Raw genomic sequence first — 115,343 nt, 5'->3', positions numbered from 1 at the left:
TTTATATTTATAATTCACACGGACCTCCGACAGATTTCGATTTTATTTTCTGTAAAAAGGGTATAATATAATCATATTGATTCATGAAAAATTTCCAAAAAACCGCTAATTTGTCAGCAAACGCTCCAATAATTGTGGGAACGTTTTTAAGTTTTAGTTTACAAAACACTTGTAGCAGCATAGAACTTTTCTGACTTAGTAAAAGACATGGTGCTTTTTATCGTGCATTCACGAGTAGTAAAGATAACTAATCGTAATGCGGTTTACAAGGAGTTGATAATTTGGATTCAGGAACACATTTAGTAATGGGCGTTGCATTAGGTGGTTTAGCTTTAGTCGATCCTGTCGTGGCAAATCATTCAATGACATTCGGAGCAGTTATGGCGGGAACTCTTCTCGGATCACAAGCACCTGACGTCGATACAGTATTAAAGCTTAGAAATAATGCAGTTTATATAAGACATCATCGGGGTATTACCCATTCTATACCAGCTGTCCTATTATGGCCAATTGGTATTACTGCTATTTTGGCGATAATTTTCCAAGAAGCTAATGTTTTACATCTATGGCTTTGGACATTTTTAGCCGTATTTTTACATGTATTTGTAGATATTTTTAATGCTTATGGGACCCAAGCACTTAGGCCGTTTTCGAGAAAATGGGTAGCTCTTGGTGTGATAAATACCTTTGATCCAATAATATTTGGTATTCACTGTATTGGAATTTTGCTTTGGGTATTTAATTTTGACCCAGTGAGAACATTTACAATCATGTATCTTATTATTATTGCTTATTATGTTGTACGCTTTGCATTACAAGCTGCAGTGAAGAAAGCTGTACACAATACAATTCAAGATGAAGATTTTGTTATCGTTGCTCCAACAATGCGTTTTTTAAATTGGCGGATCGCTGCAAAATCGAAAACCCATTATTATGTAGGAATGGCATATGGTAGAACAATCAATATTTATGATAAGTTTGAAATCCACCCTATTCCAAAAACTCCAATTGTCGACAAAGCAATGGAAGATACTAATTTACAAGCATTTGTTTCTTTTTCGCCAATCTATCGATGGGAAATTTCAGAATTGGCGAGTGGCTTAACAGAAGTACGATTAATCGATCTACGCTACCGAAGTAATGACCGTTATCCATTTGTCGCAGTAGCACATATTGATGATGATTTAAACATTGTCAATTCTTATACTGGTTGGATATTCAGTGAAGATAAACTTCAGCGGAAACTTCAAATCGGAGCGAGTGACTAAGTAGAAACTGTGTGGGCTCAAATCGAATATGCCTAAGAATGCAAATTATGGTCTTCATCGGTAATTATGAAGACCATTTTTTTATTAATTATTTCTCGGAATTTTTGTCTTCATCAGCGGTATGAATACCATTTTCCACTGTTGTCTCCGTGATATTTGTCTTCATCTAAATTATGAACACAACTTTATCTAAATTTCACCACAGTTTTGGTCTTCATCAAAGCTAGTTTGTTCCTTAGTGTAAATTGTCATCACTTTCTTCTAAAAAGTGAGCATACTTTGGATTTCTACTAACAAATTCATGAATTTTATCGCCGTAGCTTTCAATCCATTGTTTTATGATTCTTTCTGTATATTCAGCCCCACGATAATCATAGCCTGCTTTGGCGTAGGTAGATTCAAAATCAGACCAAAGTAGTTCAACCCACGTACGAGCTTTATTTACAGATAAATTAGGATTTTTGTCGGCCAACATTTGAGTTAAACTATCGATTATTTCATTCGAAGCCATTTTACTTCCCTTCCTTCATCGGTGCTAAGATTGAAATCGGTAATGCTTCTTCATAGCGTTCTCCACCTAAACGGAATCCCCACGCAAAACGCCCTTTTAAATATTCCACTTTAAAAAATTCACCCGGTGCTCCATGAATACGGTACATTTCACCAGCTACGATTGTTTTCGGATCAATTAAATACGCCTCTGCCATTAATGCTTTTCGTTCGTAAACAGCGTATTCGTTAACAATTCCTAGCTGTTCTGCTTTTCGTGCCTTTTCTCGAAGCTTTCTAATTTCATCTTGAAGTTCTTGGTTACTCATTTCTGCATAACTTTTTTCATTCATCGTTTTCTGTCTCCTTTTGTTCAATAAAATGTTCAATTATTTCTATAGGAAAACCTTTTTGATAAAGGGCTTGTTTTACTTTCATGTGAAGTTCATTGCCAGTAAATTTGGTAACGTATTTTCTCCAAATCTTTTCACCTTGAGAATCCATCATTTGCTGCCATTCATCATCTTCTCGCTCAATGTGAATTTGGTCAAGTATTTCGTTCAATACTGAATAGGAATAACCTTTTCGCAGCAATACATCCTGCACCTTTTGTTTTATTTGCATTGGTGTTTTTTTGCTGTTTGCTCGAACAGTTTTTTCTGCTAAATCCATTGCAATGTTCAATTGTTCATTATATGTAAAGGAGTCTAACACTTTCTTTTGGGTTTCTTTATCAATTCCTTTTTTTATTAAATCTTGTTTAATAGCGCGAGGACCTTTTTTTGCAGTTTTTTTTCTAGTTTCAAGTAATGCTTTTGAGTAGGTTTCATCATTTAATAATCCAATTTTCTCAAGTTTACGAATAGCTTCCAACACTACAGATTCCCCAAACCCAGCGTCTAGAAGTTTTTTCTTAACTTCATATTCACTGCGCATTTGAAAGCTTAGATATTGGATCGCTCGATTAAATGCCTTAGCAATTTCATCTTCATAATTAATTTCATCAATATCGAATTGTTCGAGTAATTTTCCTTTTGTTAATCCAAACTTAATTAATGTAGACTCATCCACTGCAAAAGCGTATTTTTCATCTAAATAAATATTATAGCGCTCTGGATTGTTTTTTTGACGGGTTATTTTCGAAATAACTGGCATAGGATCACTCCTTCTTTGGTTAGTATACACGTTTTATTTCATTTTTGATGAGTATTTCGCATTATGCCAACTAACATTAATAAATTCGCATAATGCGGATAATTTCGCACAACATAACACAAAAGGAGGCAATTAATTATGTGGAAACGTCACATTTTTGGCTTTGCCATATGTGCAATTGTTGCTACACTTATATTTTCATTTGTAAAACCAGAAATCGCAAATGCAAACTCCTATCATTGGGGCTTTAGTAAATCAAAAGATGGAATGCCAGCAGATGCTGGGGCAAAATTCGAAACTATTTTGAAAGAAAACGGCGCCTTTTATCGAGGCAATCCAAATAAAAAAACAATTTACTTAACTTTCGACAATGGTTTTGAAAATGGTTATACAGAGAGCATTCTAGACACGCTAAAAAAAGAAAAAGTACCCGCTACCTTCTTTTTAACGGGACATTACTTAACGAGTGCTACTGATTTAGTAAAAAGAATGATCAAAGAAGGACATATAATAGGAAATCACTCTTATGGACATCCTGACATGTCCAAACTATCTGATGAAGAATTAGTAAAAGAATGGAAAAAATTCGATGATAAACTGAAGGAATTAACTGGAATTGAGCGTACATATTACGTTCGACCTCCAAAAGGAATTTTCAGTGAACGCGATATCCGAGTAGGAAATGACCATGGCTATACTCATGTTTTCTGGGATACTGCATTTGTAGATTGGCACGCTGATTCAACAGTGGGCTGGGAATATGCTTATGATGAGCTTATGACCCAATTACATCCTGGAGCTGTCATTTTGTTGCATACAGTAGCAAAACATAACGCAGATGCTTTACCAAAATTCATAGAAGATGCGAAAAAAGAGGGGTACACATTCGGATCTTTGGATGACTTAGTAATGGAGAATTTAATGGAATAATTCAAAAGGGATTTCTCAGTTTTAGGAGAAATCCCTTTTGAAATTACTTAAACATTTTATTTAGGTTTGCCATTTCGATTGCTGAAACTGCTGAGTCGTAGCCTTTATTTCCAGCTTTTGTACCCGCGCGTTCAATTGCTTGTTCAATATTTTCAGTTGTGACAATACCAAAAATAACTGGAACATTTGTATCTAGTGAAACTTTTGCAATTCCTTTTGCTGCTTCGTTGCATACATAATCATAGTGAGTAGTGGAACCACGAATGACTGTGCCAAGACCAATTACTGCGTCATAGTTACCTGTTCCAACCATTTGTTTAGAAATAAATGGCACTTCAAAAGCTCCTGGAACCCAGGCAATATCAATATTTTCTTCCTTTACTCCATGACGTTTAAGACCATCAAGTGCACCATCTAACAATTTTGATGTAATAAATTCATTAAAACGCCCTACAGCGATTCCAATTTTTAAATCTGTACCTATTAAATGTGCTTCAAATATTTTTCCCATTTTCATTCTCCTTTAATATGTCTTAGTAATTTCATTATTAGTGCGGTAACGAACTAAGTCTTCAATTGAAATAATTTTTAAGTTATGGACTTTTGCAAATTCCTTTAGCCCGCCTAAACGTAGCATTGTTCCGTCATCGCCCATAATTTCGCATATTACGCCAGCAGGGATAGAACCACATAAATGGGCTAAATCTACAGCAGCCTCTGTATGTCCTCTTCTTTCCAATACCCCATTGTCCTTAGCAACTAATGGAAAAACATGGCCCGGTCTTCTAAAATGACTTGGTTTCGCATTATCATTAATTATTTGCAAAATAGTGAAGGAACGTTCATATGCACTAATGCCCGTTGTTGTTTCAATATGGTCTACACTAACAGTAAAAGCTGTTTGGTGATTGTCCGTATTATTTTCCACCATAGCATTCAGATCGAGCTTTTTTGCAAGCTGTCTTGTTATAGGTGTACAAATTAATCCCCGTCCATATGTAGCCATGAAGTTAATATTTTCAGGAGTTGCAAATTCCGCTAAAATAACTAAATCGCCTTCATTTTCACGATTTTCATCATCTACTACAATGATGTTTTTTCCTTCCTTTAAGTCCTGTAAAGCTTCTTCAATCGTATTTAACATTTGTACCACCACCTCTAATTTAAAAACCGTTTTGTCGTAAAAAATCCAATGTTATATTCGATTTATCTTCAGTTTTTCTTAAATGATGCATAACATACTTTCCTAGCATATCTGTTTCGATATTGACCTGATCTCCTACACTCTTCATACCTAAAATTGTTTCACTATAAGTATGAGGAATTAGTGATACCGTTACACTCTGGTCGCTCACTTTAAATAGGGTTAAACTTGTACCATCAATTGTAATAGAGCCCTTAGCTATACAATTTTCAGCTAACTCTTTAGGTATTTCAATCTCGATGTAAACCGCATTTGACACTGGCTTTTTACTTCGAATAGTTCCAACGCCATCAACATGACCAGAAACAAAATGACCACCAAAACGACCATTTGCGCTCATTGCTCGTTCTAAATTAACAACATCACCTATCTTAAGCCTGTGAATAGTCGTTGCTTTTACTGTTTCAGGCATAACATCTACGGTCATCTGTTCATTCGTGAAATGGGTTATTGTTAGGCAAACACCATTTACTGCAATACTGTCACCTAAGTTTGCATCTGAAACAATTTTTCTTGTAGCAATTGTTAGCTGCATACTTTTTTCATCTTTTTGAATAGCAGTTACTCGTCCCTGTTCCTCAATTATTCCTGTAAACATTCATTCACTCACCTCTTTTTAATTAATAAAAAAAACTCCTAAAGAAATTAATCCTTAGAAGTTGGGAGTATTGTTATATGTGCTAGATTTCGCTTGTGTATACACGACTTAATTTTTACGAAATCAAATAAACTTGCCTGTTTTAATTTAGGCATAGTCAAATAAACCTTTTGAAAACAATTTTTCAAAAAGCGCCACATCCTTCTCCCATCCAGACTATACTGTCGGCTTTGGACTTACACCAAATCCTGCTAAAAATTAGCTCACGGGCTTAGAATCTCTTCATCACCGTCGATTGGGAATTTCACCCGACCCCGAAGGATAAAACAAATATTTAGTTGTTAAATTAAATAAAAAAAATCCCGAAAAACATCGGGATTTTGATAGGAAATGTAAAATGGCATCACTAAATAAACCATTAAAAAATGATTATTTTAATACTTTACATCCTTCTCCCATCCAGACTATACTGTCGGCTTTGGATTCGCACCAAATCCTGCTAAAAATTAGCTCACGGGCTTAGAATTTCTTCATCACCGTCGATTGGGAATTTCACCCGACCCCGAAGGATATTATTATTTAATTTGAATTAAAGATATCATGAATTTTCTATATAATCCATCAAAAAATACTTTGTTACGATTATTCGTAAAAATGACCATAATTATACTAAGGGAAATATCTCCGCTTGCTTTACATAGCCTCTCAGCTATAATGATTAAATGAACTTATTAAAGGACGTGAACGCAATTTGAGCGAAAAAGTTTTAATGGAAGTAGGTCAAAAATTTCCGTTAACGATTAAAAGATTAGGGATTAATGGTGAAGGTGTAGGGTTTTATAAACGTAATGTTGTGTTTGTAAAAGGTGCATTACCAGGTGAAGAAGTTACGGTGAAAGTTTCAAAAGTAGAACGCAATTTTGCAGAGGCTGAAATCTTAAAAATACGCAAATCTTCAAATAACCGCCAAGAGCCAATATGTGCTATTTACGATGAATGTGGTGGTTGTCAACTACAACATTTAACTTATGAAGGTCAATTAAAAGAGAAACGAGATATGGTAGTACAAGCCCTAGAAAAATATGTGAAACCACTAGCTGAGACGGTAGAAGTTCGTTCAACGTTAGGAATGGATAATCCTTGGCACTATCGAAATAAAAGCAGTTTCCAAGTACGCAAAGAAGGTAAACGTGTTTACGCCGGTCTATTTACTGAGGGAACAAATAAATTATTGAATATTAATGATTGTGCTGTGCAACACCCATTAACTTCTAAAATTACAGTTGCGACTCGTAAAATTTTGCAAAAACTAAACATAACAATTTATGATGGGAAAACTCTAGACGGTTTAGTAAGAACGATTGTTGTTCGAACTGGGATTAAAACCGGAGAAACTCAAGTATGTTTAGTAACAACGAGAAAAGACCTCCCTCATAAAGAGGAATTAATTGAACGAATGTTAAAAATCGACCCAAGTATTGTTTCAATAACACAGAATATAAATCGAGAAAAAACATCTCTCATTTTTGGTGATGAAACAATCCTTTTACATGGAAAAGAAACAATTCATGAAAATCTAGGGGAACTTGCATTTGATTTATCATCCCGCGCTTTCTTCCAACTAAATCCAGAACAGACTATACATTTGTATGACGAAATTAAGAAAGCAGCAGACTTATCTGGAAAAGAAAAAGTAGTAGATGCTTATTGTGGTGTAGGAACAATTGGATTATGGCTTGCCCCACATTCTAAAGAAGTTCGAGGCATGGATGTTGTACCTGAAAGTGTGGATGACGCAAAGAAAAACGCAAGAAACCATGGATTTAAACATGCACGTTACTATACAGGAACTGCCGAAGAATGGCTAGCAAAATGGCGAAAAGAAGGCTTTATTCCAGATGTTATTACGGTTGACCCGCCTCGTACTGGTTTAGCGCCAAGTTTTATTAAAACCGTAATGAAAATTAAACCAAAACGATTTATTTATACTTCTTGTAACCCATCCACTTTTGCAAAGGATTTACAAGAGCTCACAAAAATCTATAAAGTTGACTATATCCAACCTGTGGATATGTTCCCACAAACAGCACGGGTTGAGATTGTGGCGAAGTTGACGTTGAAAAGTAAATAAAAAATAAACAGAGATCCTTTTTTTCAAGTTGATCTCTGTTTTATTCTATATCCCACCGAAGTTTTGATGTAATCAATAAACCAACCTCTATAATTAATAAAATTAACACAACCCACCCTAGCCATGTCATAAAGTTTTTCTGAAATACAAAAGGTTCTATATTTGAATAACTCTTCACTATATTGAAAGTGAAAAAATAAAACATCCCAAACGTAAAGTTTCTTGCCCATTGTGTAATATGATACGTGAAAATTCCCCTTCTAATTCCGTAATCTTTAATTCTTTTATATCCCCTAATAACTTCTATTGTTTCTATAACTATAAACAAACCAAACACTGTATACCAAACAATCATTAATATTTGTACTGGAAAGACACCTGTTTGGGTCATTGCTAAACCTGTAATCGAAAGTGCTCCATGAATGATACAATCTGTATTCTTCCATTCGTGAATTTTATGAAACTTTGAAATAAACCGCAAAATAAGCAAGCCAATAGAAAATAAATAAAATACATTTCCAATGCAAATAATTAAAATAACAAAGTAGGGACTTTCTATATTATGAAAATAGTTTAGTAATAATAAGGAAATTGATTGCGTGCTTACTGTGGATAGTAAGATTACGCCATGAACCTCTTTTGTAGATTGCATCACAATAATCTTTTTTAATTGGTAACCACAAAAAAATATAAAAAGCAGCCAACATAATAGATTAACATAAATTAAAATACGGATAATAAAAAATAATTCGGGCATTTGATTGATCATTAATATACAAATTACTGATGTCCCTGCAATCCACGTCCCTACACCAAAACTACTGATTGGTGAATGAATAAGATTGAGGCGGTATTCTTTATTGAATAGCGAGGTAACAAAAAAACCAAGCATAATAAACCAAAACAGTATTAACAAAACAGAGAAAATTAATCCGAAATTTTTTTCTAAAATCGGAAATTGGTGTAATGCTCCCAGTATAAATATTCCCATTGCCATAATGATAGATCCTGCTGCAACATCAATTGTACGTGTAGGTATATCAAAAGATTGTAATCTCACTATCATCCCCACCAATCAATTTTTCCACTCCCTTAATTATTCTGAGTAATTTATAACTTTCCCTTTGTTTATTTCAGGAATGATAAATATTTTCATTCTTTCTGTTAACCCTATATAATGATGATTTGTAATAGAAATTTAAACTCTTAAATAATTTCTATTTTTAACAAAAATTTTGTCGAAAATGGATTGATACCGGAAATATATTTCTGTATAATCTGTTTTATTGTTTACAATACAATGCCTGTCGGGACTAGGAAACCCGTTGATTCAGGCTTATTTAGGGGGTTATAAAGAATTGGGTAAAGCATTGATTATTGGAGCTGGCGGAGTAGCTAGTGTAGTAGTACACAAATGTGTGCAAAACTCGGAAGTATTCGAAGAGATTATGATCGCAAGTCGAACAAAATCAAAATGTGATGCTTTAAAAGAAAAATTAGACGGCGGTAAAACAATTATCCATACTGCACAGGTAGATGCGGATAACGTCGAAGAACTAGTTGAATTAATCAATGGATTTAAACCAGATGTGGTAATTAACGTTGCTTTACCATATCAAGATTTAACAATTATGGATGCATGTTTAGAAACAGGTGTGCACTATGTAGATACAGCAAACTACGAGCCACCTGAAACAGCTAAATTTGAATATAAATGGCAATGGGCTTACAAAGAAAAGTTTGAAAAAGCAGGTCTTACTGCACTTTTAGGAAGTGGATTTGACCCAGGCGTAACAGGTGTATTCTCTGCTTATGCATTGAAACATCATTTTGACGAAATTCACTATATCGATATTTTAGATGCGAACGCTGGTGACCACGGCTATCCATTCGCTACAAACTTCAACCCAGAAATTAACATTCGCGAAATTACTGCAAATGGACGCTACTGGAAAGAAGGCGAGTGGGTTGAAACTGAACCACTAGAATTCAAAGAAGTATATAACTTCCCAGAAATCGGCCCTAAAGATATGTACCTTCTATATCATGAAGAATTAGAATCTTTAGCGAAAAACATTAAAGGCATTAAACAAATCCGTTTCTGGATGACTTTCTCTCAAAAATATATTACGCATTTAAATGTTTTAGAAAACGTTGGGATGACTTCAATCGAACCAATCGAATTTGAAGGTCAAATGATTCAACCACTTCAATTCTTAAAAGCTGTTTTACCAGATCCAGCTTCTCTTGGACCACGCACTAAAGGTAAAACGAACATCGGATGTATTTTCCGTGGAATTAAAGATGGTGAAGAAAAAACGTACTATGTTTATAACGTATGTGACCATGAAGAATGTTACCGTGAAGTTGGTTCACAAGCAATTTCATATACAACTGGAGTACCAGCAATGATAGGTGCAATGCTTGTAATGAACGGCGAGTGGCAAAAACCAGGTGTATGGAACGTAGAAGAGTTCGATCCAGATCCATTCATGGAAGCACTAAATAAATGGGGTCTTCCATGGCAAGAAAGTCATAATCCTGAACTTGTTGACCTTGACCTAGAAAAAGAGGCAAAGTAAATGAAGACAATTGATTGGAATCAAGCGCCGTCACCAAGCTATGTGGTGGACGAGCGTTTGCTTATGCGCAACTTAGAAATACTAAAATCAGTTCAAGACCGTACTGGCTGTGATATTTTATTAGCATTAAAAGGGTTTTCGATGTTTTCGACTTTCCCAATGGTGCGTCAATTTCTAAAAGGGATTACTTCAAGTTCTTTATTTGAAGCACGCCTCGGGTTTGAAGAGTTTGGCAAAGAAGTTCACGCTTATGCTCCAGCTTATGCTGAACATGAGATTGATGAATACTTAAAATATGTTGACCATATCGTATTCAACTCTTTTGACCAATTAAACAAGTACAAAGAAAAAGTACAAAGTTTAGACAAGCACGTTTCAATTGGTTTACGTGTAAATCCTGGATATTCAGAAGTAGAAACTGAGTTATATGATCCATGTGCATTGAACTCACGCTTAGGAATTCCTTTTGAATCTTTCCGTCCAGATGAACTAGATGGTGTTGAAGGAATTCACTTCCACGCAATGTGTGAACAAAACTCAGACGTGTTAGAACGTATTATCCCTCATTTCGAGGAAAAATACGGTCCTTATTTGCATCAAATGAAATGGGTAAATTTTGGTGGTGGTCACCATATTACTCGTCCAGATTATGATGTGGATAAACTTGTGAATATCATTAACTACATTCAAGAGAAATATGACGTACATGTTATTTTAGAGCCAGGTGAAGCAATTGCTTTAAACACTGGTTACTTAGTAACAACAGTTCTTGATGTAGTGAAAAACGGAATGGAAATTGCCATTTTAGATACTTCTGCAACATGTCATATGCCAGACGTACTAGAAATGCCTTACCGTCCACAAATTATCGGTGCAAGTACTCCAAATGATAAAGCTTACACATATCGCTTAGGTGGAATGACTTGTCTAGCTGGAGATGTCATTGGAGATTATTCATTTGATGAACCTTTAAAAGCTGGAGACAAAATTGTTTTCACTGACATGGCTCACTATACAATGGTAAAAAATCATATGTTCAATGGTGTAAACTTACCAAGTATTTGCCTATACAACGAAGAAGAAGGCGTTAAAGTCGTTCGTCAGTTCGGTTACGAAGATTATCGAAACAGATTAAGCTAAGTGCCCGGTACACAAACAATTCTGACAATTCAATACAATTTAGAAGCTTTGCATGTGAATTTCGTGCAAAGCTTTTTTTAATATGCAAAAAAGGTAGGGGTGTATTTCCCCTACCTCGCTTCTAATCTCTTATTCCCTAACAACAATATAATAAAGTAAATAATAAACAACATAATCGAAATAAACAATAAGAAACTAACCGTATCCACTAATTGTAAATATAATCCGCCGATAAATGGACCGAATAAACTGCCCAAACTAAAGAAAATCCCGCATAAAAGGTTCCCAGTTGGCAGTAGCTCTTTTGGAGTTAAATCAGCCATGTACGTAATTCCTAATGAAAATAAGGATCCGAGAAACATTCCTGAAACTAAAAATGTAGCTAAAACAAGAATTTCTGAATGCTCGAATTGGCTCCCAACTGCAAACAGTATTGCACCAACTAACATGCCAATTAAAATCACTTTCCGTCTACCAATTTTATCACCTAAAATACCTATTGGAATTTGTGTAACAATTGCTCCAATTGAGAAAGATGCTAAAATAATCGAAACCATTGACACATCAAAATCTTTACGTAGCGCATATACCGGAAACAATGCATTTAGAGATGTTTCTAGTATGCCGTATACAAAAGGAGGTAAAAATGCAACCCATGCATATTTAAAAGATAATTTATATCTACTAAAGCTATTCGTTTCCTTACTGTCGCCTTTTAAAACTTCTGGTTTTTCATTGCGAATGAAAAATACAAACAACCATGCAAACAAACAAAGAGCGGATGACACAATAAATGGTAAGCTTTGCGAAACTTTCACCATTGGCACCATTAACGGCCCGACTGCAAACCCAACACCAAATGCTAATCCGTAAATCGCCATACTCTTTCCGATATTCCCTTGTTTAGCAGTGCTCGTTAACCAGGTTTGAGTTGAATAATGAAGGCAGTGATCTCCTACTCCAATTAACAAACGTAATACAAACCAAAACATGACATTTTGCCATAGAGGGAACATTAATAAGGCTGTAAATACAACTGCACCACCAACGATTATAATTGGCTTATATCCAAATCTCCTTAAAGGTTGTTCGATAAACGGTGAGATTAATAAAGTACCTATGTATAGTCCCGTTGCATTTAAACCGTTTAAAGTTGATGAAACTCCATCTGTTTCAAAAATTACGGAGATTAAAGGCAATAACATCCCTTGGGAAAACCCTGAAATTGACACAATTAAGACTAATATCCAAAATCTACGTTGTTCATATTTATCTGCTGTGACCATTTTATCCTCCGTCTCACCAATAATTCCGTACTATATTAACATAATGCTATAAAAATAGCTTTAAAAATCACAACAAAAAACCCCAGTGTATCAACAAAGATTTACACTAGGGTCTTCACATTTCATTTAACTCCATTTTAAGTTGTATAAACACTGAATCGGCACATAGATAGCCGAAAGATTGTTTAAACTCCCTCCTTTTCCTATTGAAGTGAGCATTCCTTTCCGACCATCCCCTTTGCTTATTTGATATTATCAATTTATCATATTTTAAGAAGATTGTAAATATTCAGAAATAAAATTTTTATTTTTATTAATTTATTTGAACATTGGCTATAATTTAGTTATGATGTTCATGACGAAAGAGGTGGATTTATGTCGAACTCGATTACAGATAAAAATAAACAAGTAAACTACTTAAAAGAGCGTCTTCAAATTTTTGTTGAAGTTTTAGATGCAATCGATCCTGAAACAGCAGATTTAGAAGACATCGACAGATTAATAAAAATTATCGATGATGTAGAAGAGAAAATGGACCAGTTCCACAATCGAAATGAATTTACAAAAGAATAAAGAAATGAAAATCCATCAAAGGAATAACTTGGGATGGATTTTTTATAGACCTTATTCTATGAAAATAGGAAATTTCTATTTTACAAATTGATAAATACCTATCACTCTTTTTTTCGCTAAATTAAAAGAGTATAATATAAAAGGATTAGAAATTTTAAGATTTTCTGGGGGGAAAATATTAATGTCACAAGTAGCAACTTCTTACTTACAAACTTTAGAAAAAAGTTTATACGATCTAGTAAGTGAAACATCAACAAATTTACCAACAGACGTTCGTCGTGCGATTAAAAAAGCAAAAGAAGCTGAAAATGCTGGAACTCGTGCTGCAATGAGCTTAGACACAATTACAAACAATATCGTTATGGCTGAAGATAACGTATCTCCAATCTGTCAGGATACAGGTTTACCTACATTTAAAGTAAAAACTCCAGTGGGCGTAAACCAATTAGAAGTTAAAGCAGCTATCAAAAATGCGATTGTACAAGCTTCTAAAGATGCAAAATTACGTCCAAACGCAGTTGATTCATTAACTGGTAAGAACAGTGGAGATAATTTAGGCGATGGCTTCCCTGTTATCAAATTTGAACAATGGGAAAACGATTACATTGAAGTAAAATTAATTCTTAAAGGTGGCGGTTGTGAAAATAAAAACATCCAATACAGCTTACCTTGTGAATTAGAAGGTCTTGGCCGTGCAGGTCGTGACTTAGATGGTATCCGCAAATGTATTCTTCACTCTGTATGGCAAGCTCAAGGACAAGGCTGTTCTGCAGGTTTCATCGGAGTTGGAATTGGTGGAGACCGTTCTTCTGGATATGATCTTGCAAAAGAACAATTATTCCGTCATGTTGATGATGTAAATCCAAATGAAGACTTAGCGAAACTTGAAGAATATATCGTAGAAAAAGCAAACACTTTTGGCGTAGGAACAATGGGCTTCGGTGGTGAAGCAACTTTACTAGGTTGTAAAATTGGAGTAGGTCACCGTCTACCAGCTTCATTCTTCGTTTCTGTAGCTTATAATTGTTGGGCTTATCGTCGTATGGCAATCGATATTGATGCAACGACAGGCGAAATTAAAAAATGGCACTACACAGAAGGCGAAAGAGTAACTTTCCGCGATGAGCCAAAAGAAGAAACAAAATCAGAAAATAAAGTAGTAGAATTAAGAGCGCCTATTACTGAAGAACAAATTCGTGAATTAAAAGTTGGAGACGTTGTAAAAATCAGCGGTCGTATGTACACTGGTCGTGACGCAATCCACCACCACTTAATGAGCCATGATGCACCAGTTGATCTAAATGGCCAAGTTATTTATCACTGTGGTCCAGTAATGGCGAAAGACGAAAACGGTAACTGGACAGTAAAAGCTGCAGGACCAACAACATCTATTCGTGAGGAGCCATACCAAGGCGATATCATGAAAAAATTCGGAATCCGCGCTGTTATCGGTAAAGGTGGTATGGGTCCAAAAACTCTTGCTGCACTACAAGAACACGGTGGCGTATACTTAAATGCAATTGGTGGAGCTGCACAATACTATGCAGACTGTATCAAATCTGTAGACGGTGTAGATTTACAAGAATTCGGTATTCCAGAAGCTATGTGGCACTTAACTGTTGAAGACTTCACTGCTGTAGTAACGATGGACTCTCATGGTAACTCATTACATGCAGACGTTGAAAAATCTTCATTAGATAAATTATCTCAGTACGCTGAGCGTGTATTTTAATTTTATAAAATTTCATTATTAAATCGAATTGAAACCCGTAAGAATATTAAAATTCTTATGGGTTTTTCTCTTGTCCAAATAGTCTTCTTGTAATATTCATTTACAATAGCCCACCCCTATATTATAATTATTTTAAATTAATAAGAATTAAATTATATTTGTAAAGCAAATGAAAATCGTTATCATCATTGTATTATAAAGGTCTTGATAGTGATATTCATTATCATAAGGAGGCTATTATGGATAGTTCTAATCGAGAAAATACTGATTTAATTGAGAAATTAAAGGAACATACAGAACTTATTGCCGCTCTTACATCTGGGTTAATCATCCTACTTGCTTGGCGTATGGAATCCACCGGTTTAAGTACTGCTGCCGTTATTGCATATATTACTGCTTTTTTCATTGGTGGCTATGCAAAAGCACAAGAAGGTATTGTAGATACCATTGAAAACAAAACTTTAAACGTTGAGCTGTTAATGGTAATGGCAGCAATCGGTTCTGCAATTATTGGTTACTGGACAGAAGGCGCAATATTAATTTTTATTTTCGCCCTTAGTGGTGCTCTTGAAACTTATGCCATGAATAAAAATAAACGAGAAATTTCGAGTTTAATGAATCTACAACCTGAAGAAGCTTGGCTAGTTCGTGGTGGTTTTGAGCCTATGAAAGTGCCAGTATCTTCACTTACGGTAGGCGATCATCTGTTGATTAAACCAGGGGAGCGAATTCCTGCTGATGGTCAAATCTTTAAAGGAACTTCTTCTATCGATGAATCCGCAATTAGTGGTGAATCTATGCCCGTGACAAAACAAGTTGGCGATGATGTTTATGCAGGTACAGTCAACTTAAATGGAACATTAACAATAAACATGACGAAACCTAACTCTGAAACTATGTTCCAAAAAATCATTACTCTTGTACAATCTGCACAGAGCGAAAAATCACCTTCTCAACAATTCATTGAAAAATTTGAAGGTACTTACGTAAAATTTGTGCTTGTAACTGTTGTGTTGATGATGTTTTTACCCCATTACTTACTTGCATGGGATTGGACGACAACCTTTTATAGAGCCATGGTGTTATTAGTCGTTGCTTCCCCTTGTGCTCTTGTTGCTTCTATAATGCCTGCTACCTTAGCCGCAATTTCGAATGGTGCACGAAATGGTGTTCTATTTAAAGGTGGTATTCATTTAGAACATTTATCCGTAATAAAGTTACTTGCTGTGGATAAAACAGGAACATTAACTTTTGGTACTCCTGTTGTGACAGATGTAATTGTAAGAGAAGGTTTGAACTTAAAAGACACAGTAAAGATTCTCGCCTCTATTGAATCTCAATCAAACCATCCTTTAGCACAAGCAATTACGAAATATGCAAAAGAACTTAATATTCAACCTTTACAAGGAATCGAAATTGAAGACGTTGCTGGTTGGGGCTTAAAGGCAAATGTATACAACCAATTATACAAAGTTGGAAAACCTGATTTTGTAGGCCTTGAAGAGACAAATCAATTTGCTAATAACGCATTAGAGAAACTCGCCGATGAAGGAAAAACGGTAATATTCATGCGAGACGATCAGGGCATTGCGTTACTTGTTGCAATGAAAGATACTGTTCGCGATGAAGCAAAGCAAGCCGTAAAGTTATTAAAAGACTTAGGAATTCAAGTTGCAATGCTTACGGGTGATAATAAAAAAACAGCAAAAGCAATCGCTAAAGAATCCGGTGTAAATGAGTACATTGCAGAATGCTTACCTGAGACAAAAGTAAACCATATCAAACATTATTTAAAACACTATCAATATGTTGGGATGGTTGGAGACGGAATAAACGATGCCCCTGCCCTTGCTACAGCAACAGTTGGAATTGCAATGGGGGGAGGAACAGATGTCGCCCTCGAAACAGCAGATGTAGTATTAATGAAAAATAATTTAGCTAAAATTGCGCATGCGGTTCAGATAGCTCGTAAAATGCAACGAATCGTGAAACAAAATATTATATTCTCCATCGCCGTCATTGCGCTGTTGATTACTTCTAACTTCCTTCAAATTGTTGATTTACCTTTTGGAGTAATCGGACATGAAGGTAGCACCATTTTAGTCATTTTAAACGGGCTCCGTATGTTAAAATCGTAAACGAAAAGCTTTCGCCACTTGCTAGCGAAAGCTTTTTTTTCGTTTCTCTTTCTTCACCAATTTTCTCTTTTGCATTGAAGCATTTAACAACCCACCAAAAATTAAAATCATTCCGGTAAAATAGAGCCAAAGCATTAGAATAATAACCCCAGCAATGCTCCCATAGGTAGAAGTGAAATTTCCGAAGTTATTAACGTAATAGGAAAATGCATAAATTAAAAGGACCCATGAAACCGTCGAAAATAAAGCTCCAGGAATAACACTAATAAAATGCAATCTTGGATCTGTATTAGGAATGACCCAAAACATCAAAGAAAGTACACAAAAAATTAATGTTGGTGGAAGGAACCAACTTACATATTTCCAAAAATCAGCGAAATTTTCCTCTACGCCTAAATAACTAAATAGCGCAAAACCAAAATGATGTCCAAAGATGGGAATGGTTAAAGCCAATAAAATGACAATGACTAATGAAATAGTAAATATTAAGGACCATGCTCGATTAATAAAACCTGGCCTAGGTTTTGTATCGTAAGTATGATGTAATGTTTTGATTAACGCATTTACCCCTCTTGAAGCAGACCAAATTGTTCCAACAATACCTATCCCAAGCAATCCTCCGCCATTATGGGTTGTCAATATTTCAGTTAATGTACCTTGAGTTAATAAAAACACTTCAGTTGGAACAATCGTTTGAATAAAGTCAAATACATGTTCTTCATCCAAATTTAAGTACGGTAGTAACGTTACAGTAAAAATTAATAAAGGAAAAAAAGATAATAAAAAGAAGTAGGCTAATTGAGCGCCCATTCCAGATATATCAACTACTCTCATTCGTACAATTAAATCTTGTATAAATCCTTTTGTAGTCGTTACATCAACTTTGGACATATCCGGCTCAAGAAAAGAATTTACAATTGATAGTACATCGTTTTGAGAGGTTTTTTTCTGTTCACGCAAAACGATACCCACTTCCCTTCTTCACTATTAATTTATTGGTTCGTCATTTGAAAAAGCCTGTTTTGTATCGTTAACAATACTTTGGATAGAGTTTGGTATATCTTTTACTTCCTCCACCTTATTCACAATAAGATTTACATTTTCTGAAGCCTTTTCGTAAAGTTCCTGAAATTCATCCACTTTTTCTTCAACTAATTGTTGTAGCTGTTCCCGATTTTTTGCATAATAAACAACAGTATCTTTCATTTTTTTTGTTGTTTCAATTGTATGTTCTCTCGTTTTGCGATCAAACATACTTATTAATGCACCAGCTAAAGCACCAATTACGACCGATTTTAATAATTTACTTTCACTCATCTTTGTTCCTCCCTACATTATTGGATAAATTTTCTTCTTACTATCATTCTATAGAATATTGGTTTCTTTTTAAAGTAACGATACATTTTTGAGTTGACATGGGGTACTTGTAGTGAAATGATTAAGCTAGTTTGTATTTATTGAGTTTTCCAGCCCGTTAAATGAGGGTTAATTTACAGTTTGAAAGGTGGACATATAGTGGATTTAACGAAACCAACCCAAGACAATGTTGTGTATATGATTGACCAAATTAAAGAAAAACTTCGAATGGTAAATGTGGATGCAATGAAATCTGAACATTTTTCAGAAGATAGCTACGAAGATTTAGTGTACCTATATGAGATGGTAATGAAACGTAACACTTTTAGCCCAAGTGAGATGCAAGCAATCGTTTCAGAGCTTGGAGCTTTGCGTAAATAAAGATTTAATACCGTTTTATGTGCGGTTTGAACGCGTTTATGTGCGGTTTTTTTGAATTTATGTGCGGTTTGAACGTGTTTATGTGCGTTTATCCCAAATTTATGTGCGATTATTCCATTTAAAAACCCATTGATGAGTCATCAATGGGTTTTCATTTTATTATTTATTTTGATTAAGCGCGATTGCAATTTCTGCCCCAATTCTTGCGTTATTTTTTACAAGGGCGATGTTTGCTTCAAGAGATTTTCCTTCTGTTAACTCTTTTACTTTTCCAAGCATAAATGGTGTTACATCTTTACCTTTGATACCATTTTGTTCTGCTTCTTTTAATGCTGTCTCAATAATACCATTAATAAAGCTTGCTTCCATTGCATCTTCTTCTGGAATTGGGTTTGCAATTACTGCGCCACCACGAAGTCCTAAATCCCATTTTGCACGCATCATGTCTGCTACTTCCTGAGGAGAATCGACACGAATGTTTAAACGGAAGTCACTTTCTCTCGTATAAAAGGCAGGTAACACATCTGTACCATAACCAACAACTGGTACACCTTTTGTTTCTAAATATTCTAATGTTAGTCCAAGATCTAAAATTGATTTCGCCCCAGCACATACTACTGCTACGTTTGTTCCAGCAAGCTCTTCTAAGTCTGCTGAAATATCCATCGTTTGCTCTGCTCCACGGTGTACACCACCAATTCCACCTGTAACGAACAGTTCAATTCCAGCTAATTCTGCAGCGATCATTGTAGCAGCAACTGTAGTCGCTCCTAATTTTTTCGATGCTAGAAGGTATCCGAAATCGCGTCGAGAAGTTTTTGCCACATCTTGAGCATTTCCGAACATTTCTAACTCTTCATCAGAAAGACCTATTTTAATTTTCCCATCGATTAATGCAATCGTTGCAGGAACGGCTCCTTTACTACGAATAATATCTTCCACTTCTCTAGCTGTTTGTACATTTTGAGGATATGGCATTCCATGGGAAATAATAGTTGATTCCAAAGCTACGATTGGTAATCCTTTTTCCTTTGCTTCTAATACTTCTTTTGAATATGATAAATATTTTTCCATTATAAACTCCTCCATTTTTCTAATTCATTAATTGATAGATTTTGTCTAACAGTCTTATCTGATTCTAACGTTTTCGCGGAATTGTATAGTCCAAATTGCACTGAGTCAAAGAATTCTTCCCCATGTAATACACCATGAATCACTGCACTTACAAATGCATCTCCTGCACCTGTCACATCTTCAATTTTATTTACTTTAAAAGCGGGAAAATGTTTAGTTGCATTTTTATTACCTGCAATAACCCCTTGACTTCCTAAAGTTACAACAACATTTTCTGCACCTTGTTCAAGGAGAAGTTGAATTGCATTTTTACAATCATCTTCATTTTCAATCTTAATATTTAAGTACATTTCACCTTCATCACGATTGCAAATAAAATAAGTAACACCTTTTAAATCATTAGGCATATTTTTCATTTTAGGTGAGGAAACTGGAACGATAATAAATGGAGTATTTCTTTTCGTTGCGATGTTTTGCAAATATAGTAATGTTTCTTTCGGGCAATTTAAATCTACAATGATACATTTAGCGTTGATGATTGCTGCTTCATGTTTCATCAGCAAATTTGGTAGTAGTAAATCATAAATCCCCATATCAGCCATTGCAAGGACAAGCTCTCCAGAAGTATCTAATATTGCATTATAAGAACCTGTTTTTCGGTCAGGTAAATTTTCTGATAAATCAAAGTTAATAAACCCATTACTTACTTGTTGAATCGTATTGGCATCTTGGTCTTGTCCGAATGTTGTAATGAGTTTTACAGCATTCCCTAATCTGCCTAAGTTTTCAGCAATATTACGAGCAACTCCACCCACACTTTCTGTTACATTTGCTGGGTTTGAAGTACCGTATTGGACCTTGCCATCGATATGGAATTTGCGATCAACATTGGCACCACCGATTGCAATAATTTCATTTTCTTCAGGCAATACATAAGCTCTGCCAATGATTTCACCTTTTTTAATAAGACCAGAAATAATATTCGCTAAATTTGGCCGTGACATATTTAATTGATTTGCCATTTCGTTTTGTGATAGATACGGGTTTTTCTTTATCGTTTGAAGGACAAGCTGTTCTTTATCATTCATCAAAATCACCTCCAACAAACATTTGTTTATAGTATAAACTTTTGTTTGCGTAAAGTCAAAAAAAATGAGTGATTTTAGTTTCACTCATTCTTTTCTATTTATTCACTTTTTGTTTGTACTTCATCAACTAATTGTTGGATTAATACTTCAACTCGACGGTTTTGTGCTCTTCCTTCTGCTGTCTCATTTGAAGCGATTGGATAATATTCACCATAACCTTGTGCGCTAAAATACTTCGGATCTAGTTCAGGATTACTAGAAACTAATAGCTCTAGTATGTTTACAGCACGCATTACAGAAAGCTCCCAGTTTGAAGCAAATTCCCCTCCATTTTGTGGAACGTTATCTGTATGTCCTGTTACCACAATGTAACGCGCTGGATCCATTTTTAATAATGACCCTAATTCGTCAGCAATCGCTAAATAATCTGCTTTCACATCTGCTTTACCTGGGTCAAATAAAATACTATCGCGAATTGTAATTAACAATCCTTCTTCTGTCATTTTTGTTTCAAAAGTATCTTCAAGTTCATTCACAGCGATAAAGTTGTCAACACGGTTTTGAATTGCTCGAAGTTCTCTTTGATCTTGAATATATGCTGCTTCTTCTTCCGATAATCCAGGTGTTGTCGCTGTTGGGCTTTCTAGCATGGAAGTCTGGTCCATAAAGCCCGCACCACCATCAAAAATTTCATTAAAAACTGCAGACATTTTATTTAATTTTTCTTGATCAATCGAGCTTGATGCAAACAACACAATAAATAGGGCTAGTAAGAGTGTCATTAAATCGGAATAAGGTAAAAGCCAGGACTCATCAATATGTCCATCATGCTTTTTCTTTTTAGCTTTCTTTGCCAAGACCACCCGCCCCGCTTTCATTAAATATTTGACGGCGCTCGTCCATAGATAAATATGAGGCTAATTTTTGTTCGATAACGCGTGGTGCTTCCCCTTCTAATACTGATAAAATTCCTTCAATCATTAAATTTTTCTGATTTACTTCTTCTGCTGATTTACGTTTTAATTTGTTTGCGAATGGATGCCATAACACATAACCTGTAAAAATACCAAGTAATGTTGCAACGAATGCTGCAGTAATCGCATGTCCTAATGCATTAATATCATTCATATCCTTTAAGGCTGCCATAAGCCCAACTACCGCACCAAGTACCCCTAAGGTTGGCGCATATGTACCTGCTTGCGAAAAGATTTGAGAACCAACATTGTGACGCGCTTCCATTGCTTCTACTTCTTCAGTTAATACATCACGTATGTAATCGGCGTTTTGACCATCAATAGCTAAAGTTAATCCATTTTTTAAAAATGGGTCTTCTACTTCTGCCGCTTTCCCTTCTAGAGCAAGTAATCCTTCACGACGCGCTAAATCTGCCCAAGTTGAAAACATTTTAATAATTTCAATATCACTAGTAAGCTTTCTTTCTGTAAAAACAATTTTAAAAAGTTTTGGCACCCTTTTTAGTTCTTTCATAGGGAAACCAATCGTAACGGAAGTGATAGTACCTAAAATAATGATTAAAAATGCTGCAGGGTTAATTAAAACAGCCATATCAGCACCTTTAATAAACATCCCTAAAAACACGGCAATAAGACCGAGTACAACCCCGACAATAGTTGATATATCCATATACGTACCTCCAAATTTTCTCCTACTATTATTTTCGACAAACTATTAATTATTTTTACATTTTACTATATTATATAAAGACTTTAGCTAATTTTCGATGAAATTAATTACTTTTTCCTTCCAAAAATAACATTATGATTATATTGAAACGAATATAGTTTTTCATTTATAATGTGAACTGTAGGGAATATTAATGATAAATAACATAATACATTCCTACTTTATATTGACAAGATTATTTTCCAATTAGGCTACAATTAAAAAAATAGATATAGTATAATAGGTGTTAATGACACTTGTTTAAATATGAAAGGAGTCTTTACAGATGGGCTTATTTTTAACTACAGTTATTGGTTTTTTATCACTTTTATGCCTTAGTGTGTACATGTTCATTCAATATTTACGCATGGGATTAGATTCACATTCTTCTGTGAAAATTGACCCAAAACCAACTCAAAAGCTATAATTTTAAATGTCGGCAAACTCATACTCGAGTCTTGTCGACATTTTTTGTATATAATGTTTTAATATAGTTTAAGAAGGGGTTGAAATAATTTATGGAATCATCATTAAACGAAATCTTAAGTTTTAACGAATCTTTTGTGAAATTTAAACAGTACGAACCATATATAACATCAAAATTTCCTGACAAAAAAATAGTAATTTTAACATGTATGGATGCTCGCTTAGTAGAGCTATTACCGAAAGCAATGAACATGCGCAATGGCGATGCAAAAATTGTAAAAAGTGCTGGTGCCCAAGTTAGTCACCCATTCGGAGCAGTAATGCGTAGTTTACTTGTGGCAGTGTATGAATTACGTGCAGATGAAATTTATGTCATTGGTCACCATGATTGCGGTATGAGTGCAATTGACCCTGAGAAAATGATTGATCATATGATTGAACGTGGTGTAAACGAAGATATCATCAATATTGTGAAATATTCAGGTGTTGATTTAATTGATTGGTTACATGGATTTGGAGATGTTTCAACAAGTGTCTTAAAAAGTGTTGAAATTATCCGTAATCATCCACTTATGCCAAAATCAACTCCAGTACACGGCCTAGTAATGGACCCAGGCACTGGAAAACTTGATTTACTTTCTGACGGAAACGCCTATTTATCATCTGAAATTACAGAATAGTAAAAAAACCGGTCTCTCACTTTAGAGAGACCAGTTTTTTTATAAAGATCTGCAATCTTCACGTAATAATGAATAAAGAAAATGATCTTCCCATGAACCATTAATATATAATAGTTCCCTCAATAATCCTTCTCGAACAAAATCAGCATTTTCTAGTACTTTGATAGAGCCATAATTTTTAGGTGACACATAGGCTTCAATTCGATGTAATTTTACTACATTGAACCCAAATTTAACGACTTCATTTACTGCTTCTGTAGCAATTCCTTTTCTTGTATACCTTTCATCTACAGAGTAGCCAATAAATGCACTATTATAAGGTAATCTTTTGATGGCGTATAGCGATATATGACCAATTAAGTGGTTACTCCCTTTTGGGTAAATACCAAAAGAATATTCTCTATTTGCACGTAGCAAATGGATGCCTTCTAAAATCTTTTTGAACTGTGCTTCTTCTGTGTAAAAATCATCTTCATGCATTGGTTCATGAATTGCCCAGAACTTCCTATTATTCCGCATAAGTTCTGCTAAACTACGTGCATCAGACTCCATAAAAGTTCTTAATAACAAACGTTCCCCCTCTAGCCTTACCACATGATCACCCTTTTTATGTAATAAATTTAGAATTTTTTTTACCATAATAGCCCTATGCCCTTCTAATTATTTTATCACTACTAGGTTTACTGAATTTCCCCATTGTTGACAATTTCTTGTTGTTTATTCATATTCTCATTATTTTCTTTACCAGTATATGTGATAGTTAAACCTCTTTTGTCAGCTTCCTTTTCAATTTGTTTAATCGTTTCTTTTAATACTTGTATGCGCGCATAATGCTTATTATTTCCAGAAATTAATTTCCAAGGCGCATTATCTGTATCCGTTAACTTAAACATATCGTTCGCACAATCGATATAGTCTTCAAACTTCTCACGGTTGCGCCAATCCTCATCCGTCAATTTCCAAATTTTATAAGGGTTCGTTTCACGTTCTTTAAAGCGATTCAGCTGTTCTTCTTGATCTACATGAATCCAAAATTTAATAATAATATAATTTTCATCGGTTAACGTTTTTTCGAAGGAGTTAATTTCGCCATATGCCCTTGTCCACTCTTCTTCCGTAGCAAACCCTTCTATTCTCTCTACTAAAACCCGACCATACCAAGAACGATCAAATATCGCGATTTGGCCATGTTGAGGCAATTTACGCCAAAAACGATGTAAATAATGATATCTTTTTTCATGTTGTTGAGGAGCAGAAATAGGATGTACAATAATTCCCCTTGGATCAAGTCTTTGTGTTAAACGCTTAATCGCCCCACCTTTGCCTGCTGCATCCATACCTTCAAATGCAAGAATAAGTCCAATTTTGTTATTATATAAGAACTGTTGAATATTTAACATTTCAAATTGGAGTTTCTTTAATTTCTTTTTATATTCCTTTTTCTCAAGTGTTGCACTTAAATCAAGTTGGTCAATTGTTTTCATAAGATTTGCTCCTTTTTCGTTTCTTTTATTTTACAAAAATTTGTATGTTATTGGTATTTGTTGTTCAAAACATTTTATATGTATATAATTTTATAGAGAGGAGAGGAATATATGAGTCGATTAATCATCATCACGTGTTCCCTAATTGCTGCTATGCTCTTTACTTTTAATGCATATTGGCAAGAGTTTAATGGGAAATCAACAATTGACATTTTTAATCGTTTACCTATTTTATTTGCACCTGCAAATTACGTTTACTTCCTATGGTTTATTGTGTTCATAATTCTTTTCCTATGGGCAAATAAATATTGGTCATTGCGTACTACTGAAAAGTCTTTAACAAATCGTCAAACTATATTATTTTTATGCGTAATAATATGCCAAATCAGTTCTCTTTTCAGCTGGCACCATGAACGGTTCTTGCAATCATTAATTTTATCTGTCATTCAATTAATCATTATGTTTGCTTTATATTTAACATATCCTTTAAAAAAAGAAATGTTAAATTTAAGAATACCAATTACACTTTATTTTAGTTGGTCAACCTACTTATTTATTTTAAAGTTTTGTTACATATTAGTATATAACGGATGGGAAGGCTTTGGTTTAAGTAATGCTTTATGGGCAGTTATTGTGATGACAGTCGGTGCTGCTATTGCACTACATTTACGTTATCACTATTACGATATTATTTTTCCGATTGTCTTTATTTGGTGCTACGTTGGTATTGCTATTGAAAACGGCTTTGATGAATTATTAGTTTCAACTGCCGCACTTTTCTTGAGTGGTGTAATGGTTGTTGGCATATTTTTTATGAAAAAAAATCCTGCGCGCTTAAAATGATAAAGCGTACAGGATTTTTTATTTTGAGTAATTAGGGTTTCTGGATATTTATTCTTCTACTTGTGTAAGTATAATTGGTTTATCCTTTGTTACAACGATAGTATGTTCAATCTGTGCAACTAAAGATTTGTCTGGTGTAATAAATGTCCAACCATCACCGGATTCCACAATATGTTCTGCTTTTTCAGAAATGAAAGGCTCAACTGCTAAAACCATACCATCTTTTAAAATCGTTGTGTCCCACGCATCATAATAGTTCAGTACGTGATCTGGTTTTTCATGTAAAGCTCGTCCAACACCATGTCCTGTTAAGTTCATAATTACTGTTAAGCCATGATCTCTTGCTTCACGCTCCACAGCTTTACCGATTTGATTTAGTTTCGAACCTGCTTTAACTTTTGTCATTGCACGATCGAAGGCTGACTTTGCCACAGTACAAAGTTTTTCCTTTTCTACGTAACCATCTCCTACAACAAAGGAAATGCCCGTATCAGCAAAATAACCATCTAAAGATCCTGATACATCAATGTTAACAAGATCCCCTTCTTTAATAACGCGGTCTCCAGGAATTCCATGAGCCACTTCATGATTTACACTAATACATGTATATCCTGGGAAATCATATTCGCCTTTTGGTCCAGAGATGGCTCCCTTTTCCGCGAACATACGACCTGCAATTTCATCCAATTCTTTTGTAGTAACTCCAGGTTTCGTAGCTGCTTTCATCGTATCACGGATTTCCGCACAAATACGTCCGATTTTTTTTAACGCTTCTAATTCTTCACTTGTCTTAACTATCATCGTTTACGATCCTTCCCTATATCATTTCTCTATATACTATATCATATTCCCAAGGTATTGTTCGTTCATTGCCGTTTTCAAAGTGTATTTTATAATTAAGTTAGTGATAAGAGGAACTAACTAAGGTTTTTTGTTTTCTGCTGATTTTCTATTACATTATTACGACAATTGCATGGGCATTTTGTCGTTCATTTGAGTTTGGAGCGGCACGAGCCTTAGTGTGCCTCAAAAACAGTAGTAAATCTTAATAATAAAAAATAAAAAGCCAATTTGCATTAATACAAATCGACTTTTCTCAAAATTTTATATTGCTGATTTTAATAAACGTGGGGCAGAAGTAAAAATGAACGAACCAACAATTGCCGTCAAAATAATAGCTGGAATCATATAAGAGCCATTATATACGAGCGTGTATACCCAAACATTTTGATCGCCTGCGTACTCTGCAAAGAAAACGGCACCTGCGATTGAATGGGCAGCATAACGTAGTAGCCCACCAACTACAATGCCCATAATAATATATAAACTAATTTTTTTCTTATTTAAGTTTTTTGCTGCTTCAAGAATTTGGTGACGGAATAATCCTGCTAAGCCTACTACTGTAAATGCTACAACATAGTCGAGTAATGCTTGTGCCCAGTGAAGAATATACGCTCCTAAAGCCATTTGTAAAATACCTACTAATAGCCCTGTGACTAGTCCAGCAGAAAGTCCCCAGCGAACAGCGATGATTAAAATTGGTAACATTACAAAGCTGATTGAACCGCCTTGTGCCCAAAGTGAAAAAGAAATTTTGTCTAATACTAAACCGATTGCTGCAAAGATAGCAATTTCCACAAGCATTAGTAATTTTGATTTGTTCATAACAAGTCTCCTCTCTTTTATTCCGATGTAGAACATTTGAGAAGGAATAGAAATCGTTATATAGTTTCTCCCTATGCTTATAGTTCATACTAAAAGCAAAAAAATGACCTCAGGACAGATCCTGACGCCATGTATGGGTTCGGTTTCTATCCACATCCCTACGCAAGTGCTAACTTACAGGTTCAAAGAGTTAGTGCAATCCGTGCACAATCTCAGCTGACTTCATCAGCTCCCCTTGTGGTAATACATCTTGTTTAATTGTTTGAACAATCTCATTTTATCAGAAACTTTTTATTTTTCAACTAGATTTTATTTATTTGAAACTATTCTGAATAAAAATCCGTATATGTATTATATTGGAAGTAAGGAGAGAGTTTAATGGATAATAATAAGATCATTTCAGCTCTTTGTTATATTAGTTTATTATTTGCACCTTTTTTGCTGCCTTTAATCGTCTATTTTGTTGTAAATAACGATGAGGTGAAATATCATGCTAAACGGGCTTTTATTTCCCATCTAATTCCTGTTGCTATCGGAATGCTACTGGGGCTATTTGGACTTTTGGGTGTTTTCAGCGTTTATAGCGCAGACACAATGAATGGATTCGTCATAATATTATTTGCTTTTATGGCACTTTATTTCCTTATTACAGTAATCTTGATGATTTGGAATTTGATTCAGGCAGTAAAAGTTTTAAAATCCTAAAAAATCTGCACTCCCTTTTGAAGAGGAAGTGCAGATTTTCCTTATTTTAGCGTAATTTTCGTTCTACTATAGCCTTCTTTCAATTTCTCCACTTGTAAGATAGCTGGCATAGCCGCTTTTAATTCATTAACGTGTGAAATTACCCCAATCATTCTTCCTGATTTTTGAAGGTCAATCAACGTATCGATAGCTTTCATGAGTGATTCTTCATCTAACGAACCAAATCCTTCATCGATAAACATCGTATCAATTTGCACACTTCCCTGGAAGCTTTGTATCACATCTGCCATCCCTAAAGCAAGACATAGTGAAGCGTTAAATTTCTCGCCTCCAGAGAGCGATTTCACGTCCCGGGATTGTCCCGTGTACGTATCATATACATCAAGACTAAGTCCACTTTGACGGCCATGAGATTCTTGGCGATCTGAACATTGTAAATAATACTGGCCGTTTGATAAATTCTTCAATCGGATATTAGCAGCTTCTGTTATTTGCTCCAAGTAACCCATTTGTACATAACGTTCAAAGGAGATTTTTTTACTATTTTGGCCACGAAGTAAATTATACAAATCAATAATTTGAGCCGATACTTCTTCTAAATGATGGATTTCAACAGCTACGCGATCAAGCCGGTCTGAGAAATCAATTGCATGCCGTTCATAATCTTTTGTAAAATTAAGAGTTTGCAAAGCATTTTCATAGCTCCCTTTTAATTGTGTTAATTGTTCTTGAGCTAGAGATAAGTCTACCTTTACAATCCCCTTTAATTGTTGACGCTCTTCTTGCACTTGATTTGTTAACGAATGAAGTTCATTTGCAAAGGCTAAATGGCGCTCTTGAAGTTGTTGAATTTCCTGTTCAGAACGAATTGCAGCTTTAAATTGCGAGTAACTTTCAAATCCATTAACGTTAATTGTTTCAAGTAGCTGCACTTTTGCAATTTTTAATTTCTCTTCTAAATGTTCTAGTTGGTGTTTTATTTGATTGTAAGCCTCGTTATTGGATACAACAGATTTTTCAACAGCTTGAAGATTTTTTTGTACAAGTTCCCATTGTTGTAGTAATGCATCTCTATGTTCTTTTGCTACTTTAAGTGCTTGTTGTAGTTGAGAAAGTTGTTGTAAATGACCTGGAATGGATAGACGTTGCTGCTCTAAAATTGTACGTTGTTGGACTAGCTGTTCATTGATCATTTGATAACTTTGTTCAAGCCGTTTGCGATTTTCATCTAGTTGTTCGTTCGAAGTCTGGTATTGTTTCAACTGTTTTTTATAGTTTAAGAGAGTTTCAGCATCTTTTTGTAATTGTTCAACCCGCGCGTTAACTTCATGGAATTGTTGATTGAATTGTTCTTGCTCATGAATCGGCGCTCGTAAGTTTTGTAAAGATTCTTCATATTGTTTTATTTGCATTTTGCTTGCGTTTACATTCACTTGGGCATCGTATTTCTTTTGCTCAATTTGAGTAAGTTGTGCTTTTAAATTTTTTAATGCTTGTTCATCGATAAGACTGATGTGTTCACGATTTACTGTTTGGTGATCTGTGCTTCCACAAACAGGGCAAGGTGAGCCAGGTACTAAATTTGCAGCTAAGATAGCAGCTTGGTTACTTAACCATTTTGTTTCTTCCTCATTATACAATTGTCTAGCATTTTCATACTCCGCCGAAATCATCTTGTATTGCTCTGTTAAACGATTTTGAATTGATGAGTGTTCGTTATATTTAGCATAAATTTGCACTACTTCACGCAAATAGCGTTGTTGTTCCAGTGTTTCATTTAAATTTAAGACTTTACCTTCAAGCTGCTCCATTTGATCGTTCAAGAGTAATATTTGTTGTCGTTTTTCTTCAAGTTGTTTCTCTGCTTGTTGAAAATTAGATTTTGCCAAATTATACTCATTTGTTATAGATTGTACAATTTGTGTTTGTTTTTCAATTTGCTCATATAGAGGAAGTAATTTTTCCAACTCAATCACTTGTTGAGTTGCAACATCACGTTCGCCTTGTTTTGCTAGCTCTTGTTCATATGCTTCCTTTGCATTAAAAAGATCAATTTGAGCTTGTTTTAATCGCTCAGTTACTTGTTCTAGACGACGTTGTTGTAGTTGTTTTTCATCGTTTAATTCATGGCATTGTTTGTCTAACGGTTCGATTTTACTAGCACGAATTGCAGCTTCGTAATCCGTTTTCATTTGGTCAAAGTGCGGCTTTTGCTGCTCCATCTCATGTAGTTTGAACCGTTTCTTTTCATAAGCATCAATGCGATCATTCATTGCTTTGTTTGCAATAAACAGTTCGTACTTTTCGTTATATTTACTCAAGGCGGCTTCATATAACTTTTGGTCCTCTATCATCTTTTCCTGATAATATTTGATTTCCTCATCTAAGCCATCTCGAAGTTGATAAATGTTCGAATGTTGATCTAACATTGAAAATAACAATGATTCACGTTTTGGTAACGCTCCTGAAATTTGAGCAATGATACTATTTTTTAATGCTCGAGATTCATTTAGCTTTTGTTCAGCTTGTTTTTTCTTCTCTTCAAGCTTCTGCGCCATTTCGCCATATCGGTTCGTTTTAAAGATTTTTCTTAAAATCTCTTCTTTATTATCAGATTGAGAAGTTAAAAGTTTACGGAACTCTCCTTGTGGTAACATGACGATTTGATTGAACTGGTCATAAGAAAGCCCAATAATTTCTTCAAGTTTTTTATTAATATCTGTCACTCTTTGGCGTTCGACAACTGGTACTTCTTGTTCATTTTGAATTTCGAACAACTCGTATTTTTCACCTGTTGCATTTTTACGACCTTCTTTCACGTGGGAAAGCTGACGCAATACACGATATGTTTTATTATGAATTTCAAAAACTAGTTCAACTGCCGTATGAACATTGTTATCAGCAAAATCACTTCGAAGCATTTTCGTGTCTTTTCGATCCTGACCACTACCATAGCCGTATAAAGCAAAACAAATCCCATCAAATATCGTTGTTTTTCCCGCTCCTGTTGATCCTGAAATAACAAAGAGTCGATTATCTTTTAGCTCTCGAAAGTCAATAACCTCTTCATTTTTATAAGGTCCAAAAGCACGCATCGTTAATTTAATTGGCTTCATTTTAAGACCACCTCATTTGATTCACGTTCTTCTGATAACATGTCTTGAAGCACTTCTTCAAACAGCTGTAGTTGTATTTCAGTAGGCTCGCTTCCTGCAATTTCTTTATAAAACGCATTGAACAAACTTAGATCGTCCATTTGCTCACGACGAACCAACTCGCCATTTTCAGTACTTTCTACTTTCTGCAATACCTTTCGTTCAACATGCATAGCGTTTGGATAGACTGTACGGATTTGCTCCATTGCACCTACAACTGGTGTTAGATCCGTTAAACGCACAAATACGTAATCTTCGCTGATTTCATGTTTTAAAATTTCTTGTATTGATCCTTCAATTATACGTAAATCTCTTCTTGGAATGAACGGTCGTTTTGTAATGGATACTTGTCCTGTCTGATCCAAATCGACAATAAGAAATCCTTTTTCATGATTTGCTTCAGAAGACGAGTATTTTAAAGGTGAGCCAGAATAACGGATGGTTTCGTTTAATACATAGTGCGCTTTATGCAAATGCCCAAGCGCTGTGTAATGGAATGATTGGAAGTATTGTGCACTAACACATTCAGAGCCCCCTATCGCTAGAGGTCGTTCTGAATCACTTGTATTGTTTTCCCTTTCTCCATGGGGTGTAATAAATGCATGTCCAATGAACACATGGCGTTTTGACTTGTCCATTTTGTCCTCAATCTTTTCAATAATTTTCCGCATTGCGTCATCATAAGTGTTAATGGAGTCGTCTTCAAATATATGCTTAACAGTTGATGGTTCTACAAATGGAACTAGGTGGAAATGAACTTCTCCAAATTGATCATTTAACACGATTGGTTGCAAGCCTGCATGCAGTTCCCCAGCAATATGTAATCCGCTTTCTTTCATAAGCTTGCTTCCAAATTGTAATCGAGTAGGGCTATCATGGTTACCTGCAATACTTAGTACAGGGACTTTGCGTTTTAGTACAATTTCAGCTAGTATGTCATCCAATAAATTTACTGCATCTACTGGTGGAAGTGAACGGTCATATAAATCCCCAGCAATGATAACGACATCTGGCTGCTCTTCATCAATAGCTTGTAAAAATTGTTGCAGAACATGGCGTTGATCTTCTGTCATATAAACACCTTGTACTAGCTTTCCTAAATGCCAATCAGCAGTATGAAATATTTTCAAATACAACACCCTCCCAAATAATTTTCTCCATTATAACATTTTTCGACTTGAAGCACGAACAAATATTCGTTATTTGCTATATAATAAGGTTTATTTGCTTTTCTTGGTGAGTTATTTGCTTTTTACATCTAAACAAAAAAACCCAACACAAATTCGTGATGGGTTACGATATCAATATTAAAACGCCCAGTTCCCTTTACGGAAAATCGGTTCTACTGTTCCGTCTGCTAAAATTCCGTCTATATCCATCTCCGCGCTACCAATCATAAAGTCTTCGTGGGTAATGGATACGTTAATACCAAGTGCTTCTAACTGGCCTTCCTGTAGTTCGCGACCACCTTCAAAGCAAGTAGGATATGCTTCTCCAATGGCTAAATGGTTTGAAGCATTTTCGTCAAACAAAGTGTTGAAATAAAGAATGCCAGAATTCGAAATTGGGGACTCGTGTGGAACAAGCGCCACTTCCCCTAAGTAAGCTGATCCCTCGTCATTAGCAACCAATTCTTGTAGCAAATCATTTCCTACCTCTGCCTCAGCTTTTATAATTTTACCCTTTTCAAAAGTGAGTGAGAATCCATCAATAATGTTGCCTTGGTATACTAATGGTTTTGTATTGCGAACAACTCCATTTACACCATACTTACAAGGTAATGTAAATACTTCTTCTGTCGGCATATTGGCAATAAACGTAGTACCTTCTGGAGTTTTGCTGCTCCCTGAAACCCAAATATGTTTTTCCGGTAATTCAATCGTTAAATCTGTTCCAGGAGCTTTATAGTGTAATTTAGCATATTTCTTGTCATTCAATTGTTTTGCACGGCTTTCTAGATTCGCTACATGGTTACGCCAATTCTCCACTGCATCTCCATCACCAATACGAACAGTTTGGAAAATCGCTTCCCATAGTGCAGCCACTTGTTCATTTTCAGGTAAATCAGGGAAAACTTTCGCAGCCCATTTAGCTGATGGAACAGCAATAATAGACCAAGCAATATCATCATTCATTACTGCCTTACGATACCGGACTAATGCTTCTCCAGCCGCCTTTGTTTGTGCAGAGATTCGTGAACTTGGAATGCCTGCTAAAAGGTCTGGATCTTCCGCATCAATCCATAAAAGAGCACCTTTGCGTTCAATTAATTCATCACGTTGAGCAACAATCCACTTTGGGTACTTGCTAAATTCATCATCACTACCTAATTCATAAAAAGCACGAGTAAATACTGGGTCAGTTAAGTTAACCTGAACTCTCCCAGCACCTGCTTCATAAGCCTTTTTAACGACAATTCGAGTAAATTCTAGAGTATCTGTTGATGTATTGATTAATAAGTATTGACCTTTTTGTATATTAGCTCCAACTTTTACCGCAAGTTCAGCGTATTGTTCTAGCTTTTCTTCAAACGTCATCTTATTTCCCTCTCTTTTGTGAAACCGTTTTTGAATTTCCTTCAACTAATTTTCCTTGATTCCACACTTTTTGAACTGTTTTTACACCCATCTCACGCGTTAATTTTTTATATGTTTTTTCATCTCTATACGAAAGGAGTGTTAATACTTCACCATCTGCACCGGCGCGACCAGTACGGCCTGAACGATGCGTATATTGTTCAATTGTATGTGGAGCATCAACATGAATAACATGCGTTAAGCCTTCAATGTCTAATCCACGTGCTGCAATATCTGTCGCAATGAGAATGGTTGATTCACCTTTACGAAAGGCATCTAACGCTTTTTTACGTTCTTCTTTTTTCATATCAGAATGCAATGTGACAACTTTTGCGTCTTTGTATTTTAACTTCGATTCCTTCATTAATACTTGGTCGATATTGTTAACAAATGCTAAACCGCGCAAGCCTTCAATATGAGCAAGTCTACGTAGCATATCGGTTTTATCCCGTTCATCTACTTTAATGAATGAATGTACCACTTTTCCTACTTGCACCATATCTTCAGGTTTAATGCTAATTTGAACTGGTTCAAACATCAATCGGCTCGCAACAAGTTTTATTTCCTCTGTAATCGTTGCAGAGACTACTACCACTTGACGACCGTAAGCTGCACCTTCAATAAAGGATTTCACGATTACACGGTATTCACGACTTAAAAGCTGATCACATTCATCCAGAACGATTGTTTCGATTTCTTTTAGTTTTAACTTGTTTGCTTTTGCTAGTTCATTTAATCGACCAGGAGTCCCAACAACTATCGTTGGTTTCTTTTTCAATTTTTCAATTTGACGTGCTGAGTTGGCACCACCAATTAATTGCTGCACTGTAATATCCGTCCCGGAAGTCCATTCACGAATCACTTCTACAATTTGCATTGCTAATTCTTGGGAAGGGGCAACAATAAGAGCTTGAATTTGTTTTTTGCTCCCATTTACTTTATTTAAAATCGGCAGTACATATGCTAATGTTTTTCCAGATCCTGTCGGTGATTCGGCAACAACATCCTTGCCTTCAAGCATCGCAGGAATCATTTCATCTTGCACTTTCATTGTTGTTTCAAATTTCCATTTATTTTGTAATGTTTCGTTTAATAAATTTATAACAGACATTTTATACCCACCTTTAGTTACTTGCGTTTAGTTTACCATAATTTAATGAAATTACACGATTTTACATAGTGGAATTTCTATGGAAACTTCGCCACATAAAAAACCCGCCTAAATTTTAGGCAGGCACTAAACTTTAATAGGATTATTTAATTCATAACCACATGCCACTATCGCACTTTCTGCAAGAACAATGAGCGAATCGATGTAGTGATTACTTAATTTCAACTCTTTGTTAATGATTGATAGTTCTGTACAACCTAAAATCACTTTATCACAATCTAGCTTACTTATCGCTTCTTCAATGGGCTGCCATTCCTTTAATGAAACTTCCCTTCCCGCTTTTACATAATCATAAATAACGGACATTACAGTTTTTTGAGTTTCACTATTAGGGAGTACTGGTTCAATGTTTTCTTCAATTAGTGCTTGTTGATAAACGCCCGAAGTAACTGTCCCGTCTGTTGCTAAGATTCCTACACGCTTTGCCCCTAAGGAAGATGCGCGTTTTGCAGTTTCCCGAATCATATGAAGAACAGGAACAGGAGAACCTGATTGCAATTCCTCATAAAAAGTATGGGCAGTATTACAAGGGATACAGATTAAGTCGGCACCGGCATTTGCCAGTTTTTTCGCGTCATGAATTAAGTATGGAACGGGATCTTCCTTTGTATTATCTAAAATGTATTCCGTTCGATCAGGGATGGTTGTGTCATTATCGATTATTGTATGAACGTGTTCTTGATCTTTTGATGCAAGAGTACGTCGAACAATCATTTCGCCGATAAACATGGTTGCTAATGGACCTACACCGCCAATAATACCTAAAGTTTTTCTCATTCTTCTAGACCTTTTTTATTAAAGTATTTTTTATATTTTCGATAATAGTTTAAGTTGTTTAACGTTAGTTTTACCCATCGTTTAAAATTCATGTCTTGTTTAAAATATAAAGAATTCGTCCATTTGCCTTGGCGAATTAAACTTTTTGCTTCAATTTTCATTTTTTCGTTTGAAGCGTATTTGAATAAAACCCCTTTAGGAATAATCATCCACAAGTGGCGATTGTCACCATAAGTTAAATCTTGCTTGATATTTAACATATGGTCATCTGCTACGTATTTCATTAAGTTGTAACCTGCTGCAGTAACAAAATAACTTGAACGACCGTTACGTAGGTTGATTTCAAATAGCTTGTACTCACCATCACGAGCGTCGTACTTCATATCAAAGTTGGCAAAGCCTGTGTAACCGATATCTTCTAAGAAGAAACGCACCTGATCCATTAATTTTTCATCATGCGTTGTAATAATAGCCGCATAACTTCCAATGCCTTCAGGTGAATGTTCCTCTAAAATTGGGTTACCTAAACACATTAACTTTACTTTCCCGTCTTTTCCTACGTACGCATTTAATACACGCATGTAAGAATCATCGCCAGGGATGAACTCTTGCACAATCATCGTATCTTGATAAGTCGATGCATAAATGGCTTTTAAAATAGCCGACTTTTCTGCTTCATCATGGGCAACGAAAACTTTCTTTTTGCCTGGGAAAGAACATGCCCAATATGCTACTGAGTTTGAAGCTTTTAAGATGATTGGGTAATCAAAGGGTGGTGTAAAATCTTCGTAATTATCCGCAGTAACAGTTGTTGTACCAGGGTATTTGAAATGATATTTTTCACACATTTTATAGAAGTTTTCTTTTAATAAAATTTGATCCATTAACGATTCATCAATATATGGAACTGTAAAGTATTGTTGTAATGCCGGTTTATTTTTAATTATTAACTTCGCATAATCATCACCACATGCGAGAAGTAATAATTTTTTATCAGGGTATTGTTTTGCCACCTTTTCAAGAGCTGGGACAAATACTTCCTGTTGATTTAAGTTTTTTATTTCTTGGAAATGTAGGATTCGACTATCTTGAGTAGCCGTTAAATGCGAGCGTCCTAATACGAGGGGTTTTAAACCATATGCTTCATAAAATGCTCGGGCCATTCCGTATGCGTTCATATCAGAACCTAATAATATTGGTAAAAATGGTTGTTCCATTGTGTTTCAGCTCACTTTAATGTTTAGTATAAGGAATAGTTTAACACATTTTTTTCACAAGTTAATAAGCATACGTTACTAAATTTTCTGAGCCTGAACAAATATAGAGCTACATAATTGAAGACTTTATTTGCTTGTCTATAATAAAAAGCCGGCTAAATACGCCAGCTTTTAAATCAACTCTTATAAAGATTCAATGACCATTGCGATTCCTTGACCACCACCGATACAAAGACTTATCACTGCATACTTTCCACCTCGGCGTTTTAACTCGTAAGAAGTCGACAATGCTAGACGAGTTCCACTTGTCCCAACAGGATGACCAAGTGCAATGGCTCCACCGTTTACATTCGTTATTTCACGGTTTAAGCCAAGTTCTTTTTCCACTGCTAAAAATTGAGCAGAAAAAGCTTCATTCACTTCAACTAAATCCATATCTGATAGGGATAAATTAGCTCGCTCTAATGCTTGTTTAATTGCAGGAACTGGGCCAATCCCCATAATTGTAGGATCAACTCCTGCTACACCCCAAGAAATAATACGAGCAATTGGTTTCAATTTATTTTCCTGCACAGCCCTCTCACTTGCTAAAACTACTGAAGCTGCCCCATCATTTATGCCGGATGCATTCCCGGCAGTAACCGAACCATCTTTTTTAAAGGCTGGTCGAAGTTTAGATAAAATTTCTGTTGTTGTATTTTCTTTAATATGTTCATCTACTTCAATGGCCACTTCACCTTTTCTAGTTTTCACGTAAACTGGTACAATTTCTTCCTTAAAATATCCTACTTCTCTAGCATGAGCAGCTCTTTGATGAGATTGTACAGCAAACTCATCTTGTTCCTCACGAGAAATATTGTATTGTTCTGCTAATTTCTCTGCCGTCATGCCCATTCCTGAACCAGTATACTTGTCTGTAAGAGTGGCTTGTAACATATCAACAAATTGAAGATTTCCAAGCTTTTGTCCGTTAAATCGTTGTTCAAAATTTGCAAAAGGCGATTGGGACATATTCTCTGCTCCACCTGCTAGAATAAAATCAGCTTCACCTAACAAAATGTGCTGAGCTGATGTAACGATGGATTGTAACCCCGAGCCACACAACCGGTTTAAAATAAGTGCAGGAACATCTTGCGGAATGCCAGCTTTTAAACCAATATGCCTTGCTAAATAGGAAGCATTTACCCCAGAATGAATCACACTACCGTAAATTACGTGATTTATTTGCGAAGGTTCAACGTTTGCTCGCTTTAACGCTTCGATTGCCGTAACTGTCCCTAGTTCAACTGCATCTAGGCTTGCAAAAGAACCTCCAAAAGAAGTGAAAGCTGTTCTTGCACCATCTACTATATAAACATTTGTCATAAACAATCCCCTTTTTTACTAAAGATTTTCTACAAAACTAGAACGTAATGTATGTTTTAGAACTTTGCCTGAAGCATTCCTTGGTAATTGCTCTATAAACTCAATCTCTTGAGGTACTTTATATTTTGCCAGTTGTGTTTGACAGTAAGCTAAAATTTCATCTGCAGAAATTGCTTCGCCTTCTTTTATTACAACAAATGCCTTTGGAACTTCCCCATACACTTCATGGGGCACCCCTACAACTGCTGCTTCTAAAATTTGTGGAACTTGGTACAAAACTTCTTCCACTTCAATCGGGTATATATTTTCTCCACCACGATTAATCATGTCTTTCTTGCGGTCCACTATATATAAAAATCCTTCTTCATCAAAACGACCTAAATCTCCTGAATATAACCAGCCATTTTGCAATGTACTGGCTGTTTCTTCAGGGTTGCGCAAATAACCTTTCATCACTTGTGGCCCTTTTACACAAATTTCGCCAACTTCTCCTATAGGCACTTCTTCACCATAGCTATCCACTAATTTAATTTCAGTTCGAGCTAATGGACGCCCTACAGAACCAATTTTTATTAAAGCATGTTCATCTGTTAATGAAGAAGCAGCCGGTGTGTTTTCTGTCTGACCATAAAGATTTTGCACTTTCACTTTAGGGAACGTATCTTTTAACTGTTTTACTAATTCATAAGGCATAGGTGCTGCACCATAGCATAGTAATCTTAAATGTTCAAAATGGTAATGTTTCAATTCAGGTTTGTTTAGTAATATCGTATACATGGCAGGTACACCAAAGAATATTGTAGCCTCTGTATCTAATAAATTTTTCAGCGTTCGATCTGGTGAAAATGCCTCTTCAATAATGACAGCTCCACCTTTATATATCGTCGGAACTGCAAATACATGGCTTCCTGCACAATGGAATAATGGTGTACAAATATACATACGATCATTTCTCGTCATCTTCATGGAGCCAGACCAGATTTCTGCTGTCTCAAAAATATTTTGATGGCTTAACATGACGCCTTTTGGTTTACCTGTTGTCCCGGATGTATACATAACAACTGCTGTATCACTTTCTTTTAAGGATGGCAGTTTTACATAGGCTCCATCATTTTTCAAAAGCTCTCTAACTTGTCCAACACTAATTTTCTCTTCAAAAGCATACTTTGAGTTTTCAATTGTTTGTTGAATTTTCTCATCGTAAAACAAAACTTTCGCTTCTGAGTGTGTGAAAATATATTCTACTTCAGGTGGTGCTAGTTTCGTATTTACAGGCATACAGGTTAACCCAGCTAATTGAACTCCATAATAAACGGCTAAAAAATAATCGGAATTCCCCATAAACTGTGCAACAATGTCTCCCTTTTGATATCCTTGCTGCAGTAAGTAACTTGCGATTTTTTGTGCATTTTTATATAGCTCACTGTACGTCCAGCTACGCTCCTTAAATTGAACAGCTAGTGAATCTGGATTACTCATTGCATGTTGCCTTAACACATTTGTAATGAACATTTAAAATCCCCCTAGAATTTAGTGAACATGATCTCTATGTGTTTTATGAATTCATGCGTTATTTTAGAATTTCTTTTGCAATAATTCCTTTCATAATCTCAGTAGTTCCTGCGTAAATTGCCGCAACAGGAATATCTCTAAAGCGTCTAGCAATCTCGTATTCTTCCATGTAACCGTAGCCACCATGAAGCTGCAGACATTCAGTTGCCACACGTTTCGCCATTTCGCTAATCCACCATTTTGCCATGGATACTTCCTTCACAATGTTTTCGCCTTTGATATGTTTAGCAACAAGTGAGTTAACATAAGTTCGACCAATATCAATTTCTGTTGCCATTTCTGCAAGTTTAAATTGTGTATTTTGGAAATCCGAAATTTTCCTGTTAAACGCTTTACGCTCCTTAACATAATCCATCGTAATTCGGAACATTTCCTCTGCTTCAATTTGCACTTCAATTGCAACGATTAGGCGTTCTTGCTGTAACTTGTCCATTAAGTAATAGAACCCTTTTCCTTCTTCACCTAACAGATGACTTGCTGGAACTTTTGCATCTTCAAAAATAAGCTCTCCTGTATCTGCTGAATGCATGCCGATTTTTTTTAACTGTTTCCCCCGTTTAAAGCCTGGCGTTCCATCTTCAACAACAATTAAACTAATTCCTCTATAGGCAGGGCTGGCTTTAGGATTTGTTTTACAAACAACAACAACATAATTCGCATGAATGCCATTTGTAATAAACGTTTTTTCCCCATTTAAAATATAATAATCCCCTTCACGCCGAGCTGTTGTTTGTATTCCCGCTAAGTCTGAACCCGCACCAGGCTCGGTCATGGCAATGGCAGAAATGTACTCGCCGCTCACACTTTTAGGCAGCCACTTATCCTTTTGCTCTTGGGTCCCGTAACTTTCGATATAAGGGATAACAATATCGGAATGTAATACGATACCACTTGCTAATCCAGCACCAACCCTCTCAAGCTCTTCAGCTAAAATCATGGAATACCCAAAATCAAGTTGTAAACCACCATATTGTTCACTGACTTGTGGACACAAAAATCCATTTTCCCCTAGCTTTAACCAGAACTCTTTAGGGATTTCTCTATTTTGTTCCCATTCATCGAAGTAAGGGATTGCCTCTTTTTCAAGCATTTTACGTAAAGATTTTCGAAACATTTGATGTTCATTGGTTAAAAAATCTATCCCCATCCTACCCCTCCTTTGTTCAGATTATAGAATTTTCTGACAAATTATATCACTATTATAACGAGCCAACTATTAACAATCAATAATCTATTAAAAAGCAAAATATACAGCCAGTAAGTATTTTATGTACACAAAAGAAAAAACTTGCTTAGATATGAAATTCTAAACAAGTTCCTATACAATGATTAACTATATTGAAGCTTTCTATCAACTAACAATTGTTGTAATTCTTTAAGTTTATTTATGACAATGTTCGATACTCGGGATACTTCGCTTAAGTAATGCTCTGCTTGCTCTTTATTTCCACTCTCATAGGCTTGTACCGCTTTTTTTGCAATATCATACACTAACTTATGAGGTTCTTCTAATTCTCGGAAAACTCTCTCTTTACCAAGTATTTCTTTCCCTTTTCCATAATACCATTCACCTAATCTTGATTGTTGAGGTGAACCAATATCTTGGATAGACATTTTCTCAAAACCTAATAATAGATTATAAATTTTCCATCTCCACAAAAGATGATCTGTTATTGCTACTTCAATAATATCTTCTTGGCTAATGATAAAGTTTTTAGAAATTGTTGTTGTACGATACTCATCTATCATTTTACTTAACTTATATATTGCTGATCCAACTTGAAAAGTAATTTCTTTACTTTGCTGAGCACTTTCGGCAATATTTTTATTTCGCTCTGAAATCGCTGAGGAAGATTCTGCTTGTATCTTCGCTGTTGTAGCAATTTCATCAAATCGTTCTCCTTGTACTTGTAACGCTTTATTTAATTCTGACAAAGTTTGAGTGACATGGGATGCATTATTTACACTACCATGAAGTTCATGGGAAGATTGTTTAATTTGATGATCAATATCACCTGTAATTTTTAATAATTCTTCAATATCCTCATTAATTGATTGAACCGAATTCTTTGTATCATCAGCCAATTTTCGAACTTCTTCTGCAACAACAGCAAAGCCTTTTCCTGCTTCTCCCGCTCTTGCCGCTTCAATGGATGCATTTAATGCTAATAAATTTGTTTGATCCGCAATTTCTCGGATTAAATTCATTAACTTTGCAACACTATCCACACGTTCTACCAGACGCTTTACATCTTGTTGGACCTTTTGTTGACCGTCATCTGTTTTTTGCAGGATTGTTGTTACATGTTGTAAAGAATCTAAATCTTTATTTAACGCTTTTAATGCATGTTGGGTATGATTTGCAATATCCCCTACTGATGCTGCAATTTCTTCGATACTCGCATCCAGTTCCTGCATGGCGTCACTTGCCAATAGAACATCTTGTTGTTGGACTTCTTGGAATTGTACCAGCTCTTTAATTTGGTCGAGTTGTGTATTATATTTAATGATTTCTCCAAGTCCGTTAACTACAGAACCACCTTGAATTTCAATATAAGTCTCAGTAATAATTTGAATGTCAATTGTTACTAAACTATCGTAAGTTAAGAGCACATCTAACATTTTTACTTCATCACGAATGAGTTTTTTCACAATAAGAGGAATGAATAGCTGATTGAGCAGTGCATATGCTGAAATCATCCAGTTTGGTAACACACCAATTCTTGCATGGGTATAGGCAATTTTTCTACGCTTAAATACATATTCAATCGATAAATCGTCTTCGAATAAACTTAAAAAATGTTTATTTAACGTTACTTTCAACCGCTCAACGGAAGAATATTCATTGATAATACTATTAAACTGGGGAATGTCTAATAACTTTTTGTAGAACATATCTAAAATATTTTCGCGGTTTTCATTATAAATTTCGGATAAACAACGAACAGAGTCGCGACGAATTTTAGTGAGAGTTAGAAAATCTAGTTTTTCTTTGAAACGTTCGTTTGTTTCAATGTCAGAGTGATTGGAGTGAGAGAAATATTCGTAATTTTGGAGCCTTCTACTTTTACCGAACATGGGGATTCCTCCTAATTAAAGATACACATAATACTTCATTTTAATATAAAAACTTAGAGAAAACATTAAGTTTTATGTAAAATTAAGTAAATATATAGTAAAAAATACTAACAAAAATCTTACAATTAAGACTTTGTTAGTATTCTCACTTCAACTATGTTTTTTTTCATCTGGTGATTCTTTACGAAAAACTTCAGTAATTAGCTCATCATCTTCAGTTTTTACACGCTTATTTAATTCTTCTACTGGAATTGCATCGACAGTTTGCATATCTTCGTGCATATCAAAAAGGCTAATATTTTCCGAGTTCACCATATCGGGTTTGTCGGTATAAGGTAAGTCTGCAAATGCCTTTTTCTCACTTGGTAATGAATCCCAATCTTTATTCATTTAAACACACTCCTTTAATTTAGTGTGATTCAAGATGCAGAAATTATACACAATTCAAAATCCTTTTTTTAGTCACATTACCAACTTTTTGATAGAATTTTAGTATATCGAAATAAGGGAGGTAGTTTGATATGTTTGAAGTTGCAATTATTGGTGGGGGGCCTGCTGGAGGTAGTGCCGCAATTTACACTGCAAAAGCTGGTAAAAAAACAATTATCATTGATAGTAATCAAGGCGTTACAAAACGTGCAAAGCTATGGAATCACTATGGGGTTGAAGAAATTACGGGTCCTAATCTGGTTGAAACTGGACTTAACCAAGCAAAAAAATTCGGCGCGGAAGTTGTTGAAACAAAAGTTACAGCAATTGCTAAAACAGAAGATGGTTTTACAATCACTACTGAAAATGGCAAATTTGAAGCAAAACAAATTATTTTAGCAACGGGTTTCTTAACTGATTTAGCACAAAGTATTGGTCTTGCTACAAAAGATGGAACAGAACCACGAGTGAAAACAATTTTTGATGTTGATGCAACAGGTAAAACAAATGTAAAAGGCATTTGGGCAGCAGGAACTTGTGCAGGTGTAAGCGTACATACAATCATTACTGCTGGTGATGGCGCAAAAGTAGCGATTAATTTAATTAGTGAATTAAATGGCGAACGCTACGTTGATCATGACGTATTAAAATAACATACAAATAGGGCTACTAGCTGAATAGTAGCCCTTTTACTATAGTTAAAACAACAATCGTTCCTCTTCACGACTATGGATTTCGTTTACAGTGAGCAATGCATAAAACTTTTGAATTGCCAAATCATTTAATCCATCTTTTTGTAGAATGTCGCGAATATCTTTAACGATTATTCGTAAAATTTCGTGGTCACGTTTTAATGACTTTACGGCATCAACGAGTTCTTCGTTGTTCTCAGCTTTTTTCTGATAGAACCCTGACTCTTCAGCATCTGCATGGCTTATGATGCGTGTTTCCCAATAATCTAGTAAAAGAGTTGCCGCTTTGTTCGCATCTTCTTTCTTTTCGCTTTTCCATATTTGAATCATTAAGTCTGTATATTCGATTGCTCCTGATTGTGCTCCATCATGTATGGCACGATGAGCATGCAATTGATTTAGTGCTGGTCCTGGCAATATTATCTTCCTTCCGATTTTATCCTCCAATATAGGACATATCTATTTTTTTTCGATTTTTCGTCGTTTGCTCTGTTCGTTCATCTGAATAGCGATCTTTTCGATTTTCCCAAACATTTATGATTTCATTCCGCAATTCATCATCAGTAGCACCACTTCGAATTAGTGATTTGAGATCAAAACCATTTGAGGCAAATAAACATGTATAAAATTTCCCATCCGAGGAGAGTCGAGCCCTTGTACAAGTTGAACAAAACGATTCAGAAACAGATGTAATAAACCCTACTTGGATATTCGTCCCTTTATAGCGAAATTTCTTTGCTACTTCACCAAAATAATCAAACTCCACAGGTTCTAAGTCATATTTTTGTTGCAAGACTTGTAATATTTCTTGTTTTGTCATCACTTTTTTAAAACTCCAGCTGTTATCATTGCCAACATCCATAAACTCGATGAATCTTAGAGGAATTTGTCGTTCTTTAAACAACGCAGCCATTGGTAAAATTTCTGATTCATTTACCCCTTTTTCAACGACCATATTCACTTTCACTTCAAATCCTAAATTTTTAGCTATTTGTATACCTTCTAATGGCACGGATGGTTGAATCCCTCTGCCATTGATGAGCCCAAATAACTTTTCATCCAACGCATCCAAACTAACATTAATTCTCAATAAACCAGCTTGTTTCAATTTTTTTGCGTATTTCTTTAATAGCACACCATTAGTCGTTAATGCGATATCTTTAATACCTTCTATCGTTGTTAACTTTTCGATTAATAAATGCAGGTTAGAACGCATCAGTGGCTCGCCACCAGTAAGACGAATTTTTTTTACCCCTAATTGGGCAAATATATTGGCGAGCCTTTCTAACTCCTCAAATGTTAACAGTTCTGATTTTGGTAAAAACGCATAGTCATCCCCAAAAATTTCTTTAGGCATGCAATATGTACATCGAAAGTTACAGCGATCAGTTACAGAGATGCGTAGGTCTGTCATTGGTCGATTTAATTGATCACGTACTTTAGATTCCGACATACTACTCACTTCTTTCTTCAAGTGGTTGATTGAGATTTTGAAAATAATAGGATGGATTTTTGGTTAAATACTCTGCTTCAACCCATGTTGTATCTATCTTTTTTAACAGATGTAAAACACTTTTTTCATTGTTTTGCAAATGGTCGTAAATGATGTTTATAACGGACCGATTCCAAATACCGACAAGGGGATAAAGATGTTGTTCATTTCTAACAGCCACCACCATTGACTTCGAACAAACATTACACAATCTTTGTAAAATAGCACGATTTAAAAAGGGCATATCACAAGGTAATACCATATACTGTTCCGCTAATTCTTCTATCATTGCTGAGTAAATTCCAGCTAATGGACCATTTCCTTTAAATTGAACAGTGTCAACAATTTTCAGAAGGTGTGATGGAAATAAAGGTAGCAGTTCATCCCGCGTAACGATTATTACTTTTTGACAAACTGGTTCTAAGTTTTTATAAGCTATTTCATAAAAATATTGGTCACCTATTTTGGCAAATGCTTTCGGTGAGCCAAACCTTCTCGATTCTCCTCCTGCAAGAATCACACCAATCATGTTAACCGCCACTTACTGGTGGAATAAAGGCGACAACATCACCGTCTTTCACAATATCATCAAGCAGGGCATATTCCTCATTTACAGCAATATGAATCAAACTGCCTTTGAAGCCTTCATATTTATTGGAAACATATTCTAAAAGTTCTCGTACTTTTAGCCCAGTTAGCTGTACTTGTTCAACATCGACTCCTGCTTTATCCCTTAAACCTGCAAAGTAATAAAGCGTAATCATTTATTCCACCTCCAATAATGGTTTTTTCCTTTGATCTCCTTTCCATTCTTGCCCATTTTCCCAAATTTCTTTCTTCCAAATGGGAACAATTTCTTTTATTCGTTCAATTGCATATTCATTTGCTTCATAAGCATGTTTTCGATGGGGTGAAGAAACCGCAATGACAACAGCAATATCCGATATTTTTAATTTACCGATACGATGAGCAATGGCAATTTTGGTTTCAGGCCATTTGTGCTGCACTTCTTCACTGATTTCTGCCATTTTCTTCTCCGCCATCGACACGTAGGCATCGTATTCTAAGTAAAGAGTTCTAACCCCCTTCGTCCATTCCCGAACATGCCCTGTAAAAACAGTGACAGCACCTGCTCCGGGGTGAACTACAGCTTCTCTATACTTTTCTGGTTGGATTTCGTCCGTCACAATTTCAAATAACTTCATATGTTTTCCCACCTATCCAATTTGTTAGCCAGTTATTTAGTCCAGAAATATCATGAATTGAATAACAGGAAGGTAGTTGTAAAGAAACATTATCATGAACTAAAACAAGCATGATATTTGATAATTGCTTTAATGAGTCCCAATCTTTGTCTGTTTTAATGATGGCGACTTTCGGATAGTCTGCCTCCTTATACCCTTCAATGAAAAGAATTTGAGGTTCACTATTTTTTGCTACTGCAATTAAATGTTCTAGTGTCCAATGTCTTTTTCTTTGATGGATTTGAATCGTTTCCTCATCTGCAACAATTGCACTAACTGCACCACTAACGAAAAATTTCATACTATCCGTACTATCATTTGGAATTGATAAGCCATTGGAATGTCCATGGTGTTTCACAACTGCAACTTCCATTTCTTGTTTTCGACATTCCTGGATCCACCTTTGAATTAATGAAGTTTTTCCACTCTTTTTGAATCCTACAATTTGTAAAATTTTCATAGATTCCATGTTGATACCCCATCCTCATATCCGAGTAATAGGACATCCACTACATCACCTTTTTTGAAGCTCCTTGTACCACTTGGCAGCACCATAAACGCATTACCTTTTGCAATGGAGCTAACTGCATTGGACTTATTAAATCCTGCAGGTAAAATTGTTGCCTGATTGCCATCAAAGGAATAAATACTGCGGATAAATCTCGTAAATGGATTGGGTTTTGAATAATTTTCTAACAATACCGCTTTTGTTTGAGGTAAAAATGGTCGAACATTCCCCATCATTTTTTGAAGGGCTGGTCGAGTAAATATTTCAAATCCTATATAACAAGCAGAAGGGTTCCCTGATAATCCAAATAACAGTTTTCCATCTAAAACTGCACATGACGTTACACTACCAGGACGCATCGCAACCTTATTAAATAATACTTGCGCGTTTAATTGTTTATAAATTTTAGGGATAAAATCAAAATCACCAACTGAAACACCACCAGTCGTAATCACGCAATCATTCTCATCCAAAGCTTTTCTGACTAGGTTCTGACAATCTTCTAAATGATCTGGAAGAATACCATATGACTTGTACTCAATTCCCATTCTTGCTAATTGCCCCTCAATCATTGGCCCGTTGCTGTTCCGGATTTTCCCCGGTTGCAAACTGTCATTCACTTGGAGAAGTTCTGAACCTGTACATAAAATGCCTACTTTTGGTTTTTTAGAAACTTTTACAAAAGCATAGCCAAAAGTAGCTAGCAACGCCATAACCCCTGGATGGATAAGTTGCCCCTTTGAAATAAGCTCCTCACCCTTTTTGGCATCCTCCCCTTGTAAAGAGACATTTTCCAAATATCTAAAAGGTTTGCGGATTGTAAAAGTGTTGTCCTTTTCGATTGTTTGTTCGAACATGACAACAGCATCTGCTCCATATGGTAGAGCTGCACCTGTCATAATACGAACTGCTTCGTTTTCTCTAAGCTCGTTATGATAAAAATCTCCTGCCCCGATATGACCTACTACATGGAACAATATTCGATTGCTTCCCGATGCGTGTATCGAATCTACAGAACGAATCGCATACCCGTCATATGGAGAGCGGTTAAATAGCGGGACATCATGTGGTGCGATGATCGCCTCAGCTAGTATAGTTCCGTAGCTTTTTGACAGTTCTACTTCTTCCGCTTCTAAGGGTATTACCTGACTTAAAACTTTTTCTAAAGCATCATTCACCTGGATTGGCCTTCTTATTTCCACCATATTACTCATCTCCAAACAATTTACATGCTATAATTTTTTTACATTGCTTTTCAGGTAAGACTAAAAGGATTTCATTTTAGAGAGGAAGGATCATGATGACTGAACTTACACACTTCAATGAACAAGGTCGCGCAAAGATGGTTGATATTTCAGACAAAACAGAAACAGTTCGAACAGCAGTTGCTCTTTCATCAATTACTGTGAATGAGGAAATTTATAAACAAATAGCAGAAGGTTCCAATAAAAAAGGGGATGTGTTTTCTGTTGCACAAGTAGCGGGTATCATGGCGGCTAAAAACACTTCTTCCCTTATTCCAATGTGTCACCCTCTTGCATTAACTGGTGTAAACATTACATTTGAGTGGTCAACTAGTGAGAATTATGTAATTAACATAACTGCTGAAGTAAAAACAAAAGGTTCTACAGGTGTTGAAATGGAAGCATTAGTTGCAGCCTCAACCGCCGCCCTTACCATTTACGATATGTGTAAGGCACTTGGTAAAGACATGGTAATTGGCAACACAATGCTTATTTCAAAAACTGGTGGGAAAAGTGGCGACTATTTACGGGAAACTGACTAAATAATTAAATTAGCAATTACAACATACGACTTAACTTAAATTAAGTGCAAATATAGTCCTTATTCTATTTAGTTAGTTCGAATACAATGTGTTCTAATTCGGGGAGTATTAATTTTGACATTGCTAACTGTATTGCTTTTGGTGAGCCTGGTAAGATAAAAATTACTTTGTTTAGAAACGTCCCTGCTGCCGCTCTACTTAACATGGCGCGAGTTCCTACATCTTCCGTAAAGCTTAAATAACGGAATAACTCACCGAATCCGTCAATTTCTTTTGTGAATGTCGGTGCTATTGCTTCTATGGTAATATCCCTTTTGGCAATCCCGGTTCCACCAGTTGTAATGATGCAATTTATTTTCGGATTGCTATACCAACTCATGATAATTTGTAAAATATCGCTTTTTTCGTCCTTACAAATTTGTTTTTCAGCGATATGAATAAACGGCGATTGTTTCACTAATAACTCGATTAGAGCTCCACTTTCATCTGTTTTTGCAGTACGTGTATCACTAATCGTTAAAACGGCTAAACCAACTTCTCGATTGAACTCAATATATTCAGACAAGTCATTTCCACTTCCTTTCTAGCCAAATAATTGCGTAACCATTTTTCTACTTTCGTGAATGTTTTTTAGCCCATGTATCAAAATTCTTCCATCTTGAAATACAATTATTCTATGATTCTCTTTTTTAAATTCAACAAAATACGGATTTTGTTTGACAGGGACATTTAATTTGTTCGCTATCTTCGCTGCATCTTGTAATGTAATTTTTCTATCGGTACTGGGAAGTATTTGAACAGCATCTCGCCCACATAATACTGCATAATGTTGCTGAAGATTAACTTGTAATGAAGGGTAGGCTGGATTATTACTACATGTTTTGCAAAGAGGTTTTTTTACTTTAGACACTCCGATATTGAGCTGTGAAGAATTCCAACAATCAAAATGGTAAATTTTTTTTAGCATTAGATTTTCTTGCCCGGTTAGCCACTTTAGCACTTCTGCACTTTGTATAGCAGCAGTAATTTGGACGGCAGGAGAAATAATGCCCACTGTATCGCATGTTTCATTCGTAGAGGGTAACACTGGTAATAAACAACGTAAACATGCTGATTGATTTGGGATAAAAGGGAATACAACTCCTGAACTACCTATACATGCGCCATAAATCCATGGAATGTTGTATTTATATGCTGCATCATTGATTAATAGCCTTGTCTCAAAATTATCTGTGGCGTCAACGATTATATCTACTTGTTGTGCTAACTGTTGGATAAGTGTGGAATCAACGTGTTGAATGTATGTATGTAACGAAAAATCTGAGCGAATTGCTTTTATTCTTTTTTCAGCAGCAATGACTTTAGGTAACTGCTCCAAAGCGTCATATTCTGAAAATAATTGCTGTCTATGTAGATTTGAAAGTTCAACAACGTCTCGATCTGCAATATGGATTGTACCAATACCTGCTCGTACTAACGTTTCCAATACACTTGATCCGAGTGCACCACAACCAATTATGGCGACTTTTGATTTTTCTAATCTTTGTTGTCCTTCTTGTCCTATTCCTTTAAATAATAGTTGTCGGGAAAAACGAGTATCCATCATTAACTCCCTTTCTAAAAATGAAAGGGTGACCAATCAATTAATGATTAGTCATCCTTCTTCTTTTTTTCATCCGTAATATCCGAAAACGTTCCAACATACCGAACAGGGTCCCCTGTTTCATCTGTAACGGCACTAATTGTGAGCCATTCTTTATATTCTTCACCGTTTTTTCTTCGGTTCCAAATTTCACCTTGCCACATGCCATTTTCTTTTATGCTATTCCACATCTGGTCGTAAAATTCTTTATTTTGCCGATTTGTTTTTAAAATTCTAGGTGTTTGTCCGATTGCCTCTTCTTTCGTATATCCAGTAAGACGAGTAAAAGCAGGATTTACTGCTTTAATTGTTCCATTTGTTTCAGTTACGAGAATTCCTTGCGCTGTCGAGTTAAACACTTCCTGAGATAAGGTTAGTCGATCTTGGTAATACATACTAACGACTATAACTAAACTTGCCAAAGAAACGGATGATAATAGCATAAACCCTATTGAATATTGGCCTGTAATGGAGAAAATTGTTGCCAATAAAATTGGTGGGAAAAACCCTCCAAGTCCACCCATCATCGACACAATTCCGTTAACAATCCCTGCTTGTTTATTAAAGTAAAACGGAACCAATTTAAAAATAACTCCATTGCCAATCCCTGCGACAACCGCAATTAAAATACAGCCAATTGTATACCAAAGAAGGGAAGGTGAAAACGCTAATAAAATTGCCGATAACGTATAAGTCCCAAAAACAATCATTAATAAAATTAAAGGTTGGAACTTATCCCCTAACCATCCACCAATCGGACGGAATAATGTTGCAACAACGATAAAACCAGCAGTTCGCATTCCCGCATCTACTTTTTCCAACCCAAAATTAGAAACTAAGAAGTTAGGAAGATACACTGTAAACGCTACAAAGGATCCAAATGTAATAAAGTAAAATAATGAGAAGTTCCACATTTTCCCGCTTTTATAAACACCTTTGATTTGTTCGACTATCGGTGTCTTTTTCCGTGGTTCTTTTCGATCTCCAAAGAAGATGTTTAATGCAATAAAAACAAGTAATAAAATAAGATACAACTTAATTGTTGATGACCAACCAATTTGATTTGCAATCAAAGGCGCAGCAAATGTAGTAATGGCGGTCCCAATATTCCCGGCGCCGTAAATACCATTTACAAAGCCCATTTTTTCTTTCGGATAGTACTTTGGAAGTGAAGTAACCCCAACAGAGAATACTGCTCCACCAATTCCTAAAAACAATCCACCGATAATTAAATCTGTGTACGTGTTGGCATCACTGATATAAAATACCGGGAATAACAATGCAATAAAACTGATAAGAAAGACAAACCTTGACCCAATCACATCCGCTAAATAGCCTAGGGGAATACGTAAAATTGACCCCAAGATAACCGGAATAGCTGTTAAAACTGCCAGCTTATCTTTTGGTATGTCAATATCCTCTCCCATATAAGCGATTAGTGAAGAAATAATTACCCATACCATAAAGCCAACTACTAAATTTAATGTTTGTAATGGTAATTGAATCTTTTTAATCATAACATCACTCTTTCAAAAAGTTAGTTAACATCAGTATTCACCAAATGTTTACTATCTATGTTGAAAGATTTAATAGAATAGGGACATCCCTTAAAATTACAGAAATGTCCCTAAAATTAAATTCAAAAAGTTAACAATCTTTTCTTTAAAGCATATTCAACTAAATCCGGTTTTCCTTTAAAATTTAACTTTTCCATTATTTTTGCTTTATGCGCTTCGACCGTTTTAACTGAAATAAAAAGTTTTTCTGCAATTTCTTTGTTGCCATATCCTTTCGCAATCAGCGGTAATATTTCTAACTCCCGGTTTGATAAGATTGTAAAAGGATTGTCTTGTTGTTCTTCTGCATGTTTAGTAAGAAAATCTTGTACAAGGCTTGTTGCCATTTTTGGATAAATATAAACTCCACCATTAAAAACGGTACGTATCGCAGAGAAAAGATCTTCTTCCTGAGCATTTTTTAAAATATATCCTGATGCTCCATTTTTTAATAAAATATATAAAAGCTCCTGATCTTCATACATCGTTAAAATAATAATCTTTATATTAGGATAATCTTCTTTAATCTTTTTCGTAGCAATTAGTCCGCCTTCACCAGGTGGCATGTTTACATCCATTAGCAATATTTGTGGTTCGTATTTACCTACTAGTTGATAAGCTTCTGTACCGTCTGAAGCAGTTGCTACAACTTCCATATCTTTTTGATGATTAATTAGCATCGAAAACCCTGAACGAACGACTGTATGATCATCGGCTATAACGAGCTTTATCAATATGCCCCCTCCTTAAGTGATGGAAGTAGTAACTGGACAACAGTTCCTTTTCCAACTCTTGATTGGACGTTGAGCTTCCCATTTATTAACTCAGCACGCTCTTTCATGCCAAGTAAACCGAGCCCTTCTTTTTTATCTTGAATGCGAAACCCTATCCCCTTATCAGTAATTTCTATTTTTATGAATCCATTTCGCACTTCAAATCGGACAAATATTTCTTCAACCTTTGCATATTTAACTGCATTCATAATGGCTTCCTGACAAATTCGATAGATTCCAGTATTTATTTCGCTGTTGAAAAGATTAGTAGAAATATTCGAATTAAAATGAATAGTTATCCCAAATTGTTTGTTGATTCGATTGAAAAATTTTTGAAGTGAATCCTCTAAGTTGTTTTCAATTTCAACAGGTGTTCGTAATTCAACACAAATATTTTTTATTTGCTTAATTAACGTTAAAATAGATTGTTCCATTTTATTGATTTTACAATGTAGTAATTCTTCGCGATCTATATTCTTTAATACTCTTAAGTCAATCAACATGCCAATCAAATCTTGGCTAACACTATCATGAAGTTCTCTTGATATTCTTTTACGTTCTTCTTCTTGTGCCTGTAGTATTTTTTTATTTTGAACGGGATGAATTTGAAATTCAAATTCCATCTTTTTTTCGTTTTGTCTCGACATTTCTCACCATCTCCTTTAGGATGTGATCATGTAACAGTACTCAAATTAATGTAGCTTTACCTAGTTTAGGTAATAACTTCTTTTTATATACTTTTACTTTCAAATGCAAAAAAATGCCGCCTCATTGTGAGACGACATTATTCGACACTTATTATTAACTTACTCGTTCATTTTTTCGATAAAGAATATAACTTCTTCTCGAATAGTTGAATGGTACACTCCACACATGAACAAGACGCGTAAATGGCCAAAATGCAAAGATTAAAAACCCAGTAATTACATGCAATTGGAATGATATCGGTACATTCACCATATAAGCTGCATTTGGTTGTAGTATAAATAAATTTCTAAACCAAACAGAAATGGTTTGACGGTAATCAAAATCAGGGTTTGCGGCATTTGTGAAAAACGTTGCGTAGACTCCAACGATAATGATAAACAGTAATAACACATTAACAATTAAATCTGATGCAGAACTTAACCTACGTACAGATTTTAGGCTAAATCTTCTAAATGTTAATATTAACATTCCAGCAAGCGTCATGATGCCAAATAATCCCCCAATATAAACTGCACCAATATGATAGAGGTGGTCACTAACTCCTAAACTGTGCATCCATTCTCTAGGAATTACTAGTCCAGCAAAATGCCCTAAAATAACTGGAATGATTCCTAGATGGAAAAGTAAACTTCCAATCATTAATTGTTTCTTTTCAATAAATTCACTCGATTTGGCAGTCCAACTAAACTGGTCATTTCGATATCTAATAATATGGCCAATAATAAAAATGACAATACAAACATAAGGGAAGATTACCCACAAAAACTGATCTAGAAAGCTCATCCTAGTGCCTCCCTTAAAACGCATGCTTTAAATGTTTCTCTCAACCCTTTGACTAATGAAAAGTAAGGACTATTCATTTTTTCTAAAGTTTTGAGTAAATGGTAAGTACCGTCTTCTAAAACTGCAAACAACATATTAAAGCTTTCTGTTGCACGAGGGTCGCCTTGCCAATCTACTTCATATAAAAATTCGCAAATTAAAGGAAGATAATCAGAGAGTTCTTCATCAGGCATTGCTAATCCAAACATCTCATATAAAACTTTAAGCTTTGCTAGCATTTGTCCGCGTTCTTTTCCATCTTTAAATTTAAAATACGTCATATAAAGGGCAGCATTCTCATTAAAATCGAAAGTCTCTACATAGAGTTCTTGCAATTTATCAATTTCATAATGCTTTATTTCCTCTAAAAAGGTTGAAACATAGTGATATGCTGGATCTTCTGGTGATATTATTTCTTCTATCTGAGAGGGATTCATTGCTTCCACCTCTGGATAGCTTAACATTTCAGCAAAGAAACCAAATACGGATTTATTTTCATAAAGTTGACTTAAATCAATCACGCCAGATCCCTCCATAGAAGTTTTCCTCAAATACCGGTTTACCTGACAATTGTTCACCTGTTTTCTTTAACATCGTTGTAAGTTTCGGTATAAATGACGGTTCAGCAGTTACTGTCGTATTTGTTGAGCCACAGCCACATCCATCACCGCAACCTCCACTAGAACTTTGTATTGGTGTTGGTGAAGAACTACAACCACAACCATCTCCACAGCCCGTGCTAGTAGCCATAACTGGTGCCATTGCAGAAGAACCGACGCTACAACCACTACATCCTGCACTAAAGTCCATCATCGTATTATTGTTAAAGTTTCCATTTTCTGTACCAACATAACTAACATTATTCCCCATTTCAAAACCTGCAATCCCTTGTGCATGGTATGGGTCAACATAATTTTCGCGGTGGGATTTCGGAATAACGTAGCGATCGTCGTACTTTGCAATGGATAGCAAGCGGTACATTTGTTTAATTTGATTAGCCGTTAAACCAACTTGCTCTAATCTCTTCTCATCGAATTGCTTTCCAGATGAGTCCGCTCTCATATACATACGCATCATCGCCATTTTTTGCAATGCTTCTTTCACAGGTTTTGCATCTCCTGCCGTTAACAAATTCGCTAAATAGTCTATTGGTACACGCATTTCTTCGATAGCTGGGAAAATCATATCTGGATTATTGATTGAATCTTTCCCTTCGAAATAGTTCATGATTGGACTAAGTGGCGGCACGTACCAAACCATTGGCAATGTTCGATATTCGGGATGAAGTGGGAATGCTAGTTTATATTCAATAGCTAATTTATAAACTGGCGAATTTTGCGCACCTTCAATCCACTCTTCTGAAATCCCGTCTTTCCTTGCTTGTTCAATTACAGCAGGGTCATGAGGATCGAGGAAAAGATCACAATGGGCTTGATATAATCCTTTCTCATCCTCTGTTGATGCTGCTTCTAAAACTTTATCAGCATCGTATAGTAAAACACCTAAATATCGAAGTCTACCTACACAAGTTTCACTACAGATTGTTGGTGTACCTGATTCAATACGCGGATAACAGAACGTACATTTTTCTGCTTTATTTGTTTTCCAATTGAAGTACACTTTTTTATATGGGCATCCAGTTGTACAATAGCGCCAACCACGACATGCTTCTTGGTCTACTAATACTATTCCATCCTCATCGCGTTTGTACATTGCACCAGATGGACAAGAAGCAACGCAACCTGGGTTTAAACAATGTTCACAAATCCTTGGCAAATAGACCATAAATGCTTGTTCAAAGCTAAACTTAATTTCTTCTTCAATTTTTTTCATATTAGGATCTTGTGGGCCAATAACATGTCCACCTGCCAAATCATCTTCCCAGTTTGGACCCCATTGTACATCCATTCGTTCGCCCGTAATAACAGACTTCGGACGTGCAACAGGAGAATGTTGAACTTCACCCGTTAAAGTTAAATTTTCATAATCGTATGTCCAAGGTTCATAAAAATCTTTAATCTCTGGCATATCAGGATTATAGAAAATTTTCCCCCAAGCCATTTTATTGAGCTTTGTACCGGCTTTTAGTTCTAGTTTTCCTTTTCTTAGCTCCCAGCCACCTTTGTATATATCTTGGTCTTCCCACTTCTTTGGATAACCAATCCCTGGTTTTGTTTCCACGTTGTTAAACCAAATATACTCAGCACCAGGGCGATTTGTCCAAGCTGTCTTACACGTAATACTACATGTATGACAGCCAATACATTTATCTAAATTCATGACCATTGCAATTTGCGCCTTAATCTTCACCCCATTTAACCTCCTTCATCTTACGGACAGCCGCGTATTCGTCACGGTTACTTCCAATTGGTCCGTAATAGTTAAAGCCGTAACTTAATTGGGCATAACCACCTACCATATGTGTTGGCTTTACATGAATACTTGTCGGCGCGTTATGACTTCCTCCGCGCAATTCGGTAATGTTCGATGTTGGAACGTTAATATGTTTATCTTGAGCGTGGTACATGTACATCGTTCCTTTTGGCATACGATGGCTGACGACCGCCCTTGCCGTAACAACACCATTACGGTTAAATACTTCTACCCAATCGTTATCCTTAATGCCCTGAGACTCCGCATCTTCATTATGAATCCATACAGTTGGTCCTCCTCTAAATAGCGTTAACATGATTAAGTTATCTTGATAGGTTGTATGGATATTCCATTTTCCGTGGGGTGTTAAATAACGCAATACTAAAGCATCTTGTCCCCCAACAACTTTTTTATCCCCTTCGCCAAATACCATAGGAGGTAGCGACGGTTTGTATACAGGTAAAGCTTCTCCAAATTGTAGGAACAGTTCATGATCAATGTAGAAATGTTGACGTCCTGTAAGTGTACGGAATGGCACTTCCCTTTGAACATTAATCGTAAATGGTGAATATTTATACCCCTCTTCAGCTGCACTTGTAAAGACAGGTGTTGGGATTACTTCACGCGGCTGAACTGTAATATTTTGGAACGTAATTTTTTCTGCTGCTCTGTTTGCAGAAATATCTTTTAAAGGGACCCCGAATAGGTTTTCAGCTGTTTCAAAGGCTTTTTGAGAAGCTTTACCATTAGTAGCAGATGAAAGATGAAGAACAGCATTAATTGCCTGTCTTGCAGAGAATAACATCGGCAACCCATTTTTCAACGTTTCATCTAAATGAGTGCCATTAATTTTCTTTAAATCTTCATACTCTTCATCAACAGGATAGCTAATCCCATGTGCGCCAATTTTCCCCTTTTCAAGTAAAGGGCCGAGCGTGATAAATTTGTCATAGACTTTTGTGTAATCTCGTTCAACAATTTTCAGATTTGGCATTGTTTTTCCGAGAATTGGTTCGACCTCATTTTTTCGCCAATCTTTAATTTGCCCTAAAGGTTGTGTCATTTCACCATCTGAGTCGTGTGCTAATGGGACAGCAACAACATCTTTATAAACACCTGGTAAGTGGTTTTCTGCCATTTTGGAGAAAATCTCCGCAATTGAACGGAACCAATCCCAATCTGACCTCGACTCCCAAAGCGGGTCCACTGCAGGATTAAATGGGTTAATAAACGGATGCATGTCTGTCGAAGAAATATCCGTTTTTTCGTACCAAGTCGCAGCTGGTAAAACAATATCTGCATATAAAGGTGTTGTTGTCATACGGAAATCAAGAGAAACTAGTAAATCTAGTTTTCCTTCTACATCTTCTTCATGCCACTTGACTTCTTTTGGTCTTCCTTCTTTTTTCGGTGTTGCTAAAAGTCCACTGTTGGCACCTAGCAAATGCTTCATAAAGTATTCTTGTCCCTTAGCAGAGGCAGAAATGATATTGGAACGCCAAACAAATAACGTCTTTGGATGGTTTTCATGGGCGTCTGGATCTTCAATTGCCCACTTTGTCTCCCCAGAAACGAGTTTATTGTATGCACTTTGAATTACTTCTTCGTTTGTTGCATTTTCTGTCTCCGCAAAAGTTAAGCTGTTTTTATTAAATTGCGGGTAAGACGGTAACCACCCTAATCTTGCAGCAAGTACGTTATAGTCAGCGGGATGCTCATAGCGTAGACTATCAGAAATAGGCGACTTTAATGTGTTTGTCTCCACTTCATCGTATTTCCATTGGTCTGTTGCAAAATAGTAAAATGACGTAGTATTTTGTTGGCGGATTGCCCCTTGCCAATCTTTTGCAAAAGCAACTGTTCCCCAACCTTCAATCGGACGCACCTTTTCTTGTCCAACATAATGAGCCCAACCACCACCATTAACACCTTGAGAACCTGTTAATAAAACAAGGTTTAAAATCGAGCGGTAAATTGTATCGCTATTAAACCAGTGATTGATACCTGCTCCCATAATGATCATAGAGCGTCCATTTGTATCAAGGGCGTTTTGAGCAAATTCCCGAGCTATTTGAATGACGATTGATTGCTTAACACCTGTTATTTTTTCTTGCCATGCTGGGGTGTAGTGAGAAGATTCATCATCATAGCCCTTTGCATTAAACTCACTATTATTTCTTTTTACTCCATATTGGCTAAGCATGACATCTAGTACAGTTGTCACAAGTTTTGTACTACCATCTGCGAGGGTTATTTTCATCGCTGGGATGTGGCGGCTAAACATTCCATTCCCTGAAGCATCAAAGTATGGAAAGACAATTTCCTCCAAAGTGGCTTCTTGGTCGGCCACAGTTAGCGCGGGATCAATTTTCGTTCCATCTTCCTGCTCCATTTTTAAATTCCACTTCTTGCCTTCTTCCCAACGTTGACCTAATGTACCGTTTGGAACGACAATCTTCTTTGAAATTTCATCTAAAATCACCGGTTTCCATTCCGCATGCTCTGTTTGTTGACCAATGTCACTAGCACGCAAGAATCTACCACATTTATATTTCCCTTCATGCTCGTCTAATTGGATAAGGAAAGGCAAATCGGTAAACTGCTTTGCATAGTTCAAAAACATCGGCTCTTTGCGTTCTACATAAAATTCTTGCAATATTACGTGAGTCATTGCTTGTGCGACCGCAGCATCAGTTCCTGGATGCGGTGCTAGCCAGTTATCAGCAAACTTTACGTTTTCAGCATAGTCAGGTGCTACAGATACTACCTTTGTTCCTTTATAACGAACTTCTGTCATATAGTGAGCGTCTGGTGTACGAGTCATCGGGACATTGGATCCCCACATTATGAGATATCCCGCATTAAACCAATCCGCAGAAACAGGTACATCGGTTTGTTCTCCCCATATTTGAGGCGATGCAGGAGGTAAATCCGCATACCAATCATAGAAACTTAGCATTTCCCCACCTAGCAATGTGATAAAACGTGATCCAGCAGCATAACTCATCATCGACATCGCAGGAATCGGAGTTTGACCTGCTATACGGTCAGGTCCAAACTTTTTAATAGTATAAATTAGTTGTGCACTTATAAGTCTTAGTGCGTCTTGCCAATTCACACGTACAAATCCTCCACGACCACGAGCATTTTTATAGCTTTTTGCCTTTTCAGGATCTTCAACAATACTTGCCCAAGCATCAACTGGATTGTCAGTTTGTTTTAATGCCTCTTGCCATAGTTTCCAAAGCTTCCCTCTCATATATGGGTACTTAATTCGCAATGGACTATATTCATACCAAGAAAAAGTAGCACCACGCGGACAACCACGCGGCTCAAATTCTGGCATATCTGGCCCACAAGATGGGTAATCAATTTGTTGATTTTCCCACGTGATAATGCCATTCTTTACAAAAACTTGCCAACTACAAGACCCTGTGCAATTTACGCCATGAGTTGTTCGCACTATTTTATCGTGGGACCATCTTTGGCGATACATGTTTTCCCACTCTCTACTTTTTTCCTCAAGAACGGACCAATTTCCGGAATATCGTTCGACAGGCTTAAAATATTTCATTCCAAACTTTTTCTTTGCCATTCGACATCACCTTTCACTTCAATAGAAATCTATTGTTGGAAGCATTGACATATCTCTTCTCATTCCCCCATTATTAGTGAAAAATAGTAAAACTAATATTAGGGAATGCCCTATTCTGATAGTGATTTTCCCTAAAATAGTATTTTTAAGAATCTCGACTCTGGTTAAACCTTGCCTAAATACAAAAAAACAAGACTTGATAGCTTTTCAACTACAAGTCTTGTTCTTTATTTTTGTTTTATTTGTAAAATAAACATCATGATAAAAGAAATGAAAACTATTGCAATAACCCAAGTCCATGCGAGCGCCATTTCCCCTCCATCAATGGCTAAGTAAATAGCTGTTGGTAAAGTTTGGGTCTTTCCTGGAATATTACCTGCAAACATTAGCGTTGCCCCAAATTCCCCTAATGCTCTAGCAAAACTAAGAATACTTCCCGATAGAAGAGATTTAGAAGCTAAAGGAATCGAAATAAATAAAAACACCTTCCATTCCGATGCGCCATCGATTCTTGCTGCATCTTCAATGGATTTGTCGATGGAAGAAAAGCCTGATTTTGCGGATTGATACATTAGTGGAAATGCTACAATAATTGCTGCAAATACAGCTGCCCACCAAGTGAAAATAATTGGTTGGCGAAAAATCCATTCGATAAACTGACCAATATAACTGTTTTGTCCAAATATTATAATTAAGAAAAACCCAATAACGGTTGGAGGTAACACAATGGGCAACATCAGAATTGTTTCTATTAATATTTTACCTTTAAACTTTTTCTTAGAAAGTACATAACCAACTAGCGTGCCAAGGATTATGACAAAAACACCTGCGACAATTGCCGTTTTGATTGATATCCAAACCGGACTCCAAAACAAATTATTCAATAGTAAATCCATACTTTTCAAATTGTTTTAAGGCCTCTTCACTTTGTAAAAAGGTAAGAAAATCCTTTGCTGCGACATGTTCCTTTGAGTCTTTTAAAATACCCACAGGATAAATGATTGGTGTATGTAAACTTTTACTTGCTGTTGCGATAATATTTACCTTTTCTGAATTGCGTGCGTCAGTTGCATAAACAATTCCCACTTCAACGTTTTTCGTTTCCACATATGATAGTACTTGTCTAACATCTTTTGCAAAAACAATTTTGCCCTCTAAAACTTCCCATAGACCGAGATTTGTTAGCGTTTCTTTTGCATAAAATCCTGCAGGCACTGTCTCAGGTGTTCCAATTGAAATTCTAGCAGTATCTAGTTGTTTTAGACTTTCAAAATCTTTAATTTTGAATTGGCTATCTTTTGGAGTAATTAAAACAAGCTTATTTTTCAGTAAATCAACGCTTTCTGTATCATGAATTTCTCCTTTTTCCACTAACTCTTCAAATTGATTCTTTGCTGCTGAAAAAAATAAATCGACAGGTGCACCTTGCAAAATTTGTTTTTGTAAAGTTCCCGAACTTCCAAAGTTGAACGTCAATTTTACATTTGTGTTTTCTTCTTCATACATTTTTTGAATAGGTGCTAATGCGTCTTGTAAACTTGTAGCTGCCGAAATAACCAATTCAACTTCTGTATCTTTTTCGTTAGAAGAACAACCGAGCAGAAAAACTACTATTAGAACAAAGCATATACAAAGTTTTCTCAATAAAACACCTCTTTTACTCATCGTTAAAGCTATCTACACGCTTTTCCGTCAATGGATCAAAGAAATGGATTCTATCTAAATCCAAGGTAAATTTCATTGTGAAATCATTCATTTTGGCTACTATTGGTTGGCATTCAAAAAATGAATATATCAAACTAACATCCCCTAGTCTTTCAACATGGGTAATCTTGATATCCAATATATTAGATTCATTATCTTTTGCTTGTACAATATGCTCTGGCCTAACCCCTAAGAGAAGTTCCTTATTGCAATAACCCTGTTCCAACAAGTAACCGTACTTGTCCATTGGCAGTTTGATTGAAGATTTGCCTATCATAAATGTGTCATCCATTAACTTCCCCCGAAGAATATTCATTCCTGGTGAACCTAAAAAAGTTGCAACAAATATACTATTTGGTTTTTCATATACGTTCATAGGTGGTCCTACTTGTAGAATCACGCCATCTTTCATCACAAATAGTTTCGTTGCCATTGTCATCGCTTCTGATTGGTCATGTGTAACGTAAATTGATGTTATTTTTATTTTGTTATGTAAATTTGTAATTTCCCTCCGCATTTGTAAACGCAATGTGGAATCAAGGCTAGACAAAGGTTCATCCATTAAAAACAGCTTTGTCTTTTTGATAATGGCACGAGCTAATGCTACTCTTTGACACTGGCCACCTGAAAGACTCTGTGGTTTACGATTTAATAATCCATTAATCTTTAAGTTTTTCGTCACTTCATTAATGCGTTTATCAATTTCCACTTTTGGAATCTTTCTCATTTTCAATCCAAATGCTAAATTTTCGTAGACTGTCATATGTGGATACAAGGCATAATTTTGAAAAACCATCGCAATTTGTCTATCTCTTGTTGGAAGCTCATTGATACATGTGCCATCTAAATAAATTTTGCCTGATGATGCTTTCTCGAGCCCTGCAATCATTCTTAATAATGTAGATTTGCCACAGCCTGAAGGACCAACAATAACAACGAATTCTTCTTTTTCAATTTGCAAACTTACATTTTGAACTGCACAAACATTGTCATTGTACCATTTGCTTACATTTTCTAACTTAAGTTGCGGCAACTAAAATCACTTCCCCAAAAAGTAGTCGTGACATTCAGTACAATGTATGTTGTTTTTATAAAGGATAGACACACTAAAAAACACATGGAAGTAGATTTCTTCCATGCGTACTTTTATGTTATGAATGTTAGAAAAATGACTCCTTCACCCACTCACAAAATAACTCATAATCATGATTTACTTGTTCTTTATAAGTAAGTGCGGCTAATGTAATTTGTGATTTAAAGGCAGTAAAATCCTTTCCAATTGCATTTAGGATTTCTTCTTCACTTTCATGACTAAATAACTCCGCTTCTGTATCCACATCCGCGCGGGAATGAATCTTTGCTGTCACTTTCCCCATAATTTTTAAAGTTGCATCAAAATCTTCTGGTGCTAAAAGTTGGGTAGACTTTACTTTCTTTTTATAAGGAGAACGTTCACGAACATAAAATTCTCTTCCATCAATAGTTAAATACCCTAAATAAGGATCTTCTAAATGGTGCATTGCTTTTTGAGTTGCAACAACACGTTTTCCTTGATGCTCATACTTACTCCAAAACTTTTCTCTGTAAGGTAAGAAATAAGCAGGAACTGGCGTGCGTACTTCTTTTACTTCAAGAACTAAATCGTCTACACCATTTGCATCTTTTTCACCTTCAATTAAAATATAGTATCGATCTAATCCAATTGACGCTGTGCCAGTGCCGTGTTTTCGAGCTATATCTTTAATTGTATAATAAGAAATGTCCTTTTTATCCTCATTGTCAAGGGAGTTAAAATAGTTATCTGTTAAGGATTCTAATAGAGTTCGTTCCTTAACATTTACCGGCTCAATTTCCTCAGACCAAGCAAATACTCTTTTGTTTTCTTCATTTATATAAGTAATGTCATTTAGCAAATGATCTCTTTGACGTTTGGCTAATTTTTTCAAAACCTTTTTAACCGGACCCTTTGTATTGTCCACAGTAAAGGTTAGTGTATATGGGTCGTCTTTCCCTTTTTTGAAACGTTTTAATTGATCATAGTACGCATCTAAATAGGTTTCAATTCGATCTTCTTGTTGTTTATCAGACAATCCATTTGCTTCACAATATAATGCGATACTAACAGTCATTCTTAATACATCATAAATATAGGAACCAATATATCCTTCATCAAAATCATTTACATCAAAGACAATTTCGCCATTTTCATTTTGGAATGCCCCGAAGTTTTCCATATGCAAATCGCCTTGAATCCAAGTTGGCTTATCAGTATCTGTATGGAAAGATAATGGGATTTTTGTTGCATCGTAATAATATAAGTAGGCACTTCCTCTAAAAAAACGAAACGGACTTTCCATCATTTTTGTATACTTCATTTTTCTCTTATTACAATCAAGCCCCATACATTGCTCATCAAATTCATTCAAAATGTTTTCGATAATATGTTTACGAAGCACATTTCTGGTTTCTTTTACACGGTTTAACAATGCCTCCATTACGATTTCTCCCCCTCATGACCTCAAAGTGTATTACATCTATTATACTCTTATTCTAATGAAATATATTAATAGGAAATATAAATTCTACATTTTGGAAAAAATTTATCGTTACTTATAACCCGGAGTATTCTAAACCTTCTGTACCTTTTGAAAGAAGAAAGTATTTCCGTTTCGAATTCCAAAATCCATTATCAGGAGAAATGACGATTTCAGAAGTAAACGGAAAAAAGGTGCAAGTTGGTAAAACGCCTATATTAATCGACAACATCGGATTAGGCGGATTAAAAATACGCTCTAATCTAAAGTCACCCATCAACATGAATATGAAGTTTCGAATTTGTTTTAGTTTACTTAATGAGCAATTTGAAGTAGATTGCCAATTAAAATGGACAAATGAAGAGTTTTTGGATATCTATTCTTACGGTATATATTTTAAATTAAGTCGTATAACTCAAGACCGATTAGCTTTAATTATTAATAAGTTAAGTGCACTTCGCAGAAATAATTTAACTATTCCCGACACTGAATTTATTTATGAAGATCCCCGTACTTATTTTAGAAATAATCTACTTGAAAAAATTAAGTAAGAATAAAAGAACTGCTTTACCGAAAAGGTGGGCAGTTCTTTCGTTTTAATGTAAATGTTTATGAATTTGTTTTTTCACTTCTTCAACATTTGTATCGCTATATGCCTTTGTATCGTATCCCCCAGTTTTTGCAAGGTGTTCTAATACCTCTTTATAAGATAACCCTGCTTCCGCATTCTTTCGTTTTACTTCTTCGATATCAGTTCCTGCAATTGTAAAACTATTTCGATTAGTCATAATAAGATATCTCCTTTATTTGCCTTTGAAATGGAGTTATTTGCTTTTGGTTTGAGTTTATTTGCTTTTTAAACCATGTTATTTTCTACTGAGATTTAGTTATTTGCTTTTGTAAAAAAAACGCCCCATAAAGAGGCGTTTCCTTAACTAAAATTGATTAAATTTATTATTTTTCGCTTGTTCTGCTTGTTGATTTTGTCGACGCACTTCTTGAATGTCCGTACCAGCCATTGTTTTACCAGCAGCACCTTGGCTAGGCATTGCTTGATTAAATGGCCCTGCTTCTTGAGCAATCTCTTCTCGTACCTTTTGGATATCTGTACCCGAAGCTGTTTTACCTGCACCGAATGTATTGCTTGCTGGTGTTGGTGATGAGAATGATTGGCCAAATGGTGCCGATTCTTGTGCTATCTCTTCTCGTACTTTTTGAATATCTGTACCTGAAGCTGTTTTACCTGCACCGAATGTATTGCTTGCTGGTGCTGGTGATGAGAATGATTGGCCAAATGGAGCTGATTCTTGTGCTATCTCTTCTCGTACCTTTTGGATATCTGTTCCTGAAGCTGTTTTACCTGCACCAAATGAATTGCTTGCTGGTGCTGGTGATGAGAATGATTGACCAAATGGGGCTGATTCTTGTGCTATCTCTTCTCGTACCTTTTGGATATCTGTTCCTGAAGCTGTTTTACCTGCACCAAATGAATTGCTTGCTGGTGCTGGTGTTGCGAAGGATTGACCAAATGGAGCTGATTCCTGTGCTATCTCTTCACGCACTTTTTGAATATCTGTTCCCGAAGCTGTTTTCCCTGCCCCGAAAGATCCACTTGGTTGATTAGAGAAAGATTTTCCGAATGGGCCCGCTTCACGAGCAATCTCTTCTCTTACTTGTTGTGGATTTGTTCCCATACTAGATTGACCAGCATTTAGACGTTTCACTTCATCAATATCTGTCCCTGCTTGTGTAAAGCGTTTGCCATTATTGTTTTGCATCAAAAAAACACCTCCAAAATTGTTATGCAATTATCATGCTTAAAAATTGAATTTATATAAGCTAAACAAATTTTTTTCTTTCGTATATTTTCACAAACTCCCACAACAATAGAAAAAAAGCCGTTTTCTTAAGAAAGAAAACAGCATAACAATTTTAACCTTTTAAATCTCTTCTGTTATAAGAAACAAATCCAATCAATGAGAAGGCAATCGTTAATATAAATTCTACAATGATAGCAGACCACGACATTCCTGCAGCGGGAAGATTAGGGATGCTTTCAAATGCCGATACATTTCGCAACCAAAGTGGGAAGTTTAACATTTCACTCAAATAAATGACAATAAAACAAAACGCTACATATATCCAAATAAGATTCATTATTTTAGGCACCGCACCATACAGCATCACTGATAAGCTAATCATCAACCATAGTGCAGGTAAATAAATAAAGGATGACTTCATTGCAACTTGTAAGGATACAGAACTTGCGACCCACAAACCAATTGCTAATAAAAATTGCAAATATATACTTTCTAAAACCGCTAATAAAGTATAACTACTTAAAACATGATTCCTTGAAATAACACGACTAAAAAAATTTTCTGTTCTGTTATGAGTTTCCTCGCTCTTTAATTTTAATATTGTCATCGTAACAGGGATAGCAACGATTAAAGACATAATAGCCATTAATAACGAGATAAAATTATCTGTCATTGAGACTTTAGATTGTTCATTGAAAAATAACTGCAAAAATTCCATCTCACTAAAATACGTTTCTAAATCACCTAGTACTGCACCAAATGATGCACTAAGAGCAAAGATTCCGACTCCCCAAGAAAGCATTTTTACTTTCTGTAATCGGAAAGCCAAACCAAATACGGTCATTAAAAATTTCGAAGCATGCGTTTTTCCCTTCATTGACGGTAAAAATCCAGCATCTATATCGCGAATAGAGTTTAGATAGAATGCAAAGAAAGAAATAATTACTGAAAAAAGGGTAGTAAGTAAAATCGGCCACCAATTGTTATTAATAAATACATCTGTTCTTACTAGCCATCCTAATGGAGAAGCGAACGCAATAGTCTCACTAGTAACATCCCCAAATGCTCGAACTAAATAGGCTACCACTAATACACCAAAGGATAATCCTGTTGTCCCTCTTGAAGTAGGAGAAACTTGAGCAAACAGTGCAGTAATAATACCAAAAAATAGTCCCCCTACCCCTAATATCCCTCCATATAACAGTGCGCTCTGTAAAGTAATCCCATCAATATTTAATAGATATAACCCTATACTACAAAAAAGGGTAATTAAAAAATTTGCGATGGCAACAACGATGAGTGAAGCTGCTAAATATGATAACCTTCCAACCGGTAACGAACGAACCACTTCAATTCTCCCAGTTTCTTCATCTGTTCTCGTGCTGCTCCCTACCAATAAAATACTCATAACGGCTACTGCAATGATGGTAAATAGCAACATTTCATGGGCAAATTGAGTCCCCACTGTTACGAAATAATCTGCTTCATCGTAACCTGGCCCAAGCATAGCAACCATAGCTGGGTTTTGCATTGTTATAGCAAATCCTTTTTTCGATACATCATCTTGATAGACATTCGGATAGGAATAAGCAACAGCTAGGGTTACAAGTACAATTCCCAGTATCCATGCACAAATTTTAATGCGTTGTGCTCGAAATATAATTTTTGTAACCTGTGTTGTCCCTTTGAAATGACGTCCATTCATTGAGATTCGCCCCCAGTAGAATTTCCATCTACACCTTCATAATGACGCATAAATAGATCCTCTAATGTTGGCGGTACACTTTCTAATTTCAAAATGCCATAATCACTTATATAACGAATAACCCCATCAATTTCTTCAGAATCTACCTGGAATGTCAAATCGTTATTCTGTTTGACTAAGTTAAAAACCCCTTTTAGTGCGAGGCTTTCAATCGGCTTTTTCGTTTGCACCGTTAAATTCGTTCTTGTTAAATGGCGCATTTGTGTTAATGTACCCGTTTCTATAATTTTCCCTTCACGAATAATTGAAATCTTTTCACAAAGTTTTTCAACTTCCGACAGTATATGGCTAGACAATAAAACACTTTTTCCTTGTTCTTTTGCCTCTAACACACATTCTTGAAAAATGCGTTCCATTAATGGATCAAGTCCTGAAGTTGGCTCATCTAAAATAAACATTTGCGCATCTGAAGCAAAAGCTGAAATAAGGGCAATCTTTTGCCGATTACCTTTTGAATACTCCTTACATTTTTTTGATGGGTCTAGTTTAAAGCGTTCAATTAATTCATTACGTTTACTTTGACTTCCACTCCCACGCATTTTCAAGAAAATATCAATAACCTCGCCACCCGTTAAATTTGGCCAAAGATTTGCATCTCCCGGGACATAGGCGATTTGTTTATGGATGTCGACTGCATTTTTCCACACGTCTTTTCCGAATATTTTCGCTTCTCCACTTGTTGGACGTAGCATACCTAAAAGTACACGAATTGTAGTAGATTTCCCTGCTCCATTTGGTCCGATAAACCCGTATATTTCTCCTTCTTTAATACATAAATTAATCCGATCAAGAGCAACAAACTTACCAAACTTTTTCGTTAATTCGTTCACGTCCACTACATTCATCTTGTCCCCTCCTAGGGTAGAAAGTACTCTTACTAGAATCCATTATATTACAAAATTTTTTTGCAATTTCTATGTTCATCAATTCCACAAAATTTTTATTTCCTCATACGACATTGTATTATACAAGTATGCGATTTATGGAAAGGTGATTTTTTTGAAATATGCCCTTTTAGGTGATTTACACTCTAATATTGAAGATACAAAAGCGGTTTTGAATCATATACACCAAGTTGTTCCTAATGCTTGTGTATTAGGTTTAGGTGATTTATATGAATGCATTATAGGTAAGAAAAAGGCAAGTTCAGTATCAAATGTACCTTTAGATGAGGCTGCAGTGATCTCTGAGGATTTTGAGGACCTATTAACTTTCCCCTCAATTCGAGGTAACCAAGAGGAACGTATTACACAAGTTACTGGGATACCTAAATTTTGCGAACTCCCTGACAAGATTGTTATAGAGGGTGCTACATTACTGCATGGCCACCAAATCAAATGGGACAAACATTGGGAACCAACTGAGCTAACAATCGACATTGACACTCCTCTACTATTTTTTGGTCATAGCCATCGTTGTGGAATATATCGTAAAAGAAAAAAACTCCCGCTCGACATTACATACGGCGAAGAGTTGCAGTTAATTAAGAAAAAGTATTGGATTAATGTCGGTTCTGTGGTTGATAATCGTGAATGGTGCTTGTACGATAGCGTAGCAAGAACCATTACTTTCATGAAGTCATCTAAATAGTATTATCATTTTCTAACAATTCTCCTCATAAAATAGTGCATGTCCATATGAAGGAGAATTTAATGTACTACATAAAAAAATCCATAGCAATTATCCTCGGTAGTATCTTTCTTGCAATTGGCATCAATGCTTTTTTAACACCGTATGAAATTTTAGATGGTGGAATAATTGGCTTATCACTAATTTTATTTTACCTATTTCATCTTAAAATTGGTTTGATGATAATTCTTTTAAGCATCCCTATATTTATTTTGGCTTGGTTTAAATATAGACACTTCTTTTATAATAGCTTGCATGGATTATTAATCTCGTCTGTTATTATTGATATTTTTAAGCCATTTCGCAATTTATTTCGTCTAGACCCAATGTTAAGCGCTATTATTGGCGGTGTTTTTGTAGGGCTAGGTATTGGGATGATGTTACGTTATGAAACGAGTACAGGTGGAACGGATTTATTAGCTCAGTTTATTTCAGATAAAACAAAAATCAATGTAGGCATTTTAATATTTTTTATAGATGCCATTGTCATAATGTTAGGTGGCATTATTTTATCATCAGAAACATTGGTTTTATCAATCGTCACAATCCTTTGTGTAGGTATTACAACAAGTTATATAACAAGTTACCGTCATGCTATTTAAAAAGTAGGCCATCTTTATATAAAGACGGCCTACTTTTTTAGGTTAGCTTTTCTATGCTTCTCTTTTTAATAAATGATAACTTTGTTTCTGAAATAATAATGGCAATAAGAATTAAAATGGCACCAATGATCATTCTTGTTGTTAAAACTTCTCCTATGAGCATTACCGAGAATACCATCCCCCAGAAAGACTCTGTTGACAGTATAATTGCAGCTTTAGTTTCATTTGTGAATTTTTGTGCAATTGTTTGAAATAGATATGCAATCGTTGTTGAGAACACACCTAAGTATAAAATGGATGAGATGGCTTCCACTTCAAATGAAAAGTTGACCTCTCCTTTGAAAAGTACAACAATCCATCCAAGGAGTGCTGCGACAAACATTTGAATAATTGTTAACAGAATTGGATCTTCATCTTTTACATATTTCGCCGTGTAGAATATATGATAAGCAAAAGCTACTGCACAAGCTAATGTAAGTAAATCTCCTATGTTAACATCTGAAGAAAGTTGAAGAGACAAGAATCCTATACCAATGATTGCTAAAATCGCTCCAGATAATTCAAACTTATCGATTTTTCTCTTATATGCTAAATACGCAATAAAGGGAACAATAACGACATTTACTGCAGTTAAAAAGGCGTTTTTCGAAGGCGTTGTATATTGTAGTCCGACTGTTTGTAATACAAAGGCTATGTATAAAAAGAAGCCTAAAATAACACCTTTTTTAAAAACTCTACTATTCAAGCCTTTCAATTTCTTATTAAATAGAATACTTAATATAATGAACCCAACTAAAAATCGTCCAGCTAATATTTGGTATGGCGTATAATGGTCAAGTGAAATGGCACTAGCTACAAATCCACTACCCCATATAATTGCTGTAATACACAGCATTATCTCCCCAATATATTTTTTCATTGCTTTCCCCCACATTTTTAATCTCAAATAATTATTATATAGCATTTAAAACTAAGTTTTCAAAGTTTTGAACAATAATTGACATTTTTCTATAAATATACAAATTCCTTAGAAATACGTGCTAGACTTTAATAATATGAATAAATAAAACACTCTAAAAATTTCTTGGAACTTTAGTAAAGAGGTGTAATAAGTGCTCCAATCAATTCTTTCCAACCTTGCCATTATATTATTATTACACTTGATTATGTCAATGATTATGCTTCAAAGAGAGAAACTATCTACGTTTACTTTTCGCTCTCTCACTATACTTTTAATGTCAGCATCGGTTATTACCATGTTTTATTTACCTATTCGATTTGATAATTACTGGGTAGATATGCGCTTTATCCCCCTAGTGTTTTTTGCATATTTCTACGGTTGGAAAATTGCTATTCCAGCACTGTTTATAGCGAGTTTTTGGCGTTTCCTAATGGGCGGAGATGGGATGGCCCCGGGAATTATTTTTGGAATGGTAGGTCCAACATTATTAGCATTAGCCTTTCACTCAAGATTGGAAACGGAAAAAAAGTATTTTGAAAAATTAAGTATAATTATTGGATGTTGGTTAATTTCTGATGTTCCAATCATCTTCTTAATCCCAAATGGTCTGGAAATATTTAAAGATATTGCCTTGATTCGTGTTATGTCATTTGTTGCGACGTCTTTTATTTGGTATATCTTTATTATACAAAATCGACAACTTCATATTTTACATAAGAAATTAATTAAACTAGCTGGAGAAGATCCACTAACGAAACTCCTAAATAAGCGGACTTTTTTTGAAAACATTGATGATAAAGTAAAACAGATAAAACCTAACCACTACATTGCAATGATTGACATCGACCATTTTAAAGAGATTAACGATACATACGGACATTTAGCAGGTGATAAAATCATTACCGATGTAGCAACTATTTTAAAGAAATATGAAAATGACACCGTGCAAATTGGAAGATATGGTGGAGAAGAATTTATTCTTTATATTGGCAGTGCAACCAACACGTCAGCAAAAGAACTTATTAAAAAAATCCACGAAGATATTCAATCTCATGAATTCAAAATGGATGATTATGAACCTTTAAGACTTACGGTATCAATCGGATTAGCAATATTAGAAAAGAATTCAACATTACTCCATACCGTAAACAAGGCAGATATTAATTTGTATATGGCAAAGAAAAGTGGACGTAATCGCCTAATCTGTTCATAAAAAAAACACGTAACCTAAATTTTAGGTTAACGTGTTTTTTTGAGCAAGTCGTTTTAATAATTGAATATAACCCTCCACCATTATTTGAAGACTTTCTTTTATACTTATTTGAAGACCAAATGCCCCCATCTGTTCTAATGCAGAAAAGCCATGCAATATACTTCTCAACGTTCTAATTGCGTGAATTTTATCCTCATATGATAAACCATAATCTGATAAGATGTCGTTTAATAAAGCGATAATTTGATTACTTGCATCTTCTAATTCCTTTTCACTAGTGTCGGGTGCTTTAATTGTAAATTGATATAGGCCAGGGTGTTCATTGGCAAAGGTTACATAAGCGTAAGCTAAAGCAATGATTGCCTCATCTTTCGTTTTATTATAGGCTGCATCTTTCAGTGTTTCAAAAAGTTTTGCCATACCAAGTAATGCTAGTTCTTTTTTAATACTTGGAAGTCCTTGAATATGATTAAATAGTGAAGGTGGTCGAACATTTAGCTTTTTTGCAATATTAGATAAAGTAATAGATTCTATCCCTTCTACATCTGCTAATTCTGCAGCAACCTTAATTATCATTTTTTGATCTAATCCAACTCTCGGTGACATATAAATTATCCTTTCTTATACACTCTTTGCTTCGAGAATGGCTTTTTTTATTACTTCATTCGGATTTTTTATCATTTCACCATGTCCTACAGCTAGTAGTGAAGGTTTTAATTCAAAAATTTTTTTAGCACTTCGAAGTGAAATCTCCTTACTCCACGTGCCAAAAGCAGGAAATGGAAAGCTTTTTACGATTTGGCCACACACTGCAAGTTTCCCCCGCGTTTGAAAAGCATCCCCAACAATAATAGCTCTTGATTTTGTATCAAATAATGATATAGAACCGGGTGTATGTCCCGGAGTTTCAAACACTTTAAGTGAACCAATTGTGTCTCCTTCCTTTAATAGGCGGTCAGGGTTTGTTTTAATGCCCTTTTTTGGTACGCCACCTTTAATTGGCAGTTGGGGTTCGTCAGTGTTGAGTGACTTATCCCCTTTTAACAAACGGCTATCTCTGTTGGAAACTGATACAACTACATCCTTAAACGTCTCTTTTAATTGATCCAACGAACCAACATGATCTCCATGTGCATGCGTTAAAACGATGTTCGTTAAAGGCTTCCCTATTTCTGCAATTGTCTTAACAATTCCCTTGTAGCTTGCGGGCATACCAGTATCAATTAATGTCAGTTCATTTTCTTCCTCAAAAATATAGCAATTTACTGGAAAAAGCTTTGGCCATAACGTTAACTGATAAACATTCCCTATGTTCGTAACCTTCACTGTTTTCATCCCCTTAACAAAACTAATGTCGTTAGTTTTATTATAACTAATGGTATTAGTTTTGCAATAGGCAAGTATAAAAAAGAGCCAAAATTTACAATTGGCTCCAAATCAATTTACTTAAGTATTTCTTCAATTCTATCTAATGTTTCTTCATCAAGAACAATTCCTGATGCTTTTGCATTTTCTTCAATCTGCTCTGGACGACTCGCACCTACAAGAGCACTTGCGACATTCGGTTGTCTTAACACCCATGCCAGGGCAAGTTGAGATGTAGAAATACTTAATTCATCCGCGATTTTTGTTAGCTGTTCGACTTTGTCTAACTTTTCTTCCGTTAAGAAATATTGAATCGTCTTATTATCCTTTGTAGCACGACTTCCAGCAGGATAAATTGCATCTTTTTTATATTTTCCTGTTAACACGCCTTGTGCAAGGGGTGACCACACGACCTGACCAACACCATGTTTTTGACTAACCGGAATAATTTCTTTTTCAATTTTACGTTGAAGTAAATTATACTGTGATTGGTTAACAACAATACGATCAAGCAGTTTCTTATCCGCAATATGTATTGCTTCGGTAATTTGCTCTGCTGTCCATTCACTTACCCCAACATACAATACTTTTCCTTGGCGAACGAGGTCATCAAATGCTCGAAGTGTCTCCTCAAGTGGCGTTTCCGGATCATAACGGTGAGCATAATAAATATCCACATAATCAACATCTAAACGTTTTAAGCTAGCATTTGCTTGTTCAATGATGTGTTTACGCGACAAACCACGGTCATTAGGGCCCTCTCCCATTGGCCAAAATACCTTTGTTGCAAGTACAATTGAATCGCGATTAAAAGATTTAATTGCTTGCCCGACAACCTTCTCAGCTTCCCCTTGCATATAAACATTTGCAGTATCGAAGAAGTTAATTCCTAAATCATAAGCATGATGAATTGTTTTAATAGCTGCATCAGATTCAACATACCCACCATAAGTCAACCAACTACCAAGGCTAATTTCACTAACTTTTAAACCTGTTCCACCTAATCTTCTATAGTTCATTGCAATGATTCCTCCCTCTATTTCATGGTCTTTATTGGAAATATACTAACATCTTACATTTACCAACTCAAGGATTGTCTATTAATAGATTCCTAGCTATATGAAGAAGTAAATGCGAGGTGAGGCGAAGTTAGGAAAAGTTGTATTCATCATACTTATGAAGACCAAAAATTGTTGTAAGCTCAATAAAACTAAGTTATGAATGCCATTACGACCGGATTTTCCAGCAGTTTTTGTCGTCATCAAGCAAATAAACGTCTCAGTGGCCAAATTTCCAAAAAAATAAGCTGTAACCCCTCATCAACAAATTCCATATAGCCAGAAAACAAAAAAACTCGCCAGAATCCCAAGCGAGTAAATTTATGTCCAAGCGTTAACCGTAACTTCTTTGCGTTCATGTTCGTAGCGTTTGATAATAATGCTAACCTTTTGGTACCAATTGTTACATTCTTTAAAAATGTCTTTGTATTCATCTAGATCTTTTGGTATTGCCTGTTCATTATCTAAAAAAGTGTATTCAACTATTGGATTTGAAAGATCATCTACAACAAGTTTTAATAGTAGTTTTTTCACCTCTTTTTTCGATTTCTCTTCGCTTTCTTCAGATCCACCAATATTCACATCTAATTTCGAACCCCCATCGATTAATGACCATCCATGGACACCGCCTTTTGATGTAAGCGCCACATTTTTTCCATCCTCCACAATCGCCACTTCGAATAACTCTTGAAAATCATATTCCCGCGCTTCAAATTCATCATCAAGCTCTTCTCTATCAAGAATGCGAAACGTATCTGAATTTTCATCAATTAATAGAGCTTGTAAATAATCCGGGGACAAAATATAGCGGGTATGGGGATATTCTTCTATCTGATCGATAGTCTCTTTCTCGATTGCTTCATTCCTCTTTCTACTTTCTTTATTTAATTCGTACAACCACCATCCTCCCAAAATAATAGCAACCACAAAGAAGAAGGAGTTGCCTGACTTAAATGCCAAAAATAAATAAATCACTTCCAAAAGTAATAAAAATAATTGCATCATCTGACAAACCCCATTTCCAATAGAATTTATAAATCTTTTAAATACGATTTTGATAAATTTCATTTGTAATAAAATACTATTCAAAAACTTGGGGAATCATTCTAATTCTTTCTATTTTTTTATAAATAAAACTATTACACGCTCAAAATTTAATTTCAGTAGTCTACTTTTATGCGTGTATAGGACAACGGTTTGGTAGCAATACTTATTAATGGAAATAGTCGTCGAAATGAGGGAAGTATTTTGTCGGAAAAAGATAAAACATTATCCATCTTTGCTTTAGGTGGAATTAATGAAATCGGTAAGAATATGTATGTCATTGAGTATGGCGACGATCTGCTCATTGTAGATTGTGGTGCGAAATTTGCAGATGAATCATTATTAGGAATTGATTTAATAATTCCAGATGTAACGTATTTGCAACAAAATGAACATAAAATTCGCGGCCTCATTGTTACCCACGGACATGAAGATCATATTGGTGGAATTCCTTATTTTTTAAAGAAAGTTCAGTGTCCAATTTATGCTACTCGATTTACCCTAGGATTAATTGAATTAAAGTTAAAAGAACATAAGATTTTGCGTGAATCAACATTAGTAGAGATCAATTCTAAATCTCAATTAGAATTTGGAGATATTAATGTTAGTTTCTTTAGAACAAGCCATAGTATTCCAGATTGCTTAGGCATTGTGTTCCATACTCCTGAGGGCAACGTTGTTCATACAGGGGACTTTAAGTTCGATTTGACTCCGGTTAATGAGCAATACTCAGACATACACAAAATGGCGAAAATTGGAGAAGAAGGCGTATTAGCTCTTATTTCTGAAAGTACAAATGCAGAAAGACCGGGATTAACGCCATCCGAAAAAGTAGTTGGTACTCATATTGAAGATGCATTTTATAATGCGACAGGGAAAATCATTATTTCTACCTTTGCTTCTAATGTAAATCGTGTACAACAAATTGTAGATGCAACGATCAAAACCAATCGCAGACTAGCGTTACTCGGTCGAAGCATGGTCAATGTCGTGAAAGTTGCTAGAGACCGAGGTTATGTTGATATTCCAGATTGGATGTTAATTGATGCCAGGGAAGTACGAAATTTACCACCTGAACGAGTAGTAGTTTTATGTACAGGCAGCCAAGGTGAACCACTCGCTGCATTGTCGCGTTTATCTACAAACAATAACCGCGACGTTAAAGTTTTGCCAAACGATACGGTTATTTTTGCAGCTTCTCCTATCCCTGGGAATGAAAAAAGCGTGACTAGAATTGTTGATAACTTATTCCAGCTTGGGGCAAAAGTGATATACGGTTCTGCAAGCATAACTGGAATGCACGTTTCTGGTCATGGTTATCAAGAAGATTTGAAATTAATGCTGACATTAATGAAGCCGAAATATTTCATTCCAATCCATGGGGAGTATCGTATGCTTCACTTGCATCGTATGCTAGCTGAAGATGTTGGTGTGGAAAAAGGTCATACATTTATCATCCGTAATGGTGATGTTGTCGATATTAAGCATCAAGAAGCGCGTCAAACAAGAAAAATTACTGCTGGGGACACCTATGTGGATAATGTTGGCGATGATGAGATTGTGGATATCGTACTACGAGACCGTAAGCATCTTTCAGAGGAAGGAATGCTAGTTGTTGTCGTGACGATTAATAAAGAAGATGGTAACCGCATTTCTGATCCCGATAGCATTTCCCGCGGATTTGTTTATGCAAAAGGAGCTGAAGAGCTAATAACAAACGTCAATGAAGTAGTTAGACGTACAATTGATCCGTTTAAAGAAGCAAACATTATGGGAATGAAACGAGCAATTAAAAAAGAGGTTGGAAATTATATTTTTGAACAAACAAAGAAAAAACCAATGATTTTGCCGATTATTATTGCGGTATAAACTGTCGGGGTTATCATCTATTTTAGCGGAATTTCATCATGAAAGGAATCAATATTTATGGAAAATAAACAACACGAAACAAATATTGAAAACGACAACACATTAACGAATAGACAAGGTCATCCAATTACAAACAACCAAAACATCCGAACTGTTGGGAATCGCGGACCAGCCACTTTAGAAAATTATGATTTCATCGAAAAGATAAGTCACTTTGACCGAGAAAAAGTACCTGAACGAATTGTACACGCTCGTGGTGCAGGTGCGCATGGTTACTTTGAAGCATATGGGACTGTTGGCGATGAGCCGGTTTCAAAATATACTCGTGCAAAAGTGTTCCAAGAAAAGGGCAAACAAACTCCAGTATTCGTTCGTTTTTCAACGGTAGTACATGGGTTACACTCACCGGAAACGTTACGCGACCCACGTGGATTTGCTGTCAAATTTTATACGGAAGATGGAAACTGGGATTTGGTTGGGAACAATTTGAAGATTTTCTTTATTCGTGATGCTATGAAATTCCCGGATATGATTCATGCTTTCCGACCAGACCCTGTAACAAATATTCAAGATTCTCGTCGTTTCTTTGATTTCTGTGCAAACTCTCCAGAAACATTCCATATGGTTACTCTTGTTTACTCGCCATGGGGGATTCCTGCAAACTACCGCATGATGCAAGGTTCTGGTGTTAACACATATAAATGGGTAAACCAAGAAGGAAAAGCTGTTTTAGTCAAATATCATTGGGAGCCTAAGCAAGGTATTAAAAACCTTACTGTAAAAGAAGCACAAGAAATTCAAGGCAAAAACTTTAACCATGCAACACAAGATTTATACGAGGCTATTGAACGTGGAGATTATCCTGAATGGGAATTACTCGTTCAAATAATGGAAGATGGCCCACACCCAGAACTTGATTTTGACCCTCTTGATGATACAAAACTTTGGCCAAATGACAAGTTCCCATGGCTTCCAGTAGGTCGTATGGTATTAAACAAAAACCCTGAAAACTTCTTTAATGAGGTAGAACAAGTTGCATTTGGAACAGGTGTATTAGTAGATGGGCTAGATTTCTCTGATGACAAAATGTTGCAAGGGCGTACTTTCTCATATTCGGATACACAACGATATCGTGTAGGAGCAAACTATTTACAACTTCCGATTAATACGGCTAAAAAACGCGTTGCAACAAACCAAGAAGGCGGCCAGTTACGCTACTACAACGACAAAGCACCTGGTCAAAACTTACACGTAAATTATGAACCTTCAAGCATGGGCGGCTTAAAGGAAGCGGAACAAACTGGTAAAGAGTATACACCAAATGTGGAAGGTATCCTTGTTCGTGAATCCATTGATCGAGATGATAATACAAAACAAGCTGGTGAAACGTACCGCAGCTTTGAGCAATGGGAAAAAGACGAGCTGATTAATAACCTTGTAAATGACTTATCCATATGTCCTAAAGACATCCAAGATAAGATGATTGCTTTAGCTGAACAAGCTGATGAAGAATATGGAAGACGTTTACGAGAAGGGCTTGCTGAAAAGTCTCAGAACAATAAAGAAGAATTTGCAGAAGAATTCAACCCTCATCCATTAGGTGCAGATGGAGCAAGTGAAGCTGTACAAGATGCAGTAGATAAAGGCCACGATGCAAACCCTTACTAATTTTTTAAGAAACTCAGTTATCATAAAAATAACTGAGTTTTTTTATTTACGAAGAAGTAATTTGTCCACCGTTTACATGCAACGTTTGACCTGTTACAAAACGCGAATCATCTGAAGCGAGATACACATAAGTTGGAGCAAGTTCAAACGGCTGACCTTGACGTTGCATCGGATTATCAGCGAGTGTTACGACATCTGCAGAAAAACTTGAAGGTATTAATGGTGTCCATACTCTCCCCGGGGCTACTGCATTTACTCGAATTCCTTTATCCACAAGATTATTTGCCAAAGCCCTCGTAAAACCAACGTTAGCTGCTTTTGTAGCAGAATAGTCGATTAACTGATCATTTCCATAATACGCTACAACAGAGGCAGTATTAATAATGGAACTTCCAGATTTCAAATAAGGTAAAGCCGCTCTCGTTGTATAGAAGTGAGAATAAATATTCACCTTAAACGTATTATCAAATTGTTCATCCGTAATATCGAGTAAACTCAATTGCTGAAATTGAATTCCTACATGGTTACATAAAACATCAAGTTGCCCAAACACCTCTATTGTCTTCTCCACAATCAACTCACATTGTTTTTTCTCTCGCAAATCCCCCGGTAATAGTAGACATCGTTGCCCAATCTCTTCAATTCGTTTTTTTGTTCGATTCGCATCTTCATGTTCATCTAAATAGCTAATGGCTACGGCAGCACCTTCTTTTGCAAAGGCAATGGCTACTGCTGCACCAATCCCGCTATCTCCCCCGGTAATTAATGCAACTTTTCCTTTTAACTTTCCGCTTCCTTTATAATTTGGATTTTCAATAATCGGTCGTGGCACCATTAAACTTTCAATCCCTGGTTGGCGGTATTGACGTTGTTCTGGTACCGTTATTGGGATTTCTTCATAACGAACAATCTTCCCATATTGAGGATTTAGCGGGTACTTATCAGCTAATGGTTCCTTTTGATTTTTTTCATTTTGCATTGGAATCCTCCAAATGTTTTTGATGAAATCATTTTATGTAAAGTCGCCCGTTTTGGTGTCTTTTGCATACTATGTATTGATTGGAGGGTAAAATATGCTAATAAAAAAGTGCAGAGATATAAACCTGTTATTGGTAACTGATTCTCATGAAAAAGTTCAGGTGATTTATGGTTCAAATACAGCTATTGTTCAGCCAAAAATTGGTCCACGTCCACCGTATTACACAAATCCAAGATGCGGCTGGTATTATCCAAAAAATTAAGCCAAATAAACACAAAACTAGTGAAGAGAAATCGAAATTTTTCCTTCACTAGTTTTTAGATTTACTATCACAATGCTTTACGGTAATTACGCTTGCCATCATACGTATAAAGAACAGGTTTTTTTTCAACAAAGGTTTCCATATGCACAGGACGACCCCAAAGTTGATAAATATATGGAAGAACATGCTCTAAATAGTGAGGATCTAATTCCATGCCTTCAAAGCCGTGCTTTAAATAGAGCTCCCCATTTCGTAAATAGTCACCATTTTCTACAACAATATATGGAAAGCCACCATTCACACGCATCGAAACTAGCTGGTCACGAACATTTTCATAGTCTTTATCGGTAATTTTATATTCATTGCCTTTTTTCTCAAACAAGTACATATCCTCTTGATCGACTAATTCCTTTGTTAAATAATTACGAATGAAAGAAATATCTGATTCGATTTCACGTACTTCAAAGATTTTTTCACGACCTGAATTAGGTTTTACACCTAACTTCTTCATTTCATCGGTCGGGTTATTATAACGTCTTTCAATATCTTCGAAAATCTTCAATCCAAGATAATAAGGATTGATAGAAGTTTTTGAAGGTTGCACTACGCCAGCATTTAATTTTGCATATTCAATCGTTTCATCTGTCGTTAAATTTAACTCCCTCATAATTCGTTGATGCCAATAAGATGCCCAGCCTTCATTCATAATTTTCGTTTCAAGTTGTGGCCAAAAATAAAGCATTTCTTCTCGCATCATAGTTAAAATATCACGTTGCCATTCTTCTAGCTCCCGACTATGCATTTCAATAAATAGTAACAAATCTTTTTCCGGTTTTGGCGGGAACTTTTTCTTTTTATAACGAACTGTGGAAACTGGTTCTTCTTTTTTATCCAAATTCCATAAGTCATCAAATTCAGACCTTGGTGTAACATTATCCTCATCATGGTCTATTTCATTTTCATAATCTAACAATTTCGGTCGAACGAGGGATGGGTCAATATGTTCTTGTATTGCTAACACAGCATCTAAAAATTGCTCAACTTCATCTTTTCCATATAATATTTCATAGTTTGCAATTCGCTCAGCTGTTGCCGTCATACTTTCTACCATATCTCGACGTGTATTAGAGAAACGAACATTATTTTTGAAAAAGTCACAATGAGCTAATACGTGGGCAATAATCAGTTTATTTTGTGTAAGGGTATTGGTATCAAGTAAGAAGGCATAACAAGGATTAGAATTGATAACGAGTTCATAAATCTGACTTAAGCCTAAATCATATTGAAGTTTCATCTTATGAAATTGTTTACCGAAGCTCCAATGGGAAAAGCGGGTTGGCATTCCGTATGCACCGATCGTATAGATGATTTCTGCTGGACAAATTTCATAATGCATAGGGAAAAAGTCTAGGCCAAACCCGACCGCAATTTCATTAATCTCTTCTATTGCTTTATGAAGCTCTTTCTCCATCTTTTCTCACCCCACTATAAGTAATTGCCGCCATTTCCCCTCTCTTAGATGGTAGTCTCTTGTTTTTGGAAAAAGCTTTTTAAGGCTTCATATACATCTTTCTTTTGTCTTAACACATAATGACGAAATTTCGGATCATCAATACGTTTAAAAGTAGACATTAATGAAGAATAACGGTTATTTGGATTAACTTCCCCATAGCCAAACATACTGGATACATCCATTAATTGCTGAACTAACTTGAAACATTTCTCATTATCAGTGGAGAAATTTTCGCCATCTGAAAAGTGTACTGGGTAAATATTGTAACGTACAGGATTGTATTTTAAATTGATTAATTCCAATGCTTTAGAGTATGCAGAAGAACAAATCGTTCCGCCACTTTCCCCTTTGGTAAAGAACTCTTCTTCTGTCACCACTTTTGCTTCGGTGTGATGCGCAATAAATTCAATTTCTACCGATTGATATTTTGTACGTAGGAACCTCGTCATCCAGAAAAAGAAGCTTCTTGCACAAAACTTTTCAAAGCTGCCCATCGATCCACTCGTATCCATCATGGCTAAAACAACGGCTCTTGTTTCTGGCTTTTTCACTTCATCCCAAGTTTTAAAACGTAAATCATCGTTATGAATTGGTGTTATTTCTGCTTTACCTTTCATTGCATTGCGCTTAATGGCAGTTAATATTGTTCTCTTTTTATCAATATTACCCATAAGCCCTTTTTTTCGGATATCGTTAAATTCAATTTTTTCCGTCGTAATATCCGCCATTTCTTTCTTCTTAAGATTTGGTAGTTCCAATTCTTTAAACAAGATATTTTGCACTTCTTCTAAACTAACCTCTGCCTCATAATAATCATTACCTGGTTGGTCACCGGCTTTTTGACCTTTTCCTGCTTGTTGATTACCTGGTTTTCCATCACGGGCTACAACATCGCCTACTTTACTATCGCCTTGCCCTTGCCCTACATGTTTGGATTTCCCATAGTTATAACGAATTTTATATTCGTCTAAAGAGCGAATAGGTATTTTAATTACTTCGCGTCCATTTGACATAATTATACTTTCTTCACTTATTAAATCTGGCAAGTTATTCTTAATGGCATCTTTCACCTTATCCATATGACGCTGTTGATCTTGGTACCCTTTGCGATGGAGTGACCAATTTTCCTGAGAGACGACAAAGTTTCGATTCTGGTTTTCACTCATTTTTATCCTCACCCATCTTTAATGAAGTTTCCCAATCATTTTGGGAAAATCACTTTTTTTATAATATGCGAATTTTCTGACAGATTTCACTACATTCTTACAATCAACTCATATTTTTCTTATAGTTTCCACTAACTTGGTGAATGAAGAAAAAAATGAGTGTCCTAAATTTTATGGACACTCGCATCAATATATTACCTATTTAATAAACTTCCTACATATCTTAATAATTCATTGGCAGAAGTAGAGTCGTAACCATGCTCATCAATGAGACGTGCAACCACTTCATTAATTTTCTTCAGTTGAGACTCATCCGGTGTTTTGGATGAAGTCGTAATTTTCACGACATCTTTTAAGTCTGCAAACAATTTCTTCTGAATGGCTTCTCGTAATCTTTCATGAGAATTATAGTCAAAACGTTTACCTTTACGTGCGAATGCAGATAGACGAATTAAGATTTCTTCACGGAATGCTCGTTTTGCATTTTCAGAAACACCAATTTGTTCTTCAATGGAACGCATTAATTTTTCATCTGGATTCATTTCTTCACCAGTAAGTGGATCACGAAGCTTGTTCTTATTGCAAAATGCCTCAACATTATCAAGGTAATTATTCATTAAATGTTTTGCAGATTCTTCATAAGAATACACAAACGCCTTTTGAACTTCATTTTTCGCAATATCATCATATTCTCTTCTTGCCACTGCAATGTAATTCATATACTTTTCGCGGTCTTCATCGGAAATCGATGCATGTTGATCAAGACCATCTTTTAAAGCACGCAGAACATCCAATGCATTGATTGAAGGTACATCTTTACGAATGATTGCAGAAGAAATACGATTTATAACATAACGTGGGTCAACCCCATGCATACCTTCATTTGGATATTCTTTTTTCAATTCTTCAACATCAACAGAATTATAGCCTTCTACACTTTCACCATCATATAAACGCATTTTCTTCACAAGATCAATTCCAGCTTTTTTCGGAACTTCTAGCCTTGTTAATACAGAGAAGATGGCTGCTGCACGTAATGCATGTGGTGCAATATGAACATGGGCCATATCACTTTCACGAATCATTTTTTCATAAATGCGTTCCTCTTCACTCACTTTCAAGTTGTAAGGAATTGGAATGACAATAATACGTGAATGTAAAGCTTCATTCTTTTTATTTGAAATAAACGAGCGATATTCTGTTTCGTTCGTATGAGCTACGATAAGTTCGTCCGCGCTAATTAACGCAAAACGCCCAGCTTTAAAATTACCTTCTTGAGTTAATGATAATAAGTGCCATAAGAATTTTTCATCTAACTTTAACATCTCTTGGAACTCCATCATTCCGCGGTTTGCTTTATTTAGCTCTCCATCAAAACGGTATGCACGCGGATCTGACTCAGAACCAAATTCTGCAATTGTCGAGAAATCAATACTTCCTGTTAAATCCGCAATATCTTGAGACTTTGGATCAGACGGCGTAAATGTACCTATACCTACACGACGATCCTCTGAGAAGAAGATTCGTTCAACTAAAACATCTTCAATGCGACCACCATAATCTTGCTCTAATCGCATTGTATTTAATGGTGATAAACTACCCTCTATCCGTACTCCATATTCTTTATAGAAGTCTTCTCTTAAATGATGTGGAATTAGATGGAGGGGGTCTTCATGCATCGGACAACCTTTAATTGCATAAACTGCCCCTTCATCGGTCCGTGAATATTGTTCGAGCCCTCGTTTTAGAAGTGTCACAATAGTTGACTTACCGCCACTCACAGGACCCATTAATAAGAGAATTCGCTTTCTAACATCTAATCTTCTTGCAGCTGGATGGAAATATTCTTCTACAAGTCTTTCAAGTGCAGATTCTAACCCAAAAATCTCTCTCCCAAAGAACTGGTACATCTTATGCCCGTCTCTTTCTAGTACACCAGCACTTTTGATCATATTGTAGACGCGTGAATGAGCTGTTTGAGCAACTTCTGGTCTTTGCTTAATAATTTCTAAGTATTCAGCAAAGGTACCTTCCCATTTCAGTTGATTTTCTTCTTCTCTATAGCGTTTTACCCTGCTTAAAATATCGATAGTTCTCCCTCCATTCAGGGCTTTTTTACATAGTATGAAGTTAGTCCGCGAATGATACCGAATACTTGAAATAGATTTTTGTCCTTCAATTATTGCAACAATGCCCTTCAATTTATATAGAATAAAAGAGCTCCGCTGAATCGCATTATCAGCAAGCTCTTTACCATCATATTATTTTGCTTTCTATATAATACCTAATAAATTAGTACATAATTGATGGAAATCATCCAAAGTGCAAAAGATTTAATAAGTTGATAGTCTAAATTCAAACATTCGTATCTACATTTATTAGAAGAGTTTGTCCAATAATTTTTCACAACTTCTAAATATTTTTTTGAGAATAAATGGTTTTTCCTATTCATACACATAAGTTAGTGCAAAAGAAAGGAGGATTTTTGTGTTCTCACAATTTAAGTATTGGAAACCATTCATTGGCCCTTTCGATCCTTGCAAACCGATAAAAGTAAAGAGCTATTCAACCCCTCCCCATCTTTATATAGGATTTCAACCTCCAGGCATGAAACAATTTAGTCCAAAAGATGCATTAATGCACGGAACACTTTGGCCACAGTTATATAGCCCATATCCAGATCCGAATAAAGGGGTGAAGAAAGATTGACAAAACAAATGCCCCCAGAATATTATCAATGCCTTGAAGAGATACAGGCAATTGACTTTGTGATTGTAGAATTAAACCTTTATTTAAATACTCACCCAAACGATTTAGAAGCCATTAAACAATTTAATGAATGTTCCAAAAAGAGTATGCAGCTAAAAGTAGAATTTGAGAAAAAATTTGGTCCGCTTATGAACTTTGGAAGAAGTTATGCGAACTACCCATGGGATCTTGATGACACCCCATGGCCTTGGCAAGTCTAGATAAGCTATAGAACGCTTGCAAAGCTCTTGAAGGCACTAGAGACTCTAACACTGGAAAGGACAGACAACAAGATGCCTTTTGTTCCATGCACACATCATCAGTTGAATAAAGAATGAACAAATGCAATTAGCCATAAAAAAATGCAGGTGCCAAGTTTTATTAATTTAATGTTGAATGTGAGGGGAGAAAATAAGGGATGTTTTACTATGAGAAAAAACTCCAATATCCCGTTAGAGTAAGTACATGTAACCCAATGCTTGCGAAGTTTTTAATCGAGCAATATGGAGGGGCTGACGGCGAACTAGCAGCTGCACTTCGATACATGAATCAACGTTACACAATTCCTGACAAAGTAATCGGTCTATTAAATGATATTGCCATGGAAGAGTTCTCACATCTAGAAATGATTGCAACGATGGTATATAAACTGACTAAGGATGCCACTCCAGAAATGATGAAAGCTGCTGGTCTAGGCGATCATTATGCAGATCATGACAAAGCTCTTTACTATCATAATGCGGCAGGCGTTCCTTGGACGGCTACTTATATCCAAGCAAAAGGTGACCCGATAGCAGACCTTTATGAAGACATTGCCGCAGAAGAAAAAGCCCGCGCTACTTATCAATGGCTCATCGATATGTCAGATGATCCTGATATTAATGATAGTTTAAGATTTTTACGTGAACGTGAAGTTGTTCATTCTCTGCGGTTTAGAGAAGCAGTTGAAATATTAAAAGAGGATCAAGGTAAAAAGAAGTTTTATTAATAATCTATACCCCATCTTTTAAAGAGATGGGGATTTTTTGACAACCAACCTTAGTTTTGATTTTTCTGAAAATGGATAGTGCTCTATAATAAGAACCATCTATTAATATTCGAAGGAGTTTTAATAAATGATTAAAATTATTACAGATAGTTCTGCTGACTTACCTGTTAAATACATAGAACAATATGATATTGAAGTGATTCCAATCATCGTCACATTAGATGGGAAAAATTATAGAGAAAAAATCGATATTTCATCAGAAGAGTTTTTAAAACGTATGTTTACTTCAAATGAACTTCCAAAAACTTCTCAACCATCACCTGCAACATTTGTAGAAAGCTTTTCTAAATTTGGTCAAAATACAGATATTTTATGTTTAACCGTTTCTTCAGGACTCAGTGGAACTTATCAATCTGCTTGTATTGGAAAAGATTTATCCAATTCTTCAAATGTAACTGTTTTCGATACATTAGCAGCTTCACTTGGACACGGTTTACAAGTAATTCGAGCAGCAGAACTTGCGAAACAAGGACTTACCGTTGAAGAAATTGTTGCAAACCTTACTGAATATCGAAAAAATATGAATATCCTTGTCATTCTTAACACTTTAGAGAACATCGTGAAAGGTGGTAGGTTAAGTAAATTCGAAGGTTCATTAGCAAAAATTTTAAATATTAAAGTCATCTTAGAAAGAGTTGAAGGTGGTAAGGTTGAAGTTCTTGAAAAAGTACGTGGGATGAAACGACTTCAAAACCGAGTATTAGAACTTATTCACGAAAGGGGTAAAGACCTTTCAGATGTAACAATCGGGATTAGCCATTCAGGAAATTTTGATGAAGTTGAAACTTTAAAGCAAAATCTTTTCCAAAGGTTCAACCCAAAAGAGATTATTGTGAATTATATGGGAGCTGCAATTGGCACATATGCTGGAAAAGACGGAATGATTATTGCTTTCTAATAGGAGAAGTATTTATGAGAGTTGAAAACTGACTCTCTTTTTTGTTGTCCAAAAAACCATCCCCCGTCAATGGGAAAAGCTACAAAATATTCTATTGCTATTTTTATAGAGAACGTGAGAAGATAGTTTCTATGATTTAATTGTAGAAAGAATGGTGAAGGTAATTGAATTCGAAAGCTTTATTATTAGGACTATTCACTGTTGTTATATGGGGATCAACTTTTGCAGCAAATAGTGTTAGCTTACAAGGTGGCTACTCTGCAGGACATCTCATTTTATTTCGTTTTTTAATAGCCTCAGCAATTTTTGTCATGATTGCTTTTATCCCAAGTATGAAAATACGCATACCTGAAAAGCAAGACTTTTGGAAAATTATGCTTCTAGGATGGGTTGGGATTAGTGGCTATCATATATGTGCTACTAATGGCCAATTAACAATTAGTGCAGGAACAGCAGGAATGTTAATCGGTTCCGGACCAATCTTTACTACAATACTTGCCATCATTATTTTAAAAGAACGGCTGGGAAAAGTTGGTTGGATTGGTTTAGGATTTGGCTTTATCGGCATCATTCTAATTGCCCTCGGTTCTGGTGATACATCCTTAGGTATTGCTCCTGGAGTCTTTTTAACGATTCTAGCTGCAATAGCAACTTCCATCTTTTTTGTATACCAAAAACCATTCTTTAAGAAATATAGTGCCATTGAGTTAACAGCTTATTGTACTTGGGCCGGAACGATTCCATTTTTACTGTTTGCACCCGGGTTCTTTACAACAATTCAAACAGCAACTTTGGAAGCAAATTTAACTTCAATTTATATCGGGATCTTCCCAACTGCTATCGCTTATTTCACATGGGCAATAGCGCTTTCCTTGGCAAATGCAAGTTCAGTATCAAGTATCCTTTACCTTGAACCGGTTATCGCTATTATTGTTGCCTGGATTTGGTTGGGTGAATTACCTTCCTCCCTCACACTAATCGGAGGACTCGTTGCAATCTCAGGTGTATTGGTTGTAAACTTCTACGGGAAAAAGCAAACATTTTCAAACAATTCGACTAATAAAATAGAACAGATTCAATAAAAAACAGGGTTTCCGTGGTTAATTCATCCATGGAAACCCTATTTTAATGGTCTCTATAAATTAAATAATTTAATATATACTTTAAAAAACTTGTATCAGATGGGATATCTTCTATCGTTTCAAGAGCGATACAGTAGTGCTCCCACATTTCTATTTTTGCTCTTTCAACGCCTAAAACCGATACAAAAGTAGAATTATTATTTTCATAGTCTTTTCCTGCCTGTTTTCCTAATTCAATTGTAATCCCATCAACATCGAGTAAATCATCTTTAATTTGAAATGCAATTCCAGCATGTTTTGCATACTTTTTTAGTGCACGTATTTCAGCTTCCTTGGCGTTCGCTAAAATTGCTGGCATCACAAGGGCTGCTTCAAAACCTAAGCCCGTTTTATAAAAACACATTGTATTTAATTGCTCCAATGTTAAAGCCTTTCCTTTAGACTCCAGATCCATCACTTGGCCCTTACACATATTTGAAGTCATATGAGCGGTGTATTGTATTAACTTAAGTACTGTTTCTGTTTCAAACTTCTTAAGAAATGATTGCTCTTCAATTGCCCTTTGCGTTAGGAAAATCCCGGTTAATTCTGCAACAGCTACATTATATACTTCATGTACTGTTTTATGCCCTCTTCTTATCGAAGCATTGTCTTGAGATGGTAAGTCATCAAAAATAAGGGAAGCTGTATGCATGTACTCTAAAGACTTTAGAAGGGGGAGAATAGTATCCTCATCCAAGCCATAAATTTTTACACCAGTAAACCAAGTAATAATTGGTCTTAACCTTTTTCCTCCAGTTGATAAACTATAATTTGCTGCTTCATTTATCGTATCTTTAAAAATCGTAAATTGAGCGTCATCCGTAATTTCCAAATGTTGATTTAGATGATCCCTTACAGCATTTACCGTTTCTTTAAATCGCTCCTGCTCGTCGCTTTCATCTTTCAAAATAGTTATCATATGATCTCTTAATAATTTATCAAAAAAGTCAACATCATCAGCGGAGTCTACCATCTTTTGTAGTACCTTATTAAATTTTGGGAAGCCAGATGCAAATCGATCCATAACTTCATTATATTTTTGTTGTCCATGTTTTTCTTTAAAACGCTTTAATCCATTAATTGCTCGATTTAATATGACATCTTTCGTTTTAGGGTCAGATTCATATACGTTATGAATCAGGTTTTTAATTACCGCCCAATACATTTCAAAGGGATTAATTAAATCTGGACGGATTTTATGATGCTTCCAATAGTACGTGTATGGCGTCACAGCTTCTTCTTTCATATCATCAAACATGTCGGCAAAATCATCTGCAAGTTGATTGTAAATACCATATAAAAATGTCCGTTCTTCAAATCCATCATCATTAGAAACAGTTAAGATGGACCGTGCAATTAATCTGGATGAGGAGGATTTTAAAATAATAGGAATATAAAGATCTTCATTTGAATAATCGCTTCTTGCTAAATTTTTTCTTCGGTCAATTTCTTGGGAATAAAAAAATACATAAGCTTGCTCAAAAAATTCATGAATGGTTTCATTTGTTTGATGGGATTTTATATATTCAAACGCCTCATGAAGCTCGGAGTGGATATACTGCATAAATTGAAGTCTCTCGCTCTCCCATTCTTCCCCAAGCCTCGGTACCGTTCCAGTTAATAATGCTGTTCGTATAATCTCGGAATAATTAATTTTTTCTTGTTCGGATAAAATTTGAGAATCCAGCAAATCATCGATGAAAGGGTAAGTTAATCCATAGGAATATCCTAATCGAATTGCTTCATCTAATTTTGTTGCACGAATAGCTGGATCTCCTTCTTCCATTTCATCCACTGTGTGCATCAATACACCTGCAATAATTTTAATTAACTTTCTTCTTGCATTTACCGCATCTAATCCTTCTGGTATGTTGCTTGCTACCCCATTCAATTTGTCCATTAGCCAAACAAAAGTAAGTTCAATTCCTTCTTTTTGAGCCTTTCTAAATAAAGCACTCATATGGAAGAAGTCACTCTTTTCATTGTTGGTGGAATTGATTAATTGATTTTTTAGTCGCGCAACTTCCTTTTGAATTTTCTCCTCAGTTTTAGGATCATCTAATTTCTTTCCTAAATCACGCAAGTATAAATAAGAAACACTACGATCCAAATAACTGTCCAATTTGTTTGTAAAATCAAGCCATTGTATATATTGATGATACTCTTTTGTACTTGGTTTTCGATTTTTGCTACTAAAGTAAGAAAACAATTTAGGATGATGAATATGATTACCTTTCCACGATAGAAAATCATTAATTAAAGTCTGATCATATTTTTTATTAATTATTTCTTTATATAAATCTTCATAGTACTTTGCAGCTTTCTGCATGGCACCTTGATAAGTTAAATCAGCATTAATCACAAACACATCATTCATATAAATGATTCACCTTTACTTAAAATTTGCATTTCTACCAAGTGGAAAATAATTAACCCAATACTATTTATTGTATTCTTTTTGCTTCACTAAATTCCTTTAAGACAGTATAGAATATGGTATTAAATGTATATAACTTGTAAATATTAGGGATATAAGGAGGTGGATTTTGTGGCTTCAGACGTTCTTTGTGAGGTAAACAGTTGCACGTATTGGGCTTCTGGTAATAAATGCGATGCAACAAAAATTTATGTTGTTGCTAGCCGAAACGAAGCATCAAATAGTGAGGAAACAGATTGTAAAACATTTAAAAAGAAAGAGGAAGATTCTTTTAACTAACCACAACAAGATGGGCTCATGTTCATCATGGGCTTCTTCCTCTTTCTATATATTCTAGTTTTCTACAATAATATCCCCGTTATTGGATTTTAATTTGATAAGTTCTTTACCTTCCCCAAATATAGTCGTTGAATTTGAATTCCCTAAAACAATAATTTCTCCATTATCTGTGTCTGCTTCTATTTTAACATTTTGTGGTGCATTTTTTGTCTGTATAAAAATTGTCCCATTATTTGTTTCTAAATCGGCTGGCTGATTTAATGTTTTATTTTTCAAGGAAATATCGCCATTAGAAGATTCACCAACAATTTCACCATCAATGTTATCTAAAAAAATTTCTCCGTTATCCGATTCTGCAAAAAGCGCAGTTACTTTTAAATTACTTAAATAAACTTCACCATTATTAGTTTCTACGGAAAATTCTTTTGAAGCAAGGTCACTAGCTTTTATCGTACCATTATCTGTTTCAGCATTAATTGTTCCTGCGAGGTTTTCTGGGAGATACACCTTTAATATTGGTGTTTTTGAAAAGAAATCAAAGGAAAATAGTTTGAACCATTTATGGTCGATTTCAATTTCTAAAGTGTCACCTTTTACATTAGCATTTAATTTATATTTGCTATTGCCATTTTCAAGCTCTATTTTTGCAGTTTCCCCTTTAGAGGCAATGAAAACAATATCCGCATTATCCGTCTCAACTTCTACATGGGAGAAATTTTGCTTTATTTCAACTTCTTTAGGAGCATTTTTAGAAAAAATATTTATGACAGTAACTGTAATGATTGCAAATAGCAATATCCCAATTATGAAAAACTTCTTGTTCATAATAATCTTCCTTTCAACATTTGATTAACTTAAGAATACAAGAAGTATAAAAAGCACGGAATGACCCTAAAACGTAATTTCAACTAAGACCTGAGACTTAAAAACCTTTTATTTTTATTTCTAGAAAAATCAAAAGAATGCAGGGAGCAAATACCCCTGCATTATATATAACCCTGAATATCTCCAAAGGCATTTGTTATTGAAATGTCCAAAAATTATTTAGAAGGAAATTTACAACTGGAATAACTAATATCGTCACGAGTTCACCAACAACATAATGTAACGATAATACATTTACAATGAGAAATATAATAGCAAAGTTTAATGTAAAGCCACATGTGGAAACAATTAAAAATCGTATAAATTTTTTACGTGAAAAATTACTTCCAAAAGTAAATTTTTTGTTTAAGTAAAATGAAAAAATCGTCATGATAATAAATGCAATAGCAGTACCCCATATCGGTTCATTATGAAACCCTTCTACCAATACAAACACAGAAACAAAATAAATAAGTGTACAAACAACACCGACAAGACTATATTTTACGAATTTAATATATAAATCTTTTTGTAAGAGCATTATGGATCCTCTCCAACGCGTTTAGTTTAATGATCGAGAAAGTAATTTTCTTTCTCGTTTTTTTAATATAGTTCCATGCTCTGATGTACGGTTTTTTTGGTTTTCTGTGCGATTTATGAGTAGCAATAATTGGATAAAGGTGAACGGTAAAGAAGTTTTTTTATATGCAAGATATTTCGGCTCCCATACAGAAGCAAACTTGCCTTTAAACTCCTTCAATCCTTTAAAATTATATTTCTTATTACCATATAAATAGACGAGGCGAATTAATTTTTCACTTGTAAAAGAATGCTCACAATGTCCAACACTTGAAAGGGGTGACATTCCTAAACTACAAAACTGATAACCGTTTTCCTTTGCCCAACGAAATATATGTATAAATAGTACATCCATCGTACCATGTGGACTCTCAGCAAAACTTCTCATCAAGTCAATCGTTATTTTCTGTTTGTAGTCCGTTGCTAAAGTTGCAAAAGCTAAAACATTTCCCTCGGGTCCATAAAGCAGTGCAATGGGCGAACGCGAAACATAATCCTCTTGAAAAGAAACAACAGAAAAACCTTTTTCCTTCTCAAAACCTAACCATGAATCAGAAATTTGCTTTAATTCAGTAAGTAGTTCATATGAAAATGGCGGTTGTACAACTTGAAATGAAAAGGAATTCTTAATGAACTTATTCATTCTTGTTCGTAATTTTGCACCTTTTTTACCTTCTAGTGAAAATTGTTGTAAATCGACAATTCCTTCTTCGCCTAGTTTTAGAAAGCGATACCCCGACTCATGGTAATATTGCATATACTGTGGGCTTATTTGATAATAAATTGGTGTTAATCCCATGGTGTTACTGTATACACAAAATTCTTTAATCGCATTTTGTATATCGCACTCATCCCCAATTGGGTCTCCTAAAACAAATAATTTTTTACCAAACTTTTTATATACAATTAATACATTTTTCTCTTCTGTCCAAAAAACTTCTTTATCTTTTAAGAAAAATAAATGCGAAACATGGTTCCCACCTTTTTCTTTTAAGAAATCTTCTAACTGTTCAACATTTATTACCACTTTGTTTTTTGACAGTTTATTTTTAAAAAACATGAAGTTTCCCCCTGATAGAAACAACAAAATTAACTATTAAATAATACCATACTCCCAAATAATAGATAGTAGATTTTTGTTACAAAATTAAAGCAAATTATGTTTTTTATAGTATTTAAGTAACAATATTTTTCCTTTTAATCAAATCAAACTAGAACTTAACATATATACATATTTTCTTAATTTATATAAAATTTGTTCTTAGAAGGGGTGTTAAAAATGTATGAACACAAGTTTATAAAAGTAGATTTAACAAACTTCGGCAAAAAGCCAAAAGAAGATTATCATGAAATTGTTGAGGAGCACGAAAAGCAAGGGTGGGAATTAGTACAAATCTTCTCACCAAGCACTGCATCATATGGGATGTCTGCCTATTTTGAACTCATTTTTAAGAGAAAAGTAGAAAAATAATTTGAGGATTCCTTCTTGAATGTTAAAAAAGCTAGTGAGAAGTCACTAGCTTTTTATTGTACCCTATGATGTTATTCTTCTGGCATTCCCGCAGCTTCCCAACGAGCTACTTCGTCATGAACAATCGGGGCTACTTCTTTCCCTAATAATTCAATGGATTTCATTACATCTTCGTGTGGCATGGATCCAACTGGACAGTGGAGCATGAAGCGAGTAATGCCTACTTTCTTACGGAGCAAAATGATTTTCTCAGCTACCGATTTTACGTCACCAGTATATAATGCGCCTTCTAAACTTCTAGCATAATCGAAAGTATCACGTGTATATTGTCCCCAACCGCGCTCTCTTCCTAATACATTCATTGCATATTGTGTCGGTGGGAAGAACTTTTCTACTGCTTCCTCTGTTGTTTGTGCAACAAAACCATGTGAATGGGAAGCAACTGTTAATTTTGATACATCATGGCCTGCTTTTTCGGCAGATCGATAATATAGCTTTACAAGGGCTGCAAACTGTAATGGACTACCCCCAATAATCGCCAATGCTAAGGGTAAACCAAGCATACCTGCACGGGCTACAGATTGAGGTGTACCGCCACTTGCAATCCATACAGGAAGCGGATTTTGTACCGGACGAGGATATACACCACGATTTGGAATTGACGGACGATGACGACCTTCCCAATTGATTATTTCATTTTCTGTAATTTGGAGAAGTAAATCTAACTTTTCCTCAAATAATTCATCATAATCTTGCAAATCATAGCCGAAAAGCGGGAATGATTCGATAAAAGAACCGCGACCAGCCATAATTTCAGCACGACCATTGGAAATCGCATCTACCATTGAAAACTCTTGAAAAACACGTACCGGGTCATCGGATGATAATACTGTAACGGCACTTGTTAATCGAATATTTTTTGTTCGTGAAGCAGCAGCAGCTAATAGCACTGCCGGAGTGGAACAAGCATAGTCTTTTCGGTGATGTTCACCTACTCCATAAACATCTAAACCTACTTCATCTGCCAAAATAATTTCTTCGAGCACTTCTCGAATACGTTCTGCATGGCTAATTACTTTCCCTGTTTTTACATCTGGTGTTGTTTCAACAAAAGTTGTTAAACCAATCTCCATACCCCAATCACTCCTAGTTGATTTCATCTTTATTAATCATACATGAGGCAAGGAGGAATTTACAATTTTACGGATTAAAAGGAAAAAGCCTAAAATGCCATAATTGACACTTTAAGCTTAGCAATACTTATCCTTTTAAATATTTATTTTCAAATTCATCGATTGGACAAGGTCTTCCAAAGTAATATCCTTGCATTTCATTACAATTTTGCTCGAGTAAATAACTTAACTCCCCTTCAGTTTCTACACCTTCTGCAATAACATCTAGTTTTAAATGTTGCGCCATTTTGATCATGGCTGTTGTAATACTTGCATTTTCAGATTCTGATGAAATGTTCTGTATAAAGGAACGGTCTATTTTTACGCCATCAAGATGGAAAGTTTTTAAATAATTAAAAGAAGAATACCCTGTACCAAAGTCATCGATGTAAATTTTCACACCAAGTTCCTTCAATTCTCTTAACGTCTTCGTAACCGTTTCTTCATTTTTCATAATAGAGTTTTCAGTAATTTCTATTTCTAAGTATTTACCCTCTAATTTATACTCTTCCAATAACTCTCGAATTTCCATCGCAAAGTTTTTTTGTAGAAAACGTTGCGAACTAATATTAACACTAATCGGCACTAATGGAAGTCCTGCTTCTCTCCATGTAACTAACTGCTCACATACTCTCTTTTTCATCCATTTTCCCATCGGTATGATGAGTCCCGTTTCTTCAGCTAAAGGAATAAATTCTAAAGGAGAGATTAAGCCAACTTGTGGATGATTCCAACGAATTAAAGCCTCAGCACTTGTTACTTTTCCCGTCCGTGCATCTACTCTTGGTTGGAAATAAGCAATAAATTCCTCGTTTAAAATAGCCTTTCGTAAGTCTCTCTCTAGTATTAACGATTGATAGTTTTTAACATTCATTGAGGCGTCATACATTTGGTACATATTGCGGCCTAATTCCTTCGCTTTATATAAAGCAATATCGGCCTTTTTCATTAAATCCACATCATCATTTCCGATAATCGGGAACATGCTAATACCAATACTAGTTGTAATAAATAATTCAAAGTCGTCAATATAAAATGGATCTGTTAAACTTTTTAAAATCGCATTCGCTATTTCAGTAACTTCAGACTCACTTGTTGTATCAGGTATTAGTACCATGAATTCATCCCCACCCATACGCGATACATGGTTTTCCCCAATACAATTAACTAGGCGCTCAGCAAATTGTTTAAGTAGCCGATCTCCAATATAGTGACCTAGCGTATCATTAATCGATTTAAAACGATCTAAATCTAAATAAAGTACAGCTAGCTTCTTTTTATGTTGTTTTGCATATTGTAATGACTCATTAATTTTACTTTCCATCCATCTTCTATTCGGAAGATCTGTTAATTCATCGTGTTGAGCAAGGTAGGCATTTTTTAATTGGATTTGCTTTTGTTCATTTATATCTTTTGCTACTAAATAAACTCCCTGAATATTTGAATTAATGATAATTGGGAATAACGTTACATTGAAATATACTTCCTTCCCATTATCGCAATTATATCCAAGTTCAAAATTTTGAGCGTATCCTTGAGTGGCTTGTTCAAAATGCATTTTCACTTGTCCTTGATACGATTCTGGAATAATATCAAATAAACGAATACTCGTAATTGAATTACTTGATAATCCTAAAAACTCCAGAGTACTCGGATTCATATTAATTATTTCGCTATTCGTATTAAGCATAATAATATAGTCTTGACTATACTTAAATAGCGATTGAAACCTTTCTTCATTAATCTGAAGCTCTTGTTGTGTTGTTCTTAATTCCGAAATATCTAATACTGTCCCTACAATTCCGGTAACTTCTTCACCATTTAAAACAGGCGTGACATCAACATACACCAATTTGTTATTTAAATTTATCTCATATGTTGTGTGCTGACCCTCGAATGCTTTTTTATAATGTTCTTCTTTGATAATCGCAATATCATTGGGAAACACATCCGAGGGCGACTTGTCCCTTAATGTATCAAAACTTGCCCCAATCTCATTTAGAAGTTTACCAACCGCCATTGTATAAATAAATTGGCCTTTTTCATTTTTCTCCATACAAAAAATTCCGTTTTGAATATTGCTCATCATATCAAAGAACTTTATTTTCTTTTCATTTAATTCTAGTGATTGTTTATTCCCATCAACATTTTTAATGAACAGAATTTCGTATGTATTATCATCTATATGTAAATGTTCTATATTAATTTCTACTTTAAAAGAGTTTTTTGTTTTATTAACAGCAGTATATATTTGATTTCCATTTGAATTTAAGAAATCTAAAAGCAGCGTGTTGATAGATTGTCCAACAACATTATTATTTAGCTCAAACAGCTCTCTTGCTTTAGGATTTACATATAATATATTTCTCAGTTTATTCAGAACAACAATACTATCAGATTGTTTATTAAATAATTGATAAACAAAGTCAATGTTACTGAGATAGTCCTTCATGACATTTCCTCACTTTTTATTCCTTTTCTATTATACCCCACATTATTCAAACATTACCAAAGTCTCAAATCTTAGCCCAATATAATTCAATTGTACAACATTTTAATGAATAATAGTTTAATAAAATTAATACTTTTTACTCAAAAACGATTAAGTACTGTATACATAAAAAAAAAGAGTAGGAAATAACATTCTCTACTCCTTCCCTTTCACTTCATTCATTAAATACTCTACAAATAGATCATCCTTCACTAACCAAGCCTCGTAATTCCGCTTCAAATATTTTTCCCCTTCAGCAAAACTAATAAAAGTTTCAGACAATGTTTTTTTATTTTGTTCAATAACCCATTTTCCATTTTCCGGATAAAGTAAAAACAAGTCATCCCCGCGGTTTCGATACAACGAACCAAAAGTTGATTCCTTCAAATTATAACGATTTCGTTTTGCATCAGCTTGAAGCGGTTCTAAATGGAAGGTGTCCAATACAAATTGTTTGAATGCTTCCTCGTTCATGGATGATCCTGAAGCCTTTTGATGTCCTCCACCACCATAAGTACCTGCCACTTCTGAAACATCAACATGATCATGAATAGTACGATAAGAAATTCGCTTCCCACCTACATTAAGAATAGCGATATAGTCTAAATGAGCATATTCTTTTCCAAGCTCATTTCCTACCTCAGAATGATACGATTCTGCATACACAATGCCTGCAAAAAATTTTCCCACTTGCGCTTGTACAATCTCACGTTTCTTTCTATTAATATATCGCTCTATTTTATCTTCTTCCATATTTAATAATCGTTTTTCGAATTCATCGAAATCAAAGTGATCGCTTGATGCGAGTCGTTCAATCATCATTTCTTCAAACTCATCAATAGACACTAAGTAAAAGAGGGAATTTAAAGAATGCGCTTTATGATTCTCGTTCTTTTCCCATTCCCACGTATCGTACTGCCTTACCAATTCAACAAATTCAGATATGGCATCAGTTGGCTTTAAATATTGATTTGACACAAGGTATTCATAAAGTAAAGATGTTGCGGAAGTAAGTTTACCACCTGCATCTTCAACTAATACATAGCCCCATTCGTAGTCGTTTAAATGTAAAGCAGTTTTATGATGGTCAAGTAGCTGAATATTCCCATGTTCAGTAAAATGTTCATTTAAACGACGTTCATTTTGTTCATTAGGGGAAAGATCCGTAATAATTAAACATGTTTCTGGTGGGTCATTTTCTAAAAAGAATTCAATTTCACGGTTTAATGAAGAAATAGAATTGTACCGAACTTTCACATCTTTCCCAAAGGCCAATTTTGCTAATATTCCACAACCTACTCCATCCAAGTCATTATGTGACAATAATTTATACAACTTTTTCACCTCTTTGGTAGTATAAGTGATTCAAGGCTACATTATTGATAGTTAATTCTGTAAATTTTAGCAACGTATATTAGTCATTTAACGAAACATAATAATTTCATAAAATGTTTTAAAAGAAGGATGACATCGATGAGAAAACAAAAGGTAAAAGCGAAAGAAAATAAAGTTACCGAGTTTTTAATTCTGAGTATTTTTGCTTTTTGTATTTTGATTGCTTTTCTGAATATAATTTCCATACAACCAAGTGTAACTGATTTTTCCTTTTACTTATTATTAGCTTTTGTTATTGTTTGTATTTACAAACCACTTCGCATGATTTTTTATTATACAACCGGGAAAATATTGAAGTGCTTCTTTTCTCCAATAAAGTTGTTACTTTCTAAAAACCGTTTTGCGGAATTAACCGAAATTGATGAAATGAGTGGTATAGAGTTTGAAAGATATTTAAAACATCTATATGAAAGACACGGGTACAGAGTGAAGTTAACGAATAAATCCAGAGATTACGGAGCGGACTTAATCATCAAAAATAAAAACAAAAAATACGTTGTCCAAGCGAAGTGTTTTACTAAAAAAGTAGGAATTCGAGCGGTTCAAGAAGTGATTGGCGCGATTAAGCACTATAAAGCAGATGGAGGTATTGTCGTTACTAATCGATTTTACACAACCCCTGCAAAAAATTTAGCTAAATCAAACGGAATTGAACTTATTGACCGAAATGAACTCGAAAAGTTAAACAACCTATCCAATCGCCAATATAAATTTGCATCTGCCATTTCTTTTATTTTAAATAAATCTTAAAAACAATTATAAATCTTAAAAACAATTATGGAAGTCCATAAGGCATACAGGTCTTTTGGCTTCCTTTTTCTTTTAAAATTCTATCGTGTCTCCTTTCTACAAATGCCTACATACAATACAAAGAGATTCGCAACCTAAAGGAGGGGAAACATGCAATTCCAAAATCGTAATGTTAATCTATCCACTATTCAACGACCGATTGTAAGTCCCCCAACCGACGAAATTGCTACTGAAGAAAACTCAAATAATAGTAATAATAATAATAATAATAATGAATTGTTTGTTGCTAGACTAGGTGCTTTTGGTGGGCTAGTTTCAACAATTGGAGGTATTATTTCGACCTACGCATCCTTCCTTGCACTTGAACAACTTCAACAGCAAACTATTGAAAATAATATGAAAACATCTGAGGAGACTTCGACAAGTACAACAGAAGATGAAAGAATTAAACAGTTAGAAATGCAAGTAAGTTATTTAATGAAAGAATTAGAAAAAATGAAAAGTGCTAACAAAAAAAACTCTACATAAAGAGTATTTATGCAGAGCTTATTCGATCTTATTTTAAAGAATATTTTCCAAAGCCATCTGTGCCTTCACCAATATATTTAATATTGCTGTTTGAAGGGATCACATCTACTGCTTTTTTCGATGTTTCAAATACTACATTTACACCTTCAGGAAGTTTTGCAAATTTCCAGTTTCCATCTGCAGAAGGGTCAATCGTTTTATTCGCAATAATGTATTCAATTATTGCTTGACGGTTTTCATCTGGATAGATTTCAACATATGATGCATTTCGTACACCAGGGAACGTCCCATTAGCGCGGTAATTGTTTGTAGCAACGATAAACTCTTGTTTTAAGTCAATTGGTTTACCGTTATATTGTAAGTTAACAATACGTTCAGATTTTTCATTTACTACTTTACCACTTGGGTCATATTTTGCAGGTTGAGTTACATCAATCTCATAAGTGACACCATCAATCACATCATAGTTATAAGAACGGAACTCTGAATTTATTAACTGTTGTTCAGTAGTTTTAGCAGGATCAATTTGGTTAAACTGACCAGCAGTCATTTCTAGCCATTCTTTCACATCTGCACCTGTTACTTTTACAATCGCTACAGTATTATCATACAAGTATAAATCAGCTACGTTTTTAATCGCTAATTCACCTTTTGGAACGAATGTATAGTATTCAGGATCGCTACGAGTACCCGCTTTAAATGGAGCTCCTGCAGAAAGTACTGGTAAATTCTCAAACTGAGTACCTTTGATTTTCCCTTTAACATATTCTGTTTGTGCATTTGTTACAATTTGAATAGATGGATCGTCTTGTACTTGTGAGAAGTAACTATGAATATCTGCAGTTGTACTACCTACTGCTTGGCGAACATATTTAATTGTTCCTTCATGGGCTTCTTTTACAGCTGCAGCTACTTCCATATCAACATCAGATGCATCTTCCGCTATTTTACGTACTTCTGCTTTAGAGTTAATAACTTCCCATTCTTCACCTTGCTGTTCAAGAGTTAAATCAATAACACCTAAATGGCTACCATATTTTCCTGGCATCACGACAGGTACCCCATTGATAGTTCCTTGTTCTAAATCAACTCCTGTTAACGATGCGTCCACTTGCCCTGGGAACACTTGGTGGGCATGGCCTGTAATAATTGCATCAACACCCTCTACTTTTGTTAGTAGATACGTAACGTCTTCTTCTCCTACTTCATGAGTTGTATCTCCTAATCCAGAATGTGAAAGAACGACGATCACATCTGCTCCTTCTTTCTGCATAACAGGAACAACTTTTTCAACAGCTTGAACGGAATCATCCACAACAACTTTACCTTCTAAATGAGACTTGTCCCAATTTAATATTTGTGGTGGTACAATACCAGTTACCCCAACTTTAATTGTGGATTTATTACCATCTGAATCTACAACTTCTTTATCAATTAGCACATATGGTGTATATAGATTTTCACCAGTTTTTGCATCTTTAACATTTGCATTTACATATGGAAAGGCAGCATCGTCTAATACTTCATCTAAATAATCTAATCCATAGTTAAATTCATGATTACCAAAAGTAGAGCCATCATACTGTAATAATTCCATCGTTGTAATAGATGGGTGCTCTTCCCCGTCCTTTAGAACTTCTACTGATTGTTTATACGAACCAAGTGGTGTTCCTTGGATACTATCCCCGTTATCAAATAACAGAGCATTTTGGTTTTCTTCTCGAGCTTTTTTAATAAGTGTCGCTGTTTTTACTAAGCCTAAACTATTAGACTCAGTATCTTTGTAATAATCGTAATTCATAATATTTGTATGAATATCAGATGTTCCTAAAATTCGCAATGATACAGTCGTGTTTGCTTGGACTGGTGAATATTCTTTTAAGAAACGTTCTAATATATTGTTCATATGTCTATTGGATAATACATTTGTTGGTTTTAATGTTTGATCTCCATAACCTTTTAATATTCCTAATGAGATTGCTTTCGCCACTTCATCACGATTTTCTTGCACAATATCTTGGCTATCTTTAAATTTATCTAAAACATTTTCCGAGTAAGTTTTATCATTTTGGATTGCATTTGCAACAATGATTACTGCCTCTTCCCGAGTAATTTTGTCATTAGGAGCAAATTCAGTCTCAGATTTTCCTGCTACTAATTTTAATTCAATTGCTTTTTCAATATACGGTTTTAAAGTTTCAGGCACATCCTCAAATTTCACCGTTTTTCCTGTGCCTAGCTTTACTCCCATTGCATCAATTACAGCCTTTACATATTCCCCACGTGTAACCTCATCCGATGCATTTGCAGCACTTACATTATCAACATGCGCAATACTTGTAGCTGCAAGTGATAACATTAGTGCAGAAGCAGTTAACTTTTTCCACATAAAATCCTATCCCCTTCATTTTCTAGAATTTTTTAACAACTCAATTCTAGCAAAAAAAGGAATATAAATATACTAAACTGCTTATTTTAAAGAAATATTTTTACTGAGGAGATTATAATTAGAGGAGCTAATCGACAAAACGCAACTAATAATAAAAAAGTACAGGAATGAACATATAAAAAATTGAAACACTAATAGAAAGTAAAAACTAAAGGCTGACACAAAAAACAACTTTTTTGTGTTAGCCCTTAGTCACTAATGATTATTGTCCTGAACGTCCCCTTAATTGTGCTTCTGCCATTTGAACAAGACGTTTTGTAATTTCTCCACCAACTGAGCCATTTGCACGAGAAGCATCTTCTGGTCCAAGATTTACACCAAACTCGCGTGCAATTTCAAATTTCATTTGATCAACTGCCGCTTGTGCTCCAGGAACTTGTAGCTTGTTTGAACTGCGATCTGCCATATTATCACCTCCTTGTGAAGTTAGATTGTTCAGATAGATTGTTTTAATACAAAGTTATTAGTACCTATAAAGTATCAATTTCCCTCGTATAAAAATCTCACTACAAAATTTAAAAGGTTGATTGAAATATGCAAAAATTCTTTTTACTTTAAATAATCTATTGCATTAAAGCATGAAACAATGTACACTATTTGTTAATTATATATTTTCTTATTTCAAAAACTTTTGAAGTAAGGATAGAGGCGCAAAGACCATTAGTACACAATTAGAGGATAATGAGGTCCATTGACAATTGTCGAAAGGGGAATTTGCCGAAGCTACAAGATGCTCATGAAATCTTGAAGCTGGTTCTGTTGTTGAATAAATGCAGAACTGTCATATAGGTTTTCTATATGGAGGGCTATCTTACGCAAGGAAATGACTTTTATTTCTAAGCAATAACGAGTCCTCGTTATTGCTTTTTTGCGTTTACAACTTAACGCCCTTCTCCCTCTATTCGATTATAAAAATGATGAGGATGTGGAGAAGAAATGAATTTCGGAAAAATTTTAACTGCTATGGTAACTCCTTTTGATCAAAATGGTGAAATTGATTGGCAGGCAACTGAAAACTTAATTAATTACTTAATTGCAAACGGTACTGATGGATTAGTTGTATCTGGTACAACTGGTGAGTCACCAACATTATCCGAAGAAGAAAAAATCCAACTATTTAAATTCGCAGTAAAAGTAGTAAACGGTCGAATTCCTGTTATTGCAGGTACTGGTTCTTATAACACTAAAGCGTCGATTGAACTTACAAAAGAAGCTGAAAGTGCAGGCGTTGATGGCATTATGCTTGTAGCTCCTTATTATAACAAACCATCACAAGAAGGACTTTATCAACATTTCAAAGCAATTGCGGAATGTACTGTTTTACCTATTATTTTATATAACGTTCCAGGTCGCAGTGTTGTTAACATTTCCGTTGAAACAGTTGTACGACTTTCAGAAATTAAAAATATCGTAGCGATTAAAGAAGCGAGCGGCAATTTAGATGCTATGGCTGAAATCATTGAAAAAACACCTGAACAGTTTTCATTGTATAGCGGAGATGATGGATTAACGATTCCAGCACTTTCTATCGGTGGAACAGGTGTAATCTCTGTTGCATCTCATATTATTGGGAATGAAATGCAAGCAATGATACAAAAATTCTTAAATGGCAAATTCCAAGAAGCTGCACGTGATCACCGCAAACTTTTACCAGTTATGAAAATATTATTTGCTACACCAAATCCAACATCAGTAAAAGCTGCATTAAACTTAAATGGTGTTAATGTTGGTGGTGTACGTTTACCAATGATTCCACTAAACGTGGAAGAATTAAACACATTACAAGAAGTTTTAAAAACAATTGAAAAAGTTAATGCTTAAACTATAAAAAGCGTCTCTCAAGATTGAGACGCTTTTTCCTTTATTCTGCTTTTGTTGATTGCATCAATTTCATTAAATAATACTGTTCTTCCCTCGCCATATGATCTGCCATAGATGCAGAGAATGTTCCAAGGACTTCCGCGCTTAATTCCATTTCTTTAAGTTCATTTAAAAATGTTTTAAACAATCCCATTTCCACTTCGACATCATGATTAAATTTGTTCAATGCTGGGAACCTTTTAACATTAGTCCGTAAATACCCTGTTAACTCAACTGCCTTTAAATAAAACTGTTCAAAGTGCTTTGTAAATTCATGACTTTTCTCTTTTAGCATTTTTTCTACTCCATCAAGTCGGTCATTAATTGCTCCCGCGTGTCCAGCAGCATCTATTAACCAAACTAAATGATGATGTAATTCGTGAAAAATTGGAGGGACCTTTTTCACTTTTAAGTAACTAAGAATGAGCTGGTATTCCTCTAATTCATTGACCATATGATTCATAAAAGTAGGAGTTAAATGGATTTTCATTTGGCCTAATAAATGACGTTTTATTAGTGAAAGTTTAAATTGTTTTAACTGAGCAACGAGTCCTTCCACATTATTTGTAAAGGTCTCAATATTTGATTCGTTTAATGCATCAACTTGCCCACGAAGTTGATCAAAATGCTTAATGAAGTATGAGGCTTTTGAAATATCATCTTTTTGTGAAGGATAAAGCGAATCATGAATAAAGCGGCTATGGTCACTTAACACATGGAGCCAAAACGAATGTTCGAACACAGCACTTCTTAAGTAATTGGACATTAGCTCATCCCCTTAATCGCACTTTTCTTCTACTTTATTCGACAGTTGTAAATTTTATTAATCCGATAACTTCAGGATAAAGAAATCCCCTAAATATTTATCCATATTTATCAAACAAAAAATTAGTAATGTTTTTTACGAATATAAAACTATTTTCGTATTTTAATTTTTTTGTCTAGATACATCTTACCAACCATCAAACTCCATATTAAAAACTTACGACAAATAGGTATAAGTATCTACATCATATTACTGGCGAATAATACAATGTGTTTATATTACTATTGCTTAAGTAATTTCCTGGTGATAGACTCAGACTGAAGAAAAAAGAGTATTAACTAAAGAAAAATTTTACTTCGGATAGTGATAACATGAATATTTTACATAATAAGTTTTTCTAGAATTTATCCTTTTTTCAATAAATGGACCAAACTTTTATTATTTAAAATAGAGAGGAGAAAATAATAATGTTTTTTAAAGATCCATCAAAGAAACAGTTAGATTACTTGTTAGAACAAAGCCGAGAGCTAAAAAAGGCAATTCAAGAAAATCATGTAACACCATTCGAATTAGAAAATACCAACGAAATTGTAAAGGAAATTCTAGATAATTTTAATTTTGCTATACAAAATACATATTCCTCGAAAGAAAATACAGAAATTCGCTTAAATTTAGTTACAAAGGCAATTCAAGTTGGATTATGGGATATGACCGTTATCGCAGGTGACCCGGTTAATCCCCATAATGAGTTTATTTGGTCTGATGAAATTAGAAGAATGCTAGGTTATCGGGATGAGAACGACTTTCCAAATGTGCTTAGTAGCTGGGCTTCTAAAATTCATCCAGAAGAACAAGAATGGGTAATTCAAGCCTTTGCTGACCATTTAAACGACCATTCAGGAAGAACCCCTTATAATATTGAGTACCGTCTTCGTAGGAAAGATGGCGAGTATAGATGGTTCCAAGCAACTGGCACAACATTACGTGATAAAAATGGAGTCCCTTTACGTGTAGTTGGTGCTCTATTTGATATTCATGAAAAAAAATTAGAAAATGAACAGCTAGACAGTTTAGTAACTCGTTATGATTTAATGATGCTTGTATTGGAGGAAGCTCCTTGGGATATGGAAGTAGTACAAGGAGATCCTGTTAATCCCAACAATGCGTTTTGGTGGTCAAATCAATTTAGGAAAGTGCTAGGCTATAAAGATGAGACGGATTTTCCAAATGTTTTAAGTAGTTGGAGTGATAGCCTACATCCAGAAGATCAAGAAAAGTCCGTTCAAGCACTGGTAGATTATTTAAATGACTATTCCGGAAGAAGTACATTCGACATCGAATATCGACTTAAAAAGAAAGATGGTACTTTTCGATGGTTCAGAGCCCGTGGTGAAGCAGCACGTAATCCGAATGGGGTTCCCCTACGTGTAGCAGGCACAATTCGAGATATCACTTTCGAAAAGAATAAGAGTGAAGCTGTAGATTCAATTATTAATCAGATTGGTCAACTTTCTACAGCGATTGAGGAAATGACTCAAGGAATTGAATCGGTTACTGCCCATGCTCAAGAATTAGCTTCAGCCCAAGAACATTCTACTGTCGCTGCAAAAAAAGTAAAATCAACAACTAATGAAACAAGGAATATTTCTAACTTCATAAAAGGCATTGCTGACCAGACTAATCTTTTAGGTTTAAATGCATCCATTGAAGCAGCCCGCGCAGGAGAACAGGGACAAGGATTTGGAGTTGTAGCAAACGAAGTACGAAAATTAGCTTTAGGAAGTGCAGATGCTACAGTAAAAATTGAAAGTAGTTTAAATGAAATGACGTCACTTGTTGATGAAATTCTTGTACATATTGACACAATGTCAGACATGACACAAACACAAGCATCATTAACAGAAGAATTAAATGCAGCAATCGAAGAAATTAATAGTACGGCTATATCACTAGTACGTCATGCAAAGTCAATTTAATTAGCACATAAATGCCCGAAAATCCATTTATGATTTCCGGGCTTCAATTATTTAAATTTATTCAATTCTATTTTAACATTATTTAAAAATTCATTGGCTTTTTCTTCAGGCGCCTTTGTCATTAAACTTACAACAACAAATAATACTGTTGAGAGCGAAATTCCCCATACCCCTGAAGTTAGTCCTAATGGTTTTAATTTGAATAGCTCAAGAACAATAACAATAACTCCACTGATAATCACACTCGATAACACACCCGCTGCCGTTCCCCGTTTCCAAAAGAATGTACCAATAATCGACGGTACTACAACAAGTAATCCTGCAGAGGAAGCAACAGATAAAACAGCAATTAAATCTAGTTCCAATTCAGCAAATAAATACGCTAATATTGCAATAATCGGGATAACAATTTTACCAACTCGTAATTGCATTTCGTCGGTTGAATTTTTCCTGAACTGACTATAAACATCTCGCGCAAATAAAGATGAAAGAGTAAGCAAGATTGAATCAATTGTGGAGATTGCTGCAGCCATGATTCCGACCATCACGATTACACCTAAAATCGGTGGTACTGCTTCAGAAGATAGGACCATTGGAGTTGCTAAATCAGCTTTTTCTAAATTTGGAAACATCACAACTGCTGAAAAACCCCAAATAACTGCTACAAGTGTATAAATTAATCCGAATATCATAAAACCCATAAGCATTATCCGTAAACTCTTTAAAGAGGCTGGCATATACAATCTCTGACTAACCTGTGGATTGGATAAACTAAAAAAGAACCAAGGTATCGTCATGCCAAGAAATGTTGCAAAACTCCAAAAGCCGTTTCCCGGTACTGATAAATGCTCTGGTTTCGTTGTTTCAATAGAGCCAAAAAATTCACTAAACCCGCCCAAGCTATGAACAAGCATAAGTACGACAACCGTTGAAGTGATGATCATAAAAACAGCTTGTAATGAATCCGTCCATGCAACAGAACGAATCCCTGCAATATAGGAAAATACAATCGCAACAACTGTAGCAATAATTACGCCTGTAGAATAGGAAATTTCATTATTCGTCATGCCTTGTAATAAATAACCTACCCCTGAAAGTTGTACTGCACTATAAGGGATTAAAAAAATACAACTTGTGATAGAAACGACTAAAGCTACATTTTTATTATTATAGCGATCCCCTAACATTTCAGATGGGGTAATATAACCATATTTCTTCCCCACTACCCAAAATCTTGGTCCAAAGAATGCAACAAGGGATACTCCCATTAAATAAATTAATTCAAAACCGAGTGCACCAACGCCACCATTATAAGTTAATCCTGCTAATCCTACTAACATAAAAGCACTATAGGTTGTAGCACTATAACTAAGGGCAGACACAATCCCACCCATTTTTCGATCGCCTAGAAAGTAACTCCCCATGTTCGTTTGCTTACCGCTTCTAGATAAATAGGCAATAAACAAAGCTATGAGGATGTAAATAATAATTCCCCACCAGACCATAGATGTTGTCATAACTTCACTTCCAATCTTTTGTTAGAAAAAAATTAATCCCAATTACAATACATGCCAGCACTGTCCATATTAAAAAGCTACCATACCATTTTGCCACATCAGTTAACATTGTATATGGAAGGATGTATGCTAGCATAATAATTAAAAGGATAGCGAGTGCCCACTTCAATTCATTACTTTTCAAATAATCACCTCATAAGATCATTGACTGATTATTAGTATAACTAAATACTTACAAATTAAAAATCATCAAATTTTTTGTTCATTAAAAATAGTATTTTTAATAGCAGAATTAAGTTATATTTTAATAGATTGAAAATTCAATACAAAGGAAGTTTTGGAATGAAAACATATAAAATTGCAGTAATCCCTGGAGATGGTATTGGGAAAGAAGTTGTCCCTGCAGCAATCGAAGTGTTAGATTATGTGGCGAAACTTGACGGGGGCTTTCAATTTGAATGGACCTACTTTCCATGGGGATGTGATTATTATCTAGAGCATGGCGAAATGATGCCAGAAGACGGGATTGAGACGTTAAAACAGTTTGATCAAGTCTTTTTAGGTGCTGTCGGAATGCCTGAACTTGTTCCGGACCATATTTCACTTTGGGGCCTACTGATTAAAATCCGTCGAGAACTGAAACAATCGATCAATGTTCGCCCTGCAAAACTATTAAAAGGACTTCAATCACCATTGAGAAATCCGCAAAACTTTGATATTACCGTTGTCCGCGAAAATTCAGAAGGTGAATATTCCGATAGTGGTGGTCGAATTCATCAAGGTGCAGACGAAATCGCGATTCAAAACGCAATCTTTACTAGAAAAGGTACAGAACGTGCTATGCGTTATGCCTTTGAATTAGCAAAAAACTCACGTCAACATGTAACAAGTGCTACTAAATCAAATGGTCTTACTTATTCCATGCCGTTTTGGGATGAAATATTTGATGAGGTGAAAAAGGACTATCCAGACATCGATACTGCTGTAAATCATATCGATGCATTAGCTGCATTCTTTGTGATGAAGCCTCATGCATTTGATGTTATTGTTGCTTCTAATTTATTTGGAGATATTTTAACGGATCTAGGTGGCGCCATTATGGGAAGTATCGGAATTGCCCCAGCTGCTAACTTAAATATCGAAAGAGAATTCCCTTCCATGTTTGAACCAGTTCATGGCTCTGCTCCTGATATTGCAGGAAAAGGAATTGCCAACCCAATTGGCCAAATTTGGACAGGTAAAATGATGCTTGATTTCTTAGGGCATCAAGACACTGGAACAAAAGTTTTAAATGCCATTGAGAACACTTTAGCTACAGGCGTAAAAACTGGTGACTTAGGTGGAACCGCAACGCTTGAAGAAGTGAAGAATGCAATTTTAAATCAGCTATAATTGAAGATCGATCCTAACTCTAGATTTGAGGAGTTAGGATTTTTTTGCTCAGTTATCGATGTTTTTTTATTATTTTCACTAAGTTTTTGGCGTTCATCTCCCTTATGAAGACCATTTCCTCATGGCTTTTACTAAGTTTTGGCGTTCATCTCTCTTATGAAGAATATTTCCTCATGGCTTTTACTAAGTTTTGGCGTTCATCTCCCTTATGAAGACCATTTCCTTATCGTTTTTACTATGATTTGTCGTTCACCTACTTTCACTACGCTACACATAGGGTGTTAATTTAATACTTGCATTATCACACTCATAAACCTAACCCTTAATTTTTTATTCTTTAGGAATATAATTTCCTAGAAAATATAAAACCGTTTACCCGATAATCAAATCGTGATAAACGGTTTTTGTATACTAGTTTCTATTCAGGATTACCCCAGCTTCCTCAGCATCTAAAATCATCTCGTTTATTAAGTCTTCAAGCATTTGTTCAAAATGAGCTTTAGTTGATTGTGGAGTTAATGGTACTAAATTAATACTTTTATCATTCAAATAATCTATTCCATACGTATTATATTTGTCTGGGTAAAGGACAATCACCCGATGAACTGGACGAATTCTCTCCCACCGTTTCTTATTATAAATAAAAGGTGAACGAATATGATCAGCATAACTAATCAACTGATTTTTTGAATCCATTAATACATCTCGTTTTCTATACTTCGAATCTAGAATAATACTTCCGATGTAGACCCCCTGAATAAAGAGGTCAATTCTGATATCGGGTTTATTGTTATCTCCGGTTGTATAGATTGGCTTTGCATTTTCCGTTTCTTGTTGTGTTTTTGGAACCGTTTCATCATAAAACACTTTAAACTGCATGTTGCCTTTTTCCAGTTCAAAGTTGGCTCCGGCCGGAATCGTAGGAATGACAAATAAGTTATCAATCGTTTCATCCATTTCGCCAAAAAACCATTTAGGCGCATTTGTAAATTGATAGTTTTTTGACTTAAAGTAGTCTATTACTTTAAAAAAGCACCAAATTTCATATAATTGATCAGTACGTTTCCAATGAGATTTCCAAGCAGGATGCAAAGCAACATCCCGCTCAGATGTAGTTATATATCGATGGATTTTTAATAATTTATTGTACCGTACATCCATATGCATCTTATCCGGTATAGAGGAACTAGTGATATCTGAAACTTCCTTAAACCAATAATTTAGTTGGAATCTATCTAACATCGCCTTTAGACGAAATGCGGTTTGTCGATAGTTTTCAAGCTGTGTTAATAAACTTTTTCTTCTATTCCGTGATACATAGGATGAAAAAAGATCCTCACCTTTTTGATATTGATTAATGTTATATTCAACTTGTTGCAAAAAATCCAACGTTATCAGTGACCATTTTTTTACGATTCGTTTCAACAACCGATTTTCAGGTAAATCATAATTGACCAAGTTTTTACGGGTCTTTAAGTAAGTTGTGGACTCTGGATGTTTAAGTTGATATTGAATAGATACTGCATCAACATGGGATGGTTTTTCAATTGATTGAAGAGCATAATCCCTTTTTAAGGTGAAACGTACTTTATTCGATAAATCCATAAATATCATAGTTAAATCATCATAGTAAAAGTCTAAAACTTTAAAATGCTGAAACAGAGTTAAATCAATATTCAGTTCTTGAGCGATATTTTGTTTCCTTACAACATCATATGCTAAACCTTTTAATTGATTTTCTACTTCATTTCGCATCGTGTTTAGTTGCTCATCTGATAAACGATTCGATATTACTTTAATAAAGGAATAATAGTTTTCTCCCTCAATTGTAACAGTAAGGCAATAGATTCCTGGAATATAGGGGTAATAGTTGATTTCTGAACCATGCTCAAACAATGTCAAAGCACCCGGATGAATATAAGCATTGTTAAATTCATCGTACTCAACTTTTCTATCTTTTAAAATATCTAAGCCATCCATCGACAATGTAGCTCTGGTATTTTCACAGCCAAATTTTAATTCTAAATTTAAGTTCTCTCTAATGATAGTATATGGATATAATTGTTCATCCCATTCTTTGAAATCCCTTACAAAATGTTTTACGCGGATAGATTCTTGTTCCCCATCTTTGTACTTCTGAATAAATTCAACGGTAAAACCTAATTGATTAGTATGAATAACCATATAACTTCAACTCTTTTGCTTTTTGCTCGATAATTTCTTTGCTTTTTGTGAAAGAAGAGAGAGCATCATATTTTCCTAGTAAATTAAGTAACCTACTATTAATGATTTCCCCTTCTTGGATATACGTACCTAACACCTCTCTTAACTGCTCATCCGAACCTCTTACTTTCGTTAAAACGCGCTGTACAATTTGACGGTCTAATCCATCTTTGCGAGTGATGAACTGCTGTACAGGTAAGTTCTCAAGATATTGATCAATTTGGCGAACAATTCTAGGTCCAACTCCCACTTGACGATTTGCTTTATGGAGTAGTTGATGTAATTCCCAAAGAAGTTCTAATTCCACATCAGATAAAGAAATAACTCGGTTGTCATTTTTGAAACTTTTATATGTTTCATACTTTACTTCTTCTCGGTTATGTTTCTTTTTGTCCGTTACATCCTTTAAATATGTAAAAGGCAATACTTCGAGATTAATAACATTTGAGCGATCCAACACTTTGTCACTAAAATGATATGTAGATTCATCAATATTAACTGTCCCTACAAACAAAACATTGTCTTGAATTAAAATGGTTGGTGGATATTGCGCTGAGTTATATAATCGATTTTCTAAATCATCATTGTAAAGTCGCAAAATCCTTTTCCCCTGTTCCATTTCTAAAATGGATAAGAATTGAGAGAAATAATGTTCTACTCTTGCTAAATTCATTTCATCAAAACATATTAAGAATAGTTTATCCGGGTGACTTTCTGCTTTTTTCAAGGCGTTAATTAATCCTGAGTCGCCTGGTCTGTACACCATATGCATTGTATCCGCATAACCAATTAAATCTGAGTCAGATGTCCATGAAGGGTTCACAGGAATCACAGTATATTGTTCGCCTTTTAAACCTAGTGCTTGACTATAAGAATCTACCAATTTACTTTTCCCCGTACCACTCATCCCAGATAAAATAACTAATGTAGAAGACTTCATTGCAGTATGGAAATTAATTAAATCTTCTCGAGTGTAGCATAACCTTGTTTCTTTCGTTTGCGTATAAAATGATTCAAGGAATTCGAGTTCTTCTAATTGTTCTGAAGATGTTTCGTTCATTTGAAGTTCATGTGAAACAGAA

Annotated in this window: 110 protein-coding genes and 4 riboswitches (2 of these 114 only partly in view); of the genes, 33 read left to right on the top strand and 77 right to left on the bottom strand. The window is 35.2% G+C overall.

From position 1 onward, the window contains the following. On the bottom strand, positions 1-18 hold the beginning of the coding sequence (mutY, locus tag CRO00_RS05510; RefSeq protein WP_097072667.1) for an A/G-specific adenine glycosylase. The gene continues 1,038 nt to the left of window position 1, outside the view; only the first 18 of its 1,056 coding nucleotides appear in the window; it begins with the start codon at positions 16-18; its stop codon lies beyond the left edge, outside the window. Between the two features lie 263 nt (positions 19-281). On the opposite strand from mutY, the gene CRO00_RS05505 reads away from it, so the two are divergent. After that, positions 282-1,268, top strand: a complete 987-nt coding sequence (locus tag CRO00_RS05505) for a metal-dependent hydrolase (protein WP_097072666.1) — start codon at positions 282-284, stop codon at positions 1,266-1,268. 235 nt (positions 1,269-1,503) lie between these two features. On the opposite strand, the gene CRO00_RS05500 is transcribed toward CRO00_RS05505, so the two are convergent. Genes CRO00_RS05500 through recX form a run of 3 tightly spaced genes read right to left on the bottom strand, consistent with a single transcriptional unit; the run spans position 1,504 to position 2,912 of the window. Then, on the bottom strand, positions 1,504-1,779 hold the full coding sequence (locus CRO00_RS05500; RefSeq protein WP_097072665.1) for a YfhJ family protein: 276 nt from the start codon (positions 1,777-1,779) through the stop codon (positions 1,504-1,506). Position 1,780: 1 nt separating this feature from the next. Continuing rightward, the gene (locus CRO00_RS05495) at positions 1,781-2,110 is read right to left on the bottom strand and encodes a YfhH family protein (RefSeq protein ID WP_097072664.1); all 330 of its coding nucleotides are present in this window, start codon (positions 2,108-2,110) and stop codon (positions 1,781-1,783) included. Continuing rightward, positions 2,103-2,912: a recombination regulator RecX gene (gene recX, locus CRO00_RS05490; protein ID WP_097072663.1), complete on the bottom strand. Its 810-nt coding sequence runs from the start codon at positions 2,910-2,912 to the stop codon at positions 2,103-2,105. The genes CRO00_RS05495 and recX overlap by 8 nt, the downstream gene beginning before the upstream one ends. A 138-nt stretch (positions 2,913-3,050) precedes the next feature. Here recX and CRO00_RS05485 point away from each other — a divergent pair, with 138 nt between their 5' ends. Next, a complete protein-coding gene (locus CRO00_RS05485; protein WP_097072662.1) occupies positions 3,051-3,842 on the top strand; it encodes a polysaccharide deacetylase family protein in 792 nt (263 codons plus the stop codon). A gap of 43 nt (positions 3,843-3,885) precedes the next feature. On the opposite strand, the gene ribH is transcribed toward CRO00_RS05485, so the two are convergent. From ribH to ribE, 3 genes are read right to left on the bottom strand one after another with little or no spacing between them, the layout of a single operon-like run. Beyond that, positions 3,886-4,353 (bottom strand): 6,7-dimethyl-8-ribityllumazine synthase, encoded by a 468-nt coding sequence (ribH, locus tag CRO00_RS05480; RefSeq protein ID WP_097072661.1) that lies wholly within the window; start codon positions 4,351-4,353, stop codon positions 3,886-3,888. Positions 4,354-4,365: 12 nt separating this feature from the next. Continuing rightward, the gene (gene ribB, locus CRO00_RS05475; protein WP_097072660.1) at positions 4,366-4,986 is read right to left on the bottom strand and encodes a 3,4-dihydroxy-2-butanone-4-phosphate synthase; all 621 of its coding nucleotides are present in this window, start codon (positions 4,984-4,986) and stop codon (positions 4,366-4,368) included. 19 nt (positions 4,987-5,005) lie between these two features. Then, positions 5,006-5,644, bottom strand: coding sequence for a riboflavin synthase (ribE, locus tag CRO00_RS05470; protein WP_097072659.1), 639 nt, complete (start codon positions 5,642-5,644; stop codon positions 5,006-5,008). Between the two features lie 195 nt (positions 5,645-5,839). After that, a riboswitch (FMN riboswitch) is annotated at positions 5,840-5,970 on the bottom strand. Between the two features lie 117 nt (positions 5,971-6,087). Continuing rightward, a riboswitch (FMN riboswitch) is annotated at positions 6,088-6,218 on the bottom strand. Between the two features lie 195 nt (positions 6,219-6,413). Here ribE and rlmD point away from each other — a divergent pair. Beyond that, positions 6,414-7,775 (top strand): 23S rRNA (uracil(1939)-C(5))-methyltransferase RlmD, encoded by a 1,362-nt coding sequence (gene rlmD, locus CRO00_RS05465; protein WP_419865859.1) that lies wholly within the window; start codon positions 6,414-6,416, stop codon positions 7,773-7,775. A gap of 40 nt (positions 7,776-7,815) precedes the next feature. Here rlmD and CRO00_RS05460 read toward each other — a convergent pair whose 3' ends face one another. Further along, positions 7,816-8,835, bottom strand: a complete 1,020-nt coding sequence (locus CRO00_RS05460; RefSeq protein ID WP_161946619.1) for a TDT family transporter — start codon at positions 8,833-8,835, stop codon at positions 7,816-7,818. A 298-nt stretch (positions 8,836-9,133) separates the two neighbouring features. Here CRO00_RS05460 and CRO00_RS05455 point away from each other — a divergent pair, with 298 nt between their 5' ends. Further along, positions 9,134-10,357 carry a saccharopine dehydrogenase family protein gene (locus CRO00_RS05455; RefSeq protein ID WP_097072656.1) on the top strand — a complete coding sequence of 408 codons (1,224 nt, stop codon included), beginning with the start codon at positions 9,134-9,136 and terminating at the stop codon, positions 10,355-10,357. Beyond that, the gene (nspC, locus tag CRO00_RS05450; protein ID WP_097072655.1) at positions 10,358-11,497 is read left to right on the top strand and encodes a carboxynorspermidine decarboxylase; all 1,140 of its coding nucleotides are present in this window, start codon (positions 10,358-10,360) and stop codon (positions 11,495-11,497) included. Between the two features lie 110 nt (positions 11,498-11,607). Here nspC and CRO00_RS05445 read toward each other — a convergent pair whose 3' ends face one another. Next, the gene (locus CRO00_RS05445; RefSeq protein ID WP_097072654.1) at positions 11,608-12,783 is read right to left on the bottom strand and encodes an MFS transporter; all 1,176 of its coding nucleotides are present in this window, start codon (positions 12,781-12,783) and stop codon (positions 11,608-11,610) included. A gap of 375 nt (positions 12,784-13,158) precedes the next feature. Here CRO00_RS05445 and CRO00_RS05440 point away from each other — a divergent pair, with 375 nt between their 5' ends. The 3 genes from CRO00_RS05440 (at position 13,159) to CRO00_RS05430 (ending at position 17,226) form a co-directional block, all read left to right on the top strand. Next, a complete protein-coding gene (locus tag CRO00_RS05440) occupies positions 13,159-13,356 on the top strand; it encodes an SE1561 family protein (RefSeq protein WP_097072653.1) in 198 nt (65 codons plus the stop codon). A gap of 181 nt (positions 13,357-13,537) precedes the next feature. Then, positions 13,538-15,088 carry a fumarate hydratase gene (locus CRO00_RS05435; RefSeq protein ID WP_097072652.1) on the top strand — a complete coding sequence of 517 codons (1,551 nt, stop codon included), beginning with the start codon at positions 13,538-13,540 and terminating at the stop codon, positions 15,086-15,088. A 239-nt stretch (positions 15,089-15,327) separates the two neighbouring features. Further along, positions 15,328-17,226: a heavy metal translocating P-type ATPase gene (locus CRO00_RS05430; protein ID WP_097072651.1), complete on the top strand. Its 1,899-nt coding sequence runs from the start codon at positions 15,328-15,330 to the stop codon at positions 17,224-17,226. Positions 17,227-17,247: 21 nt separating this feature from the next. On the opposite strand, the gene CRO00_RS05425 is transcribed toward CRO00_RS05430, so the two are convergent. Together CRO00_RS05425 and CRO00_RS05420 are read right to left on the bottom strand one after the other, a co-directional pair. Further along, positions 17,248-18,186: a YihY/virulence factor BrkB family protein gene (locus CRO00_RS05425; RefSeq protein WP_237658330.1), complete on the bottom strand. Its 939-nt coding sequence runs from the start codon at positions 18,184-18,186 to the stop codon at positions 17,248-17,250. Between the two features lie 27 nt (positions 18,187-18,213). Continuing rightward, positions 18,214-18,543 (bottom strand): YtxH domain-containing protein, encoded by a 330-nt coding sequence (locus CRO00_RS05420; protein WP_097072650.1) that lies wholly within the window; start codon positions 18,541-18,543, stop codon positions 18,214-18,216. A gap of 198 nt (positions 18,544-18,741) precedes the next feature. Between CRO00_RS05420 and CRO00_RS05415 the strand changes: the two genes are divergently transcribed. Continuing rightward, entirely contained in the window at positions 18,742-18,963 is a 222-nt protein-coding gene (locus CRO00_RS05415; protein ID WP_097072649.1) for a DUF1128 domain-containing protein, read from the top strand. A gap of 159 nt (positions 18,964-19,122) precedes the next feature. Here the strand turns inward: CRO00_RS05415 and CRO00_RS05410 are convergent, their stop codons facing one another. The 4 genes from CRO00_RS05410 to motA all read right to left on the bottom strand — a co-directional run bounded on the left by CRO00_RS05410 (position 19,123) and on the right by motA (position 22,769). Then, positions 19,123-20,037 (bottom strand): pseudouridine-5'-phosphate glycosidase, encoded by a 915-nt coding sequence (locus CRO00_RS05410; protein WP_097072648.1) that lies wholly within the window; start codon positions 20,035-20,037, stop codon positions 19,123-19,125. Next, the gene (locus CRO00_RS05405; protein ID WP_097072647.1) at positions 20,037-21,125 is read right to left on the bottom strand and encodes a carbohydrate kinase; all 1,089 of its coding nucleotides are present in this window, start codon (positions 21,123-21,125) and stop codon (positions 20,037-20,039) included. The genes CRO00_RS05410 and CRO00_RS05405 overlap by 1 nt, the downstream gene beginning before the upstream one ends. A gap of 98 nt (positions 21,126-21,223) precedes the next feature. After that, positions 21,224-21,982: a flagellar motor protein MotB gene (gene motB, locus CRO00_RS05400; RefSeq protein ID WP_097072646.1), complete on the bottom strand. Its 759-nt coding sequence runs from the start codon at positions 21,980-21,982 to the stop codon at positions 21,224-21,226. Further along, positions 21,966-22,769: a flagellar motor stator protein MotA gene (gene motA, locus CRO00_RS05395; protein ID WP_097072645.1), complete on the bottom strand. Its 804-nt coding sequence runs from the start codon at positions 22,767-22,769 to the stop codon at positions 21,966-21,968. The genes motB and motA overlap by 17 nt, the downstream gene beginning before the upstream one ends. A 325-nt stretch (positions 22,770-23,094) precedes the next feature. Here motA and CRO00_RS20265 point away from each other — a divergent pair, with 325 nt between their 5' ends. Together CRO00_RS20265 and CRO00_RS05390 are read left to right on the top strand one after the other, a co-directional pair. Beyond that, entirely contained in the window at positions 23,095-23,235 is a 141-nt protein-coding gene (locus tag CRO00_RS20265; protein ID WP_202615624.1) for a hypothetical protein, read from the top strand. A 91-nt stretch (positions 23,236-23,326) separates the two neighbouring features. Further along, the gene (locus CRO00_RS05390; protein WP_097072644.1) at positions 23,327-23,914 is read left to right on the top strand and encodes a beta-class carbonic anhydrase; all 588 of its coding nucleotides are present in this window, start codon (positions 23,327-23,329) and stop codon (positions 23,912-23,914) included. Between the two features lie 39 nt (positions 23,915-23,953). On the opposite strand, the gene CRO00_RS05385 is transcribed toward CRO00_RS05390, so the two are convergent. Beyond that, complete coding sequence (locus CRO00_RS05385) at positions 23,954-24,553, bottom strand: GNAT family N-acetyltransferase (protein WP_202615623.1); 600 nt, start codon at positions 24,551-24,553, stop codon at positions 23,954-23,956. Positions 24,554-24,594: 41 nt separating this feature from the next. Continuing rightward, positions 24,595-25,398 (bottom strand): polyphosphate kinase 2 family protein, encoded by an 804-nt coding sequence (locus CRO00_RS05380; protein ID WP_097072643.1) that lies wholly within the window; start codon positions 25,396-25,398, stop codon positions 24,595-24,597. 111 nt (positions 25,399-25,509) lie between these two features. On the opposite strand from CRO00_RS05380, the gene CRO00_RS05375 reads away from it, so the two are divergent. Continuing rightward, positions 25,510-26,241, top strand: a complete 732-nt coding sequence (locus CRO00_RS05375; RefSeq protein WP_097072642.1) for a hypothetical protein — start codon at positions 25,510-25,512, stop codon at positions 26,239-26,241. A gap of 48 nt (positions 26,242-26,289) precedes the next feature. Here CRO00_RS05375 and map read toward each other — a convergent pair whose 3' ends face one another. After that, the gene (map, locus tag CRO00_RS05370) at positions 26,290-27,042 is read right to left on the bottom strand and encodes a type I methionyl aminopeptidase (RefSeq protein WP_097072641.1); all 753 of its coding nucleotides are present in this window, start codon (positions 27,040-27,042) and stop codon (positions 26,290-26,292) included. A gap of 303 nt (positions 27,043-27,345) precedes the next feature. Beyond that, positions 27,346-27,906: an energy-coupled thiamine transporter ThiT gene (gene thiT / locus CRO00_RS05365; RefSeq protein WP_097072640.1), complete on the bottom strand. Its 561-nt coding sequence runs from the start codon at positions 27,904-27,906 to the stop codon at positions 27,346-27,348. A gap of 138 nt (positions 27,907-28,044) precedes the next feature. Next, positions 28,045-28,152: riboswitch (TPP riboswitch) on the bottom strand. Positions 28,153-28,284: 132 nt separating this feature from the next. Between thiT and CRO00_RS05360 the strand changes: the two genes are divergently transcribed. Beyond that, entirely contained in the window at positions 28,285-28,611 is a 327-nt protein-coding gene (locus CRO00_RS05360; RefSeq protein ID WP_097072639.1) for a magnetosome magnetite crystal formation protein family, read from the top strand. Between the two features lie 41 nt (positions 28,612-28,652). Here the strand turns inward: CRO00_RS05360 and CRO00_RS05355 are convergent, their stop codons facing one another. The 11 genes from CRO00_RS05355 to CRO00_RS05305 form a co-directional block, all read right to left on the bottom strand. Beyond that, a complete protein-coding gene (locus CRO00_RS05355) occupies positions 28,653-31,727 on the bottom strand; it encodes an AAA family ATPase (protein WP_097072638.1) in 3,075 nt (1,024 codons plus the stop codon). Then, positions 31,724-32,896, bottom strand: a complete 1,173-nt coding sequence (locus tag CRO00_RS05350; protein WP_097072637.1) for an exonuclease SbcCD subunit D — start codon at positions 32,894-32,896, stop codon at positions 31,724-31,726. The genes CRO00_RS05355 and CRO00_RS05350 overlap by 4 nt, the downstream gene beginning before the upstream one ends. 177 nt (positions 32,897-33,073) lie before the next feature. Further along, positions 33,074-34,303 (bottom strand): aminopeptidase, encoded by a 1,230-nt coding sequence (locus CRO00_RS05345; protein ID WP_097072636.1) that lies wholly within the window; start codon positions 34,301-34,303, stop codon positions 33,074-33,076. Position 34,304: 1 nt separating this feature from the next. Beyond that, positions 34,305-35,453, bottom strand: a complete 1,149-nt coding sequence (locus CRO00_RS05340) for a DEAD/DEAH box helicase (protein ID WP_097072635.1) — start codon at positions 35,451-35,453, stop codon at positions 34,305-34,307. 126 nt (positions 35,454-35,579) lie between these two features. Further along, positions 35,580-36,290, bottom strand: coding sequence for a cysteate racemase (gene cuyB / locus CRO00_RS05335; protein ID WP_097072634.1), 711 nt, complete (start codon positions 36,288-36,290; stop codon positions 35,580-35,582). Further along, positions 36,287-37,507 (bottom strand): carboxylate--amine ligase, encoded by a 1,221-nt coding sequence (locus tag CRO00_RS05330; protein ID WP_097072633.1) that lies wholly within the window; start codon positions 37,505-37,507, stop codon positions 36,287-36,289. The genes cuyB and CRO00_RS05330 overlap by 4 nt, the downstream gene beginning before the upstream one ends. 183 nt (positions 37,508-37,690) lie before the next feature. Next, positions 37,691-38,872: an acetyl-CoA C-acetyltransferase gene (locus tag CRO00_RS05325; protein WP_097072632.1), complete on the bottom strand. Its 1,182-nt coding sequence runs from the start codon at positions 38,870-38,872 to the stop codon at positions 37,691-37,693. Positions 38,873-38,890: 18 nt separating this feature from the next. Next, positions 38,891-40,384: a class I adenylate-forming enzyme family protein gene (locus CRO00_RS05320; RefSeq protein WP_097072631.1), complete on the bottom strand. Its 1,494-nt coding sequence runs from the start codon at positions 40,382-40,384 to the stop codon at positions 38,891-38,893. Positions 40,385-40,442: 58 nt separating this feature from the next. Next, complete coding sequence (locus tag CRO00_RS05315) at positions 40,443-41,591, bottom strand: acyl-CoA dehydrogenase family protein (protein WP_097072630.1); 1,149 nt, start codon at positions 41,589-41,591, stop codon at positions 40,443-40,445. Positions 41,592-41,773: 182 nt separating this feature from the next. Beyond that, entirely contained in the window at positions 41,774-43,522 is a 1,749-nt protein-coding gene (locus tag CRO00_RS05310) for a methyl-accepting chemotaxis protein (RefSeq protein WP_097072629.1), read from the bottom strand. Positions 43,523-43,672: 150 nt separating this feature from the next. Continuing rightward, positions 43,673-43,912: a hypothetical protein gene (locus CRO00_RS05305; RefSeq protein WP_097072628.1), complete on the bottom strand. Its 240-nt coding sequence runs from the start codon at positions 43,910-43,912 to the stop codon at positions 43,673-43,675. 131 nt (positions 43,913-44,043) lie between these two features. On the opposite strand from CRO00_RS05305, the gene CRO00_RS05300 reads away from it, so the two are divergent. Further along, complete coding sequence (locus tag CRO00_RS05300; protein ID WP_097072627.1) at positions 44,044-44,604, top strand: FAD-dependent oxidoreductase; 561 nt, start codon at positions 44,044-44,046, stop codon at positions 44,602-44,604. 45 nt (positions 44,605-44,649) lie between these two features. On the opposite strand, the gene CRO00_RS05295 is transcribed toward CRO00_RS05300, so the two are convergent. Genes CRO00_RS05295 through CRO00_RS05265 form a run of 7 tightly spaced genes read right to left on the bottom strand, consistent with a single transcriptional unit; the run spans position 44,650 to position 49,092 of the window. Next, positions 44,650-45,060 carry a hypothetical protein gene (locus CRO00_RS05295; RefSeq protein ID WP_097072626.1) on the bottom strand — a complete coding sequence of 137 codons (411 nt, stop codon included), beginning with the start codon at positions 45,058-45,060 and terminating at the stop codon, positions 44,650-44,652. A 19-nt stretch (positions 45,061-45,079) separates the two neighbouring features. Further along, positions 45,080-46,096: a GTP 3',8-cyclase MoaA gene (moaA, locus tag CRO00_RS05290; protein WP_097072625.1), complete on the bottom strand. Its 1,017-nt coding sequence runs from the start codon at positions 46,094-46,096 to the stop codon at positions 45,080-45,082. A gap of 1 nt (position 46,097) precedes the next feature. Then, on the bottom strand, positions 46,098-46,676 hold the full coding sequence (gene mobA, locus CRO00_RS05285; protein WP_161946618.1) for a molybdenum cofactor guanylyltransferase: 579 nt from the start codon (positions 46,674-46,676) through the stop codon (positions 46,098-46,100). After that, positions 46,666-46,899 carry a molybdopterin converting factor subunit 1 gene (gene moaD / locus CRO00_RS05280; RefSeq protein ID WP_097072623.1) on the bottom strand — a complete coding sequence of 78 codons (234 nt, stop codon included), beginning with the start codon at positions 46,897-46,899 and terminating at the stop codon, positions 46,666-46,668. The genes mobA and moaD overlap by 11 nt, the downstream gene beginning before the upstream one ends. After that, positions 46,900-47,340: a molybdenum cofactor biosynthesis protein MoaE gene (locus tag CRO00_RS05275; RefSeq protein ID WP_097072622.1), complete on the bottom strand. Its 441-nt coding sequence runs from the start codon at positions 47,338-47,340 to the stop codon at positions 46,900-46,902. Beyond that, complete coding sequence (gene mobB, locus CRO00_RS05270; protein WP_097072621.1) at positions 47,327-47,848, bottom strand: molybdopterin-guanine dinucleotide biosynthesis protein B; 522 nt, start codon at positions 47,846-47,848, stop codon at positions 47,327-47,329. Before mobB ends, CRO00_RS05275 begins: the two co-directional genes overlap by 14 nt. Next, the gene (locus tag CRO00_RS05265; RefSeq protein WP_097072620.1) at positions 47,836-49,092 is read right to left on the bottom strand and encodes a molybdopterin molybdotransferase MoeA; all 1,257 of its coding nucleotides are present in this window, start codon (positions 49,090-49,092) and stop codon (positions 47,836-47,838) included. The genes mobB and CRO00_RS05265 overlap by 13 nt, the downstream gene beginning before the upstream one ends. Before the next feature lie 95 nt (positions 49,093-49,187). Between CRO00_RS05265 and moaC the strand changes: the two genes are divergently transcribed. Then, a complete protein-coding gene (gene moaC / locus CRO00_RS05260) occupies positions 49,188-49,673 on the top strand; it encodes a cyclic pyranopterin monophosphate synthase MoaC (protein WP_097072619.1) in 486 nt (161 codons plus the stop codon). A gap of 64 nt (positions 49,674-49,737) precedes the next feature. Here moaC and CRO00_RS05255 read toward each other — a convergent pair whose 3' ends face one another. The 13 genes from CRO00_RS05255 to CRO00_RS05195 form a co-directional block, all read right to left on the bottom strand. Then, on the bottom strand, positions 49,738-50,238 hold the full coding sequence (locus CRO00_RS05255) for a MogA/MoaB family molybdenum cofactor biosynthesis protein (RefSeq protein WP_097072618.1): 501 nt from the start codon (positions 50,236-50,238) through the stop codon (positions 49,738-49,740). Between the two features lie 18 nt (positions 50,239-50,256). Then, positions 50,257-51,276: a ThiF family adenylyltransferase gene (locus tag CRO00_RS05250; protein WP_097072617.1), complete on the bottom strand. Its 1,020-nt coding sequence runs from the start codon at positions 51,274-51,276 to the stop codon at positions 50,257-50,259. A 47-nt stretch (positions 51,277-51,323) separates the two neighbouring features. Further along, positions 51,324-52,832 (bottom strand): nitrate/nitrite transporter, encoded by a 1,509-nt coding sequence (locus tag CRO00_RS05245; RefSeq protein WP_097072616.1) that lies wholly within the window; start codon positions 52,830-52,832, stop codon positions 51,324-51,326. A gap of 122 nt (positions 52,833-52,954) precedes the next feature. After that, a complete protein-coding gene (locus CRO00_RS05240; RefSeq protein WP_272914308.1) occupies positions 52,955-53,605 on the bottom strand; it encodes a response regulator in 651 nt (216 codons plus the stop codon). Continuing rightward, positions 53,602-54,291: a sensor histidine kinase gene (locus CRO00_RS05235; protein ID WP_097072615.1), complete on the bottom strand. Its 690-nt coding sequence runs from the start codon at positions 54,289-54,291 to the stop codon at positions 53,602-53,604. The genes CRO00_RS05240 and CRO00_RS05235 overlap by 4 nt, the downstream gene beginning before the upstream one ends. A 154-nt stretch (positions 54,292-54,445) precedes the next feature. Beyond that, the gene (gene narI / locus CRO00_RS05230; protein ID WP_097072614.1) at positions 54,446-55,135 is read right to left on the bottom strand and encodes a respiratory nitrate reductase subunit gamma; all 690 of its coding nucleotides are present in this window, start codon (positions 55,133-55,135) and stop codon (positions 54,446-54,448) included. Beyond that, complete coding sequence (gene narJ / locus CRO00_RS05225; protein ID WP_097072613.1) at positions 55,132-55,695, bottom strand: nitrate reductase molybdenum cofactor assembly chaperone; 564 nt, start codon at positions 55,693-55,695, stop codon at positions 55,132-55,134. The genes narI and narJ overlap by 4 nt, the downstream gene beginning before the upstream one ends. After that, the gene (narH, locus tag CRO00_RS05220) at positions 55,688-57,484 is read right to left on the bottom strand and encodes a nitrate reductase subunit beta (protein ID WP_097072612.1); all 1,797 of its coding nucleotides are present in this window, start codon (positions 57,482-57,484) and stop codon (positions 55,688-55,690) included. Before narH ends, narJ begins: the two co-directional genes overlap by 8 nt. Further along, a complete protein-coding gene (locus tag CRO00_RS05215; RefSeq protein WP_097072611.1) occupies positions 57,474-61,142 on the bottom strand; it encodes a nitrate reductase subunit alpha in 3,669 nt (1,222 codons plus the stop codon). The genes narH and CRO00_RS05215 overlap by 11 nt, the downstream gene beginning before the upstream one ends. A gap of 227 nt (positions 61,143-61,369) precedes the next feature. Then, on the bottom strand, positions 61,370-62,038 hold the full coding sequence (modB, locus tag CRO00_RS05210; protein WP_419865856.1) for a molybdate ABC transporter permease subunit: 669 nt from the start codon (positions 62,036-62,038) through the stop codon (positions 61,370-61,372). After that, positions 62,019-62,807: a molybdate ABC transporter substrate-binding protein gene (modA, locus tag CRO00_RS05205; protein WP_097072610.1), complete on the bottom strand. Its 789-nt coding sequence runs from the start codon at positions 62,805-62,807 to the stop codon at positions 62,019-62,021. The genes modB and modA overlap by 20 nt, the downstream gene beginning before the upstream one ends. Beyond that, positions 62,800-63,879 (bottom strand): ABC transporter ATP-binding protein, encoded by a 1,080-nt coding sequence (locus tag CRO00_RS05200; protein ID WP_097072609.1) that lies wholly within the window; start codon positions 63,877-63,879, stop codon positions 62,800-62,802. The genes modA and CRO00_RS05200 overlap by 8 nt, the downstream gene beginning before the upstream one ends. Positions 63,880-64,006: 127 nt before the next feature. Next, positions 64,007-65,341: a DUF2252 domain-containing protein gene (locus CRO00_RS05195; RefSeq protein ID WP_097072608.1), complete on the bottom strand. Its 1,335-nt coding sequence runs from the start codon at positions 65,339-65,341 to the stop codon at positions 64,007-64,009. A 65-nt stretch (positions 65,342-65,406) separates the two neighbouring features. On the opposite strand from CRO00_RS05195, the gene CRO00_RS05190 reads away from it, so the two are divergent. Next, on the top strand, positions 65,407-65,931 hold the full coding sequence (locus CRO00_RS05190) for a PilZ domain-containing protein (RefSeq protein ID WP_097072607.1): 525 nt from the start codon (positions 65,407-65,409) through the stop codon (positions 65,929-65,931). Positions 65,932-65,976: 45 nt separating this feature from the next. Here CRO00_RS05190 and CRO00_RS05185 read toward each other — a convergent pair whose 3' ends face one another. The 4 genes from CRO00_RS05185 to CRO00_RS05170 form a co-directional block, all read right to left on the bottom strand. Next, a complete protein-coding gene (locus CRO00_RS05185; protein ID WP_097072606.1) occupies positions 65,977-66,168 on the bottom strand; it encodes a gamma-type SASP family protein in 192 nt (63 codons plus the stop codon). Positions 66,169-66,315: 147 nt separating this feature from the next. Further along, positions 66,316-67,161: a hypothetical protein gene (locus CRO00_RS20415; RefSeq protein ID WP_237658328.1), complete on the bottom strand. Its 846-nt coding sequence runs from the start codon at positions 67,159-67,161 to the stop codon at positions 66,316-66,318. A 151-nt stretch (positions 67,162-67,312) separates the two neighbouring features. Then, a complete protein-coding gene (locus tag CRO00_RS05175) occupies positions 67,313-68,905 on the bottom strand; it encodes an ABC transporter permease (protein ID WP_097072604.1) in 1,593 nt (530 codons plus the stop codon). Continuing rightward, complete coding sequence (locus tag CRO00_RS05170; protein WP_097072603.1) at positions 68,902-69,810, bottom strand: ABC transporter ATP-binding protein; 909 nt, start codon at positions 69,808-69,810, stop codon at positions 68,902-68,904. The genes CRO00_RS05175 and CRO00_RS05170 overlap by 4 nt, the downstream gene beginning before the upstream one ends. A gap of 154 nt (positions 69,811-69,964) precedes the next feature. Between CRO00_RS05170 and CRO00_RS05165 the strand changes: the two genes are divergently transcribed. Further along, positions 69,965-70,555: a metallophosphoesterase family protein gene (locus tag CRO00_RS05165; protein ID WP_097072602.1), complete on the top strand. Its 591-nt coding sequence runs from the start codon at positions 69,965-69,967 to the stop codon at positions 70,553-70,555. 62 nt (positions 70,556-70,617) lie between these two features. Further along, the gene (locus tag CRO00_RS05160) at positions 70,618-71,196 is read left to right on the top strand and encodes a YitT family protein (RefSeq protein WP_097072601.1); all 579 of its coding nucleotides are present in this window, start codon (positions 70,618-70,620) and stop codon (positions 71,194-71,196) included. A 37-nt stretch (positions 71,197-71,233) separates the two neighbouring features. Here CRO00_RS05160 and CRO00_RS05155 read toward each other — a convergent pair whose 3' ends face one another. Further along, positions 71,234-72,115: a DMT family transporter gene (locus tag CRO00_RS05155; RefSeq protein WP_097072600.1), complete on the bottom strand. Its 882-nt coding sequence runs from the start codon at positions 72,113-72,115 to the stop codon at positions 71,234-71,236. Positions 72,116-72,308: 193 nt separating this feature from the next. Here CRO00_RS05155 and CRO00_RS05150 point away from each other — a divergent pair, with 193 nt between their 5' ends. After that, positions 72,309-73,370, top strand: a complete 1,062-nt coding sequence (locus CRO00_RS05150) for a GGDEF domain-containing protein (protein WP_097072599.1) — start codon at positions 72,309-72,311, stop codon at positions 73,368-73,370. A gap of 21 nt (positions 73,371-73,391) precedes the next feature. Here CRO00_RS05150 and CRO00_RS05145 read toward each other — a convergent pair whose 3' ends face one another. The 4 genes from CRO00_RS05145 to CRO00_RS05130 form a co-directional block, all read right to left on the bottom strand. After that, entirely contained in the window at positions 73,392-73,976 is a 585-nt protein-coding gene (locus CRO00_RS05145) for a TetR/AcrR family transcriptional regulator (protein WP_097072598.1), read from the bottom strand. A 15-nt stretch (positions 73,977-73,991) separates the two neighbouring features. Beyond that, a complete protein-coding gene (locus CRO00_RS05140) occupies positions 73,992-74,705 on the bottom strand; it encodes an MBL fold metallo-hydrolase (protein WP_419865855.1) in 714 nt (237 codons plus the stop codon). A 107-nt stretch (positions 74,706-74,812) separates the two neighbouring features. After that, a complete protein-coding gene (locus CRO00_RS05135) occupies positions 74,813-75,754 on the bottom strand; it encodes an aldo/keto reductase family protein (protein WP_097072596.1) in 942 nt (313 codons plus the stop codon). A gap of 360 nt (positions 75,755-76,114) precedes the next feature. Then, complete coding sequence (locus CRO00_RS05130) at positions 76,115-76,798, bottom strand: hypothetical protein (RefSeq protein WP_097072595.1); 684 nt, start codon at positions 76,796-76,798, stop codon at positions 76,115-76,117. 243 nt (positions 76,799-77,041) lie between these two features. Here CRO00_RS05130 and CRO00_RS05125 point away from each other — a divergent pair, with 243 nt between their 5' ends. Then, positions 77,042-78,706, top strand: a complete 1,665-nt coding sequence (locus CRO00_RS05125; protein ID WP_097072594.1) for a ribonuclease J — start codon at positions 77,042-77,044, stop codon at positions 78,704-78,706. Positions 78,707-78,763: 57 nt separating this feature from the next. Beyond that, the gene (locus CRO00_RS05120; RefSeq protein WP_097072593.1) at positions 78,764-80,374 is read left to right on the top strand and encodes a catalase; all 1,611 of its coding nucleotides are present in this window, start codon (positions 78,764-78,766) and stop codon (positions 80,372-80,374) included. A 46-nt stretch (positions 80,375-80,420) separates the two neighbouring features. Here CRO00_RS05120 and CRO00_RS05115 read toward each other — a convergent pair whose 3' ends face one another. The 4 genes from CRO00_RS05115 to CRO00_RS05100 form a co-directional block, all read right to left on the bottom strand. After that, a complete protein-coding gene (locus CRO00_RS05115; protein ID WP_097072592.1) occupies positions 80,421-81,353 on the bottom strand; it encodes an SDR family oxidoreductase in 933 nt (310 codons plus the stop codon). Between the two features lie 329 nt (positions 81,354-81,682). Next, positions 81,683-83,086 (bottom strand): SpoVR family protein, encoded by a 1,404-nt coding sequence (locus CRO00_RS05110; protein WP_097072591.1) that lies wholly within the window; start codon positions 83,084-83,086, stop codon positions 81,683-81,685. 44 nt (positions 83,087-83,130) lie between these two features. Next, complete coding sequence (yhbH, locus tag CRO00_RS05105; protein ID WP_097072590.1) at positions 83,131-84,294, bottom strand: sporulation protein YhbH; 1,164 nt, start codon at positions 84,292-84,294, stop codon at positions 83,131-83,133. Positions 84,295-84,488: 194 nt separating this feature from the next. Then, the gene (locus CRO00_RS05100; RefSeq protein WP_097072693.1) at positions 84,489-86,384 is read right to left on the bottom strand and encodes a PrkA family serine protein kinase; all 1,896 of its coding nucleotides are present in this window, start codon (positions 86,382-86,384) and stop codon (positions 84,489-84,491) included. Between the two features lie 397 nt (positions 86,385-86,781). On the opposite strand from CRO00_RS05100, the gene CRO00_RS05095 reads away from it, so the two are divergent. The 5 genes from CRO00_RS05095 to CRO00_RS05075 all read left to right on the top strand — a co-directional run bounded on the left by CRO00_RS05095 (position 86,782) and on the right by CRO00_RS05075 (position 90,070). Continuing rightward, entirely contained in the window at positions 86,782-87,003 is a 222-nt protein-coding gene (locus CRO00_RS05095; RefSeq protein WP_097072589.1) for a spore coat associated protein CotJA, read from the top strand. Next, positions 87,000-87,263: a spore coat protein CotJB gene (locus CRO00_RS05090; RefSeq protein ID WP_097072588.1), complete on the top strand. Its 264-nt coding sequence runs from the start codon at positions 87,000-87,002 to the stop codon at positions 87,261-87,263. Before CRO00_RS05095 ends, CRO00_RS05090 begins: the two co-directional genes overlap by 4 nt. A gap of 197 nt (positions 87,264-87,460) precedes the next feature. Further along, on the top strand, positions 87,461-88,030 hold the full coding sequence (locus tag CRO00_RS05085) for a manganese catalase family protein (RefSeq protein ID WP_097072587.1): 570 nt from the start codon (positions 87,461-87,463) through the stop codon (positions 88,028-88,030). Between the two features lie 127 nt (positions 88,031-88,157). Next, positions 88,158-88,988, top strand: a complete 831-nt coding sequence (locus tag CRO00_RS05080; RefSeq protein ID WP_097072586.1) for a DegV family protein — start codon at positions 88,158-88,160, stop codon at positions 88,986-88,988. A gap of 164 nt (positions 88,989-89,152) precedes the next feature. Then, positions 89,153-90,070: a DMT family transporter gene (locus tag CRO00_RS05075; protein WP_097072585.1), complete on the top strand. Its 918-nt coding sequence runs from the start codon at positions 89,153-89,155 to the stop codon at positions 90,068-90,070. Positions 90,071-90,113: 43 nt separating this feature from the next. Here the strand turns inward: CRO00_RS05075 and CRO00_RS05070 are convergent, their stop codons facing one another. Beyond that, entirely contained in the window at positions 90,114-92,489 is a 2,376-nt protein-coding gene (locus tag CRO00_RS05070) for a polyprenyl synthetase family protein (protein WP_097072584.1), read from the bottom strand. Between the two features lie 171 nt (positions 92,490-92,660). Between CRO00_RS05070 and CRO00_RS05065 the strand changes: the two genes are divergently transcribed. Continuing rightward, entirely contained in the window at positions 92,661-92,828 is a 168-nt protein-coding gene (locus CRO00_RS05065; protein WP_097072583.1) for a DUF1540 domain-containing protein, read from the top strand. A 54-nt stretch (positions 92,829-92,882) separates the two neighbouring features. Here the strand turns inward: CRO00_RS05065 and CRO00_RS05060 are convergent, their stop codons facing one another. The 3 genes from CRO00_RS05060 to CRO00_RS05050 form a co-directional block, all read right to left on the bottom strand. Next, complete coding sequence (locus tag CRO00_RS05060) at positions 92,883-93,653, bottom strand: DUF4097 family beta strand repeat-containing protein (RefSeq protein WP_097072582.1); 771 nt, start codon at positions 93,651-93,653, stop codon at positions 92,883-92,885. 196 nt (positions 93,654-93,849) lie between these two features. After that, a complete protein-coding gene (locus CRO00_RS05055; RefSeq protein WP_097072581.1) occupies positions 93,850-94,233 on the bottom strand; it encodes a GtrA family protein in 384 nt (127 codons plus the stop codon). A gap of 21 nt (positions 94,234-94,254) precedes the next feature. Continuing rightward, complete coding sequence (locus CRO00_RS05050; protein WP_097072580.1) at positions 94,255-95,331, bottom strand: phosphatidylglycerol lysyltransferase domain-containing protein; 1,077 nt, start codon at positions 95,329-95,331, stop codon at positions 94,255-94,257. A gap of 219 nt (positions 95,332-95,550) precedes the next feature. On the opposite strand from CRO00_RS05050, the gene CRO00_RS05045 reads away from it, so the two are divergent. Next, the gene (locus CRO00_RS05045; protein ID WP_097072579.1) at positions 95,551-95,742 is read left to right on the top strand and encodes a DUF4177 domain-containing protein; all 192 of its coding nucleotides are present in this window, start codon (positions 95,551-95,553) and stop codon (positions 95,740-95,742) included. Between the two features lie 71 nt (positions 95,743-95,813). Here the strand turns inward: CRO00_RS05045 and CRO00_RS05040 are convergent, their stop codons facing one another. The 3 genes from CRO00_RS05040 to CRO00_RS05030 form a co-directional block, all read right to left on the bottom strand. Beyond that, on the bottom strand, positions 95,814-96,875 hold the full coding sequence (locus tag CRO00_RS05040) for an LLM class flavin-dependent oxidoreductase (RefSeq protein ID WP_097072578.1): 1,062 nt from the start codon (positions 96,873-96,875) through the stop codon (positions 95,814-95,816). Between the two features lie 127 nt (positions 96,876-97,002). Continuing rightward, the gene (locus CRO00_RS05035; protein WP_097072577.1) at positions 97,003-99,366 is read right to left on the bottom strand and encodes a sensor domain-containing protein; all 2,364 of its coding nucleotides are present in this window, start codon (positions 99,364-99,366) and stop codon (positions 97,003-97,005) included. Positions 99,367-99,561: 195 nt separating this feature from the next. Further along, positions 99,562-100,740: a DHH family phosphoesterase gene (locus CRO00_RS05030; RefSeq protein ID WP_097072576.1), complete on the bottom strand. Its 1,179-nt coding sequence runs from the start codon at positions 100,738-100,740 to the stop codon at positions 99,562-99,564. Between the two features lie 138 nt (positions 100,741-100,878). Between CRO00_RS05030 and CRO00_RS05025 the strand changes: the two genes are divergently transcribed. Continuing rightward, entirely contained in the window at positions 100,879-101,550 is a 672-nt protein-coding gene (locus CRO00_RS05025; protein ID WP_161946617.1) for a restriction endonuclease, read from the top strand. A 150-nt stretch (positions 101,551-101,700) separates the two neighbouring features. After that, on the top strand, positions 101,701-102,078 hold the full coding sequence (locus CRO00_RS05020; protein ID WP_097072574.1) for a hypothetical protein: 378 nt from the start codon (positions 101,701-101,703) through the stop codon (positions 102,076-102,078). Between the two features lie 28 nt (positions 102,079-102,106). Here the strand turns inward: CRO00_RS05020 and CRO00_RS05015 are convergent, their stop codons facing one another. Continuing rightward, a complete protein-coding gene (locus CRO00_RS05015) occupies positions 102,107-104,467 on the bottom strand; it encodes a bifunctional 2',3'-cyclic-nucleotide 2'-phosphodiesterase/3'-nucleotidase (RefSeq protein WP_097072573.1) in 2,361 nt (786 codons plus the stop codon). Between the two features lie 262 nt (positions 104,468-104,729). Further along, positions 104,730-104,933, bottom strand: a complete 204-nt coding sequence (locus tag CRO00_RS05010; protein WP_097072572.1) for an alpha/beta-type small acid-soluble spore protein — start codon at positions 104,931-104,933, stop codon at positions 104,730-104,732. A gap of 229 nt (positions 104,934-105,162) precedes the next feature. Continuing rightward, positions 105,163-105,344: riboswitch (Lysine riboswitch) on the top strand. A gap of 119 nt (positions 105,345-105,463) precedes the next feature. Here CRO00_RS05010 and dapA point away from each other — a divergent pair. Continuing rightward, positions 105,464-106,348 carry a 4-hydroxy-tetrahydrodipicolinate synthase gene (gene dapA / locus CRO00_RS05005; RefSeq protein ID WP_097072571.1) on the top strand — a complete coding sequence of 295 codons (885 nt, stop codon included), beginning with the start codon at positions 105,464-105,466 and terminating at the stop codon, positions 106,346-106,348. A 40-nt stretch (positions 106,349-106,388) separates the two neighbouring features. Here dapA and CRO00_RS05000 read toward each other — a convergent pair whose 3' ends face one another. Next, positions 106,389-107,153, bottom strand: a complete 765-nt coding sequence (locus tag CRO00_RS05000) for a DUF2935 domain-containing protein (RefSeq protein WP_097072570.1) — start codon at positions 107,151-107,153, stop codon at positions 106,389-106,391. 467 nt (positions 107,154-107,620) lie between these two features. Here CRO00_RS05000 and CRO00_RS04995 point away from each other — a divergent pair, with 467 nt between their 5' ends. Next, complete coding sequence (locus CRO00_RS04995) at positions 107,621-109,129, top strand: methyl-accepting chemotaxis protein (RefSeq protein ID WP_097072569.1); 1,509 nt, start codon at positions 107,621-107,623, stop codon at positions 109,127-109,129. A 47-nt stretch (positions 109,130-109,176) separates the two neighbouring features. Here the strand turns inward: CRO00_RS04995 and CRO00_RS04990 are convergent, their stop codons facing one another. Together CRO00_RS04990 and CRO00_RS04985 are read right to left on the bottom strand one after the other, a co-directional pair. Then, a complete protein-coding gene (locus tag CRO00_RS04990; RefSeq protein ID WP_097072568.1) occupies positions 109,177-110,646 on the bottom strand; it encodes a sodium:solute symporter family protein in 1,470 nt (489 codons plus the stop codon). 4 nt (positions 110,647-110,650) lie between these two features. Then, positions 110,651-110,830 carry a hypothetical protein gene (locus CRO00_RS04985; protein ID WP_097072567.1) on the bottom strand — a complete coding sequence of 60 codons (180 nt, stop codon included), beginning with the start codon at positions 110,828-110,830 and terminating at the stop codon, positions 110,651-110,653. A gap of 158 nt (positions 110,831-110,988) precedes the next feature. Here CRO00_RS04985 and CRO00_RS04980 point away from each other — a divergent pair, with 158 nt between their 5' ends. Next, a complete protein-coding gene (locus CRO00_RS04980; RefSeq protein ID WP_097072566.1) occupies positions 110,989-112,038 on the top strand; it encodes a tartrate dehydrogenase in 1,050 nt (349 codons plus the stop codon). Positions 112,039-112,449: 411 nt separating this feature from the next. Here CRO00_RS04980 and CRO00_RS04975 read toward each other — a convergent pair whose 3' ends face one another. Next, a complete protein-coding gene (locus tag CRO00_RS04975) occupies positions 112,450-114,222 on the bottom strand; it encodes a DUF2357 domain-containing protein (protein ID WP_097072565.1) in 1,773 nt (590 codons plus the stop codon). Then, positions 114,206-115,343, bottom strand: the 3' portion of a protein-coding gene (locus tag CRO00_RS04970) for an McrB family protein (RefSeq protein ID WP_097072564.1). 848 nt of this gene lie beyond the right edge of the window; only the last 1,138 of its 1,986 coding nucleotides appear in the window; the start codon falls outside the window, past its right edge; its stop codon occupies positions 114,206-114,208. Before CRO00_RS04970 ends, CRO00_RS04975 begins: the two co-directional genes overlap by 17 nt.

Source organism: Ureibacillus xyleni (assembly GCF_900217795.1).
GTDB classification, from domain to species: domain Bacteria; phylum Bacillota; class Bacilli; order Bacillales_A; family Planococcaceae; genus Ureibacillus; species Ureibacillus xyleni.
The sequence above is the reverse complement of the archived record's forward strand: the minus strand, read 5'-3'. Positions and strand labels throughout refer to the sequence as shown.

Bases quoted from the DNA above. Each gene is read 5' to 3' on its own strand.
- CRO00_RS05265 (WP_097072620.1), bottom strand. From the start codon at position 49,092: ATGGTGGAAATAAGAAGGCCAATCCAGGTGAATGATGCTTTAGAAAAA.
- CRO00_RS05110 (WP_097072591.1), bottom strand. From the start codon at position 83,086: ATGGAGAAAGAGCTTCATAAAGCAATAGAAGAGATTAATGAAATTGCG.
- CRO00_RS05040 (WP_097072578.1), bottom strand. From the start codon at position 96,875: ATGGAGATTGGTTTAACAACTTTTGTTGAAACAACACCAGATGTAAAA.
- CRO00_RS05045 (WP_097072579.1), top strand. From the start codon at position 95,551: ATGTATGAACACAAGTTTATAAAAGTAGATTTAACAAACTTCGGCAAA.
- mobB (WP_097072621.1), bottom strand. From the start codon at position 47,848: ATGGAATCTATGAAAATTTTACAAATTGTAGGATTCAAAAAGAGTGGA.
- CRO00_RS04975 (WP_097072565.1), bottom strand. From the start codon at position 114,222: ATGGTTATTCATACTAATCAATTAGGTTTTACCGTTGAATTTATTCAG.
- CRO00_RS05035 (WP_097072577.1), bottom strand. From the start codon at position 99,366: ATGAAGGACTATCTCAGTAACATTGACTTTGTTTATCAATTATTTAAT.
- CRO00_RS05485 (WP_097072662.1), top strand. From the start codon at position 3,051: ATGTGGAAACGTCACATTTTTGGCTTTGCCATATGTGCAATTGTTGCT.
- rlmD (WP_419865859.1), top strand. From the start codon at position 6,414: ATGGAAGTAGGTCAAAAATTTCCGTTAACGATTAAAAGATTAGGGATT.
- CRO00_RS05170 (WP_097072603.1), bottom strand. From the start codon at position 69,810: ATGAATGTAGTGGACGTGAACGAATTAACGAAAAAGTTTGGTAAGTTT.
- CRO00_RS05025 (WP_161946617.1), top strand. From the start codon at position 100,879: ATGAGAAAACAAAAGGTAAAAGCGAAAGAAAATAAAGTTACCGAGTTT.
- CRO00_RS05390 (WP_097072644.1), top strand. From the start codon at position 23,327: ATGGAATCATCATTAAACGAAATCTTAAGTTTTAACGAATCTTTTGTG.
- CRO00_RS05310 (WP_097072629.1), bottom strand. From the start codon at position 43,522: ATGTTCGGTAAAAGTAGAAGGCTCCAAAATTACGAATATTTCTCTCAC.
- CRO00_RS05320 (WP_097072631.1), bottom strand. From the start codon at position 40,384: ATGTTCATTACAAATGTGTTAAGGCAACATGCAATGAGTAATCCAGAT.
- CRO00_RS05500 (WP_097072665.1), bottom strand. From the start codon at position 1,779: ATGGCTTCGAATGAAATAATCGATAGTTTAACTCAAATGTTGGCCGAC.
- CRO00_RS05430 (WP_097072651.1), top strand. From the start codon at position 15,328: ATGGATAGTTCTAATCGAGAAAATACTGATTTAATTGAGAAATTAAAG.
- CRO00_RS05185 (WP_097072606.1), bottom strand. From the start codon at position 66,168: ATGACTAATCGAAATAGTTTTACAATTGCAGGAACTGATATCGAAGAA.
- motA (WP_097072645.1), bottom strand. From the start codon at position 22,769: ATGGATATATCAACTATTGTCGGGGTTGTACTCGGTCTTATTGCCGTG.
- CRO00_RS05420 (WP_097072650.1), bottom strand. From the start codon at position 18,543: ATGAGTGAAAGTAAATTATTAAAATCGGTCGTAATTGGTGCTTTAGCT.
- CRO00_RS05275 (WP_097072622.1), bottom strand. From the start codon at position 47,340: ATGAAGTTATTTGAAATTGTGACGGACGAAATCCAACCAGAAAAGTAT.
- moaC (WP_097072619.1), top strand. From the start codon at position 49,188: ATGACTGAACTTACACACTTCAATGAACAAGGTCGCGCAAAGATGGTT.
- dapA (WP_097072571.1), top strand. From the start codon at position 105,464: ATGAATTTCGGAAAAATTTTAACTGCTATGGTAACTCCTTTTGATCAA.
- CRO00_RS05385 (WP_202615623.1), bottom strand. From the start codon at position 24,553: ATGGTAAAAAAAATTCTAAATTTATTACATAAAAAGGGTGATCATGTG.
- CRO00_RS05080 (WP_097072586.1), top strand. From the start codon at position 88,158: ATGATTAAAATTATTACAGATAGTTCTGCTGACTTACCTGTTAAATAC.
- cuyB (WP_097072634.1), bottom strand. From the start codon at position 36,290: ATGAGAAAAACTTTAGGTATTATTGGCGGTGTAGGTCCATTAGCAACC.
- CRO00_RS05355 (WP_097072638.1), bottom strand. From the start codon at position 31,727: ATGAAGCCAATTAAATTAACGATGCGTGCTTTTGGACCTTATAAAAAT.
- CRO00_RS05000 (WP_097072570.1), bottom strand. From the start codon at position 107,153: ATGTCCAATTACTTAAGAAGTGCTGTGTTCGAACATTCGTTTTGGCTC.
- ribE (WP_097072659.1), bottom strand. From the start codon at position 5,644: ATGTTTACAGGAATAATTGAGGAACAGGGACGAGTAACTGCTATTCAA.
- CRO00_RS05405 (WP_097072647.1), bottom strand. From the start codon at position 21,125: ATGAATGATAAAGAACAGCTTGTCCTTCAAACGATAAAGAAAAACCCG.
- CRO00_RS05015 (WP_097072573.1), bottom strand. From the start codon at position 104,467: ATGTGGAAAAAGTTAACTGCTTCTGCACTAATGTTATCACTTGCAGCT.
- CRO00_RS05050 (WP_097072580.1), bottom strand. From the start codon at position 95,331: ATGTTTTTTAAAAATAAACTGTCAAAAAACAAAGTGGTAATAAATGTT.
- CRO00_RS05085 (WP_097072587.1), top strand. From the start codon at position 87,461: ATGTTTTACTATGAGAAAAAACTCCAATATCCCGTTAGAGTAAGTACA.
- CRO00_RS04980 (WP_097072566.1), top strand. From the start codon at position 110,989: ATGAAAACATATAAAATTGCAGTAATCCCTGGAGATGGTATTGGGAAA.
- CRO00_RS05145 (WP_097072598.1), bottom strand. From the start codon at position 73,976: ATGTCACCGAGAGTTGGATTAGATCAAAAAATGATAATTAAGGTTGCT.
- CRO00_RS05250 (WP_097072617.1), bottom strand. From the start codon at position 51,276: ATGGATACTCGTTTTTCCCGACAACTATTATTTAAAGGAATAGGACAA.
- CRO00_RS05495 (WP_097072664.1), bottom strand. From the start codon at position 2,110: ATGAATGAAAAAAGTTATGCAGAAATGAGTAACCAAGAACTTCAAGAT.
- thiT (WP_097072640.1), bottom strand. From the start codon at position 27,906: ATGAACAAATCAAAATTACTAATGCTTGTGGAAATTGCTATCTTTGCA.
- CRO00_RS05445 (WP_097072654.1), bottom strand. From the start codon at position 12,783: ATGGTCACAGCAGATAAATATGAACAACGTAGATTTTGGATATTAGTC.
- recX (WP_097072663.1), bottom strand. From the start codon at position 2,912: ATGCCAGTTATTTCGAAAATAACCCGTCAAAAAAACAATCCAGAGCGC.
- CRO00_RS05070 (WP_097072584.1), bottom strand. From the start codon at position 92,489: ATGAATGATGTGTTTGTGATTAATGCTGATTTAACTTATCAAGGTGCC.
- CRO00_RS05360 (WP_097072639.1), top strand. From the start codon at position 28,285: ATGGATAATAATAAGATCATTTCAGCTCTTTGTTATATTAGTTTATTA.
- CRO00_RS05115 (WP_097072592.1), bottom strand. From the start codon at position 81,353: ATGCAAAATGAAAAAAATCAAAAGGAACCATTAGCTGATAAGTACCCG.
- CRO00_RS05325 (WP_097072632.1), bottom strand. From the start codon at position 38,872: ATGACAAATGTTTATATAGTAGATGGTGCAAGAACAGCTTTCACTTCT.
- CRO00_RS05140 (WP_419865855.1), bottom strand. From the start codon at position 74,705: ATGAAAACAGTGAAGGTTACGAACATAGGGAATGTTTATCAGTTAACG.
- CRO00_RS05060 (WP_097072582.1), bottom strand. From the start codon at position 93,653: ATGAACAAGAAGTTTTTCATAATTGGGATATTGCTATTTGCAATCATT.
- moaA (WP_097072625.1), bottom strand. From the start codon at position 46,096: ATGTCGGAATCTAAAGTACGTGATCAATTAAATCGACCAATGACAGAC.
- CRO00_RS20265 (WP_202615624.1), top strand. From the start codon at position 23,095: ATGGGCTTATTTTTAACTACAGTTATTGGTTTTTTATCACTTTTATGC.
- ribH (WP_097072661.1), bottom strand. From the start codon at position 4,353: ATGGGAAAAATATTTGAAGCACATTTAATAGGTACAGATTTAAAAATT.
- map (WP_097072641.1), bottom strand. From the start codon at position 27,042: ATGATAGTTAAGACAAGTGAAGAATTAGAAGCGTTAAAAAAAATCGGA.
- CRO00_RS05195 (WP_097072608.1), bottom strand. From the start codon at position 65,341: ATGGAGGCATTGTTAAACCGTGTAAAAGAAACCAGAAATGTGCTTCGT.
- CRO00_RS05380 (WP_097072643.1), bottom strand. From the start codon at position 25,398: ATGAAAACAATTGACCAACTTGATTTAAGTGCAACACTTGAGAAAAAG.
- CRO00_RS05440 (WP_097072653.1), top strand. From the start codon at position 13,159: ATGTCGAACTCGATTACAGATAAAAATAAACAAGTAAACTACTTAAAA.
- CRO00_RS05175 (WP_097072604.1), bottom strand. From the start codon at position 68,905: ATGAATGGACGTCATTTCAAAGGGACAACACAGGTTACAAAAATTATA.
- CRO00_RS05300 (WP_097072627.1), top strand. From the start codon at position 44,044: ATGTTTGAAGTTGCAATTATTGGTGGGGGGCCTGCTGGAGGTAGTGCC.
- ribB (WP_097072660.1), bottom strand. From the start codon at position 4,986: ATGTTAAATACGATTGAAGAAGCTTTACAGGACTTAAAGGAAGGAAAA.
- CRO00_RS05155 (WP_097072600.1), bottom strand. From the start codon at position 72,115: ATGAAAAAATATATTGGGGAGATAATGCTGTGTATTACAGCAATTATA.
- CRO00_RS05305 (WP_097072628.1), bottom strand. From the start codon at position 43,912: ATGAATAAAGATTGGGATTCATTACCAAGTGAGAAAAAGGCATTTGCA.
- CRO00_RS05330 (WP_097072633.1), bottom strand. From the start codon at position 37,507: ATGGAACAACCATTTTTACCAATATTATTAGGTTCTGATATGAACGCA.
- CRO00_RS05020 (WP_097072574.1), top strand. From the start codon at position 101,701: ATGCAATTCCAAAATCGTAATGTTAATCTATCCACTATTCAACGACCG.
- CRO00_RS05435 (WP_097072652.1), top strand. From the start codon at position 13,538: ATGTCACAAGTAGCAACTTCTTACTTACAAACTTTAGAAAAAAGTTTA.
- CRO00_RS05055 (WP_097072581.1), bottom strand. From the start codon at position 94,233: ATGCTCTTACAAAAAGATTTATATATTAAATTCGTAAAATATAGTCTT.
- modB (WP_419865856.1), bottom strand. From the start codon at position 62,038: ATGGATTTACTATTGAATAATTTGTTTTGGAGTCCGGTTTGGATATCA.
- CRO00_RS05235 (WP_097072615.1), bottom strand. From the start codon at position 54,291: ATGTCGAGACAAAACGAAAAAAAGATGGAATTTGAATTTCAAATTCAT.
- modA (WP_097072610.1), bottom strand. From the start codon at position 62,807: ATGAGTAAAAGAGGTGTTTTATTGAGAAAACTTTGTATATGCTTTGTT.
- CRO00_RS04995 (WP_097072569.1), top strand. From the start codon at position 107,621: ATGTTTTTTAAAGATCCATCAAAGAAACAGTTAGATTACTTGTTAGAA.
- CRO00_RS05130 (WP_097072595.1), bottom strand. From the start codon at position 76,798: ATGATGCAATTATTTTTATTACTTTTGGAAGTGATTTATTTATTTTTG.
- CRO00_RS05245 (WP_097072616.1), bottom strand. From the start codon at position 52,832: ATGATTAAAAAGATTCAATTACCATTACAAACATTAAATTTAGTAGTT.
- CRO00_RS05215 (WP_097072611.1), bottom strand. From the start codon at position 61,142: ATGGCAAAGAAAAAGTTTGGAATGAAATATTTTAAGCCTGTCGAACGA.
- yhbH (WP_097072590.1), bottom strand. From the start codon at position 84,294: ATGAGTGAAAACCAGAATCGAAACTTTGTCGTCTCTCAGGAAAATTGG.
- nspC (WP_097072655.1), top strand. From the start codon at position 10,358: ATGAAGACAATTGATTGGAATCAAGCGCCGTCACCAAGCTATGTGGTG.
- CRO00_RS05160 (WP_097072601.1), top strand. From the start codon at position 70,618: ATGTACTACATAAAAAAATCCATAGCAATTATCCTCGGTAGTATCTTT.
- CRO00_RS04990 (WP_097072568.1), bottom strand. From the start codon at position 110,646: ATGACAACATCTATGGTCTGGTGGGGAATTATTATTTACATCCTCATA.
- CRO00_RS05410 (WP_097072648.1), bottom strand. From the start codon at position 20,037: ATGGAAAAATATTTATCATATTCAAAAGAAGTATTAGAAGCAAAGGAA.
- narI (WP_097072614.1), bottom strand. From the start codon at position 55,135: ATGAGCTTTCTAGATCAGTTTTTGTGGGTAATCTTCCCTTATGTTTGT.
- CRO00_RS05340 (WP_097072635.1), bottom strand. From the start codon at position 35,453: ATGTCTGTTATAAATTTATTAAACGAAACATTACAAAATAAATGGAAA.
- CRO00_RS05010 (WP_097072572.1), bottom strand. From the start codon at position 104,933: ATGGCAGATCGCAGTTCAAACAAGCTACAAGTTCCTGGAGCACAAGCG.
- CRO00_RS05315 (WP_097072630.1), bottom strand. From the start codon at position 41,591: ATGGGGATAGATTTTTTAACCAATGAACATCAAATGTTTCGAAAATCT.
- CRO00_RS05120 (WP_097072593.1), top strand. From the start codon at position 78,764: ATGGAAAATAAACAACACGAAACAAATATTGAAAACGACAACACATTA.
- CRO00_RS05345 (WP_097072636.1), bottom strand. From the start codon at position 34,303: ATGACGTTTGAAGAAAAGCTAGAACAATACGCTGAACTTGCGGTAAAA.
- moaD (WP_097072623.1), bottom strand. From the start codon at position 46,899: ATGATTACGCTTTATTACTTTGCAGGTTTAAGGGATAAAGCAGGAGTC.
- CRO00_RS05135 (WP_097072596.1), bottom strand. From the start codon at position 75,754: ATGAACTATAGAAGATTAGGTGGAACAGGTTTAAAAGTTAGTGAAATT.
- CRO00_RS05375 (WP_097072642.1), top strand. From the start codon at position 25,510: ATGAGTCGATTAATCATCATCACGTGTTCCCTAATTGCTGCTATGCTC.